We start from the raw sequence: 112261 nt of genomic DNA on the forward strand, positions 1-112261 counted from the left end.
CTTTGTGAAGATCAACGATCCCAAGGTACGCCGTCGCATTGTCGACCTGGTCAAAGCGCTCGCTGCTGAGGGCGACGCTGAGTAAGCTTCATACATTAGCTTAGAACATTTTGAACGGCTCTACGGGGCCGTTTTTTATTGTCTGTTAGGAGCAATGGAATATCGATATAAAGATATATTTATGTCGTTCTGTCCTTGTTTTTTTGTCGTAGAATGACTAACACAACGCTCAGTCACGTTCTTTGAGGGGAATCCCGCATGCGCGCCAACTACCTGTTCACCAGCGAATCCGTTGCTGAAGGTCACCCAGACAAGGTTTGCGACCGAATTTCCGATGAAATCGTCGATCTGATTTATCGTGAAGCGTCCAAGACCGGCGTTGACCCATGGACCGTCCGCATCGCCTGCGAGACGCTCGCCACCACCAACCGCGTGATCATTGCGGGCGAAGTGCGCGTTCCCGATACGCTGCTGAAGAAGGATAAGGATGGCAACGTCGTCAAGGATGCCGCTGGCCATCCGATGATCAACCCTTCCAAGTTTAAGTCCGCAGCGCGCAAGGCCATCCGCGACATTGGCTACGAGCAGGACGGCTTCCATTGGAAGACGGCGAAGATCGACGTGCTGCTGCATCCGCAGTCTGCCGATATCGCCCAAGGCGTCGATAACGCCTCCGACAAGCAGGGCGACGAAGGTGCTGGCGACCAGGGCATCATGTTTGGTTACGCTTGCAAGGAAACGCCGGACCTTATGCCGGCGCCGATCTATTATTCTCACCGCATCCTTCAGCTGCTCGCCAACGCCCGCAAGAGCGGTGAAGGCGAAGCCGCCAAGCTCGGCCCCGACGCCAAGAGCCAGGTGACCGTCCGCTACGTAGACGGCAAGGCCGCTGAAGCCGTGTCCATCGTGCTTTCCACCCAGCATCTGGACGCTAGCTGGGATTCCAAGAAGGTTCGCGCAGTCGTCGAACCTTACATCCGCGAAGCACTTGGCGATCTGAAAATTGCCGACGACTGCAAGTGGTACATCAACCCGACGGGCAAGTTCGTCATCGGCGGTCCTGATGGTGACGCCGGCCTGACTGGCCGCAAGATCATCGTTGATACCTATGGTGGCGCAGCACCTCACGGCGGTGGCGCATTCTCCGGCAAGGACACCACCAAGGTCGACCGTTCTGCAGCCTACGCCGCGCGTTATCTGGCTAAGAATGTGGTTGCTGCCGGTCTCGCCGACCGCTGCACCATTCAGCTGTCCTACGCCATCGGTGTGGCTCAGCCGCTGTCGGTCTATGTCGATCTGCACCAGACGGGCAAGGTCAGTGAAGACGAAGTCGAAGCCGCCATCCGTAAGGTTATGGACCTGTCGCCATCGGGCATCCGTCGTCACCTCGACCTCAACAAGCCGATCTATGCAAAGACCGCATCCTATGGCCATTTTGGCCGCAAGGCTGGCCGCGACGGTTCCTTCTCCTGGGAGAAGATCGACCTCGTCAAGCCGCTCAAGGAAGCGCTCAAAGCCGCTTGAGCCCAACGGTTCGAAACATAGCTTCCCTTACTCCGGTCTTGCCATGGGCGAGTGTTTGGGGGATAGGTCTGAAAACTTTGAAACCCGCGCAATACCGATGAAACGGTAAGGTGCGGGTTCATCTATTTTGCTTGAGAGAGTTCACTATGACGGAAGAGCGGCGTTCACGATCGACGGAAGCGTTCTATGGCAGGCGCAAGGGCAAGCCGTTGCGCAACCAGCAGGTAGAGAGCATCGAGAGCCTTCTGCCGTTGCTGAAAGTAGATCTTGCAACACCAGCGCCCAGGCCGCTTGCCGCACTGTTTCCGGCTGACGTCAAATCCATTCGTATAGAAATCGGCTTTGGTGGTGGCGAGCATCTGGTTCATCGCGCCGCTGAAAATCCGGCGACGGGTTTCATCGGCGTCGAACCTTTCGTCAATTCCATGGCGAAGCTTCTCGGTGCGGTTAAAGAGCGCGAGTTGATGAACATCCGCCTCTATGACGACGATGCTACTCAGCTTTTGGACTGGCTTCCAGATGCGAGCATCGATCACATCGATCTGCTGTATCCGGACCCCTGGCCTAAGAAGAAGCATTGGAAGCGTCGCTTCGTCTCGGACGTCAATCTGGCCCGCTTCCATCGGGTGCTGAAGCTCGAGGGCAAGTTCTGCTTTGCCTCTGACATCGATACCTACATCAACTGGACGCTGCAGCACTGCGCCCGCCATGGCGGCTTCGAGTGGACGGCCAAGACCTCCGTTGACTGGCTGACACCCTATGACAACTGGCCGGGAACGCGCTACGAGAACAAGGCCAAGCGCGAGGGGCGAAGCTCCGCCTACCTCACCTTCCTTAAAGTCTGATCTCAGGCTTTTAGAATCGCTGGTCCCGTCGCGCTATATTGCTCGAGCAATTTGTCTGGCACGTCGGCATCCACGACGATGGTCGCAATCTCTTCCAATGACAGGATGAGATAGGGCGATGCCGCGCCGATCTTGTCCTGCGTCGCAACCAGGATCGTCTCGGCGGATTGTCGGGCAATTAGCCTCTTGATTGCCGCTTCTTCGCGGTTTCCCGTCGTGGCGCCGGTCTCGGGATGGATACCGGTTGCTCCCAGGAAAAACAGATCGGCGCGAATGCCGGAAATGGCCTCGGCGCTTGCCGCACCCATTGACACGATCGAGTGCTTGAAAAGCCGCCCGCCAATCAACTCCACCTCGACCGATGGATGTTGCGCCAATTCGACGGCAATGCTCGGACTATGGGTGATGATCGTCGCCTCCAGTTTCGGTGGCAGATTGCGGGCAAGCTGGAGATTGGTAGTGCCGCCGTCGAGAAAGACGATCTGTCCCGGCTTGATCAATCCGGCTGCTGCCCGGCCAAGCTTCTCCTTGGCGGAGGACGCCATCTGTTCGCGCACATGATAATCGGCAATGGCGGGTGAAGATGGCAGCGCACCTCCGTGGACCCGTTGCAACAAACCGTCTTTCGCCAGTTCGCGCAGATCGCGGCGAATCGTATCCTCGGAGACGCCGAGTTCTTCCGCGAAGCTCTTTGCAACGATCCTGCCATCTCGCCTTAGAACGTTCTGGATGAGGGTCTTGCGTTCCAATGTCAGCACTAACTCAATCCTATTGCACGAAATTTCTTGACTCTGCACGAAAATACACGAAATTGCTCGTACGTCCAAGATCCATCGGGTCTAGCCGCAGGGAAAACTTCATGAGTATCGCGCATCGCATTAAGGTGGAGGACGTTCAGATCCTTTCCAATGATTGGTATCTCCTCAAGAAGACGACTTTCTCCTTCTTGCGAGAAGATGGCACATGGCAGAAGCAATCGCGGGAAACCTATGATCGCGGCAATGGCGCGACGATCCTTCTCTACGATTTAGCACGCCGCACGGTGATCCTGACGAAACAGTTCCGCTATCCGGCCTTCGTTAACGGCCATGACGACCTTCTCATCGAAACCCCGGCGGGCCTTCTGGACAATGCAGAGCCGGAGGCGCGTATCCGCGCAGAGACGGAGGAAGAGACGGGCTTCATGGTCCGCGATGTCCGTCAGGTCTTCGATGCCTTTATGAGCCCCGGATCCGTTACCGAGCGGCTACATTTCTTCGTCGGCGAATATCAACCGGGAGACAGAACCTCAGCCGGTGGCGGTAATGTCGAAGAGGGCGAAGAGATCGGCGTCATGGAAATGGGGATAGACGATGCGCTGGCGATGATCGCCTCCGGTACCATTCGCGATGGCAAGACGATCATGCTGCTGCAATATGCGGCGCTCAATCTGTTCAAGGACGCTTGATCGGACGATGCCGGCAGTTGCCCACATTTGCTTGGCACCCGCCGCTCTTGATCCGTTACAACTTTTGATCCACTTCGGCGGCGACGGGAACAGAGGGTTGGGCGCCTTCACGAGTGCAGGCCAGCGAACCGGCAACCGCCGCACGGCGCAAGGCCTTTTCGAAGTCCATTCCGGCATCGAGACTTGCAGCGAGATAGCCGCAGAACGTATCGCCTGCACCCACAGTATCGACGGGCTCGATCTTGAGGCCCATGGATTTGAAGAGCTTGCCGTTACGAATGGCAATCACACCCTCCGCACCCAGAGTGACGATCAGGGTCTGGCCTGTCTCTTCGTGCAGTGCGGCCAGTTCTTTCTCCCGATCCGCAGCCGAGAGACCGCTCTTGCCGATCAGCAGCTCGAATTCCGTTTCATTGGCGATGACGATCGTCGCAAGTCGTGACAAGCGGGCTGCATCTGCGGTCAAAGGAGCCGTATTGATGATCGTCGTCACGCGCTTGGCTTTCGCAGCTTTCAGTGAAGCCTCGATCGCATCGGCTGGAATTTCAAATTGCAACATCAGCGTATCGCCCTCGGTCATTTCCGAGACAGCGCGCTCGGCATCCTGTGGCGAGACCGTGCCGTTGGCCGCGGGAATGACCGAGATCATGTTCTCGCCGCCCTCACCAATCAGGATAACGGCTGTTCCAGTCGGCTCGGCCACCGTCTTCACCAGCGAGAGATCGGTGCGCGCATCACGCAGCAGCGTGAGTGCGGGGGCTGCAAAGGTATCGTCACCAATGGCACCCGCCATCTTCACCTCCGCCCCGGCGCGACTCGCCGCAAGCGCCTGATTGGCACCCTTGCCGCCAGCTGCCGTGGAAAAGCTTTTGCCGGTGACCGTCTCGCCCGGCTTCGGCAAGCGTTCGGAGGTGGCGACGAGATCCATGTTGATGGAGCCGAAAACAGTAATCATGCGAGGCTGATCCAAAGGACGAAGTTGATATAGTCGGATATTGCTACAGCATCGGTCCGAAAATCGGAAATCGAATTTGCGCTGGCTACGGCCTGTCGCGATCTTTCAGATGCGCTCCCTACGCTTCAGATCCTCTTTTTGCCGTGCCGATTACTCGTCATCCACAATGCGAAGCTTTGCGGCCCCTGCACGGGCTTCAGCAATGCGGCGCTGATGCTCCACTTCCGCATGCGGGAGCTCCGTGGTGCTTGCGGAAAAATCGAGGCTTTCGATCTTGCCGCCACGCGCCAAGACTTTTTCCGACGAGGTCAGCATCATTTCCACGTCCCGCTGCGCCTGGCCGAAATGCGTCTGAAGCTTGCGGGTGCGCTCATCCAAACGTCGCACATCGTCCATCAACAGCGCCACTTCGCCCTGGATCAGGTGAGCTTGCTCGCGCATCCGCTGATCCTTCAACACCGATTGAATGACCTGGACCGACAGCATCAGGAGAGACGGTGACACGATCACCACACGGGCGCGGTGGGCACGCTGCACCAGATACTCGAAATGCTGGTGAATATCGGCAAAGATCGATTCCGACGGCACGAAGATGAAGGCGGTGTCCTGGGTCTCGCCGGGGATCAGATACTTCTCCGCCACATCGCGAATATGAACTTCCATGTCCCGGCGGAACTGCTGGGTCGCAGCGCGCTTTGCCTCCGGCGATTCATCCGCCTTCAAGGCGTTCCAGGCTTCCAGAGGAAATTTCGCGTCGATCACCAGCGACGGCGCATTGTTCGGCATCTTGATGATGCAGTCCGGTCGAAAGCCGTTCGAAAGGGTTGGCTGAAGCTGGTAGGTACCAGAGGGCAGCGCATCGGCAATCAACGCTTCCATGCGCGCCTGTCCAAAGGCGCCGCGTGTCTGCTTGTTGGAAAGAATCGCTTGCAGCCCAATGACGTCCTTTGCGAGGTCCTGGATATTGCCCTGCGCGGCATCGATGACCGCGAGCCGCTCCTGCAGCTTGCTCAGGTTCTCATGTGTTGAACGGGTCTGTTCGGTCAGCGTTGTTCCGAGACGCTGAGACATGCCATCCAGCCGCTCGTTCAACGTCTGGCTCATCTCGTTCTGTCGTGCGGAGAAGGCCTCTGCCATGGCAGCGATGCGGCCTTGCAGTTCTGTCTGGGTTTTCAGAAGCTCGGTAAGCTCTTCGCGCGGCTGATCCGGTGTTGCCGGTTTGCGCAGGAGGAAGAGGACAGCCACAAGTCCGGCAAAAGCCAGAACGAGCAGCATCGCGCCGATCGAGATACTGACCGTTCCGACGCTGAAAGCCGTTTGACCGAGGGCATTGAGATCGATGTTCATGGCGCAATCTAGCAGAGTTATTCTGATTCGTACAAAACAAGAACATCTCCACGGCGAAAATGAGTCGGCTATCCAGTCTCAGCGTTGAATCGACCGTATTTTTTCGTTTCCTCGGTTGATGAGATGGGTTATGGGAAGCCATGACGATCAAGCCTCTTATCATTTTGCCCGATCCGCTGCTGCGCCAGCAGTCCAAGCCTGTCGAGACTGTGGATTCGGAAATCCAGCGTCTGGCAGACGACATGCTGGAGACCATGTATGACGCGCCGGGAATCGGCCTCGCCGCGATCCAGATTGGCGTTGCCCGCCGTATGCTGGTGATCGACCTGTCGCGCGAAGACGAGGAAAACAAGCCGCAGGTCTTCATCAATCCGGAAATCCTGAAAGTTTCGGATGATGTCTCGACCTATGAAGAGGGCTGCCTCTCCATTCCGGATTACTATGCCGAGGTCGAGCGTCCGGCCTCGCTGACAGTTGGATATATTGATCGCAATGGCAAGCAGCAGACGATAGAGGCCGACGGTCTTCTTGCGACCTGCCTGCAGCATGAAATCGACCATCTGAACGGCGTACTCTTCATCGACCATATCTCGCGTCTGAAGCGCGACATGGTCATCAAGAAATTCACCAAGCTGGCCCGCGCCAAGGTCTGATTCGCCCGGCGAGAGGCCCTTCGATATCAGCAGCAGGGCAGGGGGCAAAAATGGCTCTTCGCATCATATTCATGGGAACGCCGGAGTTTTCGGTCCCCACACTGCGCGCTCTGAAAGAGGCGGGCCACAATGTGGTTGCGGTTTATACCCAGCCGCCGCGCCCAGGCGGACGCCGTGGGCTGGACCTGCAAAAATCCCCTGTGCATCAGGCCTCTGAGCTTTTGGGAATACCGGTTCTGACCCCGCTGAATTTCAAGGCGGACGATGATCGCAAGCAATTTTCCGATTTCGATGCCGATGTTGCCGTGGTTGTCGCCTATGGTCTTCTTCTCCCCGAGGCGATTTTGAATGGCACGCGCCTTGGATGCTATAACGGCCATGCATCGCTTCTGCCACGCTGGCGGGGTGCAGCCCCCATTCAGCGCGCCATCATGGCAGGCGATGCCGAGACGGGCATGATGGTGATGAAGATGGAAAAGGGGTTGGATACCGGCCCCGTGGCGCTGACAGCGCGTGTCTCCATCGATGAAAACATGACGGCTGGCGAGTTGCATGACGCGCTCATGCTGAAGGGCGCGCGATTGATGCGCGACGCCATGGCAAAGCTCGAAAATGATGATTTGCCGCTCACGGTGCAGGCCGAGGAAGGCGTTGTCTACGCCACTAAGATCGACAAGGCGGAAACGCGGATCGATTTCTCCCGCCCCTCGCAGGATGTCCACAACCACATTCGCGGTCTGGCGCCTTTTCCAGGCGCCTGGTTTGAACTGGAGATCGGCGGCAAACCCGAACGCGTCAAGGTATTGGCAAGCGAACGAGCAGAGGGCATGGGCGAGGCAGGTTCGGTCTTGGACGATCAATTGACGATTGCCTGTGCCAGTGGGGCGGTCCGTCTCACCAGACTGCAAAAGGCAGGTGGCAAGCCAATGCTGGCTGCAGATTTCCTGCGCGGAACGCCTGTTCCTATCGGAACGAGGCTGTAGGTTATGCCTCGGTTTCGCATGACCGTGGAATATGATGGTACGCCTTACGTCGGCTGGCAGCGGCAGGACAATGGCAGGTCGGTTCAAGGCGCACTGGAAGGGGCGGTTCTTTCGTTAACGGGCGAAAAGGTCGGCATTCGTGGCGCCGGCAGAACAGACTCCGGTGTGCATGCGGTTGGTCAAGTCACCCATGTGGACCTGGCGCGTGATTGGCAGCCCTACAAGCTGCGCAACGCGCTCAATGCCCATCTGGCCATGGCAGGTGACGCGGTCTCGGTCCTTGACGTGGAGGCTGTGACGGAGGATTTCGATGCGCGCTTTTCCGCCATTCGCCGTCATTATCTCTATCGCATCATCTCTCGTAAATCGCGCTTAGCGCTGGAGCATAAGCGCGCCTGGTGGGTCTCGAAAGACCTGGACCATGAGGCGATGCATGCAGCCGCACAGATGCTGGTGGGGCGACATGACTTTACCACTTTCCGCTCCGTTCATTGCCAGGCCAACAGCCCGGTGCGGACGCTGGACAGGCTGGATGTGACGCGTAATGGCGACCTGATTGAGATCCGTGCGACGGCGCAGAGCTTCCTGCACAACCAGATCCGCTCCTTCGCCGGAACGCTGAAGCTGGCAGGCGAGGGCGCCATGACCCCCGACGACGTGCGGGCAGCACTAGAGGCGCGTGACCGCACGGCCTGCGGTCCTGTTGCTCCGCCGGAAGGCCTCTACTTTATGCAAGTGGATTATCCCGACGTCATACCGCCGCGAATGCCGCCAACAGAAAAGGTCCTTGGCGATACTAAATGACCGCGCAGGCAAACATCTTCACGTCGGATAGATGCCGAGAAAGCGTTGCAACAGTTCCGAGAGGATCATCCCAGGGACAAGCAGTGTCATAACGAGCGCTGTTACCAAGAGCGGTTGATCGCGCACGAACAACCGCAAGATCCTCGAAAAGGCGAAGACCAGAGAAAGGAGCAGTGCGAACCAGAGGATTGCGACGAGCCCGTGCAATGCGGGCAGGAACAGCGCAATCAGGATCAGAAGTGAATAGGCGTAGGAAAAAGGAACGGACAGCCAGTTTGCAACCACGATGATCGCTTGAAATCTGTCTCGCACACCGAAAGCCACTAACAAGAGGCCGATCAGGACCAGCGGCACCATCCAGCAGATGGCTTCTACAATGGCGAGACGAACGAAGAAGATCGCACCCGTCCGCACCCCTTCCGGCATCCCGGACAGATAGGCCTCGTGCCACCAGTACCAGGACAGCGCCATGGACGGCAGGCACCACAGGGCGGCGTAGAAGGAGCGCAACATGCCGCGATCGCTGATGTCGAGAAGGCGCAAGCCCTCTTTCTTGCCAAGAAACAGCAACCAGAGACCGCGCAGATAGAAGGCGACTTCGCTACTGGGCGGCATGGCCGAACCAGCGTTCGATGAAGGTTTCATAGATGCGTGTCAGCGTTTCCAGATCGGCGACGGCGACGCGCTCATCGACCATATGCATGGTCTGGCCGACAAGGCCGAATTCCACCACCGGGCAGTAATCCTTGATGAAGCGGGCATCCGAGGTGCCGCCAGTCGTGGAGAGCTTCGGCTCCAGACCTGTGACCTCCGCTACCGCACCCGAGAGCGAGGAGATCAGCGCATTGTTGCGCGTCAAGAAGACATGGCTCGGCCGATCGGCCCAGACGATCTCGTAATTGACGGGTGTCCGATCCGGACGAAGCGCGCCGTCAGCGGCAGCCGCATCCAGACGACGGATGATCTCGGCCCGCAGCGTCTCTGCCGTCCAGGTGTCGTTGAAACGGATATTGAAGGACGCCGTCGCTCTGGCCGGAATGACATTGGTCGCGGCATTCCCCGTGTCGATGGTTGTCACTTCCAGATTGGAAGGCTGAAAATTGTCGGTCCCGTTATCGAAAGGCGGGTCCATTAGCGCGTGCGTCAATTGCAGCATTCCGCGAATGGGATTGTCTGCAAGGTGCGGATAGGCTGCATGGCCCTGTATGCCTTGAACTGTGATGCGGCCCGAAAGCGAGCCGCGGCGACCGATCTTGATCATGTCGCCCAGCTGGTTCGGATTGGTTGGCTCACCGACAACGCACGCATCCCAGCGCTCGCCCTTGGCGGCGGCCCATTCCAGAAGCTTCGAAGTGCCGTTGATCGACGGCCCTTCTTCATCGCCGGTGATTAGAAAGGACACGGAGCCCTTCGGCTTACCATGCTTTTCGATGTGACGTGCTATCGCTGCGACGAAGCAGGCGATCCCGCCCTTCATGTCGACGGCGCCACGACCAAACATCTCGCCCCCGGCAATTTCTGCTGCAAAAGGAGGGTGGCTCCACGCGGCTTCGTCACCTACCGGCACGACATCGGTATGGCCCGCAAACATCAGATGCGGTCCATCGGTGCCGAGCCGGGCGTAAAGATTTTCCACGTCCGGCGTACTGTCTTCTGTGGCCACCACACGATCGACCTCAAAGCCCAGCGGCGAAAGCAACGTTTCGAGCAGGGCAAGCGCCCCGCCTTCTGCGGGCGTTACCGACGGGCAACGGATGAGGCCGGCAAGATTCGAGACGGGATCGGTGGCGTTCATGGGGCTGTCTCTCCTATGCCGGTCTTTTAATTTCAGTCGCGCAGAAGCTCGTTGATACCGGTCTTGGAGCGGGTCTTCTCGTCGACGGTCTTGACGATGACGGCGCAATAGAGGCCTGGGCCAGGCTCGCCATTCGGGAAGGGCTTACCAGGCATCGTGCCAGCAACCACGACGGAATAGGGTGGCACTTCGCCATAAGAGATTTCGCCGGTGGCGCGGTTCACGATCTTGGTGGACTTGCCGATGTAGACGCCCATGCCGAGCACCGAGCCTTCGCGGATGATGCAGCCTTCGACCACTTCCGAACGCGCGCCGATAAAGCAATTGTCTTCGATGATGGTGGGGCCTGCCTGAAGTGGCTCAAGCACGCCGCCAATGCCAACGCCGCCGGAAAGATGAACATGCTTGCCGATCTGGGCGCAGGAGCCGACGGTCGCCCATGTGTCGACCATGGTACCTTCATCGACATAGGCGCCGAGATTGACGAAGGATGGCATCAGCACGACGTTCTTGGCCACATAGGCGGAACGGCGAACGACGGCATTCGGCACGGCGCGGAAGCCTGCCGCACGGAACTGATTTTCGCCCCAATTCTCGAACTTGGAAGGCACCTTGTCCCACCATGTGGATTCGCCTGGGCCACCGGTGACAATTTCCATATCGTTCAGGCGGAAGGAGAGCAGAACGGCCTTCTTCAGCCACTGGTTTACCTTCCAGTTGCCGCTTGCTTCGCGCTCGGCCACACGTACCTCGCCAGCATCGAGAAGGTTAAGCGAAGTCTCCACCGCATCGCGAATTTCTCCCTTGGTGGAGGTATTCACACCGTCGCGGTTTTCGAATGCGGTTTCGATGATGTTTTCGAGAGTGCCGAGTTCCGAGCTGCTCATGAGAATTCCTTAAACTTCGCTGACTATCGTCATTTTCAGGGAAACATCCGCACCGCTGGCCGGACACGGTCAATTGCTCTAAGCGAGTGTTTCAAGTGCGTCAATGCGATTTGGGCGATTTGACGTCAGCATCGGAAAGGCATGGAAATGGCGAAACTGAAAAACGGCAAGCTGCATCGCAAGGATGGGGTTTGGGACCCGCTGAAAAGCAGTTCGGATGATAAGCATCAGGCCGAAGTCATTCCAAAAACACCGCAAAGCGCTTCGCCATCCTACCGTCTTGCCTATACCGATACCGACTTCCTCTGCCGGGAGGAATTGCGCCCTGTTCGTCTTCAGCTCGAACTGCTGAAAACGGAAATGATCCTCTCCGAACGCGGCATCAAATCCACCGTCGTCATGTTTGGCGGCGCTCGTATTCCTGAGCCCGGCGCTTCCGCATGGGCGGCGCGCAACGAAACCCAGAAGAAGAACCTTGAAGCGGCATCGGTCTATTATGACGAAGCGCGAAAATTCGCCAAGCTTTGTGCCAGTGCCGCAGAGAAACTGGATCATCGCGAATATGTGGTGGTGACCGGGGGCGGCCCCGGTGTGATGGAGGCGGGCAACAGAGGGGCATCGGAAGCGGGCGCTCCCTCGATCGGTCTCAATATTCTTTTGCCACACGAGCAGGCACCGAACCCTTATGTAACGCCGGAGCTCAGCTTCAACTTCCACTATTTTGCAATTCGCAAGATGCACTTCCTGATGCGCGCCAAGGCCGTGGTCATCTTTCCGGGCGGCTTCGGCACCATGGACGAGCTTTTCGAAACCGTAACGCTGATCCAGACCAAGCGCATGGCACCGATCCCACTGATCCTTTTCGGTAAGGACTTCTGGCACTCGATCATCAATTTCAAGGCATTGGCTGATTTCGGAACCATCGCGCCGGACGATATTGACCTGTTTCACTTCGCCGAGACGGCGGAAGAGGCCTGGAAAATCGTAGCCGATTTCTACGAACTATAAGAGCTTCCGATCCGCGGAAGGATAAACATCATCTATAAATGCCCGGGCTCGATTGTTTGTGAGCCCGAGCATGATGATCAAGCGGCGATCAGAGCCGCGCAAAACGCTCTGTCAAAAGCGCGAAGAAGCCGTCCGCATCCACGTCGCGCAACACCTTGGCATTGACCGGACGATTGGTCACCTTCCACCAGTCGACCACTGTCATGCCCATGGTCAACTCGGATGATGTTTCGATTTCCACGTTGCAATCACGTCCGGCAAAAAGCTCAGGCTTGATCAGATAGGCAATGACGGTCGGGTCGTGGAGCGGGCCACCATCGGAGCCGTACTTCTCCACGTCAAAGCGCTCGAAGAATTCCAGCATCTCGGCCATGGCGATGGCTGGATGTGTGCCGATATCGCGAATGCTGGCGACGCGGGCCTTGGTGGTCAAAAGCTTGTGCGTCACGTCGAGTGGCATCATGACGAGCGGAATGCCGGAACGGAACACGATATCGGCAGCATGTGGATCGACATAGATGTTGAATTCGGCCGCTGGCGTAATATTGCCGCCTTCGAAGAAACCGCCGCCCATCAGCACCAGTTCCTTCACCCGCGGCGCGATATCCGGCGCCTTTTGAAGAGCGGTGGCGATATTGGTGAGTGCGCCGAGCGTGCAGAGCGTCACCGTGCCTTCCGGCTCGCGACGAAGCGTTTCGATAATGAAATCTACCGCATGCTGCGGCTGTGCGGCAAGTGTCGGCTCCGGCAGGGTCGGGCCGTCTAGACCTGTGCTGCCATGCACATGCTCGGCGGTGATCGGCGGACGAACCAGAGGACGCTCGCAGCCTTCGTAAACAGGGACGTCCGAACGGTTGCAAAGTTCAAGGACGATGCGGATATTACGGCTCGTGAGTTTAAGCGGCACGTTGCCGGCCACAGCGCAGAGACCGAGAATTTCGATCTCTTCGGGACTTGCAAGAGCGAGCATGATCGCTGCCGCGTCGTCCTGCCCGGGATCGGTGTCGATAATGATTTTTCTACGCTCGGCCATGATAATCCTGTTTGTCTTGATCGATGTCTTTTCAAGCTGCTTTTGCCGCCTTGTCAATGGCCTCTCTGAGGTCCTGTCGGGTGCGGCGCTTTTCGAGAAGTCGTGTTCTTGCGTTTCGAACACCATGTTACCATATGCGAAAGAGCTGCCGAACCGGGGCTGGGTGCCGCATCATGACGCGCGCGCCACAAGATCGTCGCTTGGATGCAAGGACACTGGATTATGAGCCGTATGACACCCTTCACGCACCCGCTTATGCTGGGCTTCGATGCCATGGAAAAAACGCTAGAGCGCATGGCAAAGTCGAATGACGGCTATCCTCCTTATAATATCGAGCGTTTGGCCGCCGACGGATCGCAGCCGGAGCGGCTTCGCATCACCATCGCCGTTGCCGGTTTTTCCGAAGACGACCTAGACGTGACCACGGCGGATAATCAGCTCATCATCCGCGGGCGCCAGCAGGATCAGGAAAAGCGTGACTACCTCTATCGCGGTATCGCGGCGCGGCAGTTTCAGCGCGTGTTCGTGCTGGCCGACGGCATGCAGGTGAATGCCGCACGTCTGAAGAATGGTCTTCTTTCCATTGAACTCACCCGTCCGGAAATCTCCAACGTGGTGAAGAAAATTAACATTTCCGTCTCACAGTAGTCTTCAGGCCATCATGCTGATTCCGGTCAGTATTCTGGTTCTGAAGCAATGAATCGGCGCGAAGTTCCTGGTGATTTCGCTCAGGCAAATCACGCGCCGACGTGAAGTTCAGAGCGTCTCAAGCATGTTCTTGACGGACAGGCGGCGCTCTATGGAGGCTGAAATATGCTTTTAAAAGAAGCGCATGCGCGCCTGACCAAATCCCAGCTTGCCCATCTTGGTGCCGGTGAAGTGGGCTACATTCGCAAGATGCGGGCTGAACAGGTATCCAAATGCTTTCCCGAAGCGCCTGAGCTTGATCCAGGCCTCGATCTTTGGGCTCTTTTCGGCGCTGACGGAACGCCCATTCTTTTGACCGACAACCGCTCCAGCACCTTTTTCAAGGCGGCTGAGGACGAGTTGCGCACCATCAGCTTGCACTGAACGCCCTCTCAAGGACGCCAGTTGGTCCTGACGTTAACGCCCCATATCAAAAGGCCCATCCTCGTGGGGCGGGCCTCATGAAACGCAACTGAGTTTTACAGCCAGGGACGGTCCGGCATGTCATCAATGCTGATGACGCCATCACCATTGCTGTCGAGGCGTGTGAAGATCTTTTCGCCAGCGGCCATGAATTCCGGCTTGCTGAGCTGGCCGTTGCCGTCCGTATCGGCCGTGGCGAACATGCCGCCCATCTTGCCTTTACGACCTTTTCCCTTGCCGTCTTCGCGTGCCTGACGAGGCTTGCTCTCGCGCTCGCTATCCTTCTTGTCGCCTTCGGCCTTCTTCTCGCTACCTTCGGTGGCAGCTTTTTCAGGCTTCGGATTGGCCGCGCGCCATGCGTCCATCTTCGTTTTGCGATAATCGCGCATTTCCTTCGGCGTGATGGAGCCATCCTTGTCGGCATCGATCTCGGTGAACAGGGCTTCCTGACGCGCGTTGAACTCCTCCTTGGTGATCTTGCCGTCCTTATTGGTATCGGCGACCTTCAAGAGATGAACGAACATCGGCTCCGGGCGCATGCGCGGACCATCCCGGTCGGCGCCACCACGAGGAGCTGCAATCGTCATGGACGCAGTGGTGCTGAGCATCAGGGCAGCGCCAAGTGCGGTGATGGCGATCTTCCGTTTTAGCATATCGAAACCTTTCCTTTGATGTCCCTCATAAGACGCTAGAGGCGACGCTTCGTTCCCACCAGTTAAACATCGGTAATGCATATGAAATATCGGTAATATACGGCGTGCCTTAATCCCGGCTGGATTGAAGGCCCGTCAAAAATTCCGACAGGTTATCGGTGATGTAATCGATATGGTCGTCGGTCTCGGCAGGAATTTCCCAGCGCTCCATGACAATGCCTTCGAGGTTGCGTGGAACGAGGAGCACAGTCCGCATCCCCATGGCCTTGGGCGCAGCAAGGTTGCGCGGCAGGTCCTCGAACATCGCAGCCTTTTTGGTGTCGAGCTGTGTCAATGCGGCAAATTTCTCGTAGGTCTGTCCTGCAGGTTTCGGCAGATAGCCTGCTGCCACTATGTCGAAGATATCCTCGAAGTGCTCGAGAATCCCCAATGCGCCAGCCGCCGCCTGCGCGTGCTTGACGCTGCCATTGGTCAGAATGAATTTGCGGCCAGGCAGAGCCTTGATCGCCTCCCCGAGCGCCGGATCGGGGAGAAGAGCCGAGTAATCAATCGCATGGGCCTTTTCCAGAAAGTCGTTAGGGTCGATGCCGTAATGGATCATCAGTCCTTGGAGCGTCGTTCCGTGCTCATGGTAGTAGCGCTTCTGAAGAACGCGCGCCTCCTCGGGGTCCATCTGCAACAGCTCCGCCACATAGGCGGTCATGTTGCGGTCGATCTGGGAAAAGAGGTTGATGTGATGCGGATAGAGCGTGTTATCGAGATCGAAGACCCACTCCGTCACATGGGCGAAATCGGCGGGCTCGGCTGTGTTTTTTGTCTTTGTGTTCATGACAGGCTTTATGCCCTTTTCGTCGGTCAAATAAAATCGAAAACGCGCTTGTAGTAACGAAAACCGTCCTTGGCGGTTGACCTGCGCGGATGCTAATCGAGAGCATGGAATTGTGGATCGGCATCACCCTGGTCAGCGCTTTCTTGCAGAATTTGCGCTCGACCTTTCAAAAACACCTGAAAAAGAGCATGGGCACCACTGGCGCGACCTTTGTGCGCTTCGGTTTCGGCATGCCCTTTGCGCTCGTCTATCTTGCCATCCTGCATTTCGGGTTGGCGAGGCCACTGCCATCGATCAACGGAGACTTTGTACTCTGGTCGGCGATCGGTTCGATGACGCAGATCGGTGCGACCTTCCTGCTCGTGCATTTGTTTTCCTTCCGCAACTTCGCCGTCGGCACAGCCTATTCGCGCACGGAACCCGCACAGGCTGCACTGTTCGCTCTCGTTTTCGTTGGGGAAAGCGTGAGTGCCGGGACGCTGCTGGCCATTGCCATCTCGGTCTCAGGTGTCATGCTGATTTCCGTAGCGAGAACGGCGCTTTCGCCCGTTTCCATCATAACATCCGTGTTCAGCCGCATTGCGGGCATTGGCCTCGCATCGGGCGCTCTTTTCGGTCTTTCCTCGGTCGCATATCGGTCCGCATCGCTGTCGATTGCGTCCAGCCTGCCAGCACCGGACGCCGTCATGCAGGCGAGCTTTACACTGGTCGTGGTCATCGTGACGCAGACTGTTGCAATGCTCATCTGGATTTTGCTGCGAGAGCGCGAGGAGCTTGCGCGTATCGCCAAAGCTTGGAAGCCGGGGATCGCCGTCGGTTTTGTCGGCGCTACCGCCTCATTCGGCTGGTTCACGGCGATGACGCTGCAACAGGCCGCAATCGTCAAGGCTCTGGCGCAGGTGGAAATGCTCTTTGCATTCGCCTCGACGGTGTTCGTCTTCAAGGAGAAGATCAACAGACTTGAATTGATGGGCTGTCTGTTGATCGTCCTCGGCGTTTTGGCTCTTCTCGCCTTCGGCTAGAACGTTTCCATAACGAGGAAACGCTCTCACCAAAGCCGAAGGCTTGTGTCTCAAGGCACGATCAGTGTGCCGGCGCCTTCCGTAAAGATCTCCAGAAGAACCGAGTGGGCAGTCTTGCCGTTCAGAATGACGACGCCCTGAACACCCGCCTTAATCGCCTCGATGCAGGTTTCCACCTTCGGGATCATCCCGCCGGAAATCGTGCCGTCCTTGATAAGGGCCTTGGCCTGGGAGACCGTCAATTCCTTGATCAGTTCCTTGTTCTTGTCGAGAACGCCTTCGACATCGGTAAGGAACAGCAAGCGTGTCGCGTGCAGCGCACCGGCAATGGCGCCGGCAAATGTATCGGCATTGATGTTGTAAGTGGCGCCGTCGCGGCCAGGCGCTACGGGAGCGATGACCGGGATCATCTCGGATTTCGCCAGAAGATCGAGAAGGGTGCGATCAACTTCCACGACTTCACCGACGAAACCGAGATCGAGGACCCGCTCGATATTGCTGTCCGGATCGATCACGGTCTTGCGCGCCTTTTCGGCAAAAACCATGTTGCCGTCCTTGCCGCACAGCCCGATGGCCCATTCGCCGGTCTGATTGATGAGCGCGACGATCTCCTTGTTGATCGAGCCCGCCAGCACCATTTCGACGATTTCGACAGTCTTGGCGTCGGTGACGCGCAGGCCACCTTCGAACTTCGATTCGATCCCCATCTTGGACAGCATCGCGCCGATCTGCGGACCCCCTCCATGCACCACGATCGGGTTGATCCCGGACTGTTTCAGGAGTGCAATGTCTTCGGCGAAGGCTTTTCCGAGCGCCGTGTCTCCCATGGCGTGGCCGCCATATTTTACGACGATTGTCTTGTTTTCATACTTCTGCATGAAGGGCAGGGCCTGAGCCAGAAGCCGGGCCTGCATTTCGCTTTCAAAACTCGCCATTGGGAAACCTCGTCTTTGATTGCGCCGCTTGTAACGCAAGTTTTTGACGGATGAAACACGGATGGGCCAAGTGGGGAGCATAAAATTCACAGAGGATGCCATATGCGCAGTCAATAAGATTGACACGGCGGCGCATTAGGGCGAGCCTCGTTTTGGGAGTCTGCGTCCGGCCCACCGAGATTCGATTGGGCAGGCCGTCATGATGACGGTGGCGCGAAGCAGCGGAGTTTGATGAAGACATGGCCTTGCCGGATAAGGATATGCGCGGCGGTTTGAAGGATCAGGTGCTGGCGGGCAAATATGTGCTCGGCGCACTGCCGGAAGACGTGAAAGCCGAGCTTGCCGTAAGGGTTAAGAACGACAAGCAATTCGCCAACATTGTCCGGCGCTGGGAAGACAATCTCGCCAAGACGGAAGTCCGTGAGCAGCGCAACTTCGCATCCTATGTCGATGCCTCAATGGATCACGCGCTCCGTCGTTCAGACGACAAGCTGCATCGCAGCATCTATGGCCGTTTCGCCATCCTCACCGCATTGTGGAATTCGGCGCGTTTCTGGCGCATGACCACGCTCGCCGCTGTTCTTTGGGCCGGGGTGCTGCTGTTTACCAGCATCTGATTTGCTGATGAGCCCTGACTGCGTCAGGGCTGCGGGTAGCCGACGGTCTTGAGAATTTCGGCGCGCAACTCGTCCAGTCCTGATGATTTTTCAGAGGACGTAGCCAGAACTTCGGGATAGGCTGCCGGGCGCTTTTTGATCTTTTCCAATGTCTCGGTGATCAGACGCGGAACGGCTGGTTCTTTGATCTTGTCCGTCTTCGTCAAAACGATCTGGTAGGACACGGCTGCCTTGTCGAGCAGGCTTAAGACATCCTCGTCATTCTTCTTGATGCCATGGCGAGAATCGATCAGCACATACACGCGCTTCAGCGTCGCCCGACCGCGCAGATAGTCGAAGACGAGTTTCGTCCAGTTATCGACCTGATCCTTGGGAGCCTGCGCGTATCCATAGCCTGGCATATCGACCAGCGCCATTGGCGGCAGGTCGTCTCCGGCACCGGAATAGCCTTCGGGAACGAAGTAGTTGAGCTCTTGGGTGCGGCCTGGCGTATTCGACGTTCGCGCCAGTCCCTTGTGACCGACGAGTGCGTTGATCAGCGAGGACTTGCCGACGTTCGAACGCCCGGCGAAAGCGATCTCTGCCGGGCCCTCGGGTGGAAGGAACTTCATGGCCGGAACGCCGCGGATAAAGATCCACGGCCTTCCGAAGAGGGGCTTGTCAGCCGTCATTTGGATTGCACCGGCTTTCGTTTGAACAACCCTTTAAGATTGTCGAAGAGCTCTATCTTGGCACCATGGCGCTTCATGATAACCGCCTGCTGCGAGATCGACAGCGTGTTGTTCCATGCCCAGTAGATAACGAGACCGGCCGGGAAAGACGCCAGCATGAAGGTGAAGATCAGCGGCATCCAGGTGAAGATCATAGCCTGGGTCGGATCCGGCGGTGTCGGGTTCATGCGCATCTGCAGGAACATAGTGATGCCCATGATGATAGGCCAGACACCGATCATCAGGAAGTGCGGCACGTCATAAGGCAGAAGGCCGAACAGATTGAAGAGCGAGGTCGGATCTGGCGCGGACAGGTCGTGGATCCAGCCGAAGAAAGGCGCGTGACGCATTTCGATGGTGACGTAGATGACCTTGTAGAGCGCGAAGAAGACCGGGATTTGCAAAAGCATCGGCCAGCAGCCGGCAATCGGATTGATCTTTTCTTCCTTGTAGAGCTGCATCATCGCCTGCTGCATGCCCATGCGGTCGTCGCCGAACTTGGCCTTCAACTCTTCGATCTTGGGCTGCATGCGCTTCATGTTCGCCATGGAAGCGTACTGCTTGCTGGCAAGCGGGAAGAACAGAAGCTTGACGACGATGGTGGTGAGCAGGATCGCCACGCCGAAATTGCCAAAATAACGGAAGAAGAAATCCATCAATTTGAACATCGGCTTGGTGATGAAGTAGAACCAGCCCCAGTCGATCAAAAGATCGAACTTCGGAATGGTATACTGCGTCTCGTAGCGGTCGACGAGCGGCACTTCTTTGGCGCCAGCGAAGATAAGGTTCTTCAGTTCGGCAGACTGCCCCGGTGCCACGGTCAGCGCATCGCTGCGGTAGTCGGCCTGGTAGCGCGGCTGACCATCGGTGAAGTGGGTATAGCGGGTTTCGACAGCCTTGTCCTGAGGCGGAACGATTGCCGCCGCCCAGTACTTGTCGGTAATGCCGAGCCAGCCACCGGTTGCCTTCGGCAAAACGAATGGCTGTTCCTCTACCTTTTTGTAGGTCTCTTCCGTCAGGCTGCCATCAGCGCCGGCAACGCCCAGGAAGCCTTCGTGAATGACGAAGACAGGCGGGGTAACAGGCTTGTTGTTACGGGTGATACGGCCATAAGCCGAGAGCGTGATCGCCTCCTGACCCGGATTCTCGATCTTGTCGGTGACGGTGATCATGTAGTGGTCGTCAATCGAGACCGTACGGTTGAACACCACGCCCTTGTCGTTCGTGTAGGAGAGCGTCACCGGTGTCGTCTCGGTCAGCTTTGCTCCAGCGGGAGCCGTCCATACCGTGGCCGGGCCAGGCACGGAGCCAACGCCATCATTGCCGATATAGCCAAGCTCGGTGAAGTAGCCATCATGCGTATCGGAAGGCGAGAAGAGGGTGATGATCGGGCTCGAGTCATCCACCGTCTCGTGGTAATCCTTCAAGCGAATGTCATCGATACGCGCGCCGGTCAGGTTGATGGAGCCAGCGATTGCGTTGGTGTCGATCTCGACGCGCTGCGTCTTTGCCAGCGCATCTGCACGCGAAATGGTCGCGGCCTGCTGACTGCTCGCGCCGGGGAGCGTGCCGCTCGGCGTGGTTGCCGGGGTCGCTGTGCCATCGGCTGGCGTCGGTGCCGTCGTGGTCTGTGTCTGCTGCGTGGCCTGCTGCGCCTGGCGTACCTCTTCGGCGCGGCGCTGCTGCTCGATACGCGGGTTCATGTAGAGAAACTGCCAGGCAAGTACGATGACAACCGAAAGGGCGATCGCGATGAAGTAATTGCGGTTTTTTTCCATCATTCTTTCCTGGAGCGGGTCTCCCGGGAGCGTCCGTTTTTCGCGCGTCCCTCGATCCGCTCTATGAGCAAGTTTTCCAGTACGGCGAAATCGGTATTCAATGCGTCCCTTCGGGCGACAATCACATAGTCATGCCCGGGTTTCATTGCAAACCCGGCAGAAAGCCTGACGGCTTCCCTGAGGCGGCGACGCATACGGTTGCGTTCGACCGCGTTTCCCTGGCGCTTGGTGACGGTAAAACCGACTCTTGCTTCGGTTTCAGGAGCCTGCCGATCCAGAACCTCCAGAAGAAAAGTGCTTCCGCGCCTTTTCTCACCCGCCTGAACGGCAAGGAAATCCGGCCGGTTTTTCAACCGACCGGGCATTTTCTTCTCATCTGTCATCTGCCGCGACTTTCATCGGGCAACCACTTGATTAAGCGGACAGACGTGCGCGACCGCGGGCGCGGCGAGCTGCAAGAACCTTGCGGCCGCCAGCTGTAGCCATGCGAGCACGGAAACCATGACGGCGCTTGCGAACAAGCTTGGACGGTTGGAAAGTACGCTTCGACATTTATTTAATACCGCGGGGTGCGGCCCTTCTTGACTTTGCCCTTAAGGGCAAGAGCGTTTCGACTAATGCCCGGAAAGCCATCATAGACTGCAAAATGCCCGGACGTGCGGGCTTATAAGGGCTTATCACCCGCAAAGTCAATTGCAGAACCGCATCACGCACCCACGGCGCAAGAGCCCTTTTTGCTCAACCGAAGCCGACAGCTATTCTTTGCACTTTCCCATGATCGGCCTTTTCAAAGATTCTGAGACATAATTAAAATCTGAAATTGTTTCTTAATTGACATTAAATAACGTTCTCTCGACCAAATGGCCGGATGTTTATTCTCCGGTCTCGGTGGGTTTGGAATATCGGGGGAATTCGCAGTGAAAATTCGGAGCAAGATCAATTTACTCGTCGGCTTTCTGAGCCTTGTGGCCTGTAGTATTGGTGGCCTTTCGATTTACGCCATCAACAAATATCAGGCACACACCGTCGCCTTGGATTCCGTTGCAGATCGTGCCCGTTACGGCGAAACCCTTAACAGGCTTGTAAGCGCTGTCGTTATGGAAGCCCGTGGCGTGTACGCGGCAAAGGACACCGCGGCGGCAGGCAAGTTCGCCGATGGCATCATCACCAATCTCGATGCCATGGCAGCGCTTCTCAAGGAGTGGAAACCGCAGGTTCCGGCCCATCAGGCCGCTACCTTCGACAATATCGAAAAGCGCTTTGCCGAGTTTCGCGCCTTCCGTACCGAGACCGCCCGTCTGGGCCGTGAAGTAGGTCCTCTGGAAGCAAGCGTCCAGGGCAACAATGAAGCCAACCGAGAAAATCGCAAGGCATATCAAGCCGAAATTGACGCAGTTGTGAAGGGCGATCTGAAAGATCTCGACGCGATCAAGTCGGAGATCGACGCCTTCGGCCAGTTTATCTTCCTCGTCGTCGCCCTTGTCACCGTCACCGGTGTCGGTGCTGGAGCCATTATCGGCCTCTATGTCGGCTCCAAGCAACTGAGTGCGCCGATCCTTGACGTTTCGGAGGTGATGAAGTCTGTTGCCAACGGGAATCTTGAGGCCAAAGTCCCATATCTCGATCGCAAGGATGAGATTGGCGAAATGGCTGCCGCCGTCGAAGTCTTCAAGCGCAATGGCCTGGAAGTGCGACGCATGAACGCGCAGGAAACCGCGATGCGCGCCAAGAGCGACGATCTACAATCGGGCATGGCGGATGTGGTTGGTGCCGCGGCACAAGGCGATTTCAGCCGTCGCATCACCAAGGATTACGGTGACGACAACCTCAACCGCTTCGCAAAGACCATCAACGACCTTCTGAGCAGCGTCGATAGCGGTGTCTCCGAGGCAGGCCGCGTCATGGCCGATCTTGCGCAGGGTGATTTGACGCGCGCCATGACCGGCAACTTCCACGGCGTCTTCGCGGAGCTTCAGGCCAACATCAATGACACGATGGCCAAGCTCAAAGCGACGATGTCGGAAGTGCAAGAAAGCACCGAAGGCATCAATGGCAATGCCAACGAACTCCGCTCCGCGGCTGACGATCTCTCCAAACGAACGGAGCAGCAGGCGGCAGCGTTGGAAGAAACGTCGGCCGCGCTGGATGAGATTACCGCAGTTGTGAAGAACTCCACGGCGCGCGCTCAGGAAGCAAGCACCATGGTGTCGGACGCCAAGGAGAAAACGGCTCATTCCGCGAAAGTGGTTCGCGACGCCGTCACCGCGATGGGCCGGATCGAGCAGGCATCGGGTGAAATCGGCCAGATCATCAACGTCATCGATGAGATTGCATTCCAGACAAACCTCCTGGCTCTCAACGCAGGTGTGGAGGCAGCGCGCGCAGGTGAGGCCGGCAAGGGCTTTGCGGTCGTTGCGCAGGAGGTGCGCGAACTCGCCCAGCGTTCGGCCAACGCTGCAAAGGACATCAAGGCGCTCATCACCAAGTCTGGAGAAGAGGTTGGTAGTGGCGTGACGCTCGTTCGCCAGACGGGTGCTGCGCTGGAAGACATCGAGACCCGCATCTTGAGCATCAACGACCACATCCACTCCATTGCCACAGCCGCACAGGAGCAGGCGACGGGACTTCAGGAAGTCAACACCGCCATCAACCAGATGGATCAGGTCACCCAGCGAAATGCCGCAATGGTGGAGGAAACATCTGCTGCGACCCATAAGCTGAGCGGTGAAGCGGCAACGCTGGTGTCGCTGGTCGGTCGATTCCGTCTTGGAAACGAGGCGCAGCAAGGCTCCAGATATGTAGCGCCAGCCCGCCCGTCCTCCGCGCCGGTAGCATCGCCCGCCCGCCGGATGATGGGTAATGTCGCCCGTGCCTTCAACGGCTCTGCCGCGATTGCGCAAAGCAGGGACGAGTGGCAGGAGTTTTGATTTCAGTCGTTTCCATCGAGACAGCGCCGCTCATACGGGCGGCGTTTTTCGTTTCGCCACGTCAATCGTGGATCGTCCTCGCATCCGTTTGAATTTTCGCCTCGAATCCTTATGATGACCTGAAATGACGCTGTTTGCCCAAGTGGATGCCGCCTTTGGCCTCTGACTGCTGCTGGCAGACCAACAGGAAAAGCCCTGGTGTTTTCGACACTCAGAAACCAGAAGAATGGCGGGGAGGACGATGGGGCGCCCAGGCGATCCTTGCGTGAGGTGCCGGGCCTGACCCAGGGCTTATCGGGCCGCCTGCTTCTGTTGACGATTGTCTTCGTCATGATCGCCGAAATTTTGATCTTCGTGCCATCCGTTGCCAATATGCGTCTCGCCTGGCTGCGTGACAGGCTCAACACCGCCGCTGCCGCAGGCGTTGTGATTGACGGTCTGCAGACGGAGCTTCCCCGCAGCGTCCAGAACGACACTTTGCTGGCAACTGGGGCAAAACTCATCGCGCTGAAAAAGGACGGCACCTCGACGCTGCTTGCGGCAACGGAAGTGCCGCCAAGCGTCGATGACCAGTACGACCTGTCGGACGTCTCGCAATTGCAGGCGGTTCGCGACGCTTTTTCGGTGCTGCTTTTCGGCAAGGATCGCGTCATCCGCGTCTTCGACGTCATCGGTGACAGCAACATGATCATCGAGATCGTGATGAGTGAAAACAGGTTGCGCGCCGCTATGATTGCTTATGCGGGTAACGTGTTGATGATTTCGGTGGCTCTGTCGCTGATTACGGCAAGTCTTATCTTCGTGTCCATCAATCGCATTCTGATCCGTCCCATCCGTCGGTTGACGGTCGGCATGCAGACCTTTGCCGAGAGGCCGGATGATCCCGCAAGCCTCTTCAGGCCGGAGGAGGGGGCGGATGAATTGGCGGTCGCCGGGCGGCATCTGGCGGATATGCAGGTTCAATTGCAGAAAACGTTGCGACAACAGAAAAACCTGGCCGATCTCGGGCTCGCCGTGTCCAAGATCAATCATGACATGCGCAATATTCTCGCCTCCGCTCAGCTTATGTCGGACAGGCTGGTGGATGTCGAAGACCCGATGGTGCGCAGCTTCGCGCCGAAGCTTCTGAGAACGATCGACCGGGCTGTCGGATATACGAGCGAGGTGCTGGCGTATGGTCAGGCTACCGAAGGGGCGCCGAAGCGCCGCCTGATCGAACTTGCCGAAGTCGTTCAGGATGTCAGGGATATTCTCGCAATCGAGCCGGAGAGCGGCATCGAGTTCGTCGATAACGTGCCTGCCGGACTGGCAGTTGACGCCGACAGCGAGCAACTGTTTCGCATTCTCTACAACATCTGCAAGAACGGCGTTCAAGCCTTGCAGCAGGCAGGCGGGCAGGATTATCCCTCCAAGCGCCTGACGGTGGCCGCACAGCGAAGCGATAACGTCGTTAGCATCGTCATCGACGACAATGGACCCGGCATGCCGCAGAAGGCGCGCGAAAACCTGTTCTCCGCGTTTCGTGGTTCGGCCCGTTCAGGCGGAACCGGTCTTGGTCTCGCCATAGCGCGTGAACTCGTCCTCTCACACCGCGGAACGATTGCGCTAGTCGAAAAGGCAGACCGCGGCACACAATTCCGCATCGAAATTTCGGATCGCCCGCAGCCAGGATCCGCTGCTATCGTAAGCTAAAGATCCACGCTTCTTCTCACCGTTTAAAGCCGCATCGACATCGATCATTTTCGATCGCGAATTTGATGCTCAAATTCGCCTAGTCCAGAAGTCTTTAAAATTCAATGGCTTGTAAAATTCATTGCAGGAAAATGACGTTTTGAAAACAAAATCGCTTGCATTCGAAGGTGGGACGTTTTAGAGGATCGCCACGCCAACGGAACACGGTTCCACGGCACGCACCCGTAGCTCAGCTGGATAGAGCACCAGACTACGAATCTGGGGGTCAGGAGTTCGAATCTCTTCGGGTGCGCCATTTCCTTCTCACACACAGATACATGTTGATCGGCAAGAAAAGCGATAAGGCGTTTCTGTTGACGATGTGCTTTCCTCTTGGTCGTTGCGGTGCCACCCCCAGTCTATCGAAGGCTACTTGGTTAGTCTGAGGCAAGCTTTTGGCCTTAAGAGCGTCCTATATTCCAACGATGGGACATAGAATGCTTAATGTTGCAGAAGAAAAAGCTCCCATTTCTATCGACGCTGACCAACTGCTCTCTAGAACGTTTACGTTCAAGGTCGAGCCGCAAAACTCGGTCATAAGCGAAGATTTCGTCTTTCATCAAAATGGATTTCTTATCGGTTACAGCCATGCCAATGAAACCTACTGGGAGTTGGATGGAAACGTCGTCAACATACTCGATGCTGACGGCAGGGTAACTTGCCAGTTATCGCCGCTCTCCGGAGCTGGCGAAGCCATACGGCTGGGTGGTTACTTCCGCAATCCGATGCTCGGATATGAAGAGACGGCCAACTTTCATGTGCTCGAAGAAAATGCGTCCGACAGTCATACCAGGATTCAGAGCTTTGACCTTTTCGACACGCTTGTCGCCAGACGCTGTTATGATCCGCTGGAAGTCTTCCGCATTGTAGAGCGCAAGGCCGCTGTTCCGGGGTTTGCAGACTGGCGGCACAAAACCGAGATGAGCATATTCGGGCGTCGACCCTACGGGATCGACGATATTTACCTGATCATGGTATCCGAAGGCTTCATCACGCAGAAACAGGCGGCTGTCCTGAGATGGATGGAACTGGAAGAGGAGTGGGAGCATCTCTTTCCAATCGGTGACGTCGTGGCGCGCGTGGGTGCAAACGACATCGTCATCTCTGACATGTATCTGCCGCGCCCCTTTATCGAGCGTGTGCTGCGAGAAAAATGCGGACTAAAAAACCGGCTCTACCTGAGCAACTACGGCAAGCATCATCGGCAGATATGGCCGGAAATTCTCTCAAATCATAATGTGCGCACACACTTCGGTGACAACATCCAGGCCGATATCATCAGTCCCGCTTCCTTCGGGATCGACGTGGCGCTCGTCAGCATCTCCAAATGGGACCAGACCGAACAAGTCCTGCACGCCATCGGGCTCGGGGCTTACGCGCATGCGGTTCGGGAAGCACGCTTGCGCTCGTTCCACCCCAGCGTTGCCGTCCGTCACGCCAAGAGGGCTCAGGCGTCCATCAATATTCCGTTGATGCTCCTCGCGTCCTTCTGGCTCAAAGCCTGCGCACAAGAGCGTGGCGTCGACAAGATTCTGATGGCTGCGCGCGATTGTAACCTGTGGCAGGAGATGCTCGCATCGCGCCATTTTGCGCGGGCGAATATGCCGCCTTCCGAGTATATTCGTATCTCGCGCGCGGTCTGCTACACCGAGTCGGTCGAGTATGAAGCCTATCTGCAAAACAAGCTGGGTCTTCGAAACCTGCTTGTCGATTTCGTGGGAACGGGCAAATCGCTTGGAACGATCATCGATCGGATGGAGCGAAGAGCAACCGTCACACCTTGCATCCTGTTGGGTGAACCCCGCAGCGCCGAAATCGTCGAGACCTTGCCTGAGACGTTTCTGCTTCGGGATTTCACGACCTACCGCGTGTTCTTCGAGGCTTTGAACGCTTCGCTCGAGGGATCGACGGTTCTGACCGTTCCCGACAATTATCGTTTGGCGGTGCTTTTGCAGGAAAATGAGTTCAGTGACGTCGTCAAAACGATGATTGGCGAAATGAGGAGCACGTTTCAGCACTTCATGCGGGACCTCGACCGAATTGATCCGCCTCGAAATCCACCTTCGCTCGATATCTTGCGGCAGGCCGGCGGCGCAATCGTAGAATTATTGCCCGCCTGGAGTGGGAAGCTCTCTGTCCTGGAGGCCGAGCAGAAAAGCAATGTGGCGCAAGGGAATGCGTTCAGGGCGGCTTACGCTACGCATTGACGTCAAAGGGGTCGGGTGCCGGGTAGGCGTGAGAGGCGGCAGGGACACACCGCCTGTCAAAAGTCACGTCTAAGACCGGCAGCATGGCTGGCTTAAGTACGATGCTTCTGTAATAACGGCAGTGGTTGATTGCCGGGGCGTGTCATATGGATTGTGAAACAAAGCCTCTGCCTGTTCCTGGAGTGTCGGAATGGCCGCAAGGCTCGTTACCTTTGTCACCATGCTTGCGATTCTGGCCAGTTGCGGCGGGCGTCCCATCGGTGTGATGACGCCAACGGGCCAGGTGGTGCAAGGCACGACGCCGGTAAGCCTGCTGGTGGCAACCACACGTGCCCCGGCTGAAGACAAGGCGGTCCTGTTCGGTGGCGAGCGCGGAACGGGTCTGAAGGTGGATGCGGTGACGGTCTCCATTCCACCAGCTGCCAACCGCAAGGTCGGTCAGGTGCAGTGGCCGAAGAAGCTGCCGCCAGACCCATTGAAAGACTTCACCACGATTTCGGTTGAACCGGTGACCTCGGCTGCCGATACGCGGAGCTGGATCAAGCGACATAGCCCGAAAGACCGGCGTGTTCTGGTCTTCGTCCACGGCTTCAACAATCGCTATGAGGAATCGGTCTACCGTTTTGCCCAGATCGTCCATGACTCCGGAACGGACGTCGTTCCGGTTGTCTTCACCTGGCCTTCCCGCGCCAGCATCTTCGATTACAATTACGACAAGGAAAGCACGAACTACTCGCGTGATGCGCTGGAGGAGATGCTGACGCGCCTTGCGAAGGACAGCTCCGTCAGCGACGTGACCGTCATGGCCCACTCCATGGGAACTTGGCTTGCGGTGGAAGCGCTGCGCCAGATGGCGATCCGCAACGGTCGTGTTTTGCCGAAGATCAACAACGTCATCCTGGCGGCTCCCGATCTCGACGTGGATGTGTTCGGGCGTCAATATGCAAGCCTTGGCAAGGACAAGCCGAAATTCACGCTCTTCGTCTCTCAGGATGACCGGGCGCTCAGCCTATCGCGCCGCATTTCCGGCAATGTCGACCGACTTGGCCAGATCGATCCCGCCGCCGAGCCCTATCGCAGCGAGTTGGAAAAAGCCGGCATCACGGTTCTCGATCTCACCAAGCTGCAATCGGGAGACAGACTGAACCATGGGAAGTTTGCCGAAAGCCCGGAAGTCGTAAAGCTGATTGGTGACCGCTTGATCGCAGGCCAGACCGTGACCGATTCCGATGTCGGTCTGGGTGAAGCCATCGGTGCTGTCGGCATCGGTGCGGCGCAGACGGTTGGCACAGCGGCAAGCGTTGCCATCAGCGCGCCGATTGCCGTCTTCGATCCGCGCACGCGCGAAAATTACGGTCGTCAGGTTGAGCGTCTTGGTCGCTCCGTGGAAAACACCGTAGGCTCGGTGGGTGATACCGCCACCAGCGTTGTCGATCCGCAAGTCCTCGATAGCGGAACACGAAGCCAGATGGACTGCTCACTTCGCGTCAATCGCGACAATGCTGCCTGCCGCGCGCGCTGATCTGCCAATATACAAACAGTATTTTATCGGCTATGACGGGGAAAATCCCCTTTCGGAGTAACGCCCCATGCGCTGGAAACGCACTCTTCAGCTTCTCGATGTTCATTGCGAAGGGGAGATCGGTCGTGTCGCGACGGGCGGCGTGCCGAAAATTCCCGGGGCAACCGTTGCCGAGCAGCTGCTTTGGCTGAACACCGATCCGAAGGGCGAGGAGCTTCGCCGCTTCCTGACGCTTGAGCCCCGCGGCACGCCGATCGGCTCCGTCAATCTGCTGCTGCCGCCCAAGCACCCGGATGCAGATGCCGCTTTCGTCATTCTCCAGCCCGATCAGGCGCATGCAAGCTCCGGCTCCAACTCCATCTGCGCCACCACTGCTTTGCTGGAAAGCGGCATGGTGGAAATGAAGGAGCCGGAAACCATCGTGATGCTGGAAACCGCCGCTGGTCTCGTCAAGGCAACTGCTACATGCCGGGATGGGCGCTGCGAGAAGGTCAAGCTCACCATGGTGCCGTCCTTCGTTCACGAATTGGACGTGGAGATCGACACGCCGGACTGGGGCCGCATCCGGATGGATATTTCCTATGGCGGCATTTTCTATGCGCTGGTGGATGTACGCCAGATCGGGCTGACCATCGACAAGGCCAACGCGGCCAAGCTTGTGGCCGCCGGCATGGTGTTAAAGGATATCGTCAACCGCGACATTCCGGTGGTGCATCCGGAAATTCCCGCCATTTCCGGCGTCGCCTATGTGATGTTCCGCGATACGGAAGAGGATGGCACCATTCGCACCTGCACCACCATGTGGCCGGGCCGGGCGGATCGCTCCCCCTGCGGTACTGGCAACTCGGCCAATCTGGCCACGCTTCATGCGCGCGGCAAGGTGAAGGTGGGCGATACCTACACGTCGCGCTCCATCATCGGCACGGAATTCGAGGTCGGCCTTTCGGCCCTTTCGCAGGTGGCGGGCAAAGATGCGGTCATTCCCACCATTACCGGGCGCGGCTTCACCTTCGGGCTGCACCAGATCGCACTCGACCCGTTCGATCCGCTGGCCGATGGCTTTGCCATGACCGACGTCTGGGGTCCGCAGGCAGGCTCCATCGGTGAGGCGAAAAAGTAGCCCCAAGTCGTCCAACAGCGCTGTCTTCTTCGGCAGAAAGGTGCTAAGCGGGCCCCACCCCATACATTGTTCTTCGCAAGGTCTTCACGCGCAAACTGCGAGATACTTTGCGCCGACCTGCTTGAGAGGCTCACGATGCAGACGATCACCCTTCGCCGCCCGGATGACTGGCACCTGCACCTGCGCGATGGCGCAATGTTGGAAGGCGTGATTGGCGATACCAGCCGCCATTTTGCCCGTGCCATCATCATGCCCAACCTCGTGCCGCCGGTCGTCACCACGGCGGACGCGCGCGCCTACCGCGAGCGCATCGTCAAGGCCATTCCCGCTGGCGATCGCTTCGAGCCGCTGATGACGCTCTATCTCACCGAGCATACCAGCGCCGACGATGTGGAAGAGGGCAGGAAGAGCGGCCTTATCACCGCCGTGAAGCTGTACCCCGCTGGCGCCACCACCAATTCGCATGGTGGCGTGAGCGATATGGACAAGGCGATGCCGGTGCTGGAGCGCATGGCGAAAATCGGCCTGCCGCTTTGCGTCCACGGCGAAGTCACAACGCCAGAGGTCGATATCTTCGACCGCGAGAAAGTCTTTATCGATACGGTTCTTGCACCTCTGCGTCAGCGCCTGCCGGAACTTAAAGTGACGATGGAGCACGTGACGACGAGGGACGGCGTGGACTATATCCGCGGCGCGGAGAAAAATCTCGCAGGCTCTATCACCACCCATCACCTTATCATCAACCGCAATGCCATTCTGGTCGGCGGTATCAAGCCGCATTACTACTGCCTGCCGGTGGCAAAGCGCGAGGAGCATCGCTTAGCGCTGCGCGCCGCTGCGACCTCCGGCGACGCTCGTTTCTTCCTCGGTACGGACTCCGCCCCGCATGTCGATCCGCTGAAGGAGTGCGCCTGCGGCTGCGCGGGCGTCTACACGTCCATCAACACCATGAGCTGCCTTGCCCATGTGTTCGAGCAGGACAATGCGCTGGAAAAGCTCGAGGTTTTTGCGTCTTTGAATGGCCCCGCTTGGTATGGCCTTTCGCCCAATGACGAAACGATCACCCTGGTGAGGCGCGATGATCCTGTGGCCTTCCCGGCAAAGATCGAGACGGGCGCTGGACCTGTGACGGTCTTCGATCCGATGTTCCCGCTTCATTGGGATGTAGAAAACTGATGTTCGAACTGCCGGTTAATCCGGCAGTTTTTTTATCGATGGCTGACAAAAAGAGGAAGATGCCGATGGCCCAATTCAATTTCACCGATCGCACGGTGGTTGCCGAGCTCGTTGCGAAGATGCTGTGGGAAATCAAGGCCGTCCACTTCAACTCCGAAGCGCCCTATACCTTCGCATCGGGCATGAAGAGCCCAGTCTATATCGATATGCGCAAGCTGATCTCCTATCCGCGCGTTCGCTCGGCGGTGATGGATTTTGCCGCCGCCAAGATCGTCGCCGATGCCGGTTTTGAGAAGTTCGATTGCGTCGCCGGTGGCGAAACGGCGGGCATACCCTTCGCCGCCTTCCTAGCCGAGCGCCTCGGCCTACCGATGATCTATTGCCGCAAGAAGCCAAAAGGCCATGGCCGCAATGCGCAGATCGAAGGCCACATGCCGGAAGGCGCGCGCGTGCTGGTCATCGAGGATCTGACCACGGCGGGCGGATCCATGTTCACCTTCATCGATGCCATTCGTGCCGCTGGCGGCATTGTCGATCACGGCATCGCGCTGTTTTACTACGGCATCTTCCCGGAAGCAGAGGCGCGCTTTACCAACGGTCAAGTGAAGCTGCACTACCTCAGCACCTGGCGCAACGTGCTGGAGGCCGCCCGCTCCGAAAAGCTTTTCGACGATAAGACACTGTCGGAGGTTGAAGCTTTTCTAGATAATCCGCTGCCTTGGTCGGCTCGTCACGGCGGCGTCAGCGAATTGCCGCAATCGTAATTTTGGCTGAACCTTGCCTCTTGTATTGACCGGGGCAAGGTGCTGCCGTTAAGCATCTAATCGATTTAGATTTGGAGGAAAATCGGATGATCCTGTGTTGTGGCGAAGCCCTGATCGACATGCTGCCGCGTGAATCGACCAAAGGCGAGGCAGCTTTCGCCCCTTATGCAGGCGGCGCAGTTTTCAACACCGCCATCGCGCTCGGACGTCTTGGCGTCCCATCCGCTTTCTTCTCCGGTATCGCCGATGACATGATGGGCGAGATCCTGAAGGAGACGTTGCGCGCCAGCAATGTCGATTACAGCCTCTGCGCCTTCTCCAACCGCCCATCCACCATCGCCTTCGTCAAGCTGGTCGATGGCCACGCGACCTATGCCTTCTATGATGAAGGCACTGCAGGCCGCATGCTGTCAGAAAAGGATCTGCCGAATCTGGGTGGCGAATGCGAAGCGATGCATTTCGGCGCGATCAGCCTGATCCCTGAACCCTGCGGCAGCACCTATGAGGCGCTCCTGGTGCGCGAGCATGAAAAGCGGGTCATCTCGCTCGATCCCAATATCCGTCCGGGCTTCATTCAGGACAAGCAGAAGCACATGGACCGTATCAATCGCATGGCGGCGATGTCGGATATCGTGAAATTCTCGGATGAGGATCTGGCCTGGTTCGGCCTGAAGGGTGATGAAGACACACTCGCCCGCCACTGGCTGCACCACGGCGCAAAGCTCGTCGTCGTTACCCGTGGCGCGGAGGGCGCTGTCGGCTACACCAAGCAGCTGCGCGTCGAAGTGCCGAGCGAACGCGTCGAGGTGGTCGACACCGTGGGTGCCGGCGACACCTTCGATGCCGGCATCCTGGCCTCCCTGAAACTCCAGGGCCTCCTCACCAAACCACAGGTCGCCTCACTCACCGAAGACCAGATTGCCAAGGCTCTGGCGCTCGGCGCCAAGGCTGCGGCGGTGACGGTATCGCGTGCAGGCGCCAATCCGCCATGGGCCAATGAGATCGGTCTTTAGTCTGGGCGTGAAGGGTTGAACACCATGCTGGTTCGGCCCGCTGAGAAGAGCGATGTGCCAGCGTTGCTCGACCTGTACCAGCATCTGTCACCGGGAGATGCATCTCCGGAGTTGGCGGATGCCGAACGAATTTTCGATCAGCTTTCAGCCTATTCCGGCAGCATGATCGCTCTCTGCGAGGTAGACGGCACAATCGCTGGATCATGTGTACTGGTGGTTGTCCCGAACCTCACGAGAGGTGGGCGGCCCTATGCTTTGATTGAGAACGTCGTGACACATCGCGACTTCAGACGGCGAGGCATCGGTCGACAGATTCTTGATTTTGCGGTGAATGCTGCGTGGCAGACCGGTTGCTACAAAGTCATGCTGATGACAGGTTCGACGAGGCCGGAAACGCATGCCTTCTATCGAAGCGCCGGGTTCGAGCCATCCAAGACAGGCTTTCAGAAGCGACAGCTTGAAGCGAGACGAGAAGCCTGAAGCCAGTTGTTTGATGGATCGCATCAAACCCGGATCGCCGTTTCCTCTTTCGCCGTTTTGATCACCACCATTGTCACGAAGCGCGCCACGTTCGTCTGATCGCGAAATAGCCTGTCGCATAAGGCGTCGAACTCTTCCATGTCGGTGAGACGTAGCATCAGCATCACATCCATGTCGCCGGTAATCGCATAGGCATGCGTCACCGCGTCCTCGGTCCGGACGAGGTCGAGAAAGCGCCGCATGTGCTGCTCGCCGTGCAGCTTCAATTCCACCGAAACCAGCGCCTTGATGCCGCGTCCGGCCTTTGCTGGGTTGAGAATGGCGACGACCCGGTCGATGATGCCTGTCTTATAAAGACGCTGCACCCGCCGCAGACAACTCGATGGCGAAAGTCCCACCTTATCGGCCATCTCCACATTGGTGAGCGAGGCGTCGCGTTGCATGATGTTGAGAATGCTGCGGTCGATACGGTCCATGACGCGATCATATGAGACCGATGCGAATTTGCAATAAAATTGCAGGAAGACGCAATCGTTGATCAAAAATGCGAAGTGCTTCGGTTTATTGCATTGGCGGTTCCCGAGGAGTTGCCAATGTCATTCTTTCAATCTCTGTTGCTGAAGTCTCGCGAAACGCTGGCAATCTACTGGCTGCTCGTCAAGATCACGGTGCCGATCTCGCTTCTGACAGAAGTGCTGTCGCGACTGGGCGTCGTCGAGGCCGTGGCACCCGCCTTCGGGCCGGTCATGAATGCCGTTGGCCTGCCGCCCGAACTCGGGCTCGCCTGGTTGACCGCGATGCTGGTCGGAGTATGGGGTGCCGTGCCGCTACTCTTCACGCTCGTTCCGATGTCGGAACTCAGCACCGCGGATGTCACGGTGTTTTCTGCGCTTGTCCTCTTTGCTCATGGTCTGCCGCTGGAACAGAAGATCATCCAGAAGGCCGGACCCGGCATGGTGGCAACCACGATGTTGCGTATCCTGGGTGGCTTCATTTACGCCCTTATCCTGCATCGCCTCTTCCAGATGACGGGCTGGCTTTCGGCTCCCGTCGCGCCTGCCTGGGTGCCGGGTGCAGTCACGCCTGACTGGTCCATCTATCTCTTGGGGCTGGCGGAAACGATGATCATGATGCTTGTCGTCCTTCTTCTTCTTTCATGGAGCCTTGAGGTGTTGAAGGTTACAGGCGTTCTCGGCGTGATGATGAAAGGCATAGAGCCATTGTTGGGACTGGCAGGCATTAAAGGAGAGGCGGGGCATCTGACAGCCATCGGTCTCTTTCTCGGAATTTCCTATGGTGCCGGTCTTCTGATCCGCGAAGCGCGATCTGGCATCATCGCACCGCGCCAGATATTCCTCTCCTGCGTTTTCATGGGCTTTGCCCACAGCATTATCGAGGACACGCTTTTGATGGTGTCTCTCGGAGCGGATATCTACAGCACCCTGATCGGGCGGGTAATCTTCGCGATCGGCGCAACGGCAGCGCTGGCATTGGTACTGGCGGCGATATCGGACCGGGCTTTTTTCTCCCGCCTGTTCAGAAGCCAGCCTGAAGGTGTCTAAAGAGGAACAAAATTCTCCCAATCCTCGACGATGCGAAATCCGATTTGTTGAATTTCTATGCATTATGCCGAATATAGGAGCAATTCTTTCCCTCGTGCGTTAGATGCCCACGCATCCCTCGCTTTTACGGATTTCAAAAATATGTCTGCTTCACTTTCCGCAAAACGGTCGCAGAAGCCGTTCTATGCGTCTTTCGGTTTCCAGGTTTTCGCCGCCATGGTGGTCGGTCTCGTTCTCGGTTACATCGCCCGGGAAATGGGCCCGACGGCAGCCGGGCCGAACTGGTTGGTGCAGGCGCTCTCCACCATAGGCTCGATCTTCGTGCAGCTGTTGCGCGCGCTCGTGCCGCTTTTGATCTTCACCGCGATTGTCGCCAGCATCGCCAATCTGCGTGAGTTGAACAATGCAGCACGCCTCGTCTGGCAGACGCTGCTTTGGTTCGCCATCACCGCGCTGATTGCTGTGCTCATCGGCATCACGCTCGGCCTCATCATTCAGCCCGGTCTCAACACGGGCGTGGAAGCGACTGCGGCCGCAGCGCCGTCGACTACGGGTTCGTGGCTGGATTTCTTGAAGGGTCTCATCCCTTCCAACATTCTGGGTTTGCAAGCCTCGACCAAAGTCACGCAGACGGGTGCCACCACCGGCCTGAACTTCAACGTTCTGCAAATTCTAGTCATCTCGATTGCGGTCGGCATTGCAGCCCTTCAGGTGGGTGAGAAGGCAGAAGCTTTCCTGTCCTTCAACCGCTCGCTGCTCGCCATCACCCGCAAGATGCTCTGGTGGGTCATCCGTTTGACACCGATCGGCACAATCGGCCTTCTCGGCAATGCGGTTGCGGTCTATGGCTGGGAGGCGCTCGCTTCGCTCGGCTGGTTCTCGGCGGCAATCTACATTGGGCTCGCCATCGTTCTTTTCATTGTCTATCCTGTGATCCTTGCGGCAAACGGTTTGAACCCGGTGCGTTTCTTCGCGGGCGCATGGCCTGCCATCCAGCTCGCCTTCGTGTCTCGTTCCTCCATCGGCACGTTGCCGGTGACGGAGCAGGTGACGGAGCGCAATCTCGGTGTGCCACGTGAGTATTCCGCCTTCGCCGTGCCGCTCGGCGCCACGACAAAGATGGATGGCTGCGCTGCGATCTATCCAGCGATTTCGGCCATCTTTGTTGCGCAGTTCTACGGGGTGCCGCTCGGCATTCAGGAATATGTGCTGATCGTCTTCGTTTCCGTGCTCGGCTCGGCAGCAACGGCTGGACTGACGGGTGCAACGGTGATGCTCACGCTTACCCTCTCCACGCTCGGCCTGCCCCTACAAGGCGTCGGACTTCTGCTGGCGGTCGATCCGATCCTGGATATGGGCCGCACGGCGGTGAATGTGGCGGGGCAGGCGCTGATCCCGACCATCGTTGCAAAGCGGCAGGGCATCCTCGATCAGGCTGCCTATGATCGTCAGGAGGGGATCGACGCACTCGATCCGGCGGCAACGCCTGCGGAATAGACCCGCTTCCGATCAAGCGACAGGCCCGCCCAGCAATACAGCCGGCGGGCTTTGTTTTGAAGGTTAGGCATGGTGACTGATCGAGGAGGAAAGGGCGCTCGGCGGATGGCCGACGATGCGCTTGAAAGCGCGGCTGAAGGCGGCCTGCGAGCCATAGCCAAGCTTCTCCGCTGCCGTTTCGATCGGCATTCTCTCCTTGCCGATCCACTGCATGGCAAGGCGCATGCGCAGTTCGGTGAGGTAGCGCACCGGCGTCATGCCGGTCACCTCCAGAAATCGCTCAGCAAAGGCCGAGCGGGACGCGCCCATGACCCCTGCCAGTTCGGCGAGCGTCCAGTCGTGACCAGGTTTGTTATGGATGGCGAGGATCACCCGCCCGAGACGCGGGTCGCGAAGTGCCGCCACCCAGCCAGAGGAATCGCCGCAGCCGCATTCCACCCAGGCTCTTACGATAAAAGCAGCGACCACATCGGCTAGTCGCGCCAGAATCCCCGCGAAGCCAGCGCGGGCTTGACGTGTTTCACGCTCCATGGCTTCAAGCATCGGCAACAGTTCCGGATAGCGCGATGTCAGGGTGTTGACGAACATGACCTCCGGCATCAGTCCTGTGATAGGGTGCATCGCTCCAAGGTCGAACTCCATGCATCCGCTGAATACCAGCACGCGCTCCTCGGAAGGTACATCAGGTTCGCAAGTCTTGATTCCACTCACGGAGTTGCAGAGCGGCGCGGCATCCAGAGAGCGGATGTTCTGGCACGCAATGTCGGGGTCTGACAGCAGCGAATGAGCGCCCCCGCGCGGCAAGAGCACGGCATCGCCAGCATTCATCATGTGAAACGCGCCGGACGGGGTACGAAGATAGACCGGTCCGCAAGCCACGAAATGAAACTGCGCACGGCCTTCGACTTCACCGAAAGAAAACCCGAAAGGGGCTGACGCCTCGATGCGACGATAATCCAGGCCCACGAGCCGCATACCCATCAACAACTCGCTGATGAGATCAGGGGCGGCACCATTTCCGGACTTTTGATCAAGCATAGCGGATTTTGTGGCATGGATCGTCCGAAGAGTCCAGCCTATGTTCTGCCATCCTCTCCTCCCAAAGGACAAACAGATGAACCCGACACCTCTTTCCAATCGCGCGACTGATGGTCCCGAAGCGCCCGCCTGGGGCGCCGTCATCTCCATGGCGCTCGGCGTTTTCGGCCTTGTCACCGCAGAGTTTCTGCCGGCGAGCCTTCTCACACCCATCGCCGCAGACCTCGGCATAACCGAGGGGGCCGCCGGTCAGGCGGTTACCGTCACTGCCGTCGTCGGCATGGTGGCAAGTCTGTTGATCACCTCCGTGGCGCGCAACATCGATCGCCGCCACCTGATGATGACTTTTTCCGCATTTCTCGTGGTCTCCAACCTCATGGTGGCGGCAGCGCCTGGCCTGGCAATGCTTCTGATCGGGCGGTTATTGCTCGGCGTGGCGCTCGGCGGCTTCTGGGCCATGTCGACGGCCATCGTCATCCGGCTGGTACCTGCGGCAAGCGTACCGCGCGCGCTCTCTATGATCTTCAGCGGCGTGTCTGGCGCGACCATCGTCGCTGCGCCCGTAGGCAGCTATCTCGGTGATCTCGTCGGCTGGCGCTTTGTCTTCTTGCTCACAGCACTCCTGGGGGTTACCTCCCTCATCGCCCAGTTTTTGACGCTGCCGAAGCTCGCTCCCACCAGTAACGGCAGCCTGAAGACGCTCGGTGTGGTCCTCGCAAGACCTGGTATTGCGCTTGGCCTCGTTGCTGCGACCCTGGTGTTTGGCGGTCACTTTGCCTTCTTCACTTATCTGCGTCCCTATCTGGAGGCCGATATTGGTGCCGGTATTGGCATGGTGTCGGCGCTGCTGCTGGGTTTCGGCCTTGCCAACTTCGTTGGCACGCTGGTTGCGGGATTGCTGATCAGCCGTAGCCTGAAACTGTCGCTTGCAGCCCTTCCGCTCCTTATGGCGCTCATGGCGGTGCTTCTTGTCACCACCGTACCTCCTTTACCGGTCGCCGCCGTTCTGGTCGCTCTCTGGGGCTTCCTCTTCGGTGCGGTACCAGTCTCCTGGTCCACCTGGCTTGCCCGCACTATCCCTGATGAAGCTGAAAGTGCGGGCGGTCTTCTCGTCGCCTCCATTCAGTTTGCCATCGGTATGGGTGCCGCAGTCGGAGGGATCATCTTCGATGTGAGTGGCGCCACCAGCGTCTTCGGCACAAGCGGGCTTGTGCTCGCACTTGCAGCCATCGGCATCATGGTCGGCGTCCGGTCAAGACCGGAGCCGCGCCTGGCATAGGCAAAGTCCAAAAGATGACATGGAAAAAACCGGGATCGACGTCCCGGCTTTTTCGTGACCAATGATGTTGTTTAAGCCGACGCCAGTCCCGCCAGCGCTTTGACCAACCCTTGGGTCGAGCTGTCGTGATCGGCGGCGCTCTCCTTGCCCTCCACCACGGGCAGCAGACCGGTTGCCAGTTCCTTGCCGAGTTCCACGCCCCACTGATCGAAGGAATTGATGCGGAAGAGCACGCCTTCGACGAAGACGCGGTGCTCATAGAGCGCAATCAGGCGTCCGAGTGCAAAGGGCGTCAGTTTGTCATAGACGAAGGTGATCGACGGGCGGTTGCCGGTGAAGACGCGGTGCGGCGCGATGAAGTCGGCCTTTTTGTCGTCCATGCCCTTGGAAGTCAGCTGCGCCTTAGCTTCTGCAAGCGTGCGGCCCTTCATCAGCGCTTCGGACTGCGCAAGGCAATTGGCCATCAGCAACTGATGCTGATGGCGCAGTTCCTTTTCGAAGCCATTGGCGGCGATCATGAATTCGGCGGGAATGATGCTCGTGCCCTGATGGATCAGCTGGTAAAAGGCATGCTGGCCATTGGTGCCGGGTTCGCCCCAGACGACCGGGCCGGACTGGCCGTCGACTGGTGTGCCGTCGATCGTCACGCCCTTGCCGTTCGATTCCATATCCAACTGCTGCAGGTATGCGGGGAAGCGCGACAGGCGCTGATCGTAGGGCAGGATGGCACGTGTCGAATAATTCAGCACGTTGCGATGATAAAAGCCGATGAGGCCAAGGAGCATGGGCAGGTTCTGGCGCAACGGCGCATCTTGGAAATGCTTGTCCATCGCATGCGCGCCGTCGAGGAACTCGCCGAACTTCTCCGGGCCAATGGCGATCATCAGCGGCAGGCCGATGGCCGACCAGATGGAGTAACGACCACCCACCCAGTCCCAAAAACCGAAAATCCGGTCGCTGTCGATGCCGAAAGCAGCGACCTTGTCGAGGGCGGTGGAAACGGCACAGAAGTGGTGCTTGACGGCATCCTCACCCAGCGCATCGGCGATAAACTTGCGAGCGGTCGCCGCATTCGTCATCGTCTCGATGGTGGTGAAGGTCTTGGAGGCAACGATGAAGAGCGAAGTTTCCGGGTCGATCAGCTTCAGCGTGTCGGCAATATGGGCGCCGTCGATGTTGGAAACGAAGTGGGAGCGCGGACCGTCGTGAAAAGGCGAAAGCGCAAGCGTCGCCATCACCGGGCCAAGGTCCGAGCCGCCGATGCCAATATTGATGACATCGGTGATCTTCTTGCCAGTTGCGCCCTTGAGCGAACCTGAACGAATGGCATCGGCAAACTTGCCCATGGCGGCCAGAACGTCATTCACGTCCGGCATCACATCCTTGCCGTCCACCAGCACTGGTGTGTTTGAACGATTGCGCAGAGCCGTGTGCAGCACGGCGCGACCTTCGGTGAAGTTGATCTCCTTGCCGGAGAACATCTCTTCGCGCTTCTCAGCGACGCCGCCTTCTGCGGCAAGCTTTTCCAGGAGCGTTAGAATGTCGTCATTCACAGCGCATTTGGAGTAGTCCATCAGAAGGTCGTCGAAGCGGGCGCTGAACCGTTCGAAGCGCTCACCATCAGCTGCAAAGGCGGCACGGATGTCCGTCGCGTTGGTGCTGGCGGCTGTGGATTTCAGGGTCTCGACGATGGCGTGCATGGAAAGCTCCTCATGCTCCGTGGAAGGATGAGGAAACTATTCTTTTTCATCGGGCCAAATCAAGGCATCATCGGCTAAATCGATTGAATTATTCCGAACGGCGCCAATCAGTTAGCCAGCTTTCTCAGTTCGCGACGCAGGATCTTGCCAACATTGGTCTTCGGCATTTCCGCAATGAACTCTATATGCTTGGGGCGCTTGTAGTTGGTCAGCCCCTCAGCGCAGAAAGCTTTCAGTTCCGCGGCTGTCAAAGCCTCGTCCTTTTTGACCACATAGAGCTTTACCGCTTCACCCGAATGCTCGTCGGGAATGCCGACAGCGGCGCATTCCTGTACACCCGGATGGGCAGCAGCAACTTCCTCGATTTCGTTCGGATAGACGTTGAAGCCGGAAACCAGGATCATGTCCTTCTTGCGGTCGACGATCTTGGTAAATCCGCGTTCATCCATCACGCCCATATCGCCGGAGCGGAAGAAGCCGTCCGGGGTCATCACTTTGGCGGTTTCATCCGGGCGCTGCCAGTAACCGGCCATCACCTGCGGGCCGCGGATGCAGATTTCACCGACGTCGCCGATCGGCAGGCTGTTGCCGTCATCGTCGCGGATATCGATATCCGTGGAGGGAACAGGAAGACCAATGGTGCCGCTGAAGCCGTTCTGGTCAAGGCAGTTCACTGTCGCGACAGGTGATGTTTCCGAAAGCCCATAGCCTTCGCTGATCGCCGTGCCGGTAATCGAGAACCAACGTTCGGCGACCGGGCGCTGCACTGCCATGCCGCCGCCGAGCACCAGAACCAGCGAGGAAAAGTCCAGCTTGCGGAAATCCTCATTGTTCATCAGTGCATTGAACAGCGTGTTGATGCCGGGGAAGACATGGGCCTTGTAGCCCGACAATTCCTTGACGAAGCCGGGGATATCGCGCGGATTGGCGATGAGCAGATTGTGGCCGCCAAGCGCAATACCCATCAGCGAGTTCACCGTCAGCGCAAAGATATGATAGAGCGGCAATGCGCAGACGAAGTTCAAGACTTCCGGGCGGTTCTTGCGGGCAAAGACCGGCTCCATCCACAGCGCGATCTGCGCCTTGTTAGCCAGAAGATTGGCGTGAGTGAGAACCGCGCCCTTGGAAATGCCAGTTGTGCCGCCGGTATATTGCAGAAAGGCGATATCGTTGCGAGTCAACTCTACAGGCTTTAGGGAGGTGTTTTGCGCCTGTTTCAATACGCTCTTGTAGGTGATGGCCTGGGGAAGGGCAAAGGCGGGAACGAGCTTCTTGACCTTGCGCACCACGAGATTGACGATATGGCCCTTGAAGCCAAGGAGATCGCCCATCGTGGCGACGATCACGTGCTTCACATCGGTCTTTGGCAGCGCCTGCTGAACGACGTGCGCGAAGTTCTCCAGAACGAACAGTGCTTTCGCGCCGGAATCCTTCAACTGATGTTCAAGCTCACGAGGGGTATAGAGTGGGTTGACGTTCACAACTGTCAGACCCGCGCGCAAAATCGCGTAGGTGGCAACGGGGTTCTGCAGAATATTCGGCATCATCACCGCGACACGGTCACCCTTTTGCAGGCCGATGCTTTGCAGCCAGCCCCCAATGGCGCGCGTTTGCTCCTCAAGTTCGCGATAGGTGATGGATTTTCCCATGCTGGAAAAAGCCTTGCGATCTGCAAACTGCGTGCAGCTTCTCTCCAGGAGTTCGGCAAGTGAGGCGTAGCCCAGATCAGGCAGTTCCGCAGGTACGCCCTTCGGATAGGATTCAAGCCAAGGGCGCTGCACAGCACGCCGCTCCTGACGAATCGCACTCATATCGCTCATTGCTTTCCTCCCATGCTGCTTCCAGCAACCGTCCTCGGCATCCTGATCTTTCTGAGGGTCCTCATCCACCAGAATGTCCGCCGATTTGCGTCGCAAGAGTAGATGACGCTCCCGAGATCATCCACTCACATCAGCGTATTTAACTTTAACGTAAACGTCAACCGTTGCGCGGGATGGATTGCGTGCCCCAAAACTTGCTTTTTGAGTTTAATCCTGATTTGAACAATCAACAAACCGGCAGCGATGATGGATGTTTTGAATGAAAGAGGTTGCAGCGCTACAGTTGAACGGAATCGGCAAGACCTTTGGTGGACTTGCGGTTCTCGCTGGCATCGATCTTTCAGTTTCCAAGGGAGAGATCATCTGCCTCGTGGGCCGCTCCGGTTGCGGGAAGTCAACGCTGCTTCGCATTATCGCCGGGGTCGAAACGCCCGATGCGGGGACTGTGCGGATGAACGGAACAGAGATCGCTGGTCCTGCCGTTTTCGTCGAGCCGGAGAAGCGCCGCATCGGTTTCGTATTTCAGGATTATGCACTCTTTCCACATCTGACTGTCGAGCAGAATGTCGTCTTCGGGCTGAAGGGTTGGGCGCGGCAGGAAGCGCGCGCGCGCACTGCGGAAATGCTTGAGCACGTCCGGCTTTCCCACCTCGCGGATCGCTATCCGCACACCCTGTCCGGAGGCGAGCAGCAACGCGTGGCTCTCGCTCGCGCCTTGGCTCCCAAGCCAGACATTCTGCTGATGGACGAGCCATTTTCCAACCTCGATCGCGGCCTGCGCGACAGCGTGCGTGAAGAAACGATCGATCTCCTGCGCACGCTTCGGACAACCGCAATCATGGTCACGCATGACCCGGAGGAGGCTCTGTCGGCCGGAGACAGGGTCGTCCTGATGCAGTCGGGCCACATTGTGCAGTCAGGAACCGGTTACGATCTGCATGATCGCCCCACCAGCCGTTATGCGGCAGATTTCTTCTGTGCTTTCAACAAGGTGGAGGGCAAGGCCAGGAACGGCCACGTGGAAACGCCGATCGGCAATTTTGCCCATGGAGGGACGCTTGAGGAAGGGGCTGCGGCCTTGGTCTATATTCGTCCGGGAGAAATAGAACTTGATCCTGCCAGTGGCCCAACCGCCGGCACATCATTGCGTGGTGAAGTGTCCGGTCGCATGTTCATGGGCGAGATCGAGCAATTGTCTGTCAGCGTTGCAGGTCTGTCTGCCGATCTTCGGGTCCGCAGCATGAAGCGGACGCCGATCGATGTGAAAGACGTGCATCTCTCGATTGACCCCGGGCGCGTACTGATATTTACCAAAGGTTGAATTATCTGAAAAACGCCTTCGAATGACGCCCATTTTCAACTCGAGGTGATTGTTTTGCTCAGTTTGGCACTCGAAATAACTTGATTTTAATTGTCATGTATGGTCAATCCCATTCCGACATCATTGGAGTCTAAAGGGGATTAATATGACCTATTTCAATACCAAAAAGATTGCACTGCTGGCGGGCGTAGCCGGAGCGGTTTTCGCGGGCGCTGCCAACGCAGCAGAGATCAACATCTACACCACGCGCGAGCCGGCGCTGGTTCAGCCATTGCTGGATGCCTTCACCAAGGAGAGCGGCGTGAAGGTCAATACCGTGTTCATGAAGGACGGTCTGGCGGAACGCGTCTTGAGCGAAGGCGCAAGCTCTCCAGCTGATATCCTGATGACCGTCGATGCCGGCAACCTCGTCGATCTCGTGGAAAAGGGCGTAACCCAGCCGGTCGAATCGGACGTGCTGACGAAGTCCGTCCCGGCCGAACTGCGCGATGCCAAGGGCAACTGGTTCGCACTCTCCATGCGCGCGCGCGTTCTCTACGCCGCCAAGGATCTTGATCTGAAGAGCTTCAACTATGAATATCTGGCTGATTCCAAGTGGAAGGGCAAAGTCTGCATTCGCTCCGGTCAACACCCGTACAACACCGCCCTCTTTGCAGATTACATCGCCCATCACGACGCTGAGAAGACCGAAGCTTGGCTTAAGGGCGTCAAGGACAACCTCGCTCGCAAGGCTGGTGGCGGCGATCGGGATGTGGCCAAGGACATTCTCGGCGGCATTTGCGATATCGGTCTGGCAAACTCCTACTATGTCGGCCTGATGCGTTCGGGCAAAGGCGGTGAGGAGCAGGTCAAGTGGGGTGAGGCTATCAAGGTCATTCTGCCAACCTTCAAGGATGGCGGCACGCAGGTTAACATCTCCGGTGCTGCGGTTGCCAAGAATGCGCCGAACAAGACCGAAGCCGTGAAACTTCTCGAGTACCTTGTCTCTGACGAAGCCCAGAAGATCTACGCCGAAGCCAACTTCGAATATCCGGTCAAGCCAGGCGCCGCATTGAACGATGTCGTCGCATCGTTCGGCACATTGAAAATCGATAACAAGCCGCTGGCGGAAATCGTGTCCTATCGTAAACAGGCGAGCGAACTGGTCGATAAGGTTGGCTTCGACAACTAAGCCTTGGGAATTGCGTCCTTGCTTTAACGACGATCACCGGACCTCGTCGTCGCCATAGTCGGGCTTGACCCGGGATTGGCGAGAGGAACGTGCAAAAGCTCAGGCGCCCGCTTCATGCGGGCGCCTTCACAGTTTCCAGCATTACAGCGTTTCTGTACGACAAGGCTTGGACATACGCATGGTTTCTGAGACAGCCAGCCACATACCGATGAAAGCGAGGCCGCGTTTCCATGCGAATGTCTGGTGGCTGATCGCATCGGCCTTCGTCGCATGTCTTGCCCTTCTGCCGGTTGCTGCTCTGCTGCTGGAGGCGGTGCAAGGGTCGAGCGGTGTCTTCATGCATCTTCGCGATACCGTACTGGCAACAGCGCTTCCGGAAACGCTGATCCTGCTTCTTGGCGTCGGCGTTCTGGCCGGTTTACTCGGCACGGCATCGGCCTGGCTCGTGGCGGCGCATGATTTTCCTGGACGCGGCATTCTCGAATGGGCTCTCCTCCTGCCGCTTGCCATGCCGACCTACATCATGGCCTATGCCTATCTGGATCTTCTGCACCCGCTCGGGCCGGTACAGGGCGCGCTACGTTGGTTGCTCGGCTATTCCAGCCCGCGCGAATTTCGTCTCCCCGACATCCGCTCCATGCCGGGCTGTATCCTTCTCCTCGGTTTCGTACTCTATCCCTATGTCTATATTCCCGTGCGGGCCATGTTTCTCACCCAGGCCGGCAATCTGCTCGAGGCAGCCAGGCTCCTCGGCACCTCTCGCAGGTCGCTCTTCCTGCGTGTGGCCGTGCCCATGTCGCGCCCCGCCATTGCTGTCGGTGTCAGCCTGACGCTGATGGAGGCGCTGAACGATATAGGGGCGTCGGAATTTCTGGGGGTCCGCACCCTGACGGTATCGATCTACACGACATGGGTGACGAAATCCGATCTGCCGGGTGCGGCTCAAATCGCGCTCTCAATGCTGGTACTGGTGGTGGCGCTGGTGGCGCTGGAGCGCTGGGCGCGGCGCAGGCAACGCTATTCTCTCTCCGCTCAGAAAAGTCGCGTCTTGGAGCCGTTGCGCATCAAGGGTGCCTGGGGCTGGGTCGCTTTCGCTCTTGGCAGCCTTCCGATTCTCATCGGGTTTGCTGGCCCAGCGATTTATCTCGTCACTGAGGCCTGGAAGCGTTACCAGTTCAGCGGCCTGTCGGCGCGCTTCATGTCCGAGGCTGTAAACACCGTTGTCTTCTCAAGTTTCGCAACCATGGTCACTCTCCTCCTGGGGCTTGTGGTCGCTTACGCGATGCGCATTATCCCAGGCCGAACGTCACTTTGGTGCTTCAGGCTTGCGACTGTCGGCTACGCCGCACCCGGGACTGTGATCGCCATTGGCATGCTGATTGCCCTTGGCGGCTTCGACAGGTTTGTTGACCAGACAATGCGGAACTGGTTCGGCTTTTCCACCGGCCTTCTTCTGATCGGAAGCGGCGCGGCTTTGATCTTTGCCTATAGCGCCAGGTTTTTGACGATTGCGGCAGGCGGCATCGATGCCGGTCTGAGCCGTATACCGCTCACCTTCGATCACGCGGCCCGGACGCTCGGTCGCCCACCGGGCGCAACCTTCCGCCATGTGCATTTGCCTTTGTCGAAGGCGGCACTGGCGGCAGCGGGGCTGCTTGTCTTCGTCGATTGCGTCAAGGAATTGCCGGCAACGCTGCTTCTGCGCCCCTTGAACTTCGAAACCTTTTCCACCCAGCTTTATGGCGAGGCGGCAAGAGGGACCTATGAGGAGGCCTCGATTGCCGCCTTGGCCATCGTGGTTATCGGCATCCTGCCAGTCATCCTGCTGGCGCGCGTGGGTAAGCAGAGAGCAACACCGCGCTAAAGCATGGTCCACGCAAAACTCACAAAATGCGGCATATCGGGGACAAAAGGGTAGGAAGTGGCCCTGAAAGATCGCGATGCGCTCTGTGTATCCTCCTCCATCCGCTTCTTCATCCTTCCGTGAAGGACGGAACGATTTGCGCGTTAGTGCGGTTAGATCACCATGACGCAGCAAAGAGAGGAGATGCATCATGCTACACAACGAACCCCGCGCCGGACAGGACCCTTACGTCAAGGATACGCCAGCTTTTATCGCCAGCGATAAAGTGGAAGGTACGAACGTCTACGGCGCAGACGGCAAGAAGATCGGTTCCATCGAGCGTATCATCCTGGAGAAACGTGGAGGCCGCGTTGCATATGCTGTTTTGAGTTTCGGCGGTTTCCTCGGCATTGGCGACGAGTACTATCCACTTCCATGGGAAAAGCTGCATTACGACGAAGAACTGGATGGCTACCGCGTCGATCTCACCAAGGAGCAGATCGAAAACGCGCCGCGTTTCGCCGAGCGCGAAGACGACAGCTGGTATGGTCGCGACGATCGCAAGGTCTACGACTATTACGGTGTGCCGCCATACTGGATGTAAAACTTCCATACTGAATTAGGCCCCGCGAGGGGCCTTTTTCTTATGGTGCTCAAGTTGTATCGTCGTATCCAGAAGGCATAAAAAAAGGCCGCTTAGTGCGGCCTTCCCTTCTTGGCTTCGGACACAGCGTCCTCAAAACAACGACGCGCTTCCTCGGGTGTCTTTCGTCCATCTAGCGCTGCACGGCACGCACTTCGCGCCCGGACGAAAGTCAATCCTCTGGTATGCGGCCAATTCTCGGTCAGCAATGTCAGTGCATCGAAGGGGCCGGAAATCACATTCCGGCTATTCGTGTCGAAGATTACCTCGACAGGCTCCGTCCATACGGTCTGCTTCATTGAACACCTCCCTAACAATCAAGGCAGATGCGTCATGCATCGCCTAGCTCCCGTTAATGAGATTATTCCCAACCACGGAACATTTCAATCGTGCTGTCGATCTTACCGGAAGCCGAAAAAGGACAGGATTGCCAGGACGATGACGACCAGGCCGACGATGTAGATGATCTGATTCATGCTTATGCCTCCACTGGTAGCCGGGGCAACCCGGCTATTGAACTCTCACCATAACGTGAGGGGCGACTTCAGGTTCCCAGCAAAGGCCTATTTTCGGTTGTGCGACGCTTAAGCTCTATCGCTGAAGCGTGAACTGGACGACGTCGATACGGCCGCTTCTGAAGCCGGCAGCACAGTAGTGAAGGTAATATTGCCACATGCGGCGGAAACGCTCGTCAAACCCCATTGGCTCGATCCGCTCCCAGTTGCCGATAAAGGCGCGGTCCCAGAGCATCAGCGTCCGGTCGTAATCCTGCCCGAAGCGGAATTCATCGGTAACGGCGATGCTCTCATGTGCTGCTGCGTCCCGGAATGCGGTAATGGATGGCAGCATGCCGCCGGGGAAGATGTAGGTCTGGATGAAATCGGCATTGCGCCGGTATTGCTCGAAATAGGCTTCATCGATGGTGATGACCTGGACCACCGCCTTGCCCCCCGGGGCTAGCAACTCTCGAACACGCTTGAAATACACAGGCCAGTTTTCTTCGCCCACCGCCTCAAACATCTCGATGGAGACGATCTTGGAATAGCGGCCCTGGCAGTCTCGGTAATCTTCCAGGCGAATGTCGCTGCGCTCGGACAAACCTGCCTTCGCGAGGCGGCTGCGGGCGTAGCTCGCCTGTTCTTGAGACAGCGTCAGGCCGGTAACGCGGCAGCCGGTTTTGGCCATAGCATATTCGGCGAACCCGCCCCAGCCGCAGCCGATTTCCAAGACGTGATCGTCGGGACCGATTTGCAGTTCTTCTACAATGCGATCGTATTTAGCATTTTGCGCCTCGGCCAGCGTCTGAGCAGGGTTGTTGAACAGCGCAGAGGAGTAGGTCATCGTTTCGTCAAGCCATGTGCGGTAGAAACGATTGCCGAGGTCATAGTGGAAAGCAATGTTGCGGCGGCTACCCGACTTTGAGTTGCGGCGCAGACGATGACGCAGATAGTCTATCGTTGCTGAGAGCCGCGTTGGCTCGGAAAGCGAGAGCCAGTTGTGCTCGTTGGCAAGCGCAAGCTCCAGCAACGAGGAAATGTCCGGGCTGTCCCAGTCGCCATCCATGTAAGCGCGTGCAAAGCCCATATTTCCGCCTGTCAGAAGGCGGCGGAAAAGCCGTCCTCGGTTCAGCGAAATGACGCCATGAGGCCCCGGCTCCTTACCTTTCAGCACGTATTCGTGACCGCCGGGAAAAACCAGCGTCAGACGTCCGTGCGTCAGCCCGCTGAGTTTACGGCAGATCATTCTTTGCCACAGTGGGGCTGCGTGAGGGTGAAACGGGCGCGTTTCCTGCTCAGCGTGGCTCATCGTTCATGCCTCCCATGATTGCGACGTTTTGGCAGGAACCGAGCTTGCAATGCGGCTCGTTGCTGCCGTGTGGCGATAGAGCGGATTGCCCTTGATCCATAGGACAAGGGCTTCCCAATGAATGGCGCCCATGATTTTCAACGTCATAAGCGGATGGGATAAAAAACATTTGGCGAGCGCGCCATCGGTCAGCGGCCGGCGTTTTCCAGTGAAGGTGGCAAACAGCAAGTCGCCCTCGGTATCGCGTTCATTGATGGCAATACGGACGTCGTCGTTCGGCGGATTGATGCGGAAGTCGTAGGTGCAGTCCATCGGAACGAAGGGGGAGACATACATTTCCTTGTCGCAGGAATGCCGGATTGTTTCAGCATCTGCGCCGGGTGTCGGAATGATGTAGGTATGACGTTCGTGGAAGGTATTGCAGACCTCGTAAAGGATGGCGACCAGCCGATCACCGTCTGCCCTGTCATGGCAGAAATAGACGGTGAGAGGGTTGAAGACATAGCCGAAGATGCGCGGATAGCAGAGCATTTCCACACGCAACGCGTCTGGCGCAATATCGATATTTGCTTCGAAAAGACGCTCGCCGCACCACGCCTTCAGGCGGCCTCTCTCACCAATTCCGTGATCCTTGTCATGAAAGCTGAAGACCGAAAATCGATTGTGAGCAAAGAGCCGCATGGTGGAATCGATCAGGGGAAGCTCGTCGAGATCCAGAAGCAGTGAAAACACTCTGTAGCGCAGGCTGTGTTTTCGCGGGCGGTGGCGCGCATGCACGACATTTCCTGCGTATATGGCGGAGCGCAACGTCATCCGACGTGTTCCTCGACCGAAGAGAGGAAGATGCGACCGGATTCGTTTTCGACCTTCCAGGGCCGTTTGACACCGCCGAGCGCTTCCGCCACGGCAAGGCCGGACTGTATGCCGTCTTCATGGAAACCGCTGCCAAAATGCGCGCCGCAGAACCAGGTATTACGGCGACCTTGTAGCGACCAAAGACTTTTTTGCGCCGCCATTGCCTTGGTGTCGAAGAGCGGGTGGGTGTAGTCGAAAGTCCGGATAACCTTCGACGGTTCGACCGCTCGGGAGGGATTCAGTGTTACGAAAAGCTGCATCGTGGGGTGGATCGGTTGCAGCTTGTTCATCCAATAGGTTACGCAAAGCGATTCCGTGCCGGTAGACCCAGGCTCGCTCAGATAGTTCCAGCTTGACCAGACGGCCCGGCGTTTGGGCATCAGGCGCTCGTCGCTATGCAGTACGGCGGTATTGCGGGTATAGTCGAACGCGCCGAGAAGGATCTGCTCTTCCTCGTCCGCATCGGGAAGCAGCGAAAGCGCGTCGTCTGCATGGGTAGCAATCACAACGTCGTCGAAGATGGAAATTTCACCTGAACGGTCGATGATCTCAACGCCTTCCGGCGTGCGGCGAATGGCCGAGACCGGGCTTGTCAAGCGAACCGTGCCGCGAAACTCCTCTAGAAGGCGGGAGACATATTCCCGGCTACCCCCCTTTACCGTGCGCCATTGAGGGCGACCGGAGATTTGCACGAGGCCATGATTGACGAAAAACCGAATGAAGGCCTGCAGAGGATAGTCGCGCATGTCCTTGGCCGTCATCGACCAGATGGCAGCCCCCATTGGAAGGAGATGGTCGTCGACGAAACCGGCTGAGTATTTGTTCCGATCAAGATAGTCGCCAAGGCTCAACCCCTTCAGATTCGGGTCGTCCAAAAGACTTGGCGCAACCTTGTAGAAGCGCGCGATGTCCCGCACCATCTTCCAAAAACGGGGTTTGAGCAGGTTGGATTTTTGGCCGATAAGGCCAGCCAGATCTGAGCCCGAATATTCGAGCCTGCCGCCTCCCAGCGATGCAGCAAACGACATGTCGGACGCCACTGTCGGAACGCCGAGATAGGCAAACAGCGCCACCAGATTGGGGTAGTTTTTCTCGTTGTAGACGATGAAGCCCGTGTCGACGGCAATCGGGGACTGGCCCTGCCGGTTCACATCGACCGTATTGGCGTGGCCACCGGGCCGACCTTCACTTTCGTAAAGTGTTACGTCGCAGGACTTGTCAAGCAGCCATGCCGCCGAGAGACCCGATATACCAGAACCGACGACGGCAACCCTGCGCCGTAGCTGTCCGTCTCTTACGCGTGAGGATATATTCATGACATCCGGGTCTATGTTCTTCATGTCAAACGTTACGCAAAACGGGACTGAGTGGATTTCCCGACTTTGAAAATTTGTCTTCTGTCTTACGCTGAGGTGATCCACCGAAATAAGTGCGCCGTAGTCGCCTACATGACGATAAATGTTTCCATAGCGTCGGCACCATGCCACTATATGAGCAACAATAGGAAGAAGCCTGTTGCTCAGAAAACGCGTGGGAGCGAGGTAAAACCTATTCGCATGGGTGAAACAGTCCAGAGAAATATAGAGGATGAGCTTCCCGATCTGCTGAAGGCAATTGCCTCCGAACGGAGCGTAGAAGCCTTCGAAGCCGTTTTTCGACATTTCGGACCGCGTGTGCGGGTCTACATGCTACGGCAAGTGCGCGATGCGCAGGCCGCTGAGGAACTGATGCAGGAAACGATGATGACGGTCTGGAACAAGGCCGCCCTTTTCGATCCGGCGAGAGGCAACGTCTCCGCCTGGATATTCAGAATAGCCCGAAACCTGAGGATAGACGCGCATCGCCGCGACCGTCGCCCGGAGTTCGATATGAACGACCCGGCCTTCGTCGCCGACGATGCGCCCGCCGCCGATGCGCAGATGGAGCAATGGCAGGATGCCGAACGCTTGCATCGTGCTCTGGCCGACTTGCCGCAGGAGCAGCGCGACCTGTTGAAGAGATCCTTCTTCGAAGAGATGTCCCATAGCGTCATTGCCCAGCAACTGAACCTGCCGATTGGAACAGTGAAATCCCGCATCAGGCTTGCTTTTGCCAAATTGCGCGCGGCGTTGGAGGCGCGCATATGAGCGTCAACCATCACATCAGCGACGAGTTGCTGCTCGATTATGCCTCTGGCAGCCTTGCGGAAAGCTGGAGCATCGCGGTTGCCACCCATCTGGCACTCTGCCCTAAGTGCCGCAAGCGACTTGACGCCATGGAAATGGCAGCGGGCGCGCTCTTGCGTGATGCCGAATCCGCGGGGGAGATTTCCGACGACCAGTGGCGATCGATGAAACACCGGCTACACGCCGGGCAGGCCGCGACCGCTAACAAAGCTACAGCGTCACGGTCGTCTGGAACTGCTATTCTCCCCGAACCGCTGCGCTCTTATGCAGGCGGCGATATAGACACGTTAAAATGGAAGCCGCTTGGGCCTGGCGCCTATCACTTCCCCATTCCGACGCGCGACGGTGAGGCGCAGGTTCGTCTGCTCAGAATACCTGCTGGCAAGCCGGTACCGGAGCACACGCATGGCGGACGGGAACTGACCGTGGTGCTGTCCGGTTGCTTCCGCGATGGCCAGGACGTTTTCTACCGCGGCGATTTAGAAGAAGCAGACGAGGAACTTACCCATCAGCCGATCGCGGGTGAGGGCGAAGACTGCATCTGCTTAGCTGTTACCGATGCGCCGCTGAAATTCAAGAGTTGGATGGTCAGGCTGGTTCAGCCGGTTCTGGGAATCTAAATCCCATTCGCAAAGAAAGGCCTCCGCATGCAAGTGATCGTAGCCTATATCGCAACGGCCATCGTTTTCTTCGGTTTAGATTTCATTTGGCTGTCTAAGCTCGCCGTGGCCTTTTATAAGCGCGAAATCGGCGATCTGATGTTGGCGAGGCCGAATTTCGTCGCGGCGGGCATTTTCTATCTCTTCTATATTGCGGGAATCGTCTATTTCGCCGTTGTACCGTCTTTCAATGGCGGCTCGGTCGCCGCAGCGACACTGTCCGGCGCTATCTTCGGTTTCTTGGCCTATGGCACCTACGACATGACGAACCTGTCCACTCTCAAGGGCTGGACGTGGCGTCTTTGCGCGGTGGATATCGTTTGGGGAACATTGCTCACCGGCCTCGCGGCCGCAGCTGGGGCTTGGGCGACACAGATATTCGTCTGATGCCGCCGAAAAGATGACGGCCCGCATGGCGCGCCGTCAGATTCTCGACCTTACTTGCGTAGGATCACCCAGATTGCATGGATGATACCGGGGATGTAACCGCACAATGTCAGCAGAATGTTCAGCCAGAAATGAAGGCCGAGGCCGACCTGCAGAAAAACGCCGACGGGCGGCAGGATAATGGCGAGCAGAATGCGAATGACGTCCACGATCTAAATCCCATGTCTATTGTTGTCCGGCCACTAACGTCGTTGGGAGCCGAATAGTTTCAACCTCATCTTCCGGACACCCTGCTTACACTTTTCACCCTTTTTGAAATTCATCTGCTACCGCGGCTGCTGCAGACTATGCGCCTAAAATAGTTTTGCGATGAAATGAATATAGCATTGTCACTTTACGATTTGATAACCAAATATATCGGACGGTAAGAAAGGGTGTTTATCGCCTCACCATATTCACATTAGCGCCTATGGTAGGATCAATGAAAAAGCCGATAGACAAAGCCGGACTGATCTTCGTCGCTCTCCTGTGCGTTCTGGTAGGTCTCGTCCTCAGCATCGTCCTCTTCGATGACAAGATCCAGATCGCTCCACAGATCCAGGACGGGTCATTGATTCCGCGCACGTCTCCTCAGCCAACAGTGAATTGAAGCTGATGTTATCCGCAACGCGCGAGCAGACCGTCGTTCTGGAACGTCTGTCGAGAAAAAGATGATGGCATGAGCCGCACGCCTTTTGGATCCGTTGCTCAGATCCCATCGAGCGCAACCTCAGGCGAAGCCTGATCGACGCGCTTCTGGAGTGCAACGACCATTGCATGCAGGAATTCCTGGCGACGCGGCTCTTTGGTTGCTGCCAGCACCATCTTCAACCGCACAATGATCTTGTTCATGAACCCGACGTGGTTGAAGCTATCGGCAGCGATATTCACCTCGACCTCGTCCATATAGTGCGACAGGTACGGCTCCAGCTCCAGGTTTTCATCCATCTGGTAACGATTGGACATCTGCTCTCCAAGCGTCGCCATCTGCGCGTGAGGGCCATATTCGTCGATCATTCAGTCTCCTCTTGTATTGAGAGACTAAGATAGGCGAAGTCCATTGGAAGGACGAGAGGCGAGGAATTCACATCGCGAAAACGTGACATCAGGTTGATCGTCTGAGCAATCAAACGAGCGATGCCAGAACATCTGGTGACAAAGAAGTGGTGCCGCTTACGGGCATTGAACTCCAGTAAGTCTGTGTAAGAGGCTGTCGCCTTCCGTTGAAGCAATTCTTTGAGGCTTCGGCGGCGCTGCATGGTCTAGGTGGCAGGAAGATTAAGGTCGCCAAATCATGCGCCTGATAGCGGACCTAGCTCTCTCATTCATTAGCAAACCCCGGGCATAAGGCAATAGGAATCTGCCCCGCCATCCCAGGTATACGAAATATCTGATCTTTTTCGCCCGACCTGCGTCGAAGCCCTGCTTCTAGTTCTCAAGAGACCTTACAGGTTCATTTGCTTAACTGCGGAAACCTCAAAGTCTGGCTGTGCGCTGCCCACCACCTTGAAGCGGTACTCGATCCCGTGGCGAGTGATTTTTGTCGCTTTGTGGATCATAGATTTCATCAAGCTTTTTTTGGACGGCCAACATTTAAAACTGCTTCCTGAATTGCCGGCTTAATTAGATTCCCGCTTAGCGGGACGAAACCGCGACCGCAATCGAAGCCGCGTACCTGGGCGCATTCGGTAAACCCCATCGAGCAGAGCTTGGACTACAGCGAAGATGGCGCAGAAAATCGTGCTCACTGCAGTGCTTGGTAATCCGCGGGAAAACAAAAATTTGCCTATTACTCAACCGCCATAAGGCGAGAGGCGATAGGGCGTGTCAAGAGGCAATGAGAGGATGCCGGTTGAGGTGGCTCGTCCTGTGCCGAAAGGCTGCCAGAGCGCGACCCGTATGCACGCAGATGTAACAAAAAAGGCAATGAACTTGTAACGAGTCACTAGACTTTGCTACCTCATGGTGTATCTGACAATTCTAATATTATGAGAATCTAATAAGGAGTGGTCGTGAGAACGGTGAACGTCTATGCAGCATCCATCAACGGTAAGTCTTTCACTACTCGAGAGAACTTTGGCGACAACTTGATGCACTTTTTGCTGCCGGAACTGTTCAATGTTGAAGTGAAGTATGTCCGCCCCTCTAAGGCCGATCTGCTCGGAATCGGAAGTATTTTAGACTCTTACTGGCGCCGCCGGGGAGGGGCTCGTTGTAAGGTATGGCGACAGCGTCCATGGCGAACCTTGGATGTGTGGGGAAGCGGCTTTATGTCGTCAGAATCGACCGATCACTGGCCGCAGAAGCTTCGTTATCATGCGGTTCGGGGTCCATTGACTGCCGCTCGTATTGCTGATGGCGCGAAAGTTGCGTTGGGCGATCCAGCAATTTTGTTACCGCGCATATGGAGGGTTCCTGCTGTAAAACAACACCCTGTTTTGGTTGTACCTCATTTCGCTTCGCATGATGCCTTTGTGGAAAGGTACGAGAACCTTCTTCCGAAACATTGGAAGATACTGGATCTTCGCGACGACCCTAAAAGCGTGTGTGAAAGCATCGCCGCAAGCGAGTTCGTGGTGACAAGCAGCTTACACGGACTGATTGTTGCCGACGCTTACGGTGTGCCATCCTGTCGGATCAACCCAATTAATGAGATCAAAGGGGATGGTTTCAAGTATCGCGATTACGAGCATCAGAGGGGGCGGCCTCTAACAGCCGCAATAGATTTTGCCACGGTGCTAGAGGGGAATATAGATTTGGCCTCCTCAGACTATCAACCGATCGTCCCAACCGATGATGTCGTGGAACGGCTTATCTCTTCGTTCCCCTATCGTTAATTCGCGTTTGGTAGTTCTCCTCGGTCAGACTAATAGGTTCACATGAAAATCGGTAGAGAGACTGCGAAGCTCAAAAGACTTGTTAAACGCGTCCTTGCTCGGAAAACGGAGCACTTGGATAATGCCGCTCTTGTCGATCTCCGTTTTTATCAGTTCAAAGAAACTACGGCGAAATTTTTCTTCGAGCGCTTTGGCCGAACTGATATTCGAGTTCGCGACACCCCGCATTATGCGTTCGCAAAATCGCTTTGCTCCAGAAGTGCAGATGGTGAAGGAGAGGAATATTACAGGGAATATCTGGCGGCTAGTTGGGGCTCTACCCAGGACGCCGAAAGGGTAAATGACCGGATCCGCGAGTTCGAGAAACATTTCGAGCATTGCAGGAACACAAATCGTGTCCGCCGCCCAACGCTTACAAGAATGCTAAATACTGAGGAGCTGTTTGTCGTAGACGGAAATCACCGTACGGCTATGATTGCAGCCCTGAACAAAGCTACCAAAGTTGAGATTTTACCACCTAATGTCGCAAGTCTTGTCTTCTTAAGCTCTTCCGAATTTTATGGTAACGGTTTCCGAGACATGCCCTATCAAAGTGTGTTTTTGAACGGAGAGGAAATTATTCGAGGTCGAAGGGATGATGCCCTTGCCCGACTGAAAATGATTCCGCGGCATGTTATCGACCGTGCCTCGATCGTGGATGTTGCCAGCAATATTGGCATGAGCTCGCTGTTCGCAAGCCGACTTGGTGCCTCGAATTGTCTTGGCCTCGAGATTTCAAAAAAGATGGTTGATCTTGCCTCAAGGTTTGCGATGTTCGACGGCCAATATCCTAGCGTCCGTTTCAAGCAATTTAACATCGACCAAGATGAACTAGACGAGGGCGCGCGGTACGACACCGCTTTCATGTTTTCCATCCACGACCACCTAGCTGAACCTTCGAGACTGGTGAATATCGTAGACAGAAACGTGAAGAGGTGGGTGGTGTTTGAGGGGCACCCCAATGGCAAAAAATCGGATTATGCGAACTTCTTTGACAGTGGATTGTTTAGGACTGTCGAAGAGCTGGGCGCTCTGCCGGAGTCCATTTATAACAAATCACCAAATCGGGTTATTTGGTTGTGTGAGAAAAATGCAGTCGTAGGCGCCAGTTAGCGAACCGCGTCGCGTAAATCAGAGTGTACATCCACACATGGTGCTCGCAACCTGATGCAGCTGGCCCGCCTTATTAGCGGGCCTATTGGTATACCAACCTTATCGATAGTCATACCCGCCGCCTCGCCACTCCCGTTCGCGCTCCCATGCTCTACGCTCGTCCTATACCCTCTTTGCTTGGCGTTCCCGCCATTCGCGACGAGCTTCGCAATCTCCGCGACGAACCCACCCGCGTTCATAGCGCGACGGGCCGTTCGGACGGCAAAAGCCGCGCGGCGATAGATGGTATCCCCGACCACAGGCAGAATCGACATTTTGAACATTTGTCGTATCCCGCGCTACGGATTGCGCGATGGGCATCGCGTTAGCACTCGCCGTCATCAGACCGCCCATCAGCAAGACGGCCCCCCAACCTTTACCCGGCGGTGGAAGAGCATAAGTTCAATCGGGTGCCGATGCTCCTCTAGGTCCGGTAATAAACCATTTTGGGCTACGGCGTCCGAAGTGAGCAGTACAGACGACGTCCAATTTTGATCCAAACCCGGTCTCGGCGCTGTGGATGTTAAGAAGGGTAGATCCTCGAACCAGACTCGGTTGGCTTACCTCGCGAAAGCTACCCCACAAAAACTGTAGAGACATCTGTGTGAGGGTGAGCCAAATGAAAGACAACGTGAAAGTAATTTCGCCCGTTAGTATATCCAGCCTCGCGGCCAACGTTCCTTTGCTAACGCCAAGAGCGTGTTGACAAAGGAAGTTACAACACCAGCTGAAATCAAAAGCGTGAGCAGTTGCCATGAGCCGCTTACTTGGACTTGTTCCCGCATCAATTTCTTCCTTGTCGTGATCGACTTCGTATTATCCCATGACCGCTATTTTTTGCTACGATCTACCAAAATCGCCGAGGTGATAATGACATAGGGAGGCATGAGGGCCGACGACTTACTACAGGGAAGGTGGATAGAGCGTTACTCTCAAACACTATTATATTGAAAAAATTGAGCTTTTTGCAGGGAAATGGTGCCGCTTACGTGACTCGAACACGTGACCCCGTCATTACGAATGACGTGCTCTACCAACTGAGCTAAAGCGGCCTGCGCAGGCGCCGAAAAAAATCTTCGGCGCGGCGTATGCGGGCTGATACAGCGATTGAGGTAGGATTTCAAGCGCCGAATCTCAGCTTGTTGAAAATTTCCCAACCGGATGGCCGTCTCGGCTCAGGATGCGCAAACCCGCTGCTTGGCGGCGGCGTACTCAGCTGCGAGACGATCGACCAGCGAGGAAACCGGTTCGACGGCCTTCACCGCTCCGACGCCTTGGCCCGCGCCCCAGATGTCCTTCCAGGCTTTCGCGCCCGTGGCAGCGGAGGCGAAGTCCATCTTGGAAGGGTCGGCAACCGGCAGATTGTCGGGGTCGAGCCCGGAGGCGATGATTGAGGCCTTCAGATAGTTGCCGTGGACGCCGGTGAAGTAATTGGAATAGACGATGTCGTTGGCGTAGGCCTCGACGATTGCTTGCTTGTAGGCGTCCGTCGCACGCGCCTCGCGTGTCGCAATAAAGGGGGATCCGATATAGGCCATATCGGCACCCATGGCCTGGGCTGCCAGAATGGAGCCGCCATTGGCAATTGCGCCTGCCAGAAGCAGCGGACCATCGAACCATTCGCGGATTTCTTGCACCAGTGCGAATGGCGAGAGCGTGCCTGCGTGCCCGCCAGCGCCGGTCGCCACCGCGATCAGACCATCGGCGCCCTTGCGGATTGCCGAATTGGCGTGGCGATTGTTGATCACGTCATGCAACACGATGCCGCCATAGGAATGAATTGCGGCATTCACCTCCGGCACGGCGCCAAGCGATGAGATGACGATCGGCACCTTGTATTTGACGCAAAGGCTAAGGTCATGCTCAAGCCGCTTGTTGGACAGATGCACGATTTGGTTGACCGCAAAAGGTGCCGCCGGGCGGTCTGGGTTTGCGGCATTGTGGGCGGCAAGTTCTTCCGTCAGCATCGCGAGCCACTCGTCCAACTGGCTTTCGGGGCGCGCGTTCAGGGCGGGAAATGCACCGACGACTCCCGCCTTGCATTGCGCCAGAGTCAACTCCGGATGAGATATAATGAAGAGCGGCGAGGCAATCACCGGCAGGCGGAGATTGTCCTTGAGAATGGACGGCAGCATGGTTCCTCCCAACGAACGACGATTGCTGATTTACGTTTACGCGCACGTAAGATTTAGCGAAGCGGGAGGCGGTTGAAAAGCGAAAAGAGTGATCGCCAAGGCGAAAGCCATCAAGCCCAACCAGTTGCCGCGGCACGGCGTGCTTTTTCAAAACCTATGCCTTGGCCGCCACAGTGGTGACGTTTTCCCCAAGCCAATTTCTGCTTTGCAGGGCAGGTGGCTTGCGGTTGCGCCTTCTAGTCGTTACCGAATCGTAAACATGGTGGCCGAGGCGTTGATCTTTCGCGATTGGCGAGGAAAAAGGACCGAGAGTGAGCGGACTGGAAACGGCAATCAGAAATGCCCTGGAAAAATCGGATCGGTCGAATGCCGAGGTGCGCGCACGCATCTATCAATCGTCGCGACAGGCGCTCGAAGCAGGCCTGCGCAAGCAGGGCATTGACGACGAGACAGTGGTCGCGCAGCAGCGCCAGCGGCTTGAAACACTCATCCACACCATTGAGACGGAAGAACGCAACCGCCTGTTGGACGTGGTGGAGGATCACGTCCGCAGGGAGGCTCAGCGCTCAGCGCCGCCTCCTGTCGCATCCCCTTCAGTCACTCAACCGGCGTCTGATGGTGCCGTTCCTTCCGTTTCGCCTGCGCGGCGAGACGAGGATGAAAATGAAGGCTATGCCGAGCCCGTAGAGCCACCTGTTCGCGCTGCGCCCCGTCACGCAGCCGCACCCGTACATGACGAGATGAGTGAGTTGCGCGCCGAGCGTTCGGACGAGGCCTCGGATCGCATCACCTCGTCTGCCGGTCCATCTTTCGAAGCGTCTTCGCTTGCCTTCAAACCGGAGCGTGCGGCCAAGGGTCGCCGCAAGAAGGGCATCATCACCCGCCTTTTCATCTGGTTCACGCTCCTCGCTTTCATCGGTTTCGGCGGCTGGTGGGTCTATAGCTCTGGCCTATTGCTGAGCCCGGCCGAGAGGGATACCAGCATTCCGAACCCGCCGCCGTCGGTGGAGGCTGAAGATTTCGATGGGCAGACAAGCCCGCAGGAGCCAACACTGTCGGCAGGGCGCGGTTTCTCGGACGCCTGGCAGGAAGTCTATAATGCAGAACGCGGCAATACCGGCCTTCAGCCGGGATCGCTCTCCAAGGTGGCAGATGTCGCGACTGCCGGTGGAAAGGCGGTCCGCGTCACCTCACAGACGGGCGATGCCGATGGCAATATCGCCATCACCGTTCCAGTCGATGTGCTGCGGGAAATGGCAGGCAAGTCTTCGACGATTTCCATTACCCTGCAGTCGGGCAGCAATGGCCAGAGCCAGGTGTCGGTATCGTGCAATTTCGGCACGCTCGGCGATTGCGCGCGCCACCGCTTCACAGCGACGCAGGAGCGTGCGGACATGCTGATCAATGTGAACTTCGATCGGACCATGGCACCCAATTCGCCTGGTCAGATTTTCATCAACAGCGATATCGATGGCAGCGCCCGACCGATCAACCTTTATTCGGTGCGCATCCTTCCGGGCCAGTAAAGCGCTCGCACGCCCGTGTATGGATCGCCTCGATAGCGCAGTGCGCGGCCATTGCACTTACCCCGGCGGGAATGAGGGTATGAAGCCGTCGCTTTTTAAGAGGCGATACTATGCTTGTGCCGAAATTGTCGAAAATCGAATTGATGAAGCGCGTCAAAGTGCGGACCAGATCGACGATCGACATGTAGACCCTATCGCGATCAAACCGCATGTCGAAGTCCGTCAGATCGGTCAAGGCCGATGCAGGTTCATCATGTCGGCAAGGCTGGGGAAACGATCTTTGTCATACCCATCGTGAAAAAAGGCGGAGCAGCGTTTTCCGCTCAACCTTTCTTCATCCGCCAGCGCTTTCGCGTTTATCAATCCACTCCCAGTCACATGCCGGGTGCCGGGCTATTTCAGAAACTTAGGTCCGCTTCCCAAAATCTTGTTGTCGATCTTGCCGATAGCCTGCTCATCCTTTCCGTCATAATCGAGCGAAGTCAGGATATGGCGGATGAGGTTCAGCCGCAGTCTGCGCTTGTCATTGGCGCGGATCACCGTCCACGGCGCATCATCGATATGCGTTTTCTCCAGCATTTCGTCGCGCGCTGCAGTGTAGTCGTCCCACTTGCCCAGGGCGGCAATGTCCATGTCCGATAGCTTCCAGGATTTCAGTGGGCTATGGCGCCTGTCATGGAAGCGGTCCAACTGCGTTTCACGGCCGATATCCAGATAGAACTTGAAGAGATGGATGCCCTCATGGACCAGCATCTTTTCCAGCCGAGGGACCTCTTTTAAAAATCGCTTATGTTCCTCGGGTGTGCAGAAGCCCATGACCGGTTCGACGCCGGCACGATTGTACCAAGAGCGGTCAAACAGCACGAACTCACCGGCTGTCGGGAAATGAGCTATGTAGCGCTGGAAGTACCATTGGCCACGCTCGGTCTCGGTCGGCTTGGTCAGCGCAACCACGCGTGCATAGCGCGGGTTTAGATATTCCCGCACCGCCCCGATGGAGCCGCCTTTACCGGCAGCGTCGCGTCCTTCGAAAAGTGCCATGATGCGCTGTCCGGTCGCCTGCTGCCAGAACTGCACCTTGACCAGTTCGATCTGGAGCGCCTCGATCTGGTCATCATACTCTTTCTGGTCGAGCTTCTTCTCGTAGGGATAGTCGCCCGCCGTCAACTTCTTGGACTGGATCCAATCGGGAAGGATCGGATCGTCGATATTGAAAACCCGTTCCTTGCCGTCGATTGTCAATGTCACGGACCGGTCCTTGACAGTTTCGCTCATGCTCTCTCCCTTTCGCACACGCATGTTTTGTCTTCACAACTTCAGAATCGTGTCCAACGAATTCAAGAGGCAAGAGATTTTGTCGATGCGTTGCTGTCCACATAAATTTTGCCGGCTACCTCTTGTACAAGGACAGACCGAAGAATCTCTGTCATGAAAGACGATTATCACCATCGGATCGAAAGCGAGACAAGTGGCGAAAACAAGCGATGGCAATGGCGGCGTTGGATGGGGAGGGTGCTTTGCTTAAACGGATGCGCGGCATGCGAAGAAACTGGCTTTCTCTGGTCGTCGTCACATTGCTGGCGGCGCTGGCGCTTGCCGAATGGCGCTCTCCCTATGTCGTCGTCGCGCTGTGGTTCGCCGCAGTCCTTGCCATCCTTGTCGTCGCTCCGTCCGTTGCAACCAGGAAGGACGAGAAGCAGCGCACGGAGGAAGGTGAACTACGATCCCAGGAGACGATCGACCAAGGTTTGATTGCCGGCGTGCGGGCAGGCCTTGCGGCGCTGGATACACCTGTATTCATCCTCGATCAGAATGCCGGTGTGCTCTTCGAGAATGCCGCTGCCGAACGCGCTTTTGGATTGCTGCCCGTCGGTTCCCACATTTCGGGTCGGTTGCGCTCGCCGGGCCTGCTGGATGTCATTCGCGAAACCATTTCCACCGGACAGCCGAACCAGGTGGAGCATTCCGAAAGGCTGCCCTCCGAGCGCGTCTTCGTCGTGCGCATTGCGCCTGCGGACATGCCGCAGACGGCAGATGCCCCATTTTACATCCTTTCCTTCCGCGATATCTCGGATCTGCGACGCATCGATCGAATGCGCAGCGATTTTGTCGCCAATGCGAGCCACGAGCTGAGAACGCCGCTTGCCTCGCTGCGTGGCTTCATCGAAACCATGCAGGGACCGGCTCGCAACGATCCGAAGGCGCAGGAGCGCTTTCTCGGTATCATGCTGGATCAAGCCACCCGCATGAGCCGTCTAGTCGACGACCTGATGTCCCTCTCGAGGCTTGAGCTTCGCGCCAATATCGCGCCGGATCAGAGGGTCGATCTCGTTCCCCTTCTTGGTCACGTCCGGGATTCGCTTCTGCCGCTCGCCGGTGAACTGGACGTTGAAATCGAACTACATATGCCCGACCATGTGGTGGAAGTGAACGGTGACCGCGACGAGTTGGTTCAGGTCTTTCAGAACCTAGTCGAGAATGCCTGCAAATATGGTCAGGACGGTAAGGTGGTGGACGTTTTCTTGCGCTACGAGCCGAACAAGCCGGTGGAGGTGAGCGTGGTGGATAAGGGCCCTGGCATCCCGGCTGAACATGTTCCGCGTCTTACCGAGCGTTTTTACCGGGTCAGCGTTGCGGACAGCCGCTCGAAAAAAGGCACGGGCCTTGGCCTCGCCATCGTCAAACATATTCTCACACGTCACCGGGCTCGCCTTATCGTGCGCTCGGAAATTGGCACCGGCACGGACTTCACCGTGCGTTTTTGACATGTAAACGACGCCTGCTCCAGAAGTCGTGAAGAATAGTTTTTAAAAACAAACACTTGATATGTCATAAATCTTTCACCGAAGTGACATAAAAGCGTGTGGCAAGGCTGGTTATGAAGAGGCCGCCGGGACAGCCCACACGGACTTAAAGGGTCTAGCCTCTTGCCGGCGCAGTTCACGAAAGCCCGAACACGGGCCCCACGACGGGAGAGTCATAATGAACGTCTTTAAATTGTCTGCAGCAGCTCTGGTGGCCTCCGTTGCCTTCGCAGGCGCCGCTTCTGCTCGCGACCAGATCCAGGTTGCTGGTTCCTCCACGGTGCTGCCTTACGCAAAGATCGTTGCTGAAAGCTTCGCCGAAGCTTTCCCGAACTTCAAGGCACCGGTTGTTGAGTCCGGCGGCACTGGCGGTGGTCTCAAGGCTTTCTGCTCCGGCGTGGGCGAAGGCACGATCGACATTGCCAATGCTTCGCGCAAGATCAAAGCCGACGAACTTGCAGCCTGCAAGTCCGCTGGCGTCGCTGACGTTCAGGAAGTGAAGATCGGTTACGATGGTATCGTCTTCGCCATGGACAAGTCCAACAAGGACGTCAAGTTCGAGCCGAAGGACCTGTACCTTGCTCTGGCCGCTGAAGTCGTCAAGGACGGCAAGCTCGTTGCCAACCCCTACACCAAGTGGTCCGAAATCAACAAGGAACTGCCTGACGTAGAGATCGCCGCCTACATCCCTGGCTCCAAGCACGGCACGCGCGAAGTCTTCGAAGAGAAGATCATGGCTGACGGCTGCAAGGAAGCTGGCGCGACGGACGCGATCAAGGGTCTGATCTCCGACGCCAAGCAGGCTGCTGCCAAGTGCGTAGCCATCCGTAAGGACGGCAAGGCTGTCGATATCGATGGCGACTACACCGAGACGCTTGCTCGTATCGATGCCAACAAGTCCGGCGTCGGCGTCTTCGGCCTCGCTTTCTACGACAACAACAAGGACAAGCTGAAGGTTGCGACCGTTGGTGGCGTTGTTCCTTCCACGGAATCCGTTGCTTCCGGCAAGTACCCGGTCTCGCGTCCGCTGTTCTTCTACGTCAAGAAGGCTCACCTCGGCGTCATCCCTGGTCTGAAGGAATATGTTGAGTTCTTCACCTCTGACGAGATGATCGGCCCTGACTCTCCGCTGGCCAACTACGGCCTGGTTTCTGCCCCTGAAGCCGAGCGCAAGGAAATCCGCGCTCAGTTCGAATCCGGCAAGACCATGTAATAGTTCTTGGAAAGCGCAGCGCATGAGCGTTGCGCTTTCCAACTCTTTCTGTTTGCAAGGTCGGTTTGCTGGCCGTCGCTCAGTCCAGAAGGGTTGACAGTTCCTATTTATCGTAAGACCAAGCCGCCGATAAATATGATGTATCAACCCGGAATGCGTGAACTGAATACAGATCCGGCATGGTGCGGTGATCAGCCGCCGGTGCTGCGCTCTTGGTGAAATGATGCCGCATCGTGCCGCGTGGTGCGCCGAGGAAACTCTCCATGAACACATCCATCCTTCTGCTCGTATTGGCGCTGATCGGCATTTCCAGTTATGTGCTGGGCAAGCGCCGTGCCGCGGTGTTGGCGGGCGCACGTTCGTCCAACATGCATTCCCGTTCGGGTTATCACGGCTCCTATGTTTTGATCTGGGCTCTGATCCCTTCTGCGCTGATCCTGGCGCTTTGGCTGGTCGTAAGCCCCCTCGTCATCAATTCGGCAGTCCATGCTAGCTTCCCGGAAGACATCAAGGCACAGCCGGAAGCGCAGCAGAGCCTGACCTACGGCATGGTGACGTCGATCGCGCGTGGCTTGAACCAACTCTCGTCATCTGAGTACGACGCAGTAAAGGCAGATCCGGCCACGGCGCGCACGGTGCTCGCGTCCAAGGGTGTTGCCATCGCTGGCGATCCACAGCCTTACATGATCGAGGCCGCGGAAAAGCTGAACACGCTGACGTCCACCAGCCGTATCGCCATGGCGCTGGTCGTGCTTCTTGCTGCACTCGGCGGCGCATTCCATGCCCTTCGCGCCATCGCACCGCGCTTTCGTGCCCGCAACCGGGTCGAGCAGGTCATTCTCGGCGCGTTGCTGGTGGCCTCTTCAATCGCGATCCTGACGACCATCGGCATCGTCATGTCGATGCTGACGGAAGCGATCCAGTTCTTTCAGATGGTGCCTGCCCACCAGTTCTTCTTCGGCACGGTATGGGACCCACGCTTCGCCGCAGCTGGTTCTACCGATAGCTCCGGTCAGTTCGGCCTTATTCCGCTGCTCGCCGGTACGCTCTATATCGGCTTCGTGGCCATGCTGGTCGCGGTTCCGGTCGGTCTGTTTTCGGCAATCTACATGGCCGAGTATGCAAGCCCGCGTTTGCGCTCTATCGCCAAGCCGCTCTTGGAAGTGCTCGCCGGCATCCCGACGATTGTCTACGGCTTCTTTGCGCTGACGACTGTCGGTCCGTTCCTGCGTGACATCTCTGCTCAAATCAACGGTCTGGCAACCGGCAACTATGCCAGCTTCATCCAGGCACAGAGCGTCATCACTGCCGGCTTCGTCATGGGTATCATGCTGATCCCTTACGTTTCCTCGCTGTCGGATGACATCATCACCGCCGTGCCTCGCTCGCTTCGCGATGGCTCGTTGGGCCTTGGTGCCACCCGCTCCGAGACGGTCAAGAAGGTCATTCTGCCGGCCGCTCTTCCAGGCATCGTCGGCGCGATCCTGATGACCGCCTCGCGCGCCATCGGTGAAACCATGATCGTGGTTCTGGCCGCCGGTGTTGCCGCCCGCCTGCAACTTAACCCCTTCGAGCCGATGACAACCGTAACCGTCAAGATCGTCAGCCAGCTGACGGGCGACCTTGAGTTCACCTCGCCGCAGACGCTCGTTGCCTTCGCGCTTGGCATCACGCTGTTTGCGATCACGCTTTGCCTCAATATCTACGCGCTCTACATCGTGCGCAAATACCGGGAGCAGTACGAATGACCGACGTCGTTACTCAGGGCGTTTCCGCCCCCGCCGCAACGAAGAAGGTCCGTCGCGATATCGGCATCAAGCGCCGTTATGCCGCAGAGCGCCGCTTCCGCACCTATGGTGTCGCTGCGATCTCCTTCGGCCTGTTGTTTCTCTTCCTGCTTCTCTGGTCCGTCATCGGCAAGGGCTACACCGCCTTTCAGCAGACGATGATCACGATCCCGGTCGAGTTCTCGCAACAGATCATCGATCCGGACAATGTCCGTGCTCAGAACCCGACCAAGCTGATGACGGCGAATTATCCGGTTGTGGCCCGCAACTCGCTTGCCAAGGTACTCGGCGTTTCGCTGGAAGACCGTACGGCGTTGCGCGCCGTCAACGCGCTTATCTCTGACAGCGTCCGCACCCAGCTTCGCGATATCGTCACCTCCGACCCGAACGTGATCGGCACGACGCGCACCGTTTCTCTTCTGGCATCGGGTGATGTCGACAGTGCCTTCAAGGGCCAGGTCGATATGACTGGCGAGGAGCAGAACCGCCGCATCTCCGACCAGCAGGTCGGCTGGATGAACCAGTTGGTGGAAAAGGGCGCGTTGGAAAAGAAGTTCAACACCGGTATCTTCTTCAACGGCGCGTCCAGCCGCCCTGAGGCATCCGGTGTCGGCGTTGCACTCATCGGCTCCTTCTACATGATGCTGATCGTTCTGGTGCTGTCGCTGCCGATTGGCGTTGCAGCCTCCATCTACCTGGAAGAGTTTGCGCCGAAGAACCGCCTGACGGACCTTATCGAGGTCAACATCAACAATCTGGCGGCGGTACCCTCTATCGTTTACGGTCTGCTCGGTCTTTCGGTGTTCATCAACTTCATGGGCTTCCCGCGCTCGGCTTCGCTCGTCGGCGGTCTGGTGCTCACATTGATGACGCTGCCCACGATCATTATCGCGACGCGTGCAGCCTTGAAGGCCGTGCCGCCGTCTATCCGCGCAGCCGCACTCGGTCTTGGCGCATCGAAGATGCAGACCATCTTTCACCACGTGCTGCCGCTCGCCATGCCCGGCATCCTGACCGGTACCATCATCGGTCTCGCACACGCCCTTGGCGAAACAGCTCCACTGCTTCTCATCGGCATGGTGGCCTTCGTCGCCAACTACCCGACGACGCCGCTCGATCCTGCAACAGCGCTGCCGGTTCAGATCTACATGTGGGCAAACGAAGCCGAACGCGCCTTTGTCGAGAGAACGTCTGGCGCTATCATCATCCTGCTTATGTTCCTCCTTGTGATGAATGTGGGCGCAATCCTCCTGCGTCGCCGCTTCGAGCGTCGCTGGTAAAAGCATTTTGAGAAAAGTGGATACCTGGTTTCCGTCTGAAAATGCGAAGAACCAAGGGAGAACGGAACAATGAACATGTTGTCGGAAGCAGCAGTTGAAAAGGCGCTGGACAAGAAAATGAATGAAGTTTCCTATAAGATGATCGGCAAGGACGTCTCCGTCTACTACGGCGAGAAGCGCGCCCTTTACGATGTGAACCTCAATGTTCGCGAAAACACCGTAACGGCGCTCATCGGCCCATCCGGTTGTGGCAAGTCCACCTTCCTGCGCACATTGAACCGCATGAACGACACCATCGACGGTTGCCGCGTGACCGGCCAGATCACGCTCGACGGTGAAGACATCTACGATCCTGCAATCGATGTCGTCGAGCTTCGCGCGCGTGTCGGCATGGTGTTCCAGAAGCCGAACCCGTTCCCGAAGTCGATCTACGAAAACATCGCCTACGGCCCGCGCATCCACGGTCTTGCCCGCAACAAGGCGGATATGGATCAGATCGTCGAGTCCAGCTTGCAGAAGGCAGGTCTCTGGAACGAAGCCAAGGACCGCTTGCATGAGTCCGGTACCGGTCTCTCCGGTGGTCAGCAGCAGCGCCTGTGCATCGCGCGTGCTGTTGCCGTTTCGCCGGAAGTCATCCTGATGGATGAGCCCTGCTCGGCGCTCGACCCGATCGCGACTGCCAAGGTCGAGGAACTGATCCACGAGCTTCGCGCCAACTACACCATCGTCATCGTGACCCACTCGATGCAGCAGGCCGCTCGCGTGTCCCAGCGCACCGCCATGTTCCACCTCGGTCATCTGGTCGAGGAGAACGATACGGACAAGATGTTCACCAACCCGGATGACCAGCGTACCCAGGACTATATCATGGGTCGTTTCGGCTGATCCTGCTGTTGCCCGCGCATCCCACCGCGCCTGTCGCTTGAGCCAACAAAAGGCTTGCGACAGGGCGTTTCGAAACTGGAGATTACGACTATGCCGACACATTCCCACATCATGTCAGCCTATGACGAGGAGCTGAAGTTCCTCAGCCGCCGGATCGCCGAAATGGGCGGACTGGCCGAGCAGATGTGCGCCGACGCAGTGCGCGCGCTCGTCAATTCCGATGCGGCCTTGGCGCAGAAGGTCATCTCCGACGATACGATCCTCGATCACGCCGAGCGTGAAATCGGCGACAAGGCGATCGTGACGATCGCCAAGCGTCAGCCGATGGCGGCGGACCTGCGCGAAATCATCGGTTCGCTGCGCATCGCCGCAGACCTCGAGCGCGTCGGCGATCTGGGCAAGAACACCGCCAAGCGCGTCATTGCAGTGGCAGGCACCGGCGTTCCGCGTAAACTGGCGCGTGGCCTGGAGCACCTGTCGGAACTGGCGCTGGTTCAGCTGAAGGAAGTGCTGGACGTCTACTCCACGCGTTCGGCGGAAAAGGCCCAGGCCATCCGCGAGCGCGATGAAGAGATCGACGCCATGTACACCTCGCTCTTCCGCGAGCTTCTGACCTACATGATGGAAGATCCGCGCAACATCACCACCTGCACGCATCTTCTGTTCTGCGCCAAGAACATCGAGCGTGTTGGCGATCACGCGACCAACATTGCCGAGACCATCTACTACATGACCACCGGCAGCCAGCCGGCAGGTGAGCGTCCGAAGGACGATAGTTCCAACACGCTCGGCGCTGTGACCGAGTAAGCGACAGATAGGATCTGGAGCCATGGTGCCGAAAATCGCCGTTGTCGAAGATGAGGAGGCGCTGAGCGTCCTCCTGCGTTACAATCTCGAATCCGAAGGCTATGACGTCGACACTATTCCGCGTGGCGACGAGGCGGAAATCCGCCTCCAGGAGCGCACGCCGGATCTTCTCATCCTTGACTGGATGTTGCCAGGCGTCTCCGGCATCGAGCTTTGCCGTCGCCTGCGTATGCGCCCCGAAACCGAACGTCTGCCGATCATCATGCTGACGGCGCGCGGCGAGGAAAGCGAACGGGTTCGCGGTCTGGCTACGGGCGCCGACGACTATGTCGTCAAACCCTTTTCCACGCCGGAGCTGATGGCACGTGTCAAGGCGATGCTGCGTCGCGCCAAACCCGAGGTTTTGTCCTCGGTGCTGAAATGCGGTGATATCGAACTCGACCGTGAGACGCATCGCGTTCACCGCAAAAGCCGCGAAGTCCGCCTTGGGCCGACCGAGTTCCGTCTGTTGGAATTCCTCATGACGTCGCCGGGACGCGTCTTCTCCAGATCTCAGCTTCTCGATGGCGTCTGGGGACATGACATCTACGTGGATGAACGCACGGTGGACGTCCATGTTGGTCGCCTGCGCAAGGCACTGAACTTCTCGAGCATGCAGGATGTGATCCGTACCGTTCGCGGTGCCGGATATTCCATGGAAGCCTGATTGCCTTAGGGAGCGCTTTCTATCATGGCAAGCGCTCCGATTTTTCTCACGCAGCAGCCTGCAGCATATGGCTACGGGGCGTCAGATCTCGAGGTAGGAAGGGGATAGCGCGCGGCGTCTATTTCGTCCTGCGATAGCGGGCTGCGTTGCAGCACCTCCTCATAGTGGGCTCTGGTTCGAGCGCCATAACTCTCCTTGATGTCGTTCATCAGCTCGATTTCCTGATACATCCAGTTCCAGCGCGAGTAGCGGTCAGGATCGCCAGAGCGACCGGCTTGCTTTTGCCGAAACTCAAGCTCTCGATCGCGCACCAACGCGCTCGAGACGATCGACATCAGTTGGAACGCGGCATCGTCCATGTCGTTCGCCTCGCGCCGCCAATACTCCTTGCCACGCTCTTCGCAGATCAGCCAGTAGCGACCCCGTCGCCATTCGACATATACCGTCCCGTCGCCGCGTGCGCGGCGCGGGATCGGAGGGAAGGGCGTTTTGACCACCTTCGTCCATAGGACCGAGATATAGTCGTAGAGCGTGTCGATCGCGTTCATGGTGGTAGTCTGCGCATGATCGCTGCTGCAGGCAAGTCTGGACCAATTGGATCGAGGAAACGCTTGAAGGAACGCACAAAAAAAGCGGGCCGAAGCCCGCTTTTCGAAATGGTCTTGAAACTGAGCCTTACGCCTTACGGCGTTCGCTCACCGGCTGGTAAGCCATTTTCGCGTGGAACTTGCAATAAGGCGACGCTTCAGCTGCTTCGCAGCCACAGAAGTGGAAGTCGTCCTTGAGCGGGTCACCGACGGGCCACTTGCAGGTACGTTCGGTCAGCTCCGTCAGTGTCAGGCGACGCGAGATCGGGATGACGACATTGTTGGAAGAGCGGACATATTCCATGGGCTCGACCGCGTCGATCTCCATGTCTTCCTTGAACGCGAGAGCGCCAGTGGTGCGTGCAGGTGCAGGACGGCTCGTTGCGACACGGGCCGGAGCAGCCGTGTAGCTTGCTGGGCGCGGCGCTGCTGCAGGACGCTTAGGCGCAGGGCGCGACGTGGCGACCGTGCCGCCAGCCTTGGCGCGACCTGGCAGGTTCAGGCGGTGAACCTTGCCGATGACGGCATTGCGGCTCACACCGCCCAGTTGTGCTGCGATCTGGCTTGCGCTAAGCCCTTCGGACCATAATCTCTTGAGTTTTTCTACTCGTTCGTCCGTCCAGTTCATGCCGCTTCTCCGCTCGTCGCGTTGTTTCGGGCAGAATCCACCTGCGATGCCGTGGAGTGAACCACGCGCAGGCCATTTGCCAGATTGTAGGTGACTAGTTCCGCCGCATTGCAGTCTAGTAATTGACGGTTAACCTAATCGTCGGTTGACTCCGTGACAAGAGTCGCAGGAATCATCTGGAATCGATTTTCCGGTTTTCCCCAACTTGCTTCCCCTGTGAGTCAGAAAGGCAACAGTTGGTGGTTGCTGGAAGCTTGCTTACCAAGGCTTGTAAATGCCCGAAAGTGCCGAGATTTGTTGACATTAGGTGGGGAAGTGACAATAGTGACCTCGCAATGAAGACAGCATGCAAGCCGCCGCGAGGCGGCATTTTTGATTTTCAGGGCAGGGATAACCCGCTAGCCCTATTGACAGTCGTCTGTCCCGACTTGACGTAAGGAGTGATGTCGCCATGGCCGAAACTGCCCCCAAATCCGGGCCGTTGTTCGATACGTTTTCCAGAGCCCCCTTACGCTTCGAACGAGGCGAGGGCGTTTGGCTGATCACGGAAACCGGCGAGCGATATCTCGATTTCGGTGCGGGCGTCGCCGTGACCTCCGTCGGCCACAGCCATCCCCATATGGTTGATTCTCTGAAGGCGCAGGTAGAGAAGGTCTGGCACCTGTCCAACCTTTATGAGGTTGCAGGTCAGGAAGTGCTGGCCAAGCGGCTGACCGATGCGACTTTTGCCGACAAGGTGTTCTTCACCAACTCAGGCGCCGAAGCGCTGGAATGCGCCATCAAGACCGCACGCCGTTATCAATACACCCACGGCCACCCGGAAAAATTCCGCATCATCACCTTTGAAGGCGCGTTTCATGGCCGCACGCTTGCCACCATCGCGGCTGGCGGCCAGGCCAAATATCTGGAGGGTTTCGGCCCCAAGGTCGAGGGTTTCGATCAGGTGCCGTTCGGTGATCTCGACGCGCTCAAAGCTGCTATCGTGCCTGAAACGGCAGCCCTTTTGATCGAGCCGATCCAGGGTGAGGGCGGTATCCGCGTCGTCGCGCCTGAGTTCCTGCGTACGCTGCGGGCGCTTTGCGAAGAGCACGGCCTGCTGTTGATCTTCGACGAAGTGCAGACTGGCGTTGGCCGTACCGGCAAGTTTTTTGCGCATGAATGGTCCGGCGTCACGCCCGACATCATGGCGGTTGCCAAGGGCATCGGCGGCGGCTTCCCTTTCGGCGCTTGCCTGGCAACGGCAGACGCCGCATCCGGCATGACCGCCGGCTCGCACGGGACGACCTACGGCGGCAACCCGCTGGCCATGGCCGCTGGCAATGCCGTGCTTGATATCGTTCTGGCTGAAGGCTTTATCCAGCACGTGCGCGACGTGGCGCTCGTCTTCCGCCAGGGATTGGCTTCGTTGAAGGATCGCTATCCGGATGTGATCGAGGAAATCCGTGGCGAAGGTCTTCTGCTTGGTATAAAGGCGCGGATTCCTTCCGGCGATCTGCTTCAGGCAATGCGCGCAGAACATCTTCTTGGTGTGCCGGCGGGCGATAACGTCATCCGCCTGTTGCCGCCGCTGGTCGTCACCGCTGAAGAAGCGCGTGACGGGCTTGCGCGCATCGAGAAGGCCGCTGAAGCACTTACCACCAAACTGGCAAAGAGCGCCTGACACAAGGCGCATCGAGGGCCGGCGTAAAGGGTGGCCCGCATTGATGGGACTAAATTAAATGGCAAAGCATTTTCTCGACCTTTCGGCCGTCGGCTCGCAAGACCTGCGGCTCATTCTCGAAGACGCAAAGAGCCGCAAGATCGCGACCAAGAACGGAACGGCGGACAAGCCGCTCGCCGGTAAGATGCTGGCGATGATTTTCGAAAAGCCGTCGACGCGGACCCGCGTGTCCTTCGATGTCGGCATGCGCCAGCTGGGTGGCGAAACGCTATTTCTCTCCGGCACTGAAATGCAGCTTGGTCGCGCCGAAACCATCGGCGATACGGCAAAGGTTCTGTCGCGCTATGTGGACGCTATCATGATCCGCACGACCGATCATAACCGTCTGCTGGAGCTTGCCGAACATGCCACGGTTCCTGTCATCAACGGCCTGACGGACGAGACGCATCCCTGCCAGATCATGGCCGACATCATGACCTTCGAAGAGCATCGCGGCCCTGTGATGGGCAAGACGATTGCCTGGACGGGCGACGGCAACAATGTGCTGCATTCGCTGGTCGAGGGCTCTGCCCGCTTCGGCTATAAGATGAACATGGCCGTTCCCATGGGTTCGGAACCGCTGGACAAGTATCTCAATTGGGCGCGCAACAATGGCGGCGAGATCATGTTGTGCCACGATGCCGAGCGCGCCGTTGCCGGTTCCGACTGCATCGTCACCGATACCTGGGTCTCCATGAACCAGGAGCACAAGGCGCGCGGCCATAACATCTTCCAGCCGTATCAGGTCAATGAAGCCCTGATGAAGAAGGCCAATAGAGAGGCGCTCTTCATGCATTGCCTGCCCGCACACCGCGGCGAGGAAGTGACCGATGCGGTGATCGACGGCCCGCAATCCGTGGTCTTCGATGAGGCGGAAAACCGTCTACACGCGCAGAAGGCCGTGATTGCCTGGTGCATGGGCGTCATCTGATCTGGAGTTAGGGTAAAAGCCAGGGGCGCCGCCGGGAACTTGAATTTCCAGCGTAACGCCCCATCTTTACGCCAACCAGTGCTGCCGGTTCACGGCGGCGTTTCATCAATTGTTTATCGCGACATTTGGGCAGGGGATGGTTTCGTTTTGCCATTCCCAGCTTTATCTTTGCGAGAACCGCACAAAAGACCTGCAGATCGCGGCCGAAAACGTGGCGATCGCGTCCGCATTTCGGACGGCAGGTAAGAAGGAGCAGGACCATGGCGGACGTGACCGTAGAACTGGATGATATGAACTTTGCTGGCGACGATAAGGTCGTCCCCTTCCAGGTGGAAGGGCTAGACGTTCGCGGACGCGCAGTGCAGGTCGGTCCGCTCTTGAACGCGATCTTGCAGCGCCATGATTATCCGCCCGTTGTCGCCCGGCTTCTGGCGGAAGCCTTGGTGCTGACGGCGCTGATCGGCACGTCGCTGAAATTCTCCGGCAAGCTCACGGTGCAGACCAAGGGCGATGGTCCCGTCGATCTTCTGGTCGCAGATTTTACCGCGCCGGAAAACATGCGCGCCTATGCCCGCTTCGATGAAGATCGTTTGGCAGAAGCGACGGCGGCTGGACAAACATCGCCCGAGCAGCTTCTTGGCACCGGCATTCTCGCCTTCACCATCGATCAGGGCGTGGGCATGCAGCCCTATCAGGGCATCGTGCCTCTGGACGGTTCATCGCTGGAGGAAATCGCAAGCGTTTACTTCCGTCAGTCTGAACAGTTGCCGACGCGGGTGCGCTTGGGCGTTGCCGAGTTTTTCGACCGCGACAGCGAGGGCAAGCCACGTCGTGGCTGGCGTGCCGGTGGCATCATCGCGCAGTTCCTGCCACAGGCGCCGGAGCGTTTGCGCACCCGCGATCTTCATGGTGGCGACGGTGATGAGAGCACGTTCGCGGAAGCCGACGACGACGCATGGACCGAAGCGGTAGCGCTCATCGACACGGTAGACACCGACGAGTTGACCGATCCACAGGTGCAGGTGGAGCGGCTGCTGTTCCGACTCTTCCACGAGCAGGGCGTGCGCATCTACGAGCCGCAGTCGATCATCGACAAATGCAGCTGCTCACGCGAGAAGATCAAGAGCGTGCTGTCTGGATTTTCGGCAGAAGAAATCGAGGACAGCCAGGAAGATGGCGTCGTTTCGGTGAGCTGCGAGTTCTGCTCGACGACCTATCGTTATCCTGTCGAAGAGCTGCAGGCTTGAAATTCAAGAGCGGGGTGAAAGCCCCGCTCAGTTCAGCACCCGTGCAAGTCCCGGGCTGTCCAGCGAGAAGGCTGGGATATCCACGGTGAAGACCTCACCTGTGTCCGTCTCCATTTCGTAGTGCCCGAACATCATGCCCGACGGTGTGTCCAGCGGGCAGCCGGAAGAGTACTCGTAGCTATCGCCTGGCCGCAGGTATGGCTGTTCACCCACGACGCCGGGTCCGGTAACTTCGTCCACCACTCCAGTCTGATCGGTGATGTGCCAATAACGATTGACCAGCGTCACAGCCTGGTCGGAATTGTTCGTGATCACGACCGTGTATCCCCAGACGTAGCGGCTATCGTCCGGGTCCGATTGTTCTTCGAGATAATATGGATCGACGGTGACCTCTATCTCTCTTGTCGATGCACGATACATGTTCGCGACCTTGGCTGTCTCTGGCTCTAGCATTTTAGTCTACTACACCGAATGAAGGACAGGAATGTCCGTTGACTGGGACTACGTAGTTTCAATGCGTTACGAGGCAAAAGCGTTGCGTATCAGGAGTGTTTCTCCATTCAATACGCACAAAATCATAAAAAGAGAGTAGAGAAACCATGGTTTCTCTAAAATAATACAAGCCTTAGTGCCGCCCTCGCGTGACGAGCAGAAGCTTGGAAAAATGAAGAATAAAGCCCGGTGATCGATCACCGGGCACTCTATATCACGCAGAAACCTTGGCCAACGCCGCTGCAAAGTCTTCCAGCAGATCGTCGGTGTCCTCGATTCCACAAGACAGACGCAGCGTCCCACCGGAAATGCCGAGTTCCGCACGCGCCTCATCCGTCAGGTTCTTGTGCGTCGTGGTCGCCGGATGGGTGATCAGGCTCTTGGCATCGCCGAGATTGTTGGAAATCTTGACGACTTCCAGAGCATTCTGCAGCTTGAAAGCCGCTTCCTTGCCGCCCTTCAACTCAAAGCAGACGAGCGTCGAGCCGCCCGACATCTGCCGTGCGATGATATCAGCCTGCGGATGGTCGGCCCGGCCCGGATAGATGACCTTGGCAACCTTGGTCTGGTCGGCCAGGAAGTCGGCAATCTTGCCGGCATTTTCTGTCTGCTGCTTGACGCGCAGTGGCATCGTTTCGATACCCTTCAGCAGCGTCCAGGCGTTGAAGGGAGAAAGTGCTGGGCCAGTGTGGCGGAAGTAATCCTGAAGCTCTTCCTCGATCCACTTCTTGTCCGACAGCACCACGCCGCCGAGGCAGCGTCCCTGACCATCGATATGCTTGGTGGCGGAATAAACGACGATATGCGCGCCTAGCTCCAGAGGCTTCTGGAAGAGCGGCGTCGCAAACACGTTGTCGACAACGACCTTTGCGCCGATCTGGTTGGCAAGCTTGGCAACGCCAGCAATATCCACCACTTCCAGCGTCGGGTTGGTTGGGCTTTCGAGGAAGAACAGCTTGGTGTTGGGCTTGATCGCCTTTTCCCAGTTGGCAAGATCGCGGCCATCGACCAGCGTGCATTCGATGCCGTATTTCGGCGCAAGCGTTTCTACCACCCAGCGGCAGGAACCGAAAAGCGCGCGGGCCGCAACGATGTGATCGCCGGCCTTCAGCTGGCAGAGAATGGCAGCGCTGACAGCGGCCATGCCGGATGCCGTGGCGCGGGCATCTTCGGCACCTTCCAGCAGGCACATGCGCTTTTCGAACATGTCGTTGGTCGGGCTTGCATAGCGCGCGTAGATGAATCCATCTGTCTCGCCCTTGAAGCGCGCTTCGGCGGCTTCCGAGTTTTCGTAGACAAAGCCCTGGGTCAGGTAGAGGGCTTCGGACGTTTCACCGTAGGGGGAGCGCAGCGTACCGCCATGTACGAGTTGCGTTGCCGGGCGCCATTTCTTGCTCATTTGATCACCTTCAAACAAAAAAACCGGTCGCAAAAGCAGACCGGTTGCAAGCACCCGGTCTTTTTAGCCACTTGTTTAACGTGGCTGCAAGCCGACCGGCCAAATCACCACGGGATAAGATTGCCTTACTGCCGTTAACAACTTGCGTCAATGGCTTGCTTTTGATTTTGTCGGCGCGGAACAGGGGCAATGACGATGACGAGAACCACAGGTATTCTGGCCGATGGCGCGATACGGGCGCTGTTTTCTTCCGGCCACCTGAAGAGCGAGCGGGCGCTGGATGCGGATCAGATCCAGCCGGCAAGCCTCGACCTGCGTCTCGGGGCCAAGGCTTACCGCGTACGTGCAAGCTTCATGCCCGGCCCAGGCACCAAGGTCATTGAAAAGCTGGACCGCCTGCGTCTGCATGAGATCGATCTGAGCGAAGGCGCCGTGCTGGAAACCGGCTGCGTCTATATCGTGCCCCTGATGGAAGCGCTGGCGCTGCCCGCCGATATGTCCGCCTCGGCAAACCCGAAAAGTTCCACCGGTCGCTTGGATATCTTCACCCGCGTCATCACCGACCAAGCGCAGGAATTCGACAAGATCCCGGCAGGCTATCAGGGGCCACTTTATCTCGAAGTCAGCCCGCGCACCTTCCCCATCGTCGTGCGCCAGGGCTCGCGCCTGTCGCAGATCCGCTTCCGTATTGGCCATTCGCTGCTCAACGAGAGTGAGTTGCAGACGCTTCACAACAATGAAATTCTGGTCGCAAGCGACACGCCGAACGTCTCAGGCGGCGGCATTGCGCTGTCCATCGATCTCCAAGGTTTTGGCGAAAACAATTTGATCGGCTATCGCGGCAAGCACCACACTGCAGTCGTCGATGTGGACAAGAAGGCAGCTCATGACGTGCTAGATTTCTGGGAGCCGCTCTACTCACGCGGCCGTGCCGAACTGATCCTCGATCCGGATGAATTCTACATCCTCGTCTCGCGTGAAGCCGTGCATGTACCACCGCTCTACGCGGCGGAGATGACACCCTTCGATCCCTTGGTCGGCGAATTTCGTGTCCACTACGCCGGCTTCTTCGACCCCGGCTTCGGCCACGCCAGCGCAGGTGGCACCGGCAGCCGCGCCGTTCTCGAAGTCAGAAGCCACGAGGTACCCTTCATCCTGGAACACGGCCAGATCGTCGGACGTCTTGTGTACGAGCATATGCTGACCAAACCCGATGGCCTCTACGGCACCGGTCTTGGCTCCAACTACCAGGCCCAGGGCTTGAAGCTCTCAAAGCATTTCCGCGCCGAGTGATCGCCAAAGGTCACGCACGTGCGTTTGGCTTGACAGCCGCTTTGTTCTATCGGAAATCTTGAGACATGCGGGTGTAGCTCAATGGTAGAGCAGCAGCTTCCCAAGCTGAATACGAGGGTTCGATTCCCTTCACCCGCTCCAGCTGCCTTCCAAAGAGTTTGTCGCCGTACATCACACTGACTGTGGCTTGAAAACGCTGGGGAGCCGTACTTTCAGGCGCGGTCATACGTAAACGATGTCAGCAAGGATGTGACGAAGTTGCTGGCTTTTTCCTTGACGAGGACTTCCGTCCATTCGTCCGTTCCGCGAAATCTCAGATCTGTCTGGATACTGTCGACTGCTGCGGCTTCGATGCGTTCGATGTGCTCTTTGAAATGCGCTTCACCCTTGGCCTGGTAAAGGTCGCGGATGACCACCCGGAGGATTTCCTGCATCGCGATTTGCCATGCTGTGTTGGTCGCATTGAGTTCGTTGGCTGTTGTTGACATGCGTCCCACCTGTTTTGCTGGGTTTCTTGGCTCTCACCGAAGGGTTGCGCAAAACCATAAGGAGATGCTGCGAAAACTGTATGCAATAAAACGAGGCCTCAACGCTCAGTGAGCGAGACCTGAGGATCACACCACGATTTAAGATGTGGAGCAGACAGACGGCGTCTTCTTGCTGCGTTTGGTTGCCGGAGCATCCGCCACGGACTTGCGATCTGCCAGTTCTTTTGCAAGGCGAGCTGCCTTCAGCCTGGCTGTTTTTGCGTCACGCGCATCGACGGCAGCTTGCAGTTCATCCACAGCTTGATTTTTTGCAAAGAATGACGTTTGAAGCTTGCCGAAGGCAAGCTCTGCCTGCTGGCGAGATTTGCTGTGTGTTTCTGTCATGGGTATTTACCTTTCCGGCCAAACGCCGAAATAAAAAAGGCCAGGCGAAACGCCTGGCCTCGAATGAAATTGCTCCCGGCAGTGCCAGTACATCCGTGGTCAAAGAGGAGCCGATCTCACTTATGCGGACTGCAGATTGGTCGCAGACATCTTGCCCGACTTGTTGTCGCGCTCAAGTTCGAAGCCAATCTTCTGACCTTCGACGAGTTCGCGCATTCCTGCACGTTCGACAGCCGAGATGTGAACGAACGCGTCTGCGCCGCCATTGTCAGGCTGAATGAAGCCGAAGCCCTTAGTGGAATTAAACCATTTAACTGTGCCAGTGGTCATAATGAACCCTTTCAAAGCATAGAGTGAACGACCGCGCAACGAATGCAACGCGGGTAAAAACCGACTATTTTTGAAAGAGAAGTTCGCTTAGAGCGCGGTGCCAATCGCGCGGTAGACAAAGCTCGGCAAGCAAAAGATCGATGACGTATCTATAGACGGGTTCACTCCGGGAGTCAACGAAAAGTTTTTAACTTTACCGATGTTCATCTTTTGGTTGTGCTCGGCGTGGATTGCGTTACATTCTTAAGCGCCGCAAAGACAGCCGCGATTTCGGCTAATTTATCGATGGGAAGCGCATTGTCTGATTCAAGCACAGCCCAGAATGGTGCCGCTTCCGCTGCTACAAATGCTTCACCAGCTTTTTATCGCGAACATCCTGCCCGTAGATGAAAGCCTGGCGTTTGTAGGGAGCTAGAACGCACCGCCTAGCTCTTTCGACTTCGTAATAAGCTCGGCCGCGTGCGCGTCGTCTTCTAGCGATCCATACAAAATCTCGACCCTGCCTTCTTTCATACTGCAGTAATTGAGGATCCCCATCTTCAGCTGGGTTTGAACGGAAATGTCGTAGCCGCGCTTGCGATAGTCATCTTCGGTCGCGCCGGCGATGCCCACCATCAGCACCTTTCTGTGCGGATAGGTCTTATCGCCAAAGGCCCAATTCTGTGCCCACACACGATCGATCCAGCCTGTGAGGATTGCCGGCATAGACCACCACCAGACGGGAAAGAAGAGCGCTGTGGCATCATTTCTTTCCACACGCTCCGTCTCTCATTGAACGTCATCCGCGAAGTCTATGGTGCGTCCGCTCCAATCCGGCTCGTCCTGAGCTTTAAGAACCGGATCGAAATTCTCTGCCACCAGATCGGCGAACTCGACATCGTGACCGTTCGCTTGCGCTGCGTCGGCAAAAGCACGTGCCGCTTGATGTGTCAGCGCGTCCAGCCGTGGATGGGCGACGACGAGCAAAATCTTCATAAAGTGATATCATTCAAGGTAACCAGGCGAACGCAGACCGCGCGGCAGCGTTCGAGACCTGCGCCGGTTAAGACGCCACTCAGGCGGTCTGGGTATGAAGAAAGGATCCGCACTTCAATCCTGCCATGACGTGGTGCCTAGCAGAGATCGCCGGAGTGGAGGGGCCGATGCATGCGGCCCCTCCACTCTATAGATTGGCCGTCAGCGCTTGTTCACAGCCTCTGCGAGCTTCATTGCGCGCTCCAGGCAGCCGGGCTGCTGGTCGGCGAAGCGCTCTGCGCCGATTTCCATGATGAGGGTGGTGTCGGGCAGAAAGGTGAGTTCCGAGAAAATGTCCTCCCAGTCGATATCGCCCCAGCCGATCGGTAGGTGAAGGTCGCCGATGCCGAGCGCTGTCGCTTCTGCGGGGTGGTAGAACTTCTTCATTGTGTAGGGCAGGCCGAAGCTGTCATGCACATGCAGATGGCCGGTGACGGGCGCCATGGCGCGCAGTTCTTCGCGGAAATCCAGACCCTTGAAGGTGGATTCGATATAGGCGTGGCTGAAATCGATCAGCGCCGCGAGATTGTCATGGCCGACGGCCTTCACCGTTTCAGCCACTTGCGATGGCGTCTGGCGGTACTGGCCGTCTTCTGTGGTGAATATGTTTTCCAGAACGATGCGTACGCCATAGGTCTTGGCAATCTCGGCCATTTCGAAAAGAGCCTCACGCTCCATCTGGTCGAGATCGCTGCCACTCATGCCATCGGAGAGGATCGCATTGCCGCTATGGTGGACGAGCACGCCAGCGCCCAGCCGGTCACAGAGTTCGAGCATGGCACGCACGACCTTCTTCTGCAGATGCAGGTGCTCGCGATCCATGAAGTTGGAGACAATCTGGCCATGCAGGGAGAGTTTCTTGAAGTCATACTGCTTGACGATATCGCGCACGCGCTGCGCACGGTCTTCGATGATGCGACCGCCGGAGATGATCTCCTCGCCATAAATGCCGATTTCGCAGGCGCTGGCGCCGGTATCGGCAATGATTTTCAGGGACGAATCCAGGGTGGATATATCGCCGCGACCGGTGGCGTTGCAAAAGCCGACAGCAGAAATGATGGAAGTCATGTCAGGGTCCTTGATACAGACAGGGAAAGCGCAAGACGTTCAGGCACTATGGGCGAGAACATCCTTGTTGGTGAAGTCGGTCGCGTTGGCGGGTGCGAAATCCGGATCGATCCGGCGTTCGGTGTTTGGATCGAAAAAGTGGAGCTGCGCTTCGGGAAACTGCAGCATAACCCGCTCGCCGGGACGGACGGTGAGGTCTTCACCGATAGCGGCGGCGAAGATCTGGCCGCGGATATCGGCATAGACAATGCGGCCGGAGCCGAGTTCCTCGACGAAATCGACCACCGCCGAAATGCCTTCACCACTGCGCGAGACAACGCATTGTTCCGGCCGGATACCGACGATGATGTCATCGCCAGACACGGCGCCCGCGATCCTCACCGGCAGCGGGGTCGCCCAGTTGCCGAAGCTAACCAAGCCGCCTGCGCGATCCACCTTGGCATTGAAAAGGTTCATGGCGGGAGAACCGATAAAGGATGCGACGAAGGTGCTGGCCGGTCTGTTATAGATGTCGAGCGGTTGCCCCACCTGCTCGACATTGCCCTTGTTCATGATCACCAGCCGATCCGCCAGCGTCATGGCCTCGACCTGATCATGGGTAACGAAGATCGATGTCGCGGACAGGCGTTGATGCAGCCTGCGGATTTCAGCGCGCATGGTAACGCGGAGCTTGGCATCGAGGTTGGACAGCGGCTCGTCGAAGAGAAAGACATCCGGCTCGCGAATGATGGCGCGCGCCATTGCAACGCGCTGGCGCTGGCCGCCGGACAGGGCTGCGGGCTTGCGCTCCAGGTAATCGGAAAGGCCGACGATCTTCGCCGTTTCCTCGATCCTGCGGCGGCGCTCGGTCTTGGCAACGCCCGCCACCTTCAGCGCATAGCCGATATTGTCGGCAACGGTCATATGCGGATAGAGCGCATAGTTCTGGAACACCATGGCGCAACCGCGTTCACGCGGCTCCAGCCGGTTCACCACCTTGCCGGCAATGGCAATTTCGCCGGCGGTGATATCTTCCAGCCCGGCAATCATGCGCAATAACGTGGATTTGCCGCAGCCGGACGGGCCGAGGATGACGACGAATTCTCCCGACGGAAAGATGAGGTCGACACCATGCAGCGTCTTGGTCTTGCCGTAGGATTTATGCACCTGACGAATATCGATCTGCGCCATGGTCTGGAACTCCTGTTCTGTAAGCTGTCATTTCTCGGTGGAGACAAGGCCGCGCACGAACCAGCGCTGCAAAAGCCCGACGACGAGAAGAGGCGGCAACATGATGATGAGGGAACCGGCAAGCGTGACGTTCCAGTCAGGCGTGCCGTTTTCGGAAGGAAGGAGGCTGGAGAGCGACATCATTACCGTCTTATAGGACGGGTCGGTCACCATCAGGAGCGGCCAGAGATACTGGTTCCAGCCATAGACGAACATGATCGTCGTCAGCGCCAGCATGTTGGTGCGTGACAGCGGCAGGATCATGTCGACGAAGAAACGCATCGGGCCGGAGCCATCCATGCGCGCCGCCTCGGCCAACTCGTCCGGCAGGGTCATGAAGAACTGGCGATAGAGAAAGGTGCCGGTGGCTGTGGCGATTAGCGGCAGGGTCAGGCCCGCATAGGAATTTAACAGGTTCCACTCGATGTTGACATCGATACCGGAGATCGCATTGATCAACAGCCGGAAGGGGTGAAACATGTCTGCCGCCACCGCATAGGTCGGTACCACGCGCACTTCCAGCGGCAGCATCAGCGTGATGAACACCGTCCAGAAAAACAGGTGGCGCAACGGCGAGCGGAAGAAGACGATGGCGAAGGCCGTGCAGGCCGATAGCGCCACTTTGCCGACGGTGACTAGCGAGGCCATGATGAAGCTGTTCAGCATGGCGTTGCCGAGATTGGCGCGGTACCATGCAGTCTGCATGTTTTCAAACAGCCTGCCGCTTGGGATGAAGCTAAAGGGCACGCTGTTGATCTGCTGCAGCGACTGGCTGGCCCCGGCGATGATGACGATGAAGGGGCCGATCAAGAGCAGGAAGCCGATGATCATCAGGCCGTAGGTAAAGGCGTCTGCGTAGGGTGTGCGCTGGATCATCGCCGCCTCACTTGTAATGTACGCGCCGCTCGATGAAGCGGAACTGGATGAAGGTGAAGACCATGATCAGGCCAATCAGAATGATGCTCTGCGCCGAGGCACCCGAATAGTTGAGCCCCTGGAACGCTTCCTGCACGATGCGAAACACCATGACTTCGGTCGCATGGTTCGGGCCGCCGCCGGTCGTGTGGTGGACAATACCGAACGTGTCTGAGCCGACAAAGCCTTCGGTCATCATGGTCACGGTCAGGAAGAACAGGGTGGGCGCAAGCAGCGGCACCTGAATATCGATGGCCCGGCGGATTGGCCCGGAGCCATCCATCGCAGCCGCTTCCGTCAGGCTGCGCGGTACGGATTGCAGCCCGGCCAGCAGGAAGATGAAGGTATAGCCCGCCCATTTCCAGATGAAGATGATGATGACAAGCGCCAGCGCATGGCTGCCAAATTTGGCCGGGTTCCAGATATCCGGATAGATCGCGTTGAGAGAGGCGGCCAGGCCGCGTTCCGGCGAGAGAATGAAGCGGAAAGCCATGCCCGCCGCAGGACCGGCAATTGCAAAGGGCAGGATGTAGAGAACGCGGAAGAAGCCGGAGCCCGGCAATTGCCTGTCGACAGCAAGCGCAAGTGTGAGGCCGATCAGGATGGCGAAAAACGGCCCGACAATGGCGAAGATCAGGCTGACGGTCACCGAGTTCCAGTAGAGCGGATCGGCGAAAGTCTCCTGGAAATTGGCAAAGCCGACAAACTCGGCCACTCCGCCGAAAGGTGGCTCCAGTGTGAAGGCCCAGTTCACCACCGCCACGGCAGGCCAGTAGAAGAAAAGGGCAATAAGGGCGAGCTGCGGTAGGGCAAAAAGCAGAGGTAGCCAGGTGCTCTTGAAGACGGAGCGCTTTTCCATGGATATTCCAATAGACAGTCAAAAGTAGTGTGCCACCCGCGCTCACGGATGGCACTTTGTATCAGCGCTTAGTTGATGGAAACGCCGGCAAAGGTCTTTTCAAAGCGGCGCAGGCCCACATTCGAGCGCTCGACGGCCTTGTCGAGTTCCTGCTGAACGTCGCCGTTCTGCATGTAGATTGCCTCGAGTGCGGTGGAGAGTTCCTTGCGGATCTGCGTGAAGTTGCCGAGGCGGATACCGCGAGTCGTGTCGGTCGGCTCGGTCAGCGTCAGGCTTTCGATGGCGACTTCACGGCCCTTGTAGGGTGCCTTGTCGTAGAAGCCGTTCTTCTTCATGCTTTCGAAGCCGGTCTTGGTGACGGGAATGTAACCCGTGACGGTAGACCACCATTCGACCATGTCCGGCTGGGCGATGAAGTTGAGGAATGCCGCAGCGCCCTTGTATTCAGCGTCCGGACGGCCAGCCATGACCCAGAGCGAAGCGCCGCCAACGAGCGACTTCTTGCGCTCGGTGCCCTTGAAAACCGGCAGCATGGCAACATCCCACTTCACGCCTTCCGGCAGTGTCTTGCCGACGGTGCCGTGGTCGGCAATCGAGCTCATCGCCATCTGGCAGGTCTGCGAGGTGAAGGATGGAACGGTGTCCATGCCGAGTGTCTTTGTCTTGACGACGAAAAGCTTCTCGTCCTGCATCTTCTTGAAGAACTTGAGTTCGTCGACGACCTTGGTCTTGTTGACGACGAGTTCCGCATTCAGGCCCTTGTAGCCGTTGCCCTCTGTGGCGATCGGCTGGTCGTGGATGGCGGAGAACTGCTCGATCAGCGGCCAGGTGTCGAAATTGAATGCCAACGGGCATTCGTAACCAGCGGCCTTCAGCTTCTTGGCGGCCTCGGCCACATCTTCCCAGGTCTCCGGCTTGCCGGTCACGCCAGCCTTTTCGAAGGCGCTGACATTGTAGTAGAAAACGGCGGTGGAGGAGTTGAACGGGAAGGAGTTAAGCTCGCCGGCTGCCGTCGCATAGTAGTTGGCAATACCGGGGAAATAGTTGCTCCAGTCGATCTTGTAACCATTATCGGCCATCAGCTTCTTGGCTGGAACGAAGGCCTTGGACAACATCATGTCCAGCGTGCCTGCATCGTAAATTTGCGCAATGGCCGGGTGCTTCTTTGCGCGATAGGCGGCAATCGTGTTCTGCAGCGTCGCGTCATAGCTGTTTTGCGATGTGCAGACGATTTCATAATCCGGCTGCGACCCGTTGAACTTCTTGCAGGCATCCTGCACGCGCTCGCCGAGATCGCCGGAGAGGCCGTACCAGAATTCGAATTTTGTCTTTTCAGCATGGGCAGCTGAGGTGCCGAGCGCGGCTGCGACAGCAAGCGATGCGACGAAGGAGGAGAGGGTCGACGTTTTCATGAGGGAAGCCTCGTTGGAAAGAAACGATGGCCTGGTCGCGGAATTTTTCGGCCCGGCGAGCAAAACCGGGGGCGTCGTAACAACGCTGCATGACAGGTCGCAGACGCTTTTTTGAAGTTTAGATGACGCGGCTTATCGCTTCGATGGTCATCCGACGCTGCGAAATATCACGAGTGCCGGCGGGAGATTACCTATCGGCAGTTCGCAATTTCTTCCCGGCACCGCATGGCTTTGCGCGAATCTTATGTATAATCACAGGCGTAATCACTGACCTGCACCATCGTGTCCGCCCTTAAGCGATGGCGTTTTTCATTTCATACCGGGCCGGATCATCCGAATGCGCTCCTTGATGGCACGATTGAAAAATCTCGGTCTCCGCATATCGCTTGTATGCATTGCGGCTTTAGCTGCGAGCAGCATTGCGCGAGCCGAAAGCGGAAACCTGCCAGTTTTGTTCGACAAGCAGGAGCGCTTACCCGGCGCCGACCTGTCATCGGTTCCCCGTGTGCGGTTCTTGATGTCGGTTGATTTCCCGCCCTTCAATTTCACCGATCAGGATGGGCGGCTGGTAGGCTTCCATGTCGATCTTGCGCGTGAGATTTGCGCCCAGTTGAAGATCGAAAGCAAATGCCAGGTGCAGGCGCTTCCCTTCGATGAACTTGAGGCGGCGCTGGAATTGGGCGAGGGGGAGGCCGTCATGTCGGGCGTCGCTTCGACGTCGGACTTACGCAAAAGCTTCAGCTTCACGCGACCCTATCTGCTCTTGCCGGCGCGTTTTGCGGTCTCGAAAGCCGCCAAGCTGGAAGGGCAATCGGCAGCCGCCGAACTAACTGGCAAGAAGGTCGGCGTCGTCAGCAATTCCCGCCACGAGGCGATGCTCAAAGCTTTCTTCCCCAAAGTCGTCCCGACGGGTTTTAGCGGCTACGAGACCATGTATGAAGCGCTGAAAACCGGCAAGGTCGATGCGGTCTTTGCCGATAGCTTGCGTTTGCCATTCTGGGTGGCTGGCACCGCGTCGGACAATTGCTGCGCCATGTTCGACGGCCCCTATATGTCCGATAAGTTCCTTGGTGAGGGGCTTTCGATCATGACGGTCGATCCCGAAAACAGATTGGTGCCTGCTTTCGACCAGGCGCTCGCAACACTGTCGCGCAACGGGCGACTGGAGGAAATCTATCGCCGTTATTTCCCTTACGGGCTTTTCTGACGCCGCGCAGGCCGCAAGTCCGGGCCAGCCGTCACGCAACAAGCGCAGGCTGGTTCAGCTTGGAAAGTTGGATCACCGCCTGCGTTCTGCTGTCCACATTGAGCTTCAACAGAATGGCCGATACGTGCGCCTTGATCGTCGCTTCGGAGACGTTGAGCTCGTAGGCGATCTGCTTGTTGAGCAGACCTTCTCCCAACATGCCAAGCACACGACTTTGCTGTGGTGTCAGCGTGCGCAGCCTGTTGATCAGGTCGGCCATATCGGCATCCTGATCGCGGCTCGACTGACAGGACGCCGGGATCCAGACATCGCCGGCAAGCACAGTGCGGATGGCCGTGCGGATATCGTCGATGCCGGACGATTTGGAGATGAAGCCGGATGCTCCGAGTTCGATGGCGCGGCGCATGGTCGCCGGGTCGTCGGTCGCCGAAACGATGATGATGGGCAGACTGGAAAATTCAGCCCGAAGTGCCATCAGTCCGGAAAACCCGCTGACCCCGGGCATGGCAAGATCGAGCAACATGAGATCGGCTTCCGGCTGATCTTCCGCGCAGCGTCTGGCGGCGTCGAAATCGCCGGCCTCTATGAAAATATTGTTGCCTTCAAGACCATCCACCGCCTGACGCAGAGCGCCGCGAAACAGCGGATGGTCATCTGCTATGATAATCGTGAGTTCTGCCATGCCGCGCCCCCTCCCAAGAGCATTTCATGCGACTCTTCCTCCCGCAGCGTCATGTCCGGCTGCATCGTCAAGATTGCGCCAAATCGGCTGCAACACAAGCATTAGATTGCACTCAAGCTTCTCTGCACGCCGCTCAGGAGTAAAAATCTATGTGAAGCAATAGACAATGACCACCATTTGCGGCAAACCGCCCTGACATGAAGGAGATGCCCGATGACCAACACGCCCCCCGTCATCTATAAAATCGTACCAGAGGCCTTGTGGCTGAAAGCGAAGCAGGAGGGCGTTTTCCAGGGAGCGGCGATTGATCTGACAGATGGCTACATCCATTTCTCCACGGCCGGCCAGGTGAAGGAAACGGCAGCGCGTCACTTCGCCGACCAGCAGGATCTGCTCCTGATCGCAGTCGATGGCGGGGCACTTGGCGACAAGCTGGTTTTCGAACCCTCTCGCGGCGGCGCTCTCTTTCCGCATCTCTATGGCGAGCTTCCGCTAGACGCTGTTTTGTGGGAAACGCCGCTGACGCTTGGTGACGACGGCGCCCATCAGTTTCCGGAGATTTGACTATGAGCGGATTGTTTTCCTCCCTTGGCCGCAAGGGCCTCTTCCTGCTCGATCCCGAAGTGGCGCATGGAATGTCGATTGCGGCGCTGCGCAGCGGCTTTATGCCCACCTGCCACGTGCCGCACGATCCGCGCCTGCAACAGACAGTGGCAGGACTGGTCTTCCCCAATCCTCTTGGCATGGCGGCAGGCTACGACAAGAACGCCGAAGTTCCCGGACCGCTCCTCAAGCTCGGCTTCGGCTTTACCGAAATCGGTACAGTGACGCCCCGCGCGCAGGCAGGTAATCCAAAACCGCGCATTTTCCGTCTGGTGGAAAACGAGGCCGTGATAAACCGTCTCGGCTTCAACAATGAAGGACATGCGGCAGCACTCTCGCGCCTTATCGCTGCGGGTCTGCGCGGTATTGTCGGTGTCAATATTGGTGCGAACAAGGATAGCGAAGACCGCATCGCCGATTATGTGAAGGGCATCGAAACCTTCTCTGCTGTAGCCTCCTATTTTACCGCCAACATCTCCTCTCCCAACACGCCTGGCCTTCGCGATCTTCAGGCGCGCGACAGCTTGGCGGCACTGCTTTCCGCCGTACTGGCGCAGCGCGACCGCGAAGCTCAGAAGTTGTCCCGCCATATCCCCGTTTTCCTGAAGATTGCGCCCGATCTGACGGAGGAGGGGCTCGACGACATCGCCGCCGAGGTTCTGTCGCACAGGCTGGATGGTCTGATTATTTCCAACACGACGCTGTCTCGCGAGGGCTTGAGGCCGGGCAGCAACAATAACGAAACCGGTGGCCTCTCCGGCAAACCGCTGTTCGAGCGTTCCACTGCAGTATTGGCAAAGATGCGCAAGCGCGTCGGCCCGGACCTGCCGATCATTGGTGTGGGTGGGGTTTCATCTGCAGAGACCGCGCTGGAAAAGATCAGGGCAGGTGCCGATCTGGTCCAGCTCTATTCCTGCATGGTCTATCAGGGGCCGGGTCTGCCAGGCACGATTGTTCGCGGGTTGTCGAAGCTGCTGGAGCGCGATGGCGTGACGAACATTCGCCAGTTGCGTGACAGTTCACTGGAAAGCTGGGCGGCGCGGGCGATTTAAGAACGCGTCACACCCCTCAGATGTGCATACATGCCTCTAGCGGATGCGATTGGAAACGACGACCAGTCCATTCTCTGCGGTCATCCTCGCCCTTGAGGCGAGGATTCATCAAGCACATAGCACCATGGCCCAATAAGGCCGGTTCTTAGCCGCGCTGTCATAGGCGACAGCGACGCCAAGGCCGCCGTAATTACCAAGCATGTTTTCCAAATGATGCGGTGAGCCGATCCAGGCTTTGACCACCCGCTCGACCGTGTCTTGACCTGCCGCGACATTTTCTGCCGCCGGCAAAGGCACGTTCCCGTTTTTCATGCGGATAAGGAAACTGTCAGTGAGGCCAATGAGATGCGCCATCTTCTGCGCCTTCACCATGCGGTTGGCTTGATAGATGGCGGCCTGCTGAGCCGCCGGGTTGGCGGAGAGCGTAGAGAGGCCCTTGGAGCGGCGAAGCTCGTTTACCATCGGCAGTGCCGCCGCCGTCTCGTCGCGCGTGCCGGAAGGCAGGCCCTTATTGGTAGGGACGGACACGCAGGCGGATAGAACGGAGCCAGCGGAAAGCAGCACGAAGCCGCGCCGGGAGAGGGTCGTCAGGGAATGGTCGGTCATATCAGCGCAAGCTTAGAAGTCTGAGGACAATAAAGACAGGGATGACGATTACCGCACCCGCCAGAAGATAATCGCCGATGCTGCCAAGCGCATGGAAGCCGGAATACCACAGGTTCAGAACGAAATCGCGCGCACCATAGATGATGCTCCACGGCGTCAGACCGAAGACGGCCATCAGAAATCCGACGATCAGCGATATCACCAGCAGCTTGACGATCGTGCGTCCAACGCTGTCACCCAGCACCTTATTGACCTCACCGGCCATCGGCAATCTCCTAAAGCATGCCACCACGAACCCGCGTCCTTGCGGCGATGACATGCACTCTCAAACCTCGATCAAGACATATGAAGCATGGCGCTTCGATACAAGCATAAGGGTCTTTACACCGTCACGTCGGCGTTTGCGATGAAATAGGACTTGAGTTTTTTTATGGCTTGATGAAAGAGAGCCCACCTCTTTCAGGAAAAATTCGTGAATGGCTCAGAACCAGCATTCCTCCGGCGACGTCATTGCTGATCGTCGTGCCGATTATGCCCGCATGCTGGCAGAGAGCGGCGACCACCATGCCGCGGCGGAATTGATCGAACAGGCGCTGGAACTAGCGCCGCTCTGGGCCGCAGGCTGGTTTCGTCTGGGGGAATACAGCGAAAAGTCGGGCCAGCGCGACCAGGCAGTCAAAGCTTACGAGAAAGTAGCCGAGCTTGATGAGGAAGGCATTTTTGCAGCTCCTCTGAAACTTGCAGTGCTAGGAGCTGCCGAAACGCCAGAGCAGCCGCCCAGCCGCTACGTTGAAGGTCTCTTCGATGATTATGCCGAGCGCTTCGAAACATCGCTGGTGAAGAAACTGGATTATAGCGTTCCGGAAAAACTGGCGGCTCTGATCGAAACGGCGCGGCCGCCAGGAGACAGCTTTCGCTGCGTCGTGGATATCGGCTGTGGCACGGGGTTGCTGGGTATGGAAATCCGCGATTGGGCCAAGCGGCTAGAGGGCTTCGATATCTCAACCAACATGCTGGCGAAGGCGGAAGAGAAGGGCATCTACGATCATCTCGCGCAAGCCGATCTTTCTCTGGATGAGGAGGCGTCAGGCCTCTTTGTCGACGAACATGCGAAAGGTCGCGCGGATCTCGTTGCGGCAGCGGATGTGATGATGTATCTCGGCAGCCTGGAAACCGTTATGCCGCTGGTGCTGGCGCTGCTTTCCGAAGGAGGGATCTTTGCCTTCTCGGTGGAAGATGCGGGTGACGACGAGGGTTTCGTCCTGCAACCGTCACTGCGCTACGCCCATTCGGAAACTTACATCCGCAACCTCCTCGCCGCCTTCGACATGCAGGTGCTGCAAAAACGCAAAACCACCATTCGCAAGGATGCCGGAAAACCACTCTCCGGCATTCTATTTCTTGCCGCGAGACGGGCATGATCTTTTCGTTTCTTGCAATCTTTTGGGTTGGTCAGCATTGCTGACACAAGCGTGTTGTATGAGGCGCTTTTGCGGTGCAAAATAACTGCGTCTAAAGGCTTTCACGACAGTAAAGGCCTGTGGCGCACCTCAAGAAAATCAGGTCCTGTCGAGGGAATTTCGCATGGCATTCACCAGAAGCGTCTATGGCATGTGGAGTGTGGACCCTGCCAAGCACTCGCCGATCGAAGATGTTCAGGGCATCGTGACCGGAGGTATCGTTTCCGCGCTTGGATTTTACATTCTCAACAAGGTCGGTCTGTTGACCGGCGGTACAGCTGGCGTCGCCTTTTTGATCCACTATGCTTTCGGCATCAGCTTCGGCCTGCTGTTCTTTCTCGTCAATCTGCCCTTCTACTATCTTTCCTTCCGTCGTCTCGGCCTTGCCTTCTCGCTGAAAACCTTCGTCGCAATCGGCCTGGTTTCTGTGCTGACGGAGTTGGAATCGCGCTGGATGGTGATCGACAGCGTCAATCCGCTTTGGGCTGCCATTCTCGGCGGGCTCTTGCTGGGTTACGGACTTCTTGCGCTCTATCGCCATCGCGCCAGCCTTGGCGGCATCGGCATTCTTGCAATTTACATTCAGGATCGCTTCGGCATCCGCGCCGGTCTGATACAGCTTGCCTTCGACGCTTGCGTCATGGTCGCCGCCTTCGCCGTCATCGAGCCTAAGACAGTGCTCTACTCCATCGTCGGCGCCTTTTTCCTCAACATGTTCCTCGCCATCAATCACCGCTCTGACCGTTACATCGTGGTACGCTGACGCTTGAATTTTGGTGGCTTCCGGCGCAAAGACGGGTGACACGCGTTTCCGGGGGTGGGCATGAGCGACATTGCAGAGCGCAAGCTTTCGAGATTCTGGACATCGACGTCCGCGCAACATTCTCTTCTGGAGGATGCGCTGGCGGTGATTGCCGGCAGCATGCTGATCTCGCTTGGCGTTGTGCTTCTGTCTGGCGGCGGATTGCTGACCGGTGGCGTGGTAGGCGTCGCCTTTCTTCTCCATTACGTAACAGGCGTAAGCTTCGGCCTGATCTTCTTCCTTGCCAATCTGCCCTTCTATTATTTGGCGCTCCGCCGTCTGGGGCTTGCCTTCACGATCAAGACTTTCTGCGCCGTGGGGCTGACCGCGCTACTGTCCGAATATCTGCCCCATCTCATCGTCTTGCAGAATGTCCATCCGGTGGTCGCCGCCACTTTCGGGGGATTGACGGTTGCTGCGGGCATGCTGGCGCTCTTCCGCCATCGCGCCAGCCTTGGCGGGTTCGGTATTCTGGCGCTGTATATTCAAGATCGCTTTGGCATCCGCGCAGGCCTTACTCAGCTTGCTTTCGATTGCACCGTGCTGTTCGTCTCCTTTTTCGTTGCCATACCCTTGATCATCCTTTGCTCTGTCCTCGGCGCGCTGGTAATGAACCTGGTGATTGCCATCAACCACAGAAACGACCGCTACATCGCCATGTAGCGGTTGTACTCGATGGCGTGGGTCAGGCCGCGATCACGCGCATGCTCCGCAGCCTCTTCTTTTTCAAAAGATTTTCACTACTTTAGAGGCGTGAAACACGTTGATCCGCCCATCTTGCCAGAAAGTGCCGGGACATTGCCTCTGCCGTTCCAGAAATGGTTCGCAGAAAAGGGCTGGAGCCCGCGTGCGCATCAGCTGGAACTGTCTGCCCGCGCGCGTGCTGGCGAGAACATGTTGCTGATTGCGCCAACTGGTGCGGGCAAGACGCTGGGCGGTTTTATGGCATCGCTGACCGATCTGGCCGAGCGCGGCAAGGTGCCGCCGGGTTCTGCCTTCATCGGCGTTCACACGCTCTACATCTCGCCGCTCAAGGCATTGGCTGTCGATATCGAGCGCAACCTGATGAAGCCGGTCTCGGAAATGGGCCTTCCGATTACGGTCGAAACTCGCACCGGCGACACGCCGCAGGGAAAGCGCCAGCGACAGAAGCTTAAACCTCCGGATATTCTGCTGACGACTCCGGAACAGGTCTCGCTGCTGCTTGCCAACAAGGAAGCCGAGCGCTTCTTCAAGGATTTGAAATATGTGGTGCTGGACGAGCTGCATTCGCTCGTCACGTCCAAGCGCGGCCATCTCCTTTCGCTGGCGCTCGCCCGTATCCGCCGCCACGCGCCTGCCATGCGCACCATCGGACTGTCTGCAACGGTTGCAGAACCAATGGATTTGCAGCGCTATCTGGCTCCGCAAGTCGAGGGTGAACCGCCGGCAGGGCTGATCACAGTCGATGGCGGCGCGAAGCCGAATATCGCCATCCTGCAGACGGAAGAGCGCATTCCCTGGTCCGGCCATTCGGCGCGCTACGCCATGCAGGATTTATACCCTGAGATCAAAGACCATCAAACGACGCTGGTTTTCGTCAATACCCGCTCGCAGGCCGAGCGCATTTTCCAGGAACTCTGGGCCATCAACGACGACAATCTGCCGATTGCGCTGCATCACGGCTCGCTGGATGCCGGGCAGCGCCGCAAGGTGGAGCAGGCCATGGCCGACAACAAGCTTCGCGCTGTTGTCGCCACCTCCACACTCGACCTCGGGATCGACTGGGGCGATGTCGATCTCGTCGTGCATGTCGGCGCGCCGAAGGGCGCAAGCCGCCTGGCACAGCGTATCGGCCGCGCAAACCACCGCATGGACGAGCCATCGAAGGCGATCCTCGTGCCTGCCAATCGTTTCGAGGTGATGGAGTGCCGCGCGGCACTCGATGCCAACTACATCGGCGCGCAGGATACGCCGCCGATTGCCGAAGGCGCGCTGGATGTGCTGGCTCAGCATGTGCTTGGCATGGCCTGCGCCGAGCCCTTCGATGCGGATGAGCTGTACCGCGAAGTCACCAGCGCTTCGCCCTATGCCGATCTGTCGCGTGAGATGTTTGACCGTGTGGTCGATTTCACCGCGACCGGCGGCTACGCGCTTCGCACCTATGAACGCTATGCCCGCATCCGCCAGATGAAGGATGGACGCTGGCGCGTCTCCAATCCGCAGGTCGCGCAGCAATATCGCCTCAACCTCGGCACGATTGTCGAGGCGGCGGAACTGAACGTCCGCATGGTCAAGCGCAACGCCAAGGGCACCGTGGGGCGCGGCGGCATGTCGTTGGGTAAGGTGGAAGAGCATTTCCTCGAGCAACTTGTCCAGGGCGATACCTTCCTGTTTGCCGGGAAGGTGCTGCGCTTTGAGGGCATTCGCGAGAATGAATGCCTGGTCAGCCAGGCTTTCTCGATGGACCCGAAAATCCCTTCCTATGCTGGCGGCAAGTTTCCGCTCTCCACCTATCTCGCAGACCAAGTGCGCTCCATGTTGGCCGATCCCACTCGCTGGCACGCGCTGCCCGATCAGGTGCGCGACTGGCTGGCGATCCAGAAGGAAAAGTCGATTATCCCGAAGCGCGACGAGCTGCTCGTCGAGACCTTTCCGTTTCGCAAGCGCTTCTTTATGGTGATGTACCCCTTCGAGGGGCGACTGGCGCACCAGACGCTTGGTATGCTTTTGACCCGCAGGCTGGAGCGTGCAGGTGCGAAGCCCATGGGCTTTGTCGCCACCGATTACTCGCTCGCCGTCTGGGCGATGGAGGATATGGGTCAGCGCCTGCAATCGCGCCGGCTCTCTCTTGCCGATCTTTTGGACGAGGACATGCTGGGCGACGACCTCGAAGCCTGGCTGGATGAATCTTACCTTTTGAAACGCACCTTCCGCAATTGCGCGGTGATTGCGGGCCTTATCGAGCGCCGCCATCCCGGCAAGGAAAAGACCGGGCGGCAGGTCACGGTCTCAGCCGATCTTATTTATGACGTTCTTCGCAGCCATGAGCCGGACCACATCCTGCTGGAAGCGACCAGACGCGATGCGTCGGCAGGACTTTTGGACATTGCCCGACTTGGCGATATGCTAAGGCGAATCAAAGGCCACACGCATCACCGTGCGCTCGACCATGTGTCGCCTCTTGCCGTCCCGGTCATGCTTGAAATCGGCCGCGAGACGGTCGTGGGACAGGCGCAGGACGATGTGCTGGCTGAAGCCGCAGACGAGTTGATCGCCGAGGCTATGGCTTAGGGTTCGCTCTAAAGGCCGCGCCAGACAATGCGTTGAAACAAAAAAGTAGAGCAACGAGAGTGCTCTCAGGGAATTCGAAAAGACGTGCTGAGCCGCCTTGCCTTGAGTGAAAAATTGTCCACCGGCTTTGAATGCTCTGGTGCCGAAACCGCCATCAACGGCGTTGCCGCACTTTGCGATCCGCTGGGTGGGCTCTACATGCCCGATCTGTCGCTGCTCGTCGTCTCCGATCTGCATCTGGAAAAGGGCGCGGCCTTTGCGCGGCGCGGCATGATGCTGCCGCCCTATGACACCATCGCGACGCTGAAGATTTTCGCCTCACTGATTTCTCGCTACGATCCGAAGATCGTCGTCAGTCTTGGCGACAATTTCCATGATCGCAAGGGTTCCGAACATCTGCCGCTGCCGCTGCGCGACATCATCAAGGAGATGGCAAGAGGGCGCGAATGGATATGGATCAATGGCAACCACGATCCAGATGGAACCGTGGATTTGCCCGGCTCATCGGTCGATGAAATGTTTTACGCCAACCTCGTCTTCCGCCATGAGCCGAAGCTGAAAGGTGCAGACACGATCGGCGAGATTGCCGGGCATCTGCATCCATCGGCAACTGTCCGTCGCCGCGACAAGACCGTGCGCCGCCCCTGTTTCGCCACCGATGGCACCCGCCTGCTGATGCCTGCCTTCGGCGTCATGAGCGGCGGGCTGGATCTGCGCCACAAGGCCATGCGCGGCCTGTTCGATCATGCGGAACTCATCGCACATCTCATGGGACGCGACCGGATTTACTCGGTGCGTTTCGGAAGCTTACTGGGCTAAGAGGTAGATCAGTCGCGGCGAAACAGCAGGCTCGCGCCCCAGCCGGTAATCACGGCGATCAGCACACAGAGAATACCATAGACGACCGGTGTCTGATGCGCGGCATTGGTGATCGCCTGCTCCATGCCGGTTTTCACCACACGCAGCTTGAGTTCGCGTTGGGCGACCGGCATGCCACTCTTGAACAGATAGGCTCTAGCGGTGTGGACGCCGTTTGGTACATTGGCGGGTAGACGCAGCGTTGCCCAGAAGAGCCCGGTGCGTTCAAGTCGCACACCCGTCGTGTCGTTGCGATAGATGCCGCTGGAAAGCTTCAGGCGGCGAAAGGCTTCCTGAAAATCATAGACATTATCCGGCACGCCGGAAAACACAGCACTGTTCAGCGGAAGATGCTCGACGCCGAGGCCCATCGCCTTCAATGTGCCGGGCGAGGCGATATCGTTGATGTTGCGGGTGCTGGCCATGGAATAGGATTCAGGCAGCGGTGCGAAGGTGATAGCGCTGGTATTGATCCAGATGCCCGCCACGCGGCTCTTCTTGCGCACCGTCGTGTATTCGTTGGGGCCTTCGAGCGTCACCACGATGTCATATTGGCCGATGGCAAGTAGCAGCTGGTCGGCATTGTTGAGTGCGCCGAACATGGTGAAGTCCGCACCGCGAAAATCCGACGCGATGGAGATTTCCGTGGTCGAAGCCCCGATCTCGATATTTTCCTGGAGCGTCCGTGACTTGCCTTGAGAGTCAGGGGATACCGCAAGCGGGGGCGTCTGCGCCAGCGCGGTACCGACGCAGAAAACCAGGAGTGATGCGAAAAGAGCGGCGCGGATCAATAGCCGAGCCCCCCCGACGCGACGGAAAAAAGATCGTCGGGGTGCAACACGAGGCCGATCGCAAGACGGATGCCGACGGCTAGAACCAAAAGCGCCAGCAAAGCGCGAAGCTGTTCGCCGCGCAGTTTCTGGCCGACGCGCACTCCATATTGCGCGCCGACGACACCAGCCAGCATCAGGATGAACGCCAGAACGATATCGACGGAATAGTTGGTCGCCGCTTGCACGATGGTCGTGTAGGCGGTGACGAATATGATCTGAAACAGCGAGGTTCCGACGACGACGTTGGTGGGAATGCGCAACAGATAGATCATGGCAGGTACCATGATAAAGCCGCCGCCGACGCCCATGACGGAGGTGAGGATACCAATACCGAAGCCAAGTGCGATGATGGGAATGACGCTGAGATAGAGCTTCGATTTCTTGAAGCGCATCTTTAACGGCAGGCGATGGACCCAGTTGTGATGGCCGGGACGGCGCAGCGGAATCGTCTCATTGCGTGCCGTGCGGCGGATGGCGGAAATGCTCTCCTTCAGCATCAATCCGCCGACGGCGGAAAGAAGAATGACGTAAAGGAGCGAAATGATCAGATCGAGCTGACCGATGCTGCGCAAAAGCGTGAAAAGCCAGACGCCGATAGTGGCGCCGCATAGGCCGCCGATCAGAAGCATGAAGCCGAGCTTCACATCCAGTGTGCCACGACGAAAATGGGTAATCGAGCCGGACACGGAGGACGCCACGACTTGGTTTGCGCCCGTTGCGACGGCGACAACCGGGGGTATGTTGTAGAAAATCAGCAGAGGCGTGATGAGAAACCCGCCGCCGACCCCGAACATGCCGGATAAAAAGCCGACAGCAGCGCCCATGCCGAGGATGATGAAGATATTCACCGACAATTCCGCAATGGGCAGGTAGACAGTCACAATCGGACCTCGGGCAATGGTTCCGGGCGGCCCGGTGCGCGCAAGGCCACCTGTCCGCCATTTCGAATTTCTGTCTGAAAGAGGGCTTTGAGCCCCTCGTTCGTCATGCCCGGCAGGCCACGACCTGTCAATCATTCAACGGCAAATACGTTGATAATTTGAAAAGAACGAAGGCCCGGAACGAAGATGTCGTTCCAGGCCTTTTTTGATGGGCGCCAGAGGCTCTTTACTTGTTGCGGGCCAGGAGGGCCGTCACCAATTCGTCGGTGATGCGACCGTCAGGCGTCTGGCCGACTGACTTCTGGAATTCGCGGATGGCCGCGACCGTCGTCTTGCCAAGCTTGCCATCCGGCGGGCCTGCCTTGAAGCCGTTATTGTTGAGAATGGCCTGAATGTTGCGGATCGCCTTCTCCATGTCGACCGAAGAAGTCTTCACACCGCCGGCACTGGTCCATTCGTCGGGGACGTTGACGGAATTCGCCTTTTCGTTGAGCGGCGTGACCTTCCAGGCCTCGACCTTCGCCTTTGCGCTGGCAAGCTGTTCCGGCTTCATCGCCTTTGCGACATCTTCGCGCTTCTGAGCTGCGTCGGCGTCACCATCGCGGGCTGCAATGGCAAACCACTTATACGAGTCTTCCAGGCTTTGCGGGACACCGCTGCCGCGCGCATAAAGAATGGCGAGGTTGAACTGGCTGTCGCGCACGCCGAGATCGGAGGCCTTGATGAACCAGTCAGCCGCGGCCTTGTAATCCGGTTGGCCTGCCACGTCGGAGGTCAGAAGAACGGCAAGGTTGTGCATCGCGCCTGCATTGCCCTGACGAGCCGCCATCTCATAATAGCGCTTGGCTTCCGGCAGATTGCGTTCGACGCCATTTGCCTTTTCGTACATGTTGCCAAGACGATACTGAGCCGGTGCGAAGCCGCGATCAGCCGCGAGCTTGTACCACTTGGCGGCTTCGGCACGATCGGCCTGAACACCGTTATCGTCGGTATAGCGCACAGCGACTTCAAAGAGCGCCAGCGGGTCGCCTCTGCCTGCCGCTTCTGAAAGGGAGGCAGGCGTGATGCCGGAGGGCACGGCAATGGTCTCTGCCGTGCTTTGCGCCGGTGCTGTCGGCTGATCAATCTCGGCATTACGAATGATGTCTTCGGGCGTGGTCTCAGGCTCGGCCTGCTCGACGAGGCTGGAACCGGCGCCTGGCGGAGGAACATTCAGGGAGGGTTCGTCTTCCGGAAGGGGCGCGCCGCCGATCGTGCGCGTATCGATCACGTTGCCCGTACTATCGGCCGCGGCCTGCATACGGTCGGCCTGTGCCTGCTCTGTTGGATCGACCTTGTCGGTGGACGGAAGCGTGACGGCCTGATCGCCCATTGCTGGCAGTTGCATCGGTGCGAGATTGGGTTGGCTGCTGTCAGCGCTCGCGCCTGTGGTAATCCGTTGAGCTGGCGGCGTCTCGGTACCGACAAGCGACTTCACCATCGGCATGGCCATCATTGCCAGAAGAATGGCGCCGATGCCAAGCAGCAGCGGGCGGCGATAACGCGCCAGCATGGAGCCGTTCTCGGCGCTGCGGCCATGTCTTGCAACTCCCGAGCCCGTTGCTCTTTCAGGCATGGTCTCCAGTGCAGCAGCCTGTGCCGCGCGGCGTGCAGCGGCGATGAAATCGGCGCGGCTGTCGCCATCCGTCTCACCTGCGCGTGCTGCGTTCTGGCTGGCTCGAACACGCTCAAGGATTTTTTTGACATCCGGCGCGCCGGAGCCTGGCTCCAGAAGCTCGTTGTCGTCCTCGGACGAAAAAGTGTCGATCGGATCCAAGGCAGGCGCCGGGTTCACCATCGTGCGCGCCGTTGTAACGGACGCGTCTTTATCGGTCTTGGCGGCGCTGGACTTGAAGCGGCGCGTCAGGCTGGCGAGCAGGCCGCGTTTTTCCTGCGCTTCCGGCTCACTGACGGCAAGTGGCGGCAGAGCGCCGGTGCTGGCATACTGGGTCTCAAGGGCCGACGAAACCTGCGCGTAGGCTAGCGAATCCAGGCTCTCCTCATGAAAGCTGGCAAAGGGCATGCGAATGCTCTCGGCAGCTGCATCTTCTTCTTGCGCAGGGGCGAACTCAGGCTCTCGAGCATGCACACGTTTGCTGTGCTCGGGCCCTTGCCCTTGCGTGTGGCGCTGATCCAGCACATCGAGACGGCTGGCTATCTGCAGCAACGTCTCGTGCAGAGCTTCAAAAGTGCGGTGCGTACGCTCGTCTGTATTGCGGCTCAGGCCCTCTAGCTTGCGCAGGTCGTTGGCCAGTTCCGAAAGCAGCACCATGTCGGCAGGGCTTGCCGTCTGGGCGAGATTGTTGCGCGTATGCGCCTCCAGTACCGCTTCTGCCGCCTGACGTGCAGCCTCGATAATATATTCGTCGTTGGACGCCATATAGTCTTCGATCGCGCTCATGCGAGCATCAAACTCCGGCGGCAAGCCGACGGGTTGAACGTGGCTCTGCTCGTTCAGCATCGAGGACAGATTGGCGATATGGCTTTCCAGGCTGGCAATCGCGTCGGGATCAGTATTGCTTGAGCGGGAAGTTTCGTCGAGCTTGGCGGCGATCTTGCCGAGACGCTCTTCCAGGCGAAGGAACGCGGAATCGTAAGCTGCGGTCTTGCCCGATGCCGGACGTGCGTCGATATCCTCGATACGTCGTGCGATCTTGTCCAGCCGCTCGGCCAGCTTGTCGTTGACAGCGCCATTTCCAAGAAGATCGATCTTCTTGGAAATATCGGTGAGGAAAGATGTGAGTTCCGGCTGGACGGGCGTGCGCTGTGACTGCTCCAGATAGGCGGAAAGCTGATCCAGCCTTTCGTCCAGTTTCGAAATGTGCCGGTCCGATGCCAGTTCCTCGATGCGGCTCGCAAGCGCGTCCAGGCGGCCGGTTAGTGCTTCCGATGGCTTGTCCTTGCGCTCGGATAGATCTTTCAACTGGTCGAGTTGGCGCGACAGACCGGTGAGACGCTCTTCCAGACGCTCCGCCACCGCAGTGTCGGCGGCGTGGGACGCACGATTGTTGGTGGCGGCGATGGCGCGGCTGATCTCGTCCAGACGCTGGTCGAGATCGGAGAAGTGTTCGGAAAACACCTCTTCGTTCGGCTGAATGCGGCGGCCCAGTTGCTCGACGAAGCCGGCAATCGTGATGAGCTTGTCTTCGAGCGCGCGAATGGCCGGACTGCCATGTGCATTGCCGATCTCGCTCTTGATGTCGTCGAGCCGGTAGGCGAGTGCAACGATCTCTTCTTTGAGCGGAGCGGTATCCAAGCTGCGCAAGGTATCTTCGACCTCGTCCCAGCGACGTTCCATCTTTTGCATGCTGTCCTGGCGAGCCATTTGCTCTACCAGCGTACGCAGCTCTTCAAACTCGGACCGCAGAGCTTGCGCATCCGGTCCGGTGCTGTGGCCAAGACGATTGATGCTTGCGGCAAGCCGGGCGACGTCGTCGCGGATGTCTTCGGCGAACTCCTGGTTTTCCGCAAAAGAACGGATGTTGCGCAACTCGGTGCGCAACACCTGCATTTCTCGGGACACGCCCTGAGAAATCTCGCTTTTCAACTCCTGCCGCAGATTGACCAGCGCTTCGGCGACTTCGCGCAGTGCGGCGTCGCCTTGGCCCTCATGGGGTGGGGATGCGTAGGATGGCGCGGAAGCGGGCGCACGTGTTGACCGAGAACGCTCCACGCGGGAGGTTTCCATCTGCGGGGCGGGACGGTCCCGATAGGCGGGAATGGCGGTAGAGGCGCGATAGTCCTGCTCGTCGTAGCGGCGCTGCTCAGGTTGCACCATGCTGCGGGTGGAGCGAGGCGCTTCAAATTCCTCCCGCTCCCAGCGGTCATCGAGCGCCTGCTGACGCCTGCGGATTTCATCCACCGGGTCGAAGCGGCGATGTTCTGGCTGGCGCGGCGTGCGCGAGGCTAGGGGCGGGCGCTCGGCAAGGCGTTCGGTTGGCTGTTCGCGGCGGGTTCTCTCGGCCTGGGCACCCAGCAGATCTTCCAGCCGTGCTTCCAGACCTTCGATGGTGCGATTGAGCGCGTCCAGCGACGATCTGTCATTCTGTCCTCGGGAATTCGATCGCAATCCGCTCATCTTCCTGCTCACTTCGTATTTTCCGTCTCTCTCTTCACCTGTCAGCCGCGCCGGTCGATGTGGAGAGTGAGATATGTCGTGCATGCCGCCAAGGCTGCTCTTAACGAAGCAGCCCCATAGAACAGGACAATCGCCCATCTATAGTTAATAAAAAGTTAATCGAGTATTGCCGTTTTAATACTTTCTTCACGTCTATCCTTGCGCGAGGCTTGATCAGAAATACACAAAGAGATTGTGTGGTGCAGCATGCAGAAAATTCTCGTCAAAGTTATTTGACGTTTACGCGCACGTCAAATATTGTGACGTCATCTTAAGGCCGGATGCGGTCCGGCGAGCGATGCGGAGGAACATCGGTAATGCCTGTTTACAAGGCTCCTGTTAAGGACACTCTTTTCATTCTCAACGACGTTCTGGGTCTGGAGCGCTACAACAACTTACCCGGCTTCGAAGATGCCACGCCCGACATGATCGAGGCGATCACTGGTGAGGCTGCGAAGCTTGCTGAAGAGCAGCTTTTCCCACTAAACTTGTCCGGTGACCAGCAAGGTTGCAAGCGCGCCGAAGACGGCACTGTGTCCGTGCCGGATGGTTTCAAGCAGGCTTATGACGCGTACTGTGAAGGCGGCTGGAGCGGTCTGGCCGTGCCTGCCGAGTATGGCGGGCAGGGGCTGCCCTACACGCTGCATGCAGCTGTCGGCGAATTCATGTCGTCCGCCAACCTGTCGCTGATGATGTATCCCGGCCTGACGCAGGGCGCGATTGCCGCAATCCTCGTTCACGGCACGGATGAACAGAAGCAAACCTATCTGCCCAACATGGTGGCCGGCAAATGGTCCGGCACCATGAACCTGACAGAGCCGCATTGCGGTACCGATCTCGGCCTGCTGCGCACCAAGGCCGTGCCGCAGGGTGACGGTACCTACAAGATTTCCGGTCAGAAGATCTTCATCTCGGCTGGCGAGCATTCCATGACGGGCAATATCGTGCATCTGGTGCTGGCCCGCATCGAGGGAGCACCGGAAGGAACCAAGGGCATTTCGCTCTTCATCGTGCCGAAGTTCCTGGTCAACGCCGATGGCTCGCTTGGCGAGCGCAACGGTGTCGTCTGTGGTGCGATCGAGCACAAGATGGGCATTCACGGCAATGCAACTTGCGTGATGAACTATGACGATGCGACCGGCTACCTCATCGGCGCGGAAAACAAGGGCCTTTCGGCCATGTTCGTTATGATGAACGAGGCGCGCCTCGGCGTCGGTCTGCAGGGTCTTTCTATCGGCGAGATCGCCTACCAGAACGCTGCAAACTACGCCCGCGATCGTATTCAGGGCCGTTCGCTCTCCGGTGCCAAGCATCCGGACAAGAAGGCGGACCCGATCATCGTTCACCCCGATATCCGTCGTTCGCTGTTGACGATCCGCGCCTATAACGAAGCCGGCCGCGCCTTCCTGCTTTGGACCGCACTGCAATCGGACATTGCACATCGTTCGACCGACGAGGCGGCACGCCAAGCGGCAGACGATCTGCTCGGCCTCGTCACCCCGATCGTCAAAGGTGTGTTGACCGACAAGGGCTTCGACCACGCAGTTGCCGCTCAACAGGTCTATGGCGGTCACGGCTATATCGAAGAATGGGGCATGAGCCAGTATGTGCGCGACGCCCGCATTACCATGATTTACGAGGGTGCCAACGGCATCCAGGCGCTCGATCTTGTTGGTCGCAAGCTTGGTCTCAATGGTGGCCGGGCCGTTATGGCGCTGTTCAAGGAAATCGGCGATTTCTGCGAAGAAAACCGTGCGGACGAAAATCTGGTCGTCTACACCAAGGGCCTGAAGAAGGGCTTGAACGATCTGCAGGCTGCAACCATGTGGTTCATGCAGAATGCCATGGCAAAGCCCGACAATGCTGGTGCCGGCTCCACAGATTATATGCATCTCTTCGGTCTGGTCGTGCTGGGTTACATGCATGCCCGTATGGCCAAGGCAGCGCAGGCGCAGCTTGCCGCCGGCTCGTCTGACGAGGACTTCTTGAAGGCCAAGCTTATCACGGCAAAGTTCTTCATGGAGCGTTTGATGCCGGAAACGGTGCTGCGCAAGACCCGCATCGAAGCTGGTTGCGATACGATGATGGAACTTTCTGCCGAAGCATTCTGAGCCCGACTAAGGAGGCCGCATGCGGCCTCCAACAATTTTCAGGCAGTCACCTGCCACAGGGAGATGAGATATGACCGACGTTTTTATTTATGACCACGTTCGCACCCCGCGCGGACGCGGCAAGAAGGATGGCAGCCTGCATGAGGTGCCGTCCGTTCGCCTTGCCGCAAAAACGCTGGAAGCAATCCGCGACCGCAACGGGCTCGATACCGCGACCGTCGATGACATAATTATGGGCTGTGTCGATCCGGTGATGGATGCCGGTGCCGTCATCCCGAAGGCCGCTGCCTTCGAAGCTGGTTACTCCACCAAGGCGCCGGGCATGCAGATCTCGCGCTTCTGCGCCTCGGGTCTCGACGCCGTCAACTTCGCCGCCGGCAAGGTTGCCGCGGGCTCGGATGAGATCGTCATTGCAGGCGGTGTGGAAAGCATGTCGCGCGTCGGCATGGGCATGTCTGGTGGTGCCTGGTACATGGACCCGTCGGTCAATTTCCCGGCCTATTTCATGCCTCAGGGTGTATCTGCCGACCTGATCGCCACCAAATACGGCTTCTCCCGCGATGACGTGGACGCCTATGCGGTAGAAAGCCAGAAGCGTGCAGCGCATGCCTGGGAAAACGGCTACTTCAAGAACTCCGTCGTTCCAGTCAAAGACCAGAACGGCATCACCATTCTCGATCGCGACGAGCATATGCGTCCCGGGACCGACATGCAGGCGTTGGCCTCGCTGAATGCCTCCTTCCAGATGCCGGGTGAAATGGGCGGCTTCGAAGCCGTCGGTATCATGGCGCATCCGGAAGTGGAGCGGATCAACTACGTTCACCACGCCGGCAACTCGTCGGGCATCGTCGATGGTGCAGCGGCTGTTCTGGTCGGTTCGAAGGCGGGCGGCGAAAGCATGGGTCTCAAGCCCCGCGCGCGCATCAGACACTTTGCCAATATCGGCTCCGATCCGGCGCTGATGCTGACCGGTCCCGTTGACGTGACGGAAAAGCTTCTGAAGAAGACGGGCATGTCGATTGCCGACATCGACCTCTTCGAACTCAATGAAGCCTTTGCTGCCGTCGTTCTTCGCTACATGCAGGCCTTCGACATCAGCCACGACAAGATGAACGTCAATGGCGGCGCCATCGCCATGGGTCATCCGCTGGGCGCCACGGGTGCCATGATCCTCGGCACGGTTCTCGACGAACTGGAACGCCGCGATCTCAACACCGCGCTGGTCACGCTTTGCATCGGTGCAGGCATGGGCACCGCGACGGTGATCGAGCGGGTTTGAGTTAGCCATGAGGCGGGAGGTTTACGATCAACCCAAGAACGAGATTGAGCAGCAACAGCTTCTCCATCATCTCGACAAGGACATGGCGCAGGATTACGAGCAATCGACCCGCGTCCTGACCAAGAAAGACAATCAGAGCTACCCTGCCGAAGGCAGAGGCCTGATCTTATTTCTCGTTCTTGTGTTCGTCTGCTTCGGCCTCACCGTCTGGCTGTACTGACCTCAAAGAGAATTCAGGGAAGAGGAATCCCACAATGAGCACTTACACCAATTTCAAAGTTGAAACCGATGCAGACGGCATTGCCCTTGTGACCTGGGACATGCCGGAAAAATCCATGAATGTCTTTACCGCCGAGGTGATGGAAGAGCTGAATGCCATCGTCGATGCGACGGTGGCTGATGCCGCCGTAAAGGGCGTGGTCTTCACCTCCGGCAAGAGCACCTTTTCCGGCGGCGCCGATCTTTCCATGATCAAGTCGATGTTCTCCTTCTACCATGAGGAGAAGGCCAGGAACCCGGATGAGGCAGCCCAGAAGCTGTTCGATCTCGTCGGCAAGATGAACGGCCTGTTCCGCAAGATCGAAACCAACGGCAAGCCCTGGGTCTCCGCCATCAATGGTACGTGCATGGGCGGCGCTTTCGAACTGTCGCTCGCCTGCCATGGCCGCGTCGCTTCGAACGCGAAAAGCGTCAAGATTGCGCTTCCTGAAGTCAAGGTCGGCATCTTCCCTGGCGCCGGTGGCACGCAGCGCGTATCCCGCCTGACGGACGCACAATCGGCGCTTCAGATGATGACCACCGGTCAATCGCTCACTGCCCAGCGCGCCAAGGCAATGAACCTGGTGCATCAGGTGGTGGAGCCGGATCAGCTGGTTTCAGTCGCCAAGCAGATGATCAAGGATGGCCTGAAGCCTGTCGCCCCGTGGGATGAAAGAGGCTTCAAGGCACCCGGCGGCGGCATCTGGACGCCGGCTGCTGCGCAGCTCTGGCCAGCAGCACCGGCAATCCTGCGCCGTGAAAGCGCTGGCAACTACCCGGCGGCCCTCGCCATTCTGAAATGCGTCTATGAAGGTCTTCAACTGCCCTTCGACACTGCACTAAAGGTCGAGCAGCGCTATTTCACCGAGATCCTTCGTTCGAAGGAAGCGTTCGGAATGATCCGCTCGCTGTTCATTTCTATGCAGGAGCTGGGCAAGGGCGCGCGTCGTCCCGCCGGTCAGCCGAAGAGCGATTTGAAGCATGTGGGCGTTGTCGGTGCCGGCTTCATGGGCGCCTCCATTGCCTATGTCACGGCTGTCGCAGGTCTCGACGTCACGCTGATCGACCGCGATGAGGAGGCTGCCGCCAAGGGCAAGACGACCTGCGAAGGTCTTGTAAAGGGCTCAGTCGACAAGGGCCGGATGACGCCGGAGGAGGGTGCCGCCATACTCGCACGCATCACCCCCACGTCCGACTACAACGCGCTGAAGACCGCAAACCTCGTGATCGAGGCCGTGTTCGAAGACCGCGACGTGAAAAAGGCGGTGATTGAGCAGGTGGAAGCAGTGCTTCCGGAAGGCGCGATCTTCGCCTCCAACACCTCGACGCTGCCGATCACCGGCCTTGCGAAGAACTCCAGGCGCCCGGTGGACTTCATCGGCATTCACTTCTTCTCGCCCGTCGAGAAGATGATGCTGACTGAAGTGATCCTTGGCAAGGAAACTGGCGATAAGGCTCTCGCCGTCGCGCTCGATTACGTCGCCAAGATCAAGAAAACCCCGATCGTCGTCAACGACACGCGCGGTTTCTTCGTCAACCGTTGCGTGCTGCGCTACATGGCGGAAAGCTATGAAATGCTGATCGAAGGCGTTCCGCCAGCGATGATCGAAAATGCCGCAAAATTTGCCGGCATGCCGGTCGGCCCGCTCGCGCTGAACGATGAGGTGGCGATCGACCTCTCCTACAAGATCCTCAAAGCCACCGCTGCCGATCTCGGCGACAAGGCCGTCGATCCGCGCCACATGGAGCTGGTCAAGAAACTGGTGGAAGACGAAGGCCGCTTTGGCCGCAAGAATGCCAAGGGCTTCTACGACTACCCGCCAAAGCCTGCCAAGAAGTCCCTCTGGCCCGGCCTGAAGGACCTCTATGCGCAGAAGAAGCCAGAAGACGTGGATATGGAAGTGCTAAAGCAGCGCTTCCTCGTCACCGTCGCGCTGGAAGCCGCCCGCACAGTGGAAGAGGGGATCGTCACCGATCCGCGTGAGGCCGATGTCGGCTCCATCCTCGGCTTCGGCTTTGCCCCCTACACCGGCGGCGCTCTGTCCTACATCGACGGCATGGGAGTGGCGAACTTCGTGGCGCTGGCAGAAAAGCTGGAGGCCGGGTACGGCCCGCGCTTTGCTCCGACGCCGCTCTTGAAGGATCTGGCCGCCAAGGGCGAGACCTTCTACGGTCGCTTCGACCCTTACGCCAAGGCTGCCAAGGCCGCGTGAGCGAGCCAATACGACAGTAAAAAGGCGGCCATCCGGTCGCCTTTTTGTTTTGTGCTCGTGCGGGGCGCTTCCTCAAGGCGCCACTGCATCCTTTTGACGCCTCCAGCGTTTGGAGAGGGAGTTCTCCCGAGCGTGATAGGGAGCAAAAGGATTTTCCAAAAGGAGATGTGAATGAAAGCGCCCGCACGATCCCATGGTTTTGACAAGCCGGCCGACCTGGAGGACGAACTGGCCCAGTTGGATGAAGAGCGGGCAGACGAAACGCTGCAAGCCGTCGAGCGACGCCCACCCCCGCCGAAACCTGGCAGGAAGCCTGCAGAAGAAGCGTCATTGCGCGCACAGATCTCCGAGCTGCGCCGCGATCTCGACGAGGTTCGCCGCGAGGTCGAAAAATTGAGCGCATCGAGACATTCACAGTCGCGCTCGAATTCGAGTGACACGCCAACCTGGCTGCCTGTCGTCCGCTCTGTCGCCATCACCTCGCTCGCGAGCCGGATTTTTGCCTCGTCGCCGATGATCGCGCTAATGGTAGCGGCGGTCCCCTTCGCCCTGGGACTGACCGCGGGATCGAAACAGTAAGCTTTGGAGGGCGCTAACGCGTTACTTCCCGGCATGAAGGCGAGGAGCGCCGCGTTCCTCCCCTTCTTCGTTTGAACGGTTTTCAAGACTTAAAAATGGGTCGAAGAAAAACTGTCAAAAAAGTTAGATTGAGCGCTTGCCATGGCCGAACAAGCTGCTATAACCCCGCTCACTTCCGGGGCGGAACACTCCCCGGCGCTTTCAAAAAGCGAAGGTTCTTCAAGAGCCTGTAGTGCCCGGATAGCTCAGTTGGTAGAGCAGCGGATTGAAAATCCGCGTGTCGGTGGTTCAAATCCGCCTCCGGGCACCATTAAGCCCTTAAAATCATTGGTGTTTTTAAAAGCTCTTTGAGCCTGCTCGTGCTGGAAATACGCTAGCGCATATCTAGCACACCCCACAAAATTGCTCTTTCGCTTCAAGGCTCGTCTTGCCCGGCACGGCCTGAACTAGCGCAGCTTTAACGCAGGCGTGCTAGCAACGTAACCGATTTCGGAGAGTTTCATGTTGCAGCGTACCAAGCAGCCATTTGCCCTGTTTCAACGCCCCGGTGGGACCATATGGTCAGTCCGCTTTTCAGCGGGCGGCAGACAGGTTCGAAAAAGTCTTGAGACCGAGAATTATGAAGAAGCTCATCACAAGGCCTATCAGATATAGAGCGAAGCCAACTATCGCGTGAAGAATGGCTTCACAGCGGTTGTCCGCCCCTTCTCCGAAGTCGCAGAGGAATTTATCAAGCTGGTGATCGCGAAAAGTGAACGAAAGGACCGGAGTGAGTATCACCCACGCGATTGGCCTCCCGTTATCCGGCGCTACCTTGTCGGCTTCTTCGGAAATAAGCCGATTGATACCATCCGTGAACCCGACATCGAACGTTATATGGAGTGGCGGCGCAATTACTGGGTGTCCGGTCCGGGTAAGGAAATCGAGTTCATCCGATATGAACGCAATGGTAAAATTCTGCGACGTTCGGCGCGTCATGAAGTTCCAACGATCAGCAGGCAGAGAGGTGAACTGACTATCGTTCGGGCCTTGTTTCAGCAGGCCGTAAAATGGGGTTATCGCGGTAAGCTCGATATTCCTGACATTAAAGTCCGCAAGCGAATTGATAATAGTCGCCCCAGCTTTACGCCGGAGGAGTTTGAAACGCTCATCGGCAGCAGCCTCCAGCGCATTTATCCAGACCACAGCGGGCAGGGGACATTGATCCGTGGACGAGATGGCCGAGTATGGCGGCAGTTTCGGCAGAGTATGCATGTGATTTCCGACAGGCTGAAACTACAGGCTCATATCGAAATCGCCTCTGGTACAGGCATGCGACCGACAGAACTCAAAAACCTCAACTGGGGTCATGTCGTCGGCTTCCGTTCGGTACGTCTAAGCAAGCTGGCAGATCAGGACGTGCGGTTTCAGGTGCAAGGAAAGGGTAAGCATGGGGCTGTCGTGCCTCAACTTTCCGTCATTCCATGGCTCCACACGCTTTGGGATGCTTTCGAGCGAGAGTTGGGTCGAGAGCCAGACGATAACGATCCCGTTTTTGCCGATCAGAATGGGCAACGCATTCAGAGTTTCAAAAAAGGCTTTTCCGAGCTTTTGAAGGTCTGCAATCTACAGACAGATTTTCGCGGCGTGGCGCGCACGACATATTCGCTACGGCACTATTATATCTCGGAGATGATAGCGCGGGGCGTTGATGTCTACGACATCGCTCGAAATACGAGAACTTCTATCGCCATGATCGACAAGCATTATGGGCAGGTCAGTACCGAACGCCGTAAAGATCAGCTGAGGCCGGATCATAAGGAATGGTAAGGGCTGTTACTCGGCGAAAGGCCTGAACATACCGCTGATAGTGCTGTCTTTGACCCTGTAGGCCGTTATGCCGTTTCCCACCACGACCACCGTCGACAGGTCATCGCTATCGAAACAAATATCCGAAATCAATTCGGTGACTGCGGCATGTGCCTCTGCACGCAAAGCGTATCGCGTGTCGGCATCAGGCGCTGTCTCCCACTCCCTTCGCAGTGCGGCCAGTTGATCACGACTGCCAGCAGCGTTGCGACTGCGTGTAGAGAGCCGCTGACGATCTTGCTGGCGATCCCGCAACTCAAGCTCAGCCGCGTGTCGCTCGCTTTGACGACGCCGCAGCAATGCGATTAGGCTTTCCAGTGATTGCCGATCATCTTCGATTGCTGCGGCAAGCCTCTGTTCTTTGCGCTGTAGCTCTTCGATGCTAATTGTGAGACCGGCAATGGCCTCGTCAATTTTTGTTACAGCGTCATCGGTGCTTTGCCTTTGCAGAACGGTGGCAAAATCTAGTTCCCTGACATGGTCAAGAATGGCAGCTTCGAGCGGCTCATAGCGGAAATGCCTATTGCCGTCTGTGCATCGATGTCCGCGGACATAATTGCTGCATACGAGATATCGACCGTTTTATTTCCTTTGACCCGACTGAACTTGATCGTCATCGGCCCGCCGCAATGGGCGCAGTGACATAGCCCGGTAAAGAGGTTTGCAAAACTCTCACCTTTACGGCCTGGTCTGCCGGGATTATCCCGCATGGCCTGTACCCGCAGGAACAAATCCTTGTCGATGGCGGCAGGGAAATAAGCCTCTATCGGATCG

Annotated in this window: 105 protein-coding genes, 4 tRNA genes, 1 pseudogene and 1 riboswitch (2 of these 111 only partly in view); of the genes and pseudogenes, 63 read left to right on the top strand and 47 right to left on the bottom strand. The window is 57.7% G+C overall.

The features are described from left to right. The 3 genes from QZ869_RS14655 to trmB form a co-directional block, all read left to right on the top strand. Positions 1-85, top strand: partial view of a helix-turn-helix domain-containing protein gene (locus QZ869_RS14655; RefSeq protein WP_296040758.1) — the 3' end only. It extends 335 nt beyond the left edge of the window; only the last 85 of its 420 coding nucleotides appear in the window; its start codon lies off the left edge, out of view; its stop codon occupies positions 83-85. Positions 86-258: 173 nt separating this feature from the next. After that, a complete protein-coding gene (metK, locus tag QZ869_RS14660; RefSeq protein WP_296021384.1) occupies positions 259-1524 on the top strand; it encodes a methionine adenosyltransferase in 1266 nt (421 codons plus the stop codon). A gap of 146 nt (positions 1525-1670) precedes the next feature. After that, positions 1671-2369, top strand: coding sequence for a tRNA (guanosine(46)-N7)-methyltransferase TrmB (gene trmB / locus QZ869_RS14665; protein ID WP_296105632.1), 699 nt, complete (start codon positions 1671-1673; stop codon positions 2367-2369). Between the two features lie 2 nt (positions 2370-2371). On the opposite strand, the gene QZ869_RS14670 is transcribed toward trmB, so the two are convergent. Next, entirely contained in the window at positions 2372-3127 is a 756-nt protein-coding gene (locus QZ869_RS14670; RefSeq protein ID WP_296105634.1) for a DeoR/GlpR family DNA-binding transcription regulator, read from the bottom strand. A 101-nt stretch (positions 3128-3228) separates the two neighbouring features. Between QZ869_RS14670 and QZ869_RS14675 the strand changes: the two genes are divergently transcribed. Further along, positions 3229-3816: an NUDIX domain-containing protein gene (locus tag QZ869_RS14675; protein WP_296083050.1), complete on the top strand. Its 588-nt coding sequence runs from the start codon at positions 3229-3231 to the stop codon at positions 3814-3816. Positions 3817-3871: 55 nt separating this feature from the next. Here QZ869_RS14675 and QZ869_RS14680 read toward each other — a convergent pair whose 3' ends face one another. Both QZ869_RS14680 and QZ869_RS14685 read right to left on the bottom strand, forming a co-directional pair. Next, complete coding sequence (locus QZ869_RS14680; protein WP_296021394.1) at positions 3872-4771, bottom strand: ribokinase; 900 nt, start codon at positions 4769-4771, stop codon at positions 3872-3874. A gap of 150 nt (positions 4772-4921) precedes the next feature. Further along, the gene (locus tag QZ869_RS14685; protein WP_296105636.1) at positions 4922-6118 is read right to left on the bottom strand and encodes a DNA recombination protein RmuC; all 1197 of its coding nucleotides are present in this window, start codon (positions 6116-6118) and stop codon (positions 4922-4924) included. A gap of 140 nt (positions 6119-6258) precedes the next feature. Here QZ869_RS14685 and def point away from each other — a divergent pair, with 140 nt between their 5' ends. The 3 genes from def to truA are packed head-to-tail and all read left to right on the top strand — an operon-like array spanning position 6259 to position 8558. Continuing rightward, complete coding sequence (gene def / locus QZ869_RS14690) at positions 6259-6771, top strand: peptide deformylase (protein WP_296040739.1); 513 nt, start codon at positions 6259-6261, stop codon at positions 6769-6771. Between the two features lie 50 nt (positions 6772-6821). Further along, the gene (fmt, locus tag QZ869_RS14695) at positions 6822-7754 is read left to right on the top strand and encodes a methionyl-tRNA formyltransferase (protein WP_296105638.1); all 933 of its coding nucleotides are present in this window, start codon (positions 6822-6824) and stop codon (positions 7752-7754) included. A gap of 3 nt (positions 7755-7757) precedes the next feature. Continuing rightward, positions 7758-8558: a tRNA pseudouridine(38-40) synthase TruA gene (truA, locus tag QZ869_RS14700; RefSeq protein WP_296105640.1), complete on the top strand. Its 801-nt coding sequence runs from the start codon at positions 7758-7760 to the stop codon at positions 8556-8558. 18 nt (positions 8559-8576) lie between these two features. Here truA and QZ869_RS14705 read toward each other — a convergent pair whose 3' ends face one another. The 3 genes from QZ869_RS14705 to dapD are packed head-to-tail and all read right to left on the bottom strand — an operon-like array spanning position 8577 to position 11240. After that, positions 8577-9173, bottom strand: a complete 597-nt coding sequence (locus QZ869_RS14705) for a hypothetical protein (RefSeq protein WP_296105642.1) — start codon at positions 9171-9173, stop codon at positions 8577-8579. Beyond that, on the bottom strand, positions 9160-10353 hold the full coding sequence (dapE, locus tag QZ869_RS14710; RefSeq protein WP_296105643.1) for a succinyl-diaminopimelate desuccinylase: 1194 nt from the start codon (positions 10351-10353) through the stop codon (positions 9160-9162). The genes QZ869_RS14705 and dapE overlap by 14 nt, the downstream gene beginning before the upstream one ends. A 32-nt stretch (positions 10354-10385) precedes the next feature. Next, positions 10386-11240 (bottom strand): 2,3,4,5-tetrahydropyridine-2,6-dicarboxylate N-succinyltransferase, encoded by an 855-nt coding sequence (dapD, locus tag QZ869_RS14715; RefSeq protein ID WP_296021408.1) that lies wholly within the window; start codon positions 11238-11240, stop codon positions 10386-10388. A 147-nt stretch (positions 11241-11387) separates the two neighbouring features. Here dapD and QZ869_RS14720 point away from each other — a divergent pair, with 147 nt between their 5' ends. Continuing rightward, positions 11388-12248 carry an LOG family protein gene (locus tag QZ869_RS14720; RefSeq protein WP_296105646.1) on the top strand — a complete coding sequence of 287 codons (861 nt, stop codon included), beginning with the start codon at positions 11388-11390 and terminating at the stop codon, positions 12246-12248. 88 nt (positions 12249-12336) lie between these two features. Here the strand turns inward: QZ869_RS14720 and QZ869_RS14725 are convergent, their stop codons facing one another. Continuing rightward, positions 12337-13281, bottom strand: a complete 945-nt coding sequence (locus QZ869_RS14725; RefSeq protein WP_296105648.1) for a nucleoside hydrolase — start codon at positions 13279-13281, stop codon at positions 12337-12339. 222 nt (positions 13282-13503) lie between these two features. Here QZ869_RS14725 and QZ869_RS14730 point away from each other — a divergent pair, with 222 nt between their 5' ends. Further along, positions 13504-13929 carry an Hsp20 family protein gene (locus tag QZ869_RS14730; protein ID WP_296035406.1) on the top strand — a complete coding sequence of 142 codons (426 nt, stop codon included), beginning with the start codon at positions 13504-13506 and terminating at the stop codon, positions 13927-13929. A 165-nt stretch (positions 13930-14094) separates the two neighbouring features. Then, entirely contained in the window at positions 14095-14352 is a 258-nt protein-coding gene (locus tag QZ869_RS14735; protein ID WP_062427086.1) for a DUF1150 family protein, read from the top strand. Between the two features lie 95 nt (positions 14353-14447). Here the strand turns inward: QZ869_RS14735 and QZ869_RS14740 are convergent, their stop codons facing one another. Further along, positions 14448-15044 carry an EF-hand domain-containing protein gene (locus tag QZ869_RS14740; protein WP_296021415.1) on the bottom strand — a complete coding sequence of 199 codons (597 nt, stop codon included), beginning with the start codon at positions 15042-15044 and terminating at the stop codon, positions 14448-14450. 109 nt (positions 15045-15153) lie between these two features. After that, positions 15154-15873 carry a pyrimidine 5'-nucleotidase gene (locus tag QZ869_RS14745; RefSeq protein WP_296105650.1) on the bottom strand — a complete coding sequence of 240 codons (720 nt, stop codon included), beginning with the start codon at positions 15871-15873 and terminating at the stop codon, positions 15154-15156. 104 nt (positions 15874-15977) lie between these two features. On the opposite strand from QZ869_RS14745, the gene QZ869_RS14750 reads away from it, so the two are divergent. Then, on the top strand, positions 15978-16895 hold the full coding sequence (locus QZ869_RS14750; protein ID WP_296021419.1) for a DMT family transporter: 918 nt from the start codon (positions 15978-15980) through the stop codon (positions 16893-16895). A gap of 50 nt (positions 16896-16945) precedes the next feature. Here the strand turns inward: QZ869_RS14750 and argB are convergent, their stop codons facing one another. Next, complete coding sequence (gene argB, locus QZ869_RS14755; protein WP_296021421.1) at positions 16946-17830, bottom strand: acetylglutamate kinase; 885 nt, start codon at positions 17828-17830, stop codon at positions 16946-16948. A gap of 239 nt (positions 17831-18069) precedes the next feature. Here argB and QZ869_RS14760 point away from each other — a divergent pair, with 239 nt between their 5' ends. Continuing rightward, a complete protein-coding gene (locus QZ869_RS14760) occupies positions 18070-18447 on the top strand; it encodes a hypothetical protein (protein ID WP_296078429.1) in 378 nt (125 codons plus the stop codon). A gap of 23 nt (positions 18448-18470) precedes the next feature. Here the strand turns inward: QZ869_RS14760 and yihA are convergent, their stop codons facing one another. From yihA to rpmH, 4 genes are read right to left on the bottom strand one after another with little or no spacing between them, the layout of a single operon-like run. Then, the gene (gene yihA / locus QZ869_RS14765) at positions 18471-19118 is read right to left on the bottom strand and encodes a ribosome biogenesis GTP-binding protein YihA/YsxC (RefSeq protein ID WP_296021425.1); all 648 of its coding nucleotides are present in this window, start codon (positions 19116-19118) and stop codon (positions 18471-18473) included. Continuing rightward, positions 19115-20935, bottom strand: coding sequence for a membrane protein insertase YidC (gene yidC, locus QZ869_RS14770; protein WP_296035395.1), 1821 nt, complete (start codon positions 20933-20935; stop codon positions 19115-19117). The genes yihA and yidC overlap by 4 nt, the downstream gene beginning before the upstream one ends. After that, positions 20935-21318 (bottom strand): ribonuclease P protein component, encoded by a 384-nt coding sequence (gene rnpA, locus QZ869_RS14775; RefSeq protein WP_296021428.1) that lies wholly within the window; start codon positions 21316-21318, stop codon positions 20935-20937. Before rnpA ends, yidC begins: the two co-directional genes overlap by 1 nt. Positions 21319-21349: 31 nt before the next feature. Continuing rightward, entirely contained in the window at positions 21350-21487 is a 138-nt protein-coding gene (gene rpmH, locus QZ869_RS14780; protein WP_010972613.1) for a 50S ribosomal protein L34, read from the bottom strand. 365 nt (positions 21488-21852) lie between these two features. Here rpmH and QZ869_RS14785 point away from each other — a divergent pair, with 365 nt between their 5' ends. The 10 genes from QZ869_RS14785 (at position 21853) to QZ869_RS14830 (ending at position 33875) form a co-directional block, all read left to right on the top strand. Continuing rightward, positions 21853-23862 (top strand): methyl-accepting chemotaxis protein, encoded by a 2010-nt coding sequence (locus tag QZ869_RS14785; protein ID WP_296035393.1) that lies wholly within the window; start codon positions 21853-21855, stop codon positions 23860-23862. A gap of 330 nt (positions 23863-24192) precedes the next feature. Next, positions 24193-25554, top strand: a complete 1362-nt coding sequence (locus QZ869_RS14790; RefSeq protein WP_296105740.1) for a HAMP domain-containing sensor histidine kinase — start codon at positions 24193-24195, stop codon at positions 25552-25554. Between the two features lie 218 nt (positions 25555-25772). Continuing rightward, positions 25773-25849 (top strand) — tRNA-Arg (locus tag QZ869_RS14795). Between the two features lie 181 nt (positions 25850-26030). After that, positions 26031-27800: a hypothetical protein gene (locus tag QZ869_RS14800; protein WP_296105652.1), complete on the top strand. Its 1770-nt coding sequence runs from the start codon at positions 26031-26033 to the stop codon at positions 27798-27800. Positions 27801-27990: 190 nt separating this feature from the next. Next, the gene (locus tag QZ869_RS14805) at positions 27991-29322 is read left to right on the top strand and encodes an alpha/beta hydrolase (RefSeq protein WP_296035387.1); all 1332 of its coding nucleotides are present in this window, start codon (positions 27991-27993) and stop codon (positions 29320-29322) included. A gap of 67 nt (positions 29323-29389) precedes the next feature. Next, entirely contained in the window at positions 29390-30442 is a 1053-nt protein-coding gene (locus tag QZ869_RS14810) for a 4-hydroxyproline epimerase (protein ID WP_296083127.1), read from the top strand. Positions 30443-30577: 135 nt separating this feature from the next. Next, a complete protein-coding gene (gene pyrC, locus QZ869_RS14815; RefSeq protein ID WP_296105653.1) occupies positions 30578-31618 on the top strand; it encodes a dihydroorotase in 1041 nt (346 codons plus the stop codon). A 65-nt stretch (positions 31619-31683) separates the two neighbouring features. Beyond that, entirely contained in the window at positions 31684-32382 is a 699-nt protein-coding gene (locus QZ869_RS14820) for an orotate phosphoribosyltransferase (protein ID WP_296105655.1), read from the top strand. Between the two features lie 86 nt (positions 32383-32468). Next, positions 32469-33395: a carbohydrate kinase gene (locus tag QZ869_RS14825; protein WP_296035374.1), complete on the top strand. Its 927-nt coding sequence runs from the start codon at positions 32469-32471 to the stop codon at positions 33393-33395. A 24-nt stretch (positions 33396-33419) separates the two neighbouring features. After that, positions 33420-33875, top strand: coding sequence for a GNAT family N-acetyltransferase (locus QZ869_RS14830; protein ID WP_296105656.1), 456 nt, complete (start codon positions 33420-33422; stop codon positions 33873-33875). Between the two features lie 23 nt (positions 33876-33898). Here the strand turns inward: QZ869_RS14830 and QZ869_RS14835 are convergent, their stop codons facing one another. Next, on the bottom strand, positions 33899-34351 hold the full coding sequence (locus tag QZ869_RS14835; protein ID WP_296035369.1) for an Lrp/AsnC family transcriptional regulator: 453 nt from the start codon (positions 34349-34351) through the stop codon (positions 33899-33901). A gap of 117 nt (positions 34352-34468) precedes the next feature. On the opposite strand from QZ869_RS14835, the gene QZ869_RS14840 reads away from it, so the two are divergent. Further along, complete coding sequence (locus QZ869_RS14840) at positions 34469-35437, top strand: nucleoside recognition domain-containing protein (protein ID WP_296105658.1); 969 nt, start codon at positions 34469-34471, stop codon at positions 35435-35437. A 141-nt stretch (positions 35438-35578) separates the two neighbouring features. Next, positions 35579-36934: a dicarboxylate/amino acid:cation symporter gene (locus QZ869_RS14845; protein ID WP_296101516.1), complete on the top strand. Its 1356-nt coding sequence runs from the start codon at positions 35579-35581 to the stop codon at positions 36932-36934. Between the two features lie 63 nt (positions 36935-36997). On the opposite strand, the gene QZ869_RS14850 is transcribed toward QZ869_RS14845, so the two are convergent. Then, the gene (locus tag QZ869_RS14850; RefSeq protein WP_296105660.1) at positions 36998-37972 is read right to left on the bottom strand and encodes an AraC family transcriptional regulator; all 975 of its coding nucleotides are present in this window, start codon (positions 37970-37972) and stop codon (positions 36998-37000) included. 76 nt (positions 37973-38048) lie between these two features. Between QZ869_RS14850 and QZ869_RS14855 the strand changes: the two genes are divergently transcribed. Beyond that, complete coding sequence (locus tag QZ869_RS14855; protein ID WP_296105662.1) at positions 38049-39251, top strand: MFS transporter; 1203 nt, start codon at positions 38049-38051, stop codon at positions 39249-39251. 71 nt (positions 39252-39322) lie between these two features. On the opposite strand, the gene pgi is transcribed toward QZ869_RS14855, so the two are convergent. Together pgi and QZ869_RS14865 are read right to left on the bottom strand one after the other, a co-directional pair. Further along, positions 39323-40951 (bottom strand): glucose-6-phosphate isomerase, encoded by a 1629-nt coding sequence (pgi, locus tag QZ869_RS14860; RefSeq protein ID WP_296105664.1) that lies wholly within the window; start codon positions 40949-40951, stop codon positions 39323-39325. A gap of 107 nt (positions 40952-41058) precedes the next feature. After that, positions 41059-42771 (bottom strand): long-chain fatty acid--CoA ligase, encoded by a 1713-nt coding sequence (locus QZ869_RS14865; protein ID WP_296105666.1) that lies wholly within the window; start codon positions 42769-42771, stop codon positions 41059-41061. A 259-nt stretch (positions 42772-43030) separates the two neighbouring features. Here QZ869_RS14865 and QZ869_RS14870 point away from each other — a divergent pair, with 259 nt between their 5' ends. From QZ869_RS14870 to QZ869_RS14885, 4 genes are all read left to right on the top strand, one after another. Then, positions 43031-44092, top strand: a complete 1062-nt coding sequence (locus tag QZ869_RS14870) for an ABC transporter ATP-binding protein (RefSeq protein ID WP_296035347.1) — start codon at positions 43031-43033, stop codon at positions 44090-44092. 145 nt (positions 44093-44237) lie between these two features. Beyond that, a complete protein-coding gene (locus tag QZ869_RS14875) occupies positions 44238-45263 on the top strand; it encodes a Fe(3+) ABC transporter substrate-binding protein (RefSeq protein WP_296105668.1) in 1026 nt (341 codons plus the stop codon). A gap of 208 nt (positions 45264-45471) precedes the next feature. Then, complete coding sequence (locus tag QZ869_RS14880; RefSeq protein WP_296105742.1) at positions 45472-47127, top strand: iron ABC transporter permease; 1656 nt, start codon at positions 45472-45474, stop codon at positions 47125-47127. 190 nt (positions 47128-47317) lie between these two features. After that, the gene (locus QZ869_RS14885; protein WP_296016954.1) at positions 47318-47710 is read left to right on the top strand and encodes a PRC-barrel domain-containing protein; all 393 of its coding nucleotides are present in this window, start codon (positions 47318-47320) and stop codon (positions 47708-47710) included. A 92-nt stretch (positions 47711-47802) separates the two neighbouring features. Here QZ869_RS14885 and QZ869_RS14890 read toward each other — a convergent pair whose 3' ends face one another. The 4 genes from QZ869_RS14890 to QZ869_RS14905 form a co-directional block, all read right to left on the bottom strand. Further along, on the bottom strand, positions 47803-48048 hold the full coding sequence (locus QZ869_RS14890) for a DUF982 domain-containing protein (RefSeq protein WP_296016956.1): 246 nt from the start codon (positions 48046-48048) through the stop codon (positions 47803-47805). A 292-nt stretch (positions 48049-48340) separates the two neighbouring features. After that, entirely contained in the window at positions 48341-49555 is a 1215-nt protein-coding gene (locus QZ869_RS14895) for a cyclopropane-fatty-acyl-phospholipid synthase family protein (protein ID WP_296016959.1), read from the bottom strand. Between the two features lie 3 nt (positions 49556-49558). Then, entirely contained in the window at positions 49559-50368 is an 810-nt protein-coding gene (locus tag QZ869_RS14900) for a DUF1365 domain-containing protein (RefSeq protein ID WP_296075427.1), read from the bottom strand. Then, on the bottom strand, positions 50365-51750 hold the full coding sequence (locus QZ869_RS14905) for an NAD(P)/FAD-dependent oxidoreductase (protein ID WP_296105669.1): 1386 nt from the start codon (positions 51748-51750) through the stop codon (positions 50365-50367). The genes QZ869_RS14900 and QZ869_RS14905 overlap by 4 nt, the downstream gene beginning before the upstream one ends. Before the next feature lie 216 nt (positions 51751-51966). Between QZ869_RS14905 and QZ869_RS14910 the strand changes: the two genes are divergently transcribed. The 3 genes from QZ869_RS14910 to QZ869_RS14920 are packed head-to-tail and all read left to right on the top strand — an operon-like array spanning position 51967 to position 53621. After that, entirely contained in the window at positions 51967-52536 is a 570-nt protein-coding gene (locus tag QZ869_RS14910) for a sigma-70 family RNA polymerase sigma factor (protein ID WP_296016964.1), read from the top strand. Continuing rightward, entirely contained in the window at positions 52533-53195 is a 663-nt protein-coding gene (locus tag QZ869_RS14915) for a ChrR family anti-sigma-E factor (protein WP_296016966.1), read from the top strand. Before QZ869_RS14910 ends, QZ869_RS14915 begins: the two co-directional genes overlap by 4 nt. A 27-nt stretch (positions 53196-53222) precedes the next feature. Continuing rightward, on the top strand, positions 53223-53621 hold the full coding sequence (locus QZ869_RS14920) for a DUF2177 family protein (protein ID WP_296105670.1): 399 nt from the start codon (positions 53223-53225) through the stop codon (positions 53619-53621). Between the two features lie 50 nt (positions 53622-53671). On the opposite strand, the gene QZ869_RS14925 is transcribed toward QZ869_RS14920, so the two are convergent. Beyond that, entirely contained in the window at positions 53672-53830 is a 159-nt protein-coding gene (locus QZ869_RS14925; protein WP_112508387.1) for a YqaE/Pmp3 family membrane protein, read from the bottom strand. 272 nt (positions 53831-54102) lie between these two features. On the opposite strand from QZ869_RS14925, the gene QZ869_RS14930 reads away from it, so the two are divergent. Next, a complete protein-coding gene (locus QZ869_RS14930; RefSeq protein ID WP_296035325.1) occupies positions 54103-54270 on the top strand; it encodes a hypothetical protein in 168 nt (55 codons plus the stop codon). A 98-nt stretch (positions 54271-54368) separates the two neighbouring features. Here the strand turns inward: QZ869_RS14930 and QZ869_RS14935 are convergent, their stop codons facing one another. Further along, positions 54369-54677 (bottom strand): hypothetical protein, encoded by a 309-nt coding sequence (locus tag QZ869_RS14935; protein ID WP_296101507.1) that lies wholly within the window; start codon positions 54675-54677, stop codon positions 54369-54371. Between the two features lie 995 nt (positions 54678-55672). Between QZ869_RS14935 and QZ869_RS14940 the strand changes: the two genes are divergently transcribed. Together QZ869_RS14940 and QZ869_RS14945 are read left to right on the top strand one after the other, a co-directional pair. Beyond that, a complete protein-coding gene (locus QZ869_RS14940; protein ID WP_296105671.1) occupies positions 55673-56497 on the top strand; it encodes a polysaccharide pyruvyl transferase family protein in 825 nt (274 codons plus the stop codon). Positions 56498-56611: 114 nt separating this feature from the next. Beyond that, complete coding sequence (locus QZ869_RS14945) at positions 56612-57649, top strand: bifunctional 2-polyprenyl-6-hydroxyphenol methylase/3-demethylubiquinol 3-O-methyltransferase UbiG (RefSeq protein WP_296105672.1); 1038 nt, start codon at positions 56612-56614, stop codon at positions 57647-57649. A gap of 1015 nt (positions 57650-58664) precedes the next feature. Here QZ869_RS14945 and QZ869_RS14950 read toward each other — a convergent pair. Further along, positions 58665-58740: transfer RNA gene (locus QZ869_RS14950), tRNA-Thr, on the bottom strand. Between the two features lie 123 nt (positions 58741-58863). Then, complete coding sequence (locus QZ869_RS14955) at positions 58864-59823, bottom strand: nitronate monooxygenase family protein (protein WP_296101505.1); 960 nt, start codon at positions 59821-59823, stop codon at positions 58864-58866. A 311-nt stretch (positions 59824-60134) separates the two neighbouring features. On the opposite strand from QZ869_RS14955, the gene QZ869_RS14960 reads away from it, so the two are divergent. Further along, positions 60135-61349, top strand: coding sequence for a hypothetical protein (locus tag QZ869_RS14960; RefSeq protein WP_296105673.1), 1215 nt, complete (start codon positions 60135-60137; stop codon positions 61347-61349). A 393-nt stretch (positions 61350-61742) separates the two neighbouring features. On the opposite strand, the gene ppk2 is transcribed toward QZ869_RS14960, so the two are convergent. Beyond that, positions 61743-62624 carry a polyphosphate kinase 2 gene (ppk2, locus tag QZ869_RS14965; RefSeq protein ID WP_296083181.1) on the bottom strand — a complete coding sequence of 294 codons (882 nt, stop codon included), beginning with the start codon at positions 62622-62624 and terminating at the stop codon, positions 61743-61745. Positions 62625-62839: 215 nt separating this feature from the next. Between ppk2 and phoR the strand changes: the two genes are divergently transcribed. The 7 genes from phoR to phoB all read left to right on the top strand — a co-directional run bounded on the left by phoR (position 62840) and on the right by phoB (position 70831). Continuing rightward, positions 62840-64114: a phosphate regulon sensor histidine kinase PhoR gene (gene phoR, locus QZ869_RS14970; RefSeq protein WP_296105674.1), complete on the top strand. Its 1275-nt coding sequence runs from the start codon at positions 62840-62842 to the stop codon at positions 64112-64114. A gap of 217 nt (positions 64115-64331) precedes the next feature. Further along, positions 64332-65366: a substrate-binding domain-containing protein gene (locus tag QZ869_RS14975; protein ID WP_296016985.1), complete on the top strand. Its 1035-nt coding sequence runs from the start codon at positions 64332-64334 to the stop codon at positions 65364-65366. A 263-nt stretch (positions 65367-65629) separates the two neighbouring features. Beyond that, entirely contained in the window at positions 65630-67114 is a 1485-nt protein-coding gene (gene pstC, locus QZ869_RS14980; protein WP_296083189.1) for a phosphate ABC transporter permease subunit PstC, read from the top strand. Beyond that, positions 67111-68433: a phosphate ABC transporter permease PstA gene (pstA, locus tag QZ869_RS14985; RefSeq protein WP_296035303.1), complete on the top strand. Its 1323-nt coding sequence runs from the start codon at positions 67111-67113 to the stop codon at positions 68431-68433. The genes pstC and pstA overlap by 4 nt, the downstream gene beginning before the upstream one ends. 69 nt (positions 68434-68502) lie before the next feature. Further along, positions 68503-69318 (top strand): phosphate ABC transporter ATP-binding protein PstB, encoded by an 816-nt coding sequence (pstB, locus tag QZ869_RS14990; RefSeq protein ID WP_296016992.1) that lies wholly within the window; start codon positions 68503-68505, stop codon positions 69316-69318. A 90-nt stretch (positions 69319-69408) separates the two neighbouring features. Continuing rightward, positions 69409-70125, top strand: coding sequence for a phosphate signaling complex protein PhoU (phoU, locus tag QZ869_RS14995; RefSeq protein ID WP_174062010.1), 717 nt, complete (start codon positions 69409-69411; stop codon positions 70123-70125). A gap of 22 nt (positions 70126-70147) precedes the next feature. After that, positions 70148-70831 carry a phosphate regulon transcriptional regulator PhoB gene (phoB, locus tag QZ869_RS15000; protein WP_027676016.1) on the top strand — a complete coding sequence of 228 codons (684 nt, stop codon included), beginning with the start codon at positions 70148-70150 and terminating at the stop codon, positions 70829-70831. A gap of 71 nt (positions 70832-70902) precedes the next feature. On the opposite strand, the gene QZ869_RS15005 is transcribed toward phoB, so the two are convergent. Both QZ869_RS15005 and QZ869_RS15010 read right to left on the bottom strand, forming a co-directional pair. Then, on the bottom strand, positions 70903-71379 hold the full coding sequence (locus QZ869_RS15005) for a hypothetical protein (RefSeq protein WP_296105675.1): 477 nt from the start codon (positions 71377-71379) through the stop codon (positions 70903-70905). A gap of 127 nt (positions 71380-71506) precedes the next feature. Beyond that, a complete protein-coding gene (locus tag QZ869_RS15010) occupies positions 71507-72046 on the bottom strand; it encodes a GcrA family cell cycle regulator (protein ID WP_296035298.1) in 540 nt (179 codons plus the stop codon). A gap of 451 nt (positions 72047-72497) precedes the next feature. On the opposite strand from QZ869_RS15010, the gene QZ869_RS15015 reads away from it, so the two are divergent. From QZ869_RS15015 to QZ869_RS15025, 3 genes are all read left to right on the top strand, one after another. After that, positions 72498-73706, top strand: coding sequence for an aspartate aminotransferase family protein (locus QZ869_RS15015; protein ID WP_296105676.1), 1209 nt, complete (start codon positions 72498-72500; stop codon positions 73704-73706). Between the two features lie 58 nt (positions 73707-73764). After that, positions 73765-74676 carry an ornithine carbamoyltransferase gene (gene argF / locus QZ869_RS15020; RefSeq protein ID WP_296105677.1) on the top strand — a complete coding sequence of 304 codons (912 nt, stop codon included), beginning with the start codon at positions 73765-73767 and terminating at the stop codon, positions 74674-74676. 260 nt (positions 74677-74936) lie between these two features. Beyond that, complete coding sequence (locus QZ869_RS15025) at positions 74937-75923, top strand: Hsp33 family molecular chaperone (RefSeq protein WP_296105678.1); 987 nt, start codon at positions 74937-74939, stop codon at positions 75921-75923. Positions 75924-75950: 27 nt separating this feature from the next. Here QZ869_RS15025 and apaG read toward each other — a convergent pair whose 3' ends face one another. Both apaG and QZ869_RS15035 read right to left on the bottom strand, forming a co-directional pair. Continuing rightward, a complete protein-coding gene (gene apaG / locus QZ869_RS15030) occupies positions 75951-76343 on the bottom strand; it encodes a Co2+/Mg2+ efflux protein ApaG (protein ID WP_296035424.1) in 393 nt (130 codons plus the stop codon). Positions 76344-76629: 286 nt separating this feature from the next. Continuing rightward, positions 76630-77814 (bottom strand): O-succinylhomoserine sulfhydrylase, encoded by a 1185-nt coding sequence (locus QZ869_RS15035; protein WP_296035283.1) that lies wholly within the window; start codon positions 77812-77814, stop codon positions 76630-76632. Between the two features lie 42 nt (positions 77815-77856). Continuing rightward, a riboswitch (SAM riboswitch) is annotated at positions 77857-77935 on the bottom strand. A gap of 74 nt (positions 77936-78009) precedes the next feature. Here QZ869_RS15035 and QZ869_RS15040 point away from each other — a divergent pair. Both QZ869_RS15040 and QZ869_RS15045 read left to right on the top strand, forming a co-directional pair. Beyond that, entirely contained in the window at positions 78010-79107 is a 1098-nt protein-coding gene (locus QZ869_RS15040; protein ID WP_296105679.1) for a 2'-deoxycytidine 5'-triphosphate deaminase, read from the top strand. A gap of 67 nt (positions 79108-79174) precedes the next feature. Beyond that, a tRNA-Gly gene (locus tag QZ869_RS15045) sits at positions 79175-79248 on the top strand. A 71-nt stretch (positions 79249-79319) separates the two neighbouring features. Here the strand turns inward: QZ869_RS15045 and QZ869_RS15050 are convergent. The 9 genes and pseudogenes from QZ869_RS15050 to QZ869_RS15090 all read right to left on the bottom strand — a co-directional run bounded on the left by QZ869_RS15050 (position 79320) and on the right by QZ869_RS15090 (position 86786). Then, the gene (locus QZ869_RS15050; protein ID WP_296035277.1) at positions 79320-79595 is read right to left on the bottom strand and encodes a hypothetical protein; all 276 of its coding nucleotides are present in this window, start codon (positions 79593-79595) and stop codon (positions 79320-79322) included. Between the two features lie 138 nt (positions 79596-79733). Further along, positions 79734-79979, bottom strand: a complete 246-nt coding sequence (locus QZ869_RS15055) for a hypothetical protein (protein ID WP_296105680.1) — start codon at positions 79977-79979, stop codon at positions 79734-79736. Between the two features lie 120 nt (positions 79980-80099). After that, positions 80100-80309, bottom strand: a complete 210-nt coding sequence (locus tag QZ869_RS15060) for a cold-shock protein (protein ID WP_034806062.1) — start codon at positions 80307-80309, stop codon at positions 80100-80102. A 411-nt stretch (positions 80310-80720) separates the two neighbouring features. Beyond that, positions 80721-81284: pseudogene (locus QZ869_RS15065) on the bottom strand (NAD(P)H oxidoreductase). Positions 81285-81485: 201 nt separating this feature from the next. Further along, positions 81486-82391, bottom strand: a complete 906-nt coding sequence (locus tag QZ869_RS15070) for a sugar phosphate isomerase/epimerase (protein WP_296105681.1) — start codon at positions 82389-82391, stop codon at positions 81486-81488. 39 nt (positions 82392-82430) lie between these two features. After that, entirely contained in the window at positions 82431-83561 is a 1131-nt protein-coding gene (locus QZ869_RS15075; protein WP_296105683.1) for an ABC transporter ATP-binding protein, read from the bottom strand. A 27-nt stretch (positions 83562-83588) separates the two neighbouring features. Further along, positions 83589-84476 (bottom strand): ABC transporter permease subunit, encoded by an 888-nt coding sequence (locus tag QZ869_RS15080; protein ID WP_296075331.1) that lies wholly within the window; start codon positions 84474-84476, stop codon positions 83589-83591. 7 nt (positions 84477-84483) lie between these two features. Then, positions 84484-85374, bottom strand: coding sequence for a carbohydrate ABC transporter permease (locus tag QZ869_RS15085; RefSeq protein ID WP_144621749.1), 891 nt, complete (start codon positions 85372-85374; stop codon positions 84484-84486). A gap of 68 nt (positions 85375-85442) precedes the next feature. Further along, complete coding sequence (locus QZ869_RS15090; protein WP_296105685.1) at positions 85443-86786, bottom strand: extracellular solute-binding protein; 1344 nt, start codon at positions 86784-86786, stop codon at positions 85443-85445. A 442-nt stretch (positions 86787-87228) separates the two neighbouring features. Between QZ869_RS15090 and QZ869_RS15095 the strand changes: the two genes are divergently transcribed. Further along, positions 87229-87993 (top strand): transporter substrate-binding domain-containing protein, encoded by a 765-nt coding sequence (locus QZ869_RS15095; RefSeq protein ID WP_296105745.1) that lies wholly within the window; start codon positions 87229-87231, stop codon positions 87991-87993. Between the two features lie 31 nt (positions 87994-88024). On the opposite strand, the gene QZ869_RS15100 is transcribed toward QZ869_RS15095, so the two are convergent. Further along, positions 88025-88675 (bottom strand): response regulator transcription factor, encoded by a 651-nt coding sequence (locus tag QZ869_RS15100; RefSeq protein ID WP_296014073.1) that lies wholly within the window; start codon positions 88673-88675, stop codon positions 88025-88027. Between the two features lie 213 nt (positions 88676-88888). On the opposite strand from QZ869_RS15100, the gene QZ869_RS15105 reads away from it, so the two are divergent. Then, a complete protein-coding gene (locus QZ869_RS15105) occupies positions 88889-89239 on the top strand; it encodes a DUF952 domain-containing protein (RefSeq protein WP_296105687.1) in 351 nt (116 codons plus the stop codon). Between the two features lie 2 nt (positions 89240-89241). Further along, positions 89242-90330 (top strand): quinone-dependent dihydroorotate dehydrogenase, encoded by a 1089-nt coding sequence (locus QZ869_RS15110; protein ID WP_296105689.1) that lies wholly within the window; start codon positions 89242-89244, stop codon positions 90328-90330. Between the two features lie 108 nt (positions 90331-90438). Here QZ869_RS15110 and QZ869_RS15115 read toward each other — a convergent pair whose 3' ends face one another. After that, positions 90439-90936 carry a CAP domain-containing protein gene (locus QZ869_RS15115; protein WP_296014069.1) on the bottom strand — a complete coding sequence of 166 codons (498 nt, stop codon included), beginning with the start codon at positions 90934-90936 and terminating at the stop codon, positions 90439-90441. 1 nt (position 90937) lies between these two features. After that, complete coding sequence (locus tag QZ869_RS15120; RefSeq protein WP_296105690.1) at positions 90938-91201, bottom strand: DUF6460 domain-containing protein; 264 nt, start codon at positions 91199-91201, stop codon at positions 90938-90940. A 211-nt stretch (positions 91202-91412) separates the two neighbouring features. On the opposite strand from QZ869_RS15120, the gene QZ869_RS15125 reads away from it, so the two are divergent. The 5 genes from QZ869_RS15125 (at position 91413) to pdeM (ending at position 97290) form a co-directional block, all read left to right on the top strand. Beyond that, positions 91413-92357, top strand: a complete 945-nt coding sequence (locus tag QZ869_RS15125; protein WP_296075325.1) for a class I SAM-dependent methyltransferase — start codon at positions 91413-91415, stop codon at positions 92355-92357. A 190-nt stretch (positions 92358-92547) separates the two neighbouring features. Next, positions 92548-93159 (top strand): YitT family protein, encoded by a 612-nt coding sequence (locus QZ869_RS15130; RefSeq protein WP_296014092.1) that lies wholly within the window; start codon positions 92548-92550, stop codon positions 93157-93159. A gap of 60 nt (positions 93160-93219) precedes the next feature. After that, positions 93220-93861, top strand: coding sequence for a YitT family protein (locus QZ869_RS15135; protein ID WP_296014063.1), 642 nt, complete (start codon positions 93220-93222; stop codon positions 93859-93861). A 12-nt stretch (positions 93862-93873) separates the two neighbouring features. Then, the gene (locus tag QZ869_RS15140) at positions 93874-96471 is read left to right on the top strand and encodes a ligase-associated DNA damage response DEXH box helicase (RefSeq protein ID WP_296105692.1); all 2598 of its coding nucleotides are present in this window, start codon (positions 93874-93876) and stop codon (positions 96469-96471) included. A gap of 84 nt (positions 96472-96555) precedes the next feature. Continuing rightward, a complete protein-coding gene (gene pdeM / locus QZ869_RS15145; RefSeq protein ID WP_296105695.1) occupies positions 96556-97290 on the top strand; it encodes a ligase-associated DNA damage response endonuclease PdeM in 735 nt (244 codons plus the stop codon). An 8-nt stretch (positions 97291-97298) separates the two neighbouring features. Here the strand turns inward: pdeM and QZ869_RS15150 are convergent, their stop codons facing one another. The 3 genes from QZ869_RS15150 to QZ869_RS15160 form a co-directional block, all read right to left on the bottom strand. After that, entirely contained in the window at positions 97299-98120 is an 822-nt protein-coding gene (locus QZ869_RS15150; protein WP_296105697.1) for a TIGR02186 family protein, read from the bottom strand. Further along, the gene (locus QZ869_RS15155) at positions 98117-99043 is read right to left on the bottom strand and encodes a sulfite exporter TauE/SafE family protein (protein WP_296105699.1); all 927 of its coding nucleotides are present in this window, start codon (positions 99041-99043) and stop codon (positions 98117-98119) included. Before QZ869_RS15155 ends, QZ869_RS15150 begins: the two co-directional genes overlap by 4 nt. A 226-nt stretch (positions 99044-99269) precedes the next feature. Next, complete coding sequence (locus QZ869_RS15160) at positions 99270-103160, bottom strand: peptidoglycan-binding protein (RefSeq protein WP_296105700.1); 3891 nt, start codon at positions 103158-103160, stop codon at positions 99270-99272. A 356-nt stretch (positions 103161-103516) separates the two neighbouring features. Between QZ869_RS15160 and QZ869_RS15165 the strand changes: the two genes are divergently transcribed. From QZ869_RS15165 to QZ869_RS15195, 7 genes are all read left to right on the top strand, one after another. Next, positions 103517-105310, top strand: a complete 1794-nt coding sequence (locus QZ869_RS15165; RefSeq protein ID WP_296105702.1) for an acyl-CoA dehydrogenase C-terminal domain-containing protein — start codon at positions 103517-103519, stop codon at positions 105308-105310. Positions 105311-105380: 70 nt separating this feature from the next. Continuing rightward, positions 105381-106589, top strand: a complete 1209-nt coding sequence (locus QZ869_RS15170) for an acetyl-CoA C-acetyltransferase (protein ID WP_296105704.1) — start codon at positions 105381-105383, stop codon at positions 106587-106589. Positions 106590-106596: 7 nt separating this feature from the next. Continuing rightward, entirely contained in the window at positions 106597-106809 is a 213-nt protein-coding gene (locus tag QZ869_RS15175) for a hypothetical protein (RefSeq protein WP_296105706.1), read from the top strand. A gap of 34 nt (positions 106810-106843) precedes the next feature. After that, positions 106844-109060, top strand: coding sequence for an FAD-dependent oxidoreductase (locus QZ869_RS15180; RefSeq protein ID WP_296105708.1), 2217 nt, complete (start codon positions 106844-106846; stop codon positions 109058-109060). A 171-nt stretch (positions 109061-109231) separates the two neighbouring features. After that, positions 109232-109639 carry a hypothetical protein gene (locus QZ869_RS15185; protein ID WP_296101460.1) on the top strand — a complete coding sequence of 136 codons (408 nt, stop codon included), beginning with the start codon at positions 109232-109234 and terminating at the stop codon, positions 109637-109639. Between the two features lie 234 nt (positions 109640-109873). Continuing rightward, positions 109874-109949, top strand: a tRNA-Phe gene (locus QZ869_RS15190). A gap of 362 nt (positions 109950-110311) precedes the next feature. Next, positions 110312-111448 (top strand): tyrosine-type recombinase/integrase, encoded by a 1137-nt coding sequence (locus QZ869_RS15195; RefSeq protein WP_296105709.1) that lies wholly within the window; start codon positions 110312-110314, stop codon positions 111446-111448. Positions 111449-111951: 503 nt separating this feature from the next. Here QZ869_RS15195 and QZ869_RS15200 read toward each other — a convergent pair. Further along, positions 111952-112261: the final stretch of a recombinase family protein gene (locus QZ869_RS15200; protein ID WP_296105710.1), read on the bottom strand. 818 nt of this gene lie beyond the right edge of the window; the window shows 310 of its 1128 coding nt (coding positions 819-1128); its start codon lies beyond the right edge, outside the window — the gene reads right to left on this strand; its stop codon occupies positions 111952-111954.

Source organism: uncultured Agrobacterium sp. (assembly GCF_913777885.1).
Lineage (GTDB): Bacteria > Pseudomonadota > Alphaproteobacteria > Rhizobiales > Rhizobiaceae > Agrobacterium.

What these genes read in the sequence shown, in the direction of transcription:
- metK (WP_296021384.1), top strand. Translation starts at nt 259, where the DNA reads ATGCGCGCCAACTACCTGTTCACCAGCGAATCCGTTGCTGAAGGTCAC.
- trmB (WP_296105632.1), top strand. Translation starts at nt 1,671, where the DNA reads ATGACGGAAGAGCGGCGTTCACGATCGACGGAAGCGTTCTATGGCAGG.
- QZ869_RS14675 (WP_296083050.1), top strand. Translation starts at nt 3,229, where the DNA reads ATGAGTATCGCGCATCGCATTAAGGTGGAGGACGTTCAGATCCTTTCC.
- QZ869_RS14680 (WP_296021394.1), bottom strand. Translation starts at nt 4,771, where the DNA reads ATGATTACTGTTTTCGGCTCCATCAACATGGATCTCGTCGCCACCTCC.
- QZ869_RS14685 (WP_296105636.1), bottom strand. Translation starts at nt 6,118, where the DNA reads ATGAACATCGATCTCAATGCCCTCGGTCAAACGGCTTTCAGCGTCGGA.
- def (WP_296040739.1), top strand. Translation starts at nt 6,259, where the DNA reads ATGACGATCAAGCCTCTTATCATTTTGCCCGATCCGCTGCTGCGCCAG.
- fmt (WP_296105638.1), top strand. Translation starts at nt 6,822, where the DNA reads ATGGCTCTTCGCATCATATTCATGGGAACGCCGGAGTTTTCGGTCCCC.
- truA (WP_296105640.1), top strand. Translation starts at nt 7,758, where the DNA reads ATGCCTCGGTTTCGCATGACCGTGGAATATGATGGTACGCCTTACGTC.
- QZ869_RS14705 (WP_296105642.1), bottom strand. Translation starts at nt 9,173, where the DNA reads ATGCCGCCCAGTAGCGAAGTCGCCTTCTATCTGCGCGGTCTCTGGTTG.
- dapE (WP_296105643.1), bottom strand. Translation starts at nt 10,353, where the DNA reads ATGAACGCCACCGATCCCGTCTCGAATCTTGCCGGCCTCATCCGTTGC.
- dapD (WP_296021408.1), bottom strand. Translation starts at nt 11,240, where the DNA reads ATGAGCAGCTCGGAACTCGGCACTCTCGAAAACATCATCGAAACCGCA.
- QZ869_RS14720 (WP_296105646.1), top strand. Translation starts at nt 11,388, where the DNA reads ATGGCGAAACTGAAAAACGGCAAGCTGCATCGCAAGGATGGGGTTTGG.
- QZ869_RS14725 (WP_296105648.1), bottom strand. Translation starts at nt 13,281, where the DNA reads ATGGCCGAGCGTAGAAAAATCATTATCGACACCGATCCCGGGCAGGAC.
- QZ869_RS14730 (WP_296035406.1), top strand. Translation starts at nt 13,504, where the DNA reads ATGAGCCGTATGACACCCTTCACGCACCCGCTTATGCTGGGCTTCGAT.
- QZ869_RS14735 (WP_062427086.1), top strand. Translation starts at nt 14,095, where the DNA reads ATGCTTTTAAAAGAAGCGCATGCGCGCCTGACCAAATCCCAGCTTGCC.
- QZ869_RS14740 (WP_296021415.1), bottom strand. Translation starts at nt 15,044, where the DNA reads ATGCTAAAACGGAAGATCGCCATCACCGCACTTGGCGCTGCCCTGATG.
- QZ869_RS14745 (WP_296105650.1), bottom strand. Translation starts at nt 15,873, where the DNA reads ATGAACACAAAGACAAAAAACACAGCCGAGCCCGCCGATTTCGCCCAT.
- QZ869_RS14750 (WP_296021419.1), top strand. Translation starts at nt 15,978, where the DNA reads ATGGAATTGTGGATCGGCATCACCCTGGTCAGCGCTTTCTTGCAGAAT.
- argB (WP_296021421.1), bottom strand. Translation starts at nt 17,830, where the DNA reads ATGGCGAGTTTTGAAAGCGAAATGCAGGCCCGGCTTCTGGCTCAGGCC.
- QZ869_RS14760 (WP_296078429.1), top strand. Translation starts at nt 18,070, where the DNA reads ATGGCCTTGCCGGATAAGGATATGCGCGGCGGTTTGAAGGATCAGGTG.
- yihA (WP_296021425.1), bottom strand. Translation starts at nt 19,118, where the DNA reads ATGACGGCTGACAAGCCCCTCTTCGGAAGGCCGTGGATCTTTATCCGC.
- yidC (WP_296035395.1), bottom strand. Translation starts at nt 20,935, where the DNA reads ATGGAAAAAAACCGCAATTACTTCATCGCGATCGCCCTTTCGGTTGTC.
- rnpA (WP_296021428.1), bottom strand. Translation starts at nt 21,318, where the DNA reads ATGACAGATGAGAAGAAAATGCCCGGTCGGTTGAAAAACCGGCCGGAT.
- rpmH (WP_010972613.1), bottom strand. Translation starts at nt 21,487, where the DNA reads ATGTCGAAGCGTACTTTCCAACCGTCCAAGCTTGTTCGCAAGCGCCGT.
- QZ869_RS14790 (WP_296105740.1), top strand. Translation starts at nt 24,193, where the DNA reads ATGATCGCCGAAATTTTGATCTTCGTGCCATCCGTTGCCAATATGCGT.
- QZ869_RS14800 (WP_296105652.1), top strand. Translation starts at nt 26,031, where the DNA reads ATGCTTAATGTTGCAGAAGAAAAAGCTCCCATTTCTATCGACGCTGAC.
- QZ869_RS14805 (WP_296035387.1), top strand. Translation starts at nt 27,991, where the DNA reads ATGGCCGCAAGGCTCGTTACCTTTGTCACCATGCTTGCGATTCTGGCC.
- QZ869_RS14810 (WP_296083127.1), top strand. Translation starts at nt 29,390, where the DNA reads ATGCGCTGGAAACGCACTCTTCAGCTTCTCGATGTTCATTGCGAAGGG.
- pyrC (WP_296105653.1), top strand. Translation starts at nt 30,578, where the DNA reads ATGCAGACGATCACCCTTCGCCGCCCGGATGACTGGCACCTGCACCTG.
- QZ869_RS14820 (WP_296105655.1), top strand. Translation starts at nt 31,684, where the DNA reads ATGGCCCAATTCAATTTCACCGATCGCACGGTGGTTGCCGAGCTCGTT.
- QZ869_RS14825 (WP_296035374.1), top strand. Translation starts at nt 32,469, where the DNA reads ATGATCCTGTGTTGTGGCGAAGCCCTGATCGACATGCTGCCGCGTGAA.
- QZ869_RS14830 (WP_296105656.1), top strand. Translation starts at nt 33,420, where the DNA reads ATGCTGGTTCGGCCCGCTGAGAAGAGCGATGTGCCAGCGTTGCTCGAC.
- QZ869_RS14835 (WP_296035369.1), bottom strand. Translation starts at nt 34,351, where the DNA reads ATGGACCGTATCGACCGCAGCATTCTCAACATCATGCAACGCGACGCC.
- QZ869_RS14840 (WP_296105658.1), top strand. Translation starts at nt 34,469, where the DNA reads ATGTCATTCTTTCAATCTCTGTTGCTGAAGTCTCGCGAAACGCTGGCA.
- QZ869_RS14845 (WP_296101516.1), top strand. Translation starts at nt 35,579, where the DNA reads ATGTCTGCTTCACTTTCCGCAAAACGGTCGCAGAAGCCGTTCTATGCG.
- QZ869_RS14850 (WP_296105660.1), bottom strand. Translation starts at nt 37,972, where the DNA reads ATGCTTGATCAAAAGTCCGGAAATGGTGCCGCCCCTGATCTCATCAGC.
- QZ869_RS14855 (WP_296105662.1), top strand. Translation starts at nt 38,049, where the DNA reads ATGAACCCGACACCTCTTTCCAATCGCGCGACTGATGGTCCCGAAGCG.
- pgi (WP_296105664.1), bottom strand. Translation starts at nt 40,951, where the DNA reads ATGCACGCCATCGTCGAGACCCTGAAATCCACAGCCGCCAGCACCAAC.
- QZ869_RS14865 (WP_296105666.1), bottom strand. Translation starts at nt 42,771, where the DNA reads ATGAGCGATATGAGTGCGATTCGTCAGGAGCGGCGTGCTGTGCAGCGC.
- QZ869_RS14870 (WP_296035347.1), top strand. Translation starts at nt 43,031, where the DNA reads ATGAAAGAGGTTGCAGCGCTACAGTTGAACGGAATCGGCAAGACCTTT.
- QZ869_RS14875 (WP_296105668.1), top strand. Translation starts at nt 44,238, where the DNA reads ATGACCTATTTCAATACCAAAAAGATTGCACTGCTGGCGGGCGTAGCC.
- QZ869_RS14880 (WP_296105742.1), top strand. Translation starts at nt 45,472, where the DNA reads ATGAAAGCGAGGCCGCGTTTCCATGCGAATGTCTGGTGGCTGATCGCA.
- QZ869_RS14885 (WP_296016954.1), top strand. Translation starts at nt 47,318, where the DNA reads ATGCTACACAACGAACCCCGCGCCGGACAGGACCCTTACGTCAAGGAT.
- QZ869_RS14890 (WP_296016956.1), bottom strand. Translation starts at nt 48,048, where the DNA reads ATGAAGCAGACCGTATGGACGGAGCCTGTCGAGGTAATCTTCGACACG.
- QZ869_RS14895 (WP_296016959.1), bottom strand. Translation starts at nt 49,555, where the DNA reads ATGAGCCACGCTGAGCAGGAAACGCGCCCGTTTCACCCTCACGCAGCC.
- QZ869_RS14900 (WP_296075427.1), bottom strand. Translation starts at nt 50,368, where the DNA reads ATGACGTTGCGCTCCGCCATATACGCAGGAAATGTCGTGCATGCGCGC.
- QZ869_RS14905 (WP_296105669.1), bottom strand. Translation starts at nt 51,750, where the DNA reads ATGAAGAACATAGACCCGGATGTCATGAATATATCCTCACGCGTAAGA.
- QZ869_RS14910 (WP_296016964.1), top strand. Translation starts at nt 51,967, where the DNA reads ATGGGTGAAACAGTCCAGAGAAATATAGAGGATGAGCTTCCCGATCTG.
- QZ869_RS14915 (WP_296016966.1), top strand. Translation starts at nt 52,533, where the DNA reads ATGAGCGTCAACCATCACATCAGCGACGAGTTGCTGCTCGATTATGCC.
- QZ869_RS14920 (WP_296105670.1), top strand. Translation starts at nt 53,223, where the DNA reads ATGCAAGTGATCGTAGCCTATATCGCAACGGCCATCGTTTTCTTCGGT.
- QZ869_RS14930 (WP_296035325.1), top strand. Translation starts at nt 54,103, where the DNA reads ATGAAAAAGCCGATAGACAAAGCCGGACTGATCTTCGTCGCTCTCCTG.
- QZ869_RS14935 (WP_296101507.1), bottom strand. Translation starts at nt 54,677, where the DNA reads ATGATCGACGAATATGGCCCTCACGCGCAGATGGCGACGCTTGGAGAG.
- QZ869_RS14955 (WP_296101505.1), bottom strand. Translation starts at nt 59,823, where the DNA reads ATGCTGCCGTCCATTCTCAAGGACAATCTCCGCCTGCCGGTGATTGCC.
- ppk2 (WP_296083181.1), bottom strand. Translation starts at nt 62,624, where the DNA reads ATGAGCGAAACTGTCAAGGACCGGTCCGTGACATTGACAATCGACGGC.
- phoR (WP_296105674.1), top strand. Translation starts at nt 62,840, where the DNA reads ATGGCGGCGTTGGATGGGGAGGGTGCTTTGCTTAAACGGATGCGCGGC.
- QZ869_RS14975 (WP_296016985.1), top strand. Translation starts at nt 64,332, where the DNA reads ATGAACGTCTTTAAATTGTCTGCAGCAGCTCTGGTGGCCTCCGTTGCC.
- pstC (WP_296083189.1), top strand. Translation starts at nt 65,630, where the DNA reads ATGAACACATCCATCCTTCTGCTCGTATTGGCGCTGATCGGCATTTCC.
- pstA (WP_296035303.1), top strand. Translation starts at nt 67,111, where the DNA reads ATGACCGACGTCGTTACTCAGGGCGTTTCCGCCCCCGCCGCAACGAAG.
- pstB (WP_296016992.1), top strand. Translation starts at nt 68,503, where the DNA reads ATGAACATGTTGTCGGAAGCAGCAGTTGAAAAGGCGCTGGACAAGAAA.
- phoU (WP_174062010.1), top strand. Translation starts at nt 69,409, where the DNA reads ATGCCGACACATTCCCACATCATGTCAGCCTATGACGAGGAGCTGAAG.
- phoB (WP_027676016.1), top strand. Translation starts at nt 70,148, where the DNA reads ATGGTGCCGAAAATCGCCGTTGTCGAAGATGAGGAGGCGCTGAGCGTC.
- QZ869_RS15005 (WP_296105675.1), bottom strand. Translation starts at nt 71,379, where the DNA reads ATGAACGCGATCGACACGCTCTACGACTATATCTCGGTCCTATGGACG.
- QZ869_RS15010 (WP_296035298.1), bottom strand. Translation starts at nt 72,046, where the DNA reads ATGAACTGGACGGACGAACGAGTAGAAAAACTCAAGAGATTATGGTCC.
- QZ869_RS15015 (WP_296105676.1), top strand. Translation starts at nt 72,498, where the DNA reads ATGGCCGAAACTGCCCCCAAATCCGGGCCGTTGTTCGATACGTTTTCC.
- argF (WP_296105677.1), top strand. Translation starts at nt 73,765, where the DNA reads ATGGCAAAGCATTTTCTCGACCTTTCGGCCGTCGGCTCGCAAGACCTG.
- QZ869_RS15025 (WP_296105678.1), top strand. Translation starts at nt 74,937, where the DNA reads ATGGCGGACGTGACCGTAGAACTGGATGATATGAACTTTGCTGGCGAC.
- apaG (WP_296035424.1), bottom strand. Translation starts at nt 76,343, where the DNA reads ATGTATCGTGCATCGACAAGAGAGATAGAGGTCACCGTCGATCCATAT.
- QZ869_RS15035 (WP_296035283.1), bottom strand. Translation starts at nt 77,814, where the DNA reads ATGAGCAAGAAATGGCGCCCGGCAACGCAACTCGTACATGGCGGTACG.
- QZ869_RS15040 (WP_296105679.1), top strand. Translation starts at nt 78,010, where the DNA reads ATGACGAGAACCACAGGTATTCTGGCCGATGGCGCGATACGGGCGCTG.
- QZ869_RS15050 (WP_296035277.1), bottom strand. Translation starts at nt 79,595, where the DNA reads ATGTCAACAACAGCCAACGAACTCAATGCGACCAACACAGCATGGCAA.
- QZ869_RS15055 (WP_296105680.1), bottom strand. Translation starts at nt 79,979, where the DNA reads ATGACAGAAACACACAGCAAATCTCGCCAGCAGGCAGAGCTTGCCTTC.
- QZ869_RS15060 (WP_034806062.1), bottom strand. Translation starts at nt 80,309, where the DNA reads ATGACCACTGGCACAGTTAAATGGTTTAATTCCACTAAGGGCTTCGGC.
- QZ869_RS15070 (WP_296105681.1), bottom strand. Translation starts at nt 82,391, where the DNA reads ATGACTTCCATCATTTCTGCTGTCGGCTTTTGCAACGCCACCGGTCGC.
- QZ869_RS15075 (WP_296105683.1), bottom strand. Translation starts at nt 83,561, where the DNA reads ATGGCGCAGATCGATATTCGTCAGGTGCATAAATCCTACGGCAAGACC.
- QZ869_RS15080 (WP_296075331.1), bottom strand. Translation starts at nt 84,476, where the DNA reads ATGATCCAGCGCACACCCTACGCAGACGCCTTTACCTACGGCCTGATG.
- QZ869_RS15085 (WP_144621749.1), bottom strand. Translation starts at nt 85,374, where the DNA reads ATGGAAAAGCGCTCCGTCTTCAAGAGCACCTGGCTACCTCTGCTTTTT.
- QZ869_RS15090 (WP_296105685.1), bottom strand. Translation starts at nt 86,786, where the DNA reads ATGAAAACGTCGACCCTCTCCTCCTTCGTCGCATCGCTTGCTGTCGCA.
- QZ869_RS15100 (WP_296014073.1), bottom strand. Translation starts at nt 88,675, where the DNA reads ATGGCAGAACTCACGATTATCATAGCAGATGACCATCCGCTGTTTCGC.
- QZ869_RS15105 (WP_296105687.1), top strand. Translation starts at nt 88,889, where the DNA reads ATGACCAACACGCCCCCCGTCATCTATAAAATCGTACCAGAGGCCTTG.
- QZ869_RS15110 (WP_296105689.1), top strand. Translation starts at nt 89,242, where the DNA reads ATGAGCGGATTGTTTTCCTCCCTTGGCCGCAAGGGCCTCTTCCTGCTC.
- QZ869_RS15115 (WP_296014069.1), bottom strand. Translation starts at nt 90,936, where the DNA reads ATGACCGACCATTCCCTGACGACCCTCTCCCGGCGCGGCTTCGTGCTG.
- QZ869_RS15120 (WP_296105690.1), bottom strand. Translation starts at nt 91,201, where the DNA reads ATGGCCGGTGAGGTCAATAAGGTGCTGGGTGACAGCGTTGGACGCACG.
- QZ869_RS15125 (WP_296075325.1), top strand. Translation starts at nt 91,413, where the DNA reads ATGGCTCAGAACCAGCATTCCTCCGGCGACGTCATTGCTGATCGTCGT.
- QZ869_RS15130 (WP_296014092.1), top strand. Translation starts at nt 92,548, where the DNA reads ATGTGGAGTGTGGACCCTGCCAAGCACTCGCCGATCGAAGATGTTCAG.
- QZ869_RS15135 (WP_296014063.1), top strand. Translation starts at nt 93,220, where the DNA reads ATGAGCGACATTGCAGAGCGCAAGCTTTCGAGATTCTGGACATCGACG.
- QZ869_RS15140 (WP_296105692.1), top strand. Translation starts at nt 93,874, where the DNA reads ATGGCGTGGGTCAGGCCGCGATCACGCGCATGCTCCGCAGCCTCTTCT.
- QZ869_RS15160 (WP_296105700.1), bottom strand. Translation starts at nt 103,160, where the DNA reads ATGAGCGGATTGCGATCGAATTCCCGAGGACAGAATGACAGATCGTCG.
- QZ869_RS15165 (WP_296105702.1), top strand. Translation starts at nt 103,517, where the DNA reads ATGCCTGTTTACAAGGCTCCTGTTAAGGACACTCTTTTCATTCTCAAC.
- QZ869_RS15170 (WP_296105704.1), top strand. Translation starts at nt 105,381, where the DNA reads ATGACCGACGTTTTTATTTATGACCACGTTCGCACCCCGCGCGGACGC.
- QZ869_RS15175 (WP_296105706.1), top strand. Translation starts at nt 106,597, where the DNA reads ATGAGGCGGGAGGTTTACGATCAACCCAAGAACGAGATTGAGCAGCAA.
- QZ869_RS15180 (WP_296105708.1), top strand. Translation starts at nt 106,844, where the DNA reads ATGAGCACTTACACCAATTTCAAAGTTGAAACCGATGCAGACGGCATT.
- QZ869_RS15185 (WP_296101460.1), top strand. Translation starts at nt 109,232, where the DNA reads ATGAAAGCGCCCGCACGATCCCATGGTTTTGACAAGCCGGCCGACCTG.